The sequence below is a fragment of the Kitasatospora sp. NPDC056184 genome, from assembly GCF_042268405.1.
Lineage (GTDB): Bacteria > Actinomycetota > Actinomycetes > Streptomycetales > Streptomycetaceae > Kitasatospora.
In genome coordinates this window covers 270374-383375 of record NZ_JBHJUI010000004.1, presented here as the reverse complement: position 1 = coordinate 383375, position 113002 = coordinate 270374, and the positions used below count along the sequence as shown (strand labels likewise).

At 75.5% G+C, this 113002-nt stretch carries 104 protein-coding genes and 2 pseudogenes (2 of these 106 cut by a window edge); 53 read left to right on the top strand and 53 right to left on the bottom strand.

Annotated elements, in window-relative coordinates; all coding sequences use genetic code 11:
• The 4 genes from ACFC0B_RS11665 to ACFC0B_RS11650 all read left to right on the top strand — a co-directional run.
• A protein-coding gene (locus tag ACFC0B_RS11665; RefSeq protein WP_376084983.1) for a hypothetical protein crosses the window boundary here: on the top strand, window positions 1-1013 show its 3' portion. The gene continues 325 nt to the left of window position 1, outside the view; the window shows 1013 of its 1338 coding nt (coding positions 326-1338); its start codon lies off the left edge, out of view; the stop codon is at window positions 1011-1013.
• A 189-nt stretch (window positions 1014-1202) separates the two neighbouring features.
• Window positions 1203-2111, top strand: a complete 909-nt coding sequence (locus ACFC0B_RS11660) for a S41 family peptidase (RefSeq protein WP_376084981.1) — start codon at window positions 1203-1205, stop codon at window positions 2109-2111.
• A 340-nt stretch (window positions 2112-2451) separates the two neighbouring features.
• Window positions 2452-3555, top strand: a complete 1104-nt coding sequence (locus ACFC0B_RS11655; RefSeq protein WP_376085112.1) for a serine hydrolase domain-containing protein — start codon at window positions 2452-2454, stop codon at window positions 3553-3555.
• An 84-nt stretch (window positions 3556-3639) separates the two neighbouring features.
• Window positions 3640-4809: a serine hydrolase domain-containing protein gene (locus ACFC0B_RS11650; RefSeq protein ID WP_376084979.1), complete on the top strand. Its 1170-nt coding sequence runs from the start codon at window positions 3640-3642 to the stop codon at window positions 4807-4809.
• 168 nt (window positions 4810-4977) lie between these two features.
• On the opposite strand, the gene ACFC0B_RS11645 is transcribed toward ACFC0B_RS11650, so the two are convergent.
• On the bottom strand, window positions 4978-5631 hold the full coding sequence (locus ACFC0B_RS11645) for a hypothetical protein (RefSeq protein WP_376084978.1): 654 nt from the start codon (window positions 5629-5631) through the stop codon (window positions 4978-4980).
• A 509-nt stretch (window positions 5632-6140) separates the two neighbouring features.
• Here ACFC0B_RS11645 and ACFC0B_RS11640 point away from each other — a divergent pair.
• The gene (locus ACFC0B_RS11640) at window positions 6141-7274 is read left to right on the top strand and encodes a hypothetical protein (RefSeq protein ID WP_376084977.1); all 1134 of its coding nucleotides are present in this window, start codon (window positions 6141-6143) and stop codon (window positions 7272-7274) included.
• A gap of 337 nt (window positions 7275-7611) precedes the next feature.
• Here ACFC0B_RS11640 and ACFC0B_RS11635 read toward each other — a convergent pair whose 3' ends face one another.
• Window positions 7612-7953, bottom strand: a complete 342-nt coding sequence (locus ACFC0B_RS11635; RefSeq protein ID WP_376084975.1) for a cyclic-phosphate processing receiver domain-containing protein — start codon at window positions 7951-7953, stop codon at window positions 7612-7614.
• A 186-nt stretch (window positions 7954-8139) separates the two neighbouring features.
• On the opposite strand from ACFC0B_RS11635, the gene ACFC0B_RS11630 reads away from it, so the two are divergent.
• Window positions 8140-9423 carry a VanZ family protein gene (locus ACFC0B_RS11630; protein ID WP_376084973.1) on the top strand — a complete coding sequence of 428 codons (1284 nt, stop codon included), beginning with the start codon at window positions 8140-8142 and terminating at the stop codon, window positions 9421-9423.
• A 632-nt stretch (window positions 9424-10055) separates the two neighbouring features.
• Window positions 10056-10796, top strand: a complete 741-nt coding sequence (locus ACFC0B_RS11625; RefSeq protein WP_376084971.1) for a hypothetical protein — start codon at window positions 10056-10058, stop codon at window positions 10794-10796.
• Between the two features lie 278 nt (window positions 10797-11074).
• Here the strand turns inward: ACFC0B_RS11625 and ACFC0B_RS11620 are convergent, their stop codons facing one another.
• Both ACFC0B_RS11620 and ACFC0B_RS11615 read right to left on the bottom strand, forming a co-directional pair.
• Complete coding sequence (locus ACFC0B_RS11620) at window positions 11075-11557, bottom strand: hypothetical protein (RefSeq protein WP_376084969.1); 483 nt, start codon at window positions 11555-11557, stop codon at window positions 11075-11077.
• A 553-nt stretch (window positions 11558-12110) separates the two neighbouring features.
• Entirely contained in the window at window positions 12111-12275 is a 165-nt protein-coding gene (locus ACFC0B_RS11615; protein ID WP_376084967.1) for a hypothetical protein, read from the bottom strand.
• A 158-nt stretch (window positions 12276-12433) separates the two neighbouring features.
• Between ACFC0B_RS11615 and ACFC0B_RS11610 the strand changes: the two are divergent.
• A pseudogene (locus tag ACFC0B_RS11610) lies at window positions 12434-12832 on the top strand (CTP synthase); the annotation flags it as partial.
• 79 nt (window positions 12833-12911) lie between these two features.
• On the opposite strand, the gene ACFC0B_RS11605 reads toward ACFC0B_RS11610, so the two are convergent.
• The gene (locus tag ACFC0B_RS11605) at window positions 12912-13775 is read right to left on the bottom strand and encodes a helix-turn-helix domain-containing protein (protein ID WP_376084966.1); all 864 of its coding nucleotides are present in this window, start codon (window positions 13773-13775) and stop codon (window positions 12912-12914) included.
• 388 nt (window positions 13776-14163) lie between these two features.
• Between ACFC0B_RS11605 and ACFC0B_RS11600 the strand changes: the two genes are divergently transcribed.
• Entirely contained in the window at window positions 14164-14370 is a 207-nt protein-coding gene (locus ACFC0B_RS11600; RefSeq protein ID WP_376084964.1) for a hypothetical protein, read from the top strand.
• Window positions 14371-14592: 222 nt separating this feature from the next.
• Here the strand turns inward: ACFC0B_RS11600 and ACFC0B_RS11595 are convergent, their stop codons facing one another.
• The 9 genes from ACFC0B_RS11595 to ACFC0B_RS11555 form a co-directional block, all read right to left on the bottom strand.
• The gene (locus tag ACFC0B_RS11595) at window positions 14593-15309 is read right to left on the bottom strand and encodes a polysaccharide deacetylase family protein (RefSeq protein WP_376084962.1); all 717 of its coding nucleotides are present in this window, start codon (window positions 15307-15309) and stop codon (window positions 14593-14595) included.
• Complete coding sequence (locus ACFC0B_RS11590) at window positions 15306-16103, bottom strand: SDR family NAD(P)-dependent oxidoreductase (RefSeq protein WP_376084960.1); 798 nt, start codon at window positions 16101-16103, stop codon at window positions 15306-15308. Before ACFC0B_RS11590 ends, ACFC0B_RS11595 begins: the two co-directional genes overlap by 4 nt.
• Entirely contained in the window at window positions 16100-17068 is a 969-nt protein-coding gene (locus ACFC0B_RS11585; RefSeq protein ID WP_376084959.1) for a DMT family transporter, read from the bottom strand. Before ACFC0B_RS11585 ends, ACFC0B_RS11590 begins: the two co-directional genes overlap by 4 nt.
• Window positions 17069-17154: 86 nt before the next feature.
• Entirely contained in the window at window positions 17155-17532 is a 378-nt protein-coding gene (locus tag ACFC0B_RS11580) for a hypothetical protein (RefSeq protein WP_376084957.1), read from the bottom strand.
• 199 nt (window positions 17533-17731) lie between these two features.
• The gene (locus ACFC0B_RS11575; RefSeq protein ID WP_376084956.1) at window positions 17732-19444 is read right to left on the bottom strand and encodes a condensation domain-containing protein; all 1713 of its coding nucleotides are present in this window, start codon (window positions 19442-19444) and stop codon (window positions 17732-17734) included.
• A 118-nt stretch (window positions 19445-19562) separates the two neighbouring features.
• Entirely contained in the window at window positions 19563-20327 is a 765-nt protein-coding gene (locus tag ACFC0B_RS11570; protein ID WP_376084954.1) for a 4'-phosphopantetheinyl transferase family protein, read from the bottom strand.
• Window positions 20324-21136 (bottom strand): hypothetical protein, encoded by an 813-nt coding sequence (locus tag ACFC0B_RS11565; protein WP_376084953.1) that lies wholly within the window; start codon window positions 21134-21136, stop codon window positions 20324-20326. The genes ACFC0B_RS11570 and ACFC0B_RS11565 overlap by 4 nt, the downstream gene beginning before the upstream one ends.
• A gap of 3 nt (window positions 21137-21139) precedes the next feature.
• Window positions 21140-21430, bottom strand: coding sequence for an acyl carrier protein (locus ACFC0B_RS11560; protein ID WP_376084952.1), 291 nt, complete (start codon window positions 21428-21430; stop codon window positions 21140-21142).
• An 85-nt stretch (window positions 21431-21515) separates the two neighbouring features.
• Complete coding sequence (locus tag ACFC0B_RS11555) at window positions 21516-22448, bottom strand: 3-oxoacyl-[acyl-carrier-protein] synthase III C-terminal domain-containing protein (RefSeq protein WP_376084950.1); 933 nt, start codon at window positions 22446-22448, stop codon at window positions 21516-21518.
• A 147-nt stretch (window positions 22449-22595) separates the two neighbouring features.
• Between ACFC0B_RS11555 and ACFC0B_RS11550 the strand changes: the two genes are divergently transcribed.
• From ACFC0B_RS11550 to ACFC0B_RS11530, 5 genes are all read left to right on the top strand, one after another.
• The gene (locus ACFC0B_RS11550; protein ID WP_376084949.1) at window positions 22596-22895 is read left to right on the top strand and encodes a hypothetical protein; all 300 of its coding nucleotides are present in this window, start codon (window positions 22596-22598) and stop codon (window positions 22893-22895) included.
• Window positions 22892-24103 carry a glycosyltransferase gene (locus tag ACFC0B_RS11545; protein WP_376084947.1) on the top strand — a complete coding sequence of 404 codons (1212 nt, stop codon included), beginning with the start codon at window positions 22892-22894 and terminating at the stop codon, window positions 24101-24103. Before ACFC0B_RS11550 ends, ACFC0B_RS11545 begins: the two co-directional genes overlap by 4 nt.
• A gap of 175 nt (window positions 24104-24278) precedes the next feature.
• Window positions 24279-25184, top strand: a complete 906-nt coding sequence (locus ACFC0B_RS11540) for an ATP-binding cassette domain-containing protein (protein ID WP_376084945.1) — start codon at window positions 24279-24281, stop codon at window positions 25182-25184.
• A 30-nt stretch (window positions 25185-25214) separates the two neighbouring features.
• Entirely contained in the window at window positions 25215-25979 is a 765-nt protein-coding gene (locus ACFC0B_RS11535) for an ABC transporter permease (protein ID WP_376084943.1), read from the top strand.
• 231 nt (window positions 25980-26210) lie between these two features.
• Window positions 26211-26702 carry a hypothetical protein gene (locus ACFC0B_RS11530; RefSeq protein WP_376084942.1) on the top strand — a complete coding sequence of 164 codons (492 nt, stop codon included), beginning with the start codon at window positions 26211-26213 and terminating at the stop codon, window positions 26700-26702.
• 88 nt (window positions 26703-26790) lie between these two features.
• On the opposite strand, the gene ACFC0B_RS11525 is transcribed toward ACFC0B_RS11530, so the two are convergent.
• Genes ACFC0B_RS11525 through ACFC0B_RS11510 form a run of 4 tightly spaced genes read right to left on the bottom strand, consistent with a single transcriptional unit; the run spans window position 26791 to window position 31041 of the window.
• Window positions 26791-28152 carry a PLP-dependent aminotransferase family protein gene (locus ACFC0B_RS11525; protein ID WP_376084940.1) on the bottom strand — a complete coding sequence of 454 codons (1362 nt, stop codon included), beginning with the start codon at window positions 28150-28152 and terminating at the stop codon, window positions 26791-26793.
• The gene (locus ACFC0B_RS11520) at window positions 28149-29090 is read right to left on the bottom strand and encodes an alpha/beta hydrolase (RefSeq protein ID WP_376084938.1); all 942 of its coding nucleotides are present in this window, start codon (window positions 29088-29090) and stop codon (window positions 28149-28151) included. The genes ACFC0B_RS11525 and ACFC0B_RS11520 overlap by 4 nt, the downstream gene beginning before the upstream one ends.
• Window positions 29091-29116: 26 nt before the next feature.
• Window positions 29117-29890: a methyltransferase domain-containing protein gene (locus ACFC0B_RS11515; protein WP_376084936.1), complete on the bottom strand. Its 774-nt coding sequence runs from the start codon at window positions 29888-29890 to the stop codon at window positions 29117-29119.
• A gap of 59 nt (window positions 29891-29949) precedes the next feature.
• The gene (locus tag ACFC0B_RS11510) at window positions 29950-31041 is read right to left on the bottom strand and encodes an alpha-hydroxy acid oxidase (RefSeq protein ID WP_376084934.1); all 1092 of its coding nucleotides are present in this window, start codon (window positions 31039-31041) and stop codon (window positions 29950-29952) included.
• 194 nt (window positions 31042-31235) lie between these two features.
• Here ACFC0B_RS11510 and ACFC0B_RS11505 point away from each other — a divergent pair, with 194 nt between their 5' ends.
• From ACFC0B_RS11505 to ACFC0B_RS11455, 11 genes are all read left to right on the top strand, one after another.
• Window positions 31236-32666 carry a class I adenylate-forming enzyme family protein gene (locus ACFC0B_RS11505; RefSeq protein ID WP_376084932.1) on the top strand — a complete coding sequence of 477 codons (1431 nt, stop codon included), beginning with the start codon at window positions 31236-31238 and terminating at the stop codon, window positions 32664-32666.
• A gap of 227 nt (window positions 32667-32893) precedes the next feature.
• Complete coding sequence (locus tag ACFC0B_RS11500) at window positions 32894-33175, top strand: phosphopantetheine-binding protein (protein WP_376084930.1); 282 nt, start codon at window positions 32894-32896, stop codon at window positions 33173-33175.
• Window positions 33172-33471 carry an acyl carrier protein gene (locus tag ACFC0B_RS11495; RefSeq protein WP_376084928.1) on the top strand — a complete coding sequence of 100 codons (300 nt, stop codon included), beginning with the start codon at window positions 33172-33174 and terminating at the stop codon, window positions 33469-33471. The genes ACFC0B_RS11500 and ACFC0B_RS11495 overlap by 4 nt, the downstream gene beginning before the upstream one ends.
• On the top strand, window positions 33468-34589 hold the full coding sequence (locus tag ACFC0B_RS11490) for a beta-ketoacyl synthase N-terminal-like domain-containing protein (protein ID WP_376084926.1): 1122 nt from the start codon (window positions 33468-33470) through the stop codon (window positions 34587-34589). The genes ACFC0B_RS11495 and ACFC0B_RS11490 overlap by 4 nt, the downstream gene beginning before the upstream one ends.
• Complete coding sequence (locus tag ACFC0B_RS11485) at window positions 34586-35152, top strand: hypothetical protein (RefSeq protein WP_376084924.1); 567 nt, start codon at window positions 34586-34588, stop codon at window positions 35150-35152. Before ACFC0B_RS11490 ends, ACFC0B_RS11485 begins: the two co-directional genes overlap by 4 nt.
• Before the next feature lie 141 nt (window positions 35153-35293).
• Window positions 35294-36919, top strand: a complete 1626-nt coding sequence (locus ACFC0B_RS11480; RefSeq protein WP_376084922.1) for a class I adenylate-forming enzyme family protein — start codon at window positions 35294-35296, stop codon at window positions 36917-36919.
• A complete protein-coding gene (locus ACFC0B_RS11475) occupies window positions 36916-38178 on the top strand; it encodes a beta-ketoacyl-[acyl-carrier-protein] synthase family protein (protein WP_376084920.1) in 1263 nt (420 codons plus the stop codon). Before ACFC0B_RS11480 ends, ACFC0B_RS11475 begins: the two co-directional genes overlap by 4 nt.
• A gap of 73 nt (window positions 38179-38251) precedes the next feature.
• Window positions 38252-39268, top strand: coding sequence for a 4-hydroxyphenylpyruvate dioxygenase (gene hppD, locus ACFC0B_RS11470; RefSeq protein ID WP_376084918.1), 1017 nt, complete (start codon window positions 38252-38254; stop codon window positions 39266-39268).
• A gap of 56 nt (window positions 39269-39324) precedes the next feature.
• The gene (locus ACFC0B_RS11465; RefSeq protein WP_376084916.1) at window positions 39325-40248 is read left to right on the top strand and encodes a phytanoyl-CoA dioxygenase family protein; all 924 of its coding nucleotides are present in this window, start codon (window positions 39325-39327) and stop codon (window positions 40246-40248) included.
• The gene (locus ACFC0B_RS11460) at window positions 40245-41255 is read left to right on the top strand and encodes a thiamine pyrophosphate-dependent dehydrogenase E1 component subunit alpha (RefSeq protein WP_376084914.1); all 1011 of its coding nucleotides are present in this window, start codon (window positions 40245-40247) and stop codon (window positions 41253-41255) included. Before ACFC0B_RS11465 ends, ACFC0B_RS11460 begins: the two co-directional genes overlap by 4 nt.
• Window positions 41252-42211, top strand: a complete 960-nt coding sequence (locus ACFC0B_RS11455; protein WP_376084912.1) for an alpha-ketoacid dehydrogenase subunit beta — start codon at window positions 41252-41254, stop codon at window positions 42209-42211. Before ACFC0B_RS11460 ends, ACFC0B_RS11455 begins: the two co-directional genes overlap by 4 nt.
• A gap of 66 nt (window positions 42212-42277) precedes the next feature.
• Here the strand turns inward: ACFC0B_RS11455 and ACFC0B_RS11450 are convergent, their stop codons facing one another.
• Entirely contained in the window at window positions 42278-43627 is a 1350-nt protein-coding gene (locus ACFC0B_RS11450) for an acyltransferase (protein ID WP_376084910.1), read from the bottom strand.
• Between the two features lie 190 nt (window positions 43628-43817).
• Here ACFC0B_RS11450 and ACFC0B_RS11445 point away from each other — a divergent pair, with 190 nt between their 5' ends.
• The 4 genes from ACFC0B_RS11445 (at window position 43818) to ACFC0B_RS11430 (ending at window position 48409) form a co-directional block, all read left to right on the top strand.
• A complete protein-coding gene (locus ACFC0B_RS11445) occupies window positions 43818-46235 on the top strand; it encodes an FHA domain-containing protein (RefSeq protein WP_376084908.1) in 2418 nt (805 codons plus the stop codon).
• Window positions 46236-46314: 79 nt separating this feature from the next.
• Entirely contained in the window at window positions 46315-46869 is a 555-nt protein-coding gene (locus tag ACFC0B_RS11440; RefSeq protein WP_376084906.1) for a hypothetical protein, read from the top strand.
• Window positions 46870-46958: 89 nt separating this feature from the next.
• A complete protein-coding gene (locus ACFC0B_RS11435) occupies window positions 46959-48035 on the top strand; it encodes a serine/threonine-protein kinase (protein ID WP_376085110.1) in 1077 nt (358 codons plus the stop codon).
• A complete protein-coding gene (locus ACFC0B_RS11430) occupies window positions 48032-48409 on the top strand; it encodes a DUF1304 domain-containing protein (RefSeq protein ID WP_376084904.1) in 378 nt (125 codons plus the stop codon). Before ACFC0B_RS11435 ends, ACFC0B_RS11430 begins: the two co-directional genes overlap by 4 nt.
• Window positions 48410-48418: 9 nt before the next feature.
• Here ACFC0B_RS11430 and ACFC0B_RS11425 read toward each other — a convergent pair whose 3' ends face one another.
• Window positions 48419-49249 (bottom strand): hypothetical protein, encoded by an 831-nt coding sequence (locus tag ACFC0B_RS11425; RefSeq protein ID WP_376084902.1) that lies wholly within the window; start codon window positions 49247-49249, stop codon window positions 48419-48421.
• A 12-nt stretch (window positions 49250-49261) separates the two neighbouring features.
• Window positions 49262-49597 carry a hypothetical protein gene (locus tag ACFC0B_RS11420; RefSeq protein WP_376084900.1) on the bottom strand — a complete coding sequence of 112 codons (336 nt, stop codon included), beginning with the start codon at window positions 49595-49597 and terminating at the stop codon, window positions 49262-49264.
• 35 nt (window positions 49598-49632) lie between these two features.
• Between ACFC0B_RS11420 and ACFC0B_RS11415 the strand changes: the two genes are divergently transcribed.
• Window positions 49633-53094, top strand: a complete 3462-nt coding sequence (locus ACFC0B_RS11415) for a CHAT domain-containing protein (RefSeq protein WP_376084898.1) — start codon at window positions 49633-49635, stop codon at window positions 53092-53094.
• Between the two features lie 19 nt (window positions 53095-53113).
• Here the strand turns inward: ACFC0B_RS11415 and ACFC0B_RS11410 are convergent, their stop codons facing one another.
• A complete protein-coding gene (locus ACFC0B_RS11410) occupies window positions 53114-54478 on the bottom strand; it encodes a streptophobe family protein (protein ID WP_376084896.1) in 1365 nt (454 codons plus the stop codon).
• A 513-nt stretch (window positions 54479-54991) separates the two neighbouring features.
• Here ACFC0B_RS11410 and ACFC0B_RS11405 point away from each other — a divergent pair.
• Both ACFC0B_RS11405 and ACFC0B_RS11400 read left to right on the top strand, forming a co-directional pair.
• The gene (locus ACFC0B_RS11405) at window positions 54992-56275 is read left to right on the top strand and encodes a DUF6777 domain-containing protein (RefSeq protein ID WP_376084894.1); all 1284 of its coding nucleotides are present in this window, start codon (window positions 54992-54994) and stop codon (window positions 56273-56275) included.
• A gap of 25 nt (window positions 56276-56300) precedes the next feature.
• Window positions 56301-56801, top strand: a complete 501-nt coding sequence (locus tag ACFC0B_RS11400) for a hypothetical protein (RefSeq protein ID WP_376084892.1) — start codon at window positions 56301-56303, stop codon at window positions 56799-56801.
• A 61-nt stretch (window positions 56802-56862) separates the two neighbouring features.
• On the opposite strand, the gene ACFC0B_RS11395 is transcribed toward ACFC0B_RS11400, so the two are convergent.
• Entirely contained in the window at window positions 56863-57306 is a 444-nt protein-coding gene (locus ACFC0B_RS11395) for a winged helix-turn-helix transcriptional regulator (RefSeq protein ID WP_376084890.1), read from the bottom strand.
• Between the two features lie 170 nt (window positions 57307-57476).
• Between ACFC0B_RS11395 and ACFC0B_RS11390 the strand changes: the two genes are divergently transcribed.
• Window positions 57477-58763, top strand: coding sequence for an MFS transporter (locus ACFC0B_RS11390; protein ID WP_376084888.1), 1287 nt, complete (start codon window positions 57477-57479; stop codon window positions 58761-58763).
• On the opposite strand, the gene ACFC0B_RS11385 is transcribed toward ACFC0B_RS11390, so the two are convergent.
• From ACFC0B_RS11385 to ACFC0B_RS11370, 4 genes are all read right to left on the bottom strand, one after another.
• Window positions 58753-59730, bottom strand: a complete 978-nt coding sequence (locus ACFC0B_RS11385; protein WP_376084886.1) for an endonuclease/exonuclease/phosphatase family protein — start codon at window positions 59728-59730, stop codon at window positions 58753-58755. The genes ACFC0B_RS11390 and ACFC0B_RS11385 overlap by 11 nt on opposite strands.
• A 192-nt stretch (window positions 59731-59922) precedes the next feature.
• Entirely contained in the window at window positions 59923-60399 is a 477-nt protein-coding gene (locus ACFC0B_RS11380; RefSeq protein WP_376084884.1) for a ricin-type beta-trefoil lectin domain protein, read from the bottom strand.
• Window positions 60400-60555: 156 nt separating this feature from the next.
• Complete coding sequence (locus tag ACFC0B_RS11375; protein WP_376084882.1) at window positions 60556-62133, bottom strand: LCP family protein; 1578 nt, start codon at window positions 62131-62133, stop codon at window positions 60556-60558.
• The gene (locus ACFC0B_RS11370) at window positions 62126-62830 is read right to left on the bottom strand and encodes a DUF6542 domain-containing protein (protein WP_376084880.1); all 705 of its coding nucleotides are present in this window, start codon (window positions 62828-62830) and stop codon (window positions 62126-62128) included. Before ACFC0B_RS11370 ends, ACFC0B_RS11375 begins: the two co-directional genes overlap by 8 nt.
• 176 nt (window positions 62831-63006) lie before the next feature.
• On the opposite strand from ACFC0B_RS11370, the gene ACFC0B_RS11365 reads away from it, so the two are divergent.
• The gene (locus tag ACFC0B_RS11365; RefSeq protein WP_376084878.1) at window positions 63007-63201 is read left to right on the top strand and encodes an antitoxin; all 195 of its coding nucleotides are present in this window, start codon (window positions 63007-63009) and stop codon (window positions 63199-63201) included.
• Window positions 63202-63247: 46 nt separating this feature from the next.
• On the opposite strand, the gene galE is transcribed toward ACFC0B_RS11365, so the two are convergent.
• The 4 genes from galE to ACFC0B_RS11345 form a co-directional block, all read right to left on the bottom strand.
• Window positions 63248-64267: a UDP-glucose 4-epimerase GalE gene (gene galE, locus ACFC0B_RS11360; protein WP_376084876.1), complete on the bottom strand. Its 1020-nt coding sequence runs from the start codon at window positions 64265-64267 to the stop codon at window positions 63248-63250.
• 147 nt (window positions 64268-64414) lie between these two features.
• Window positions 64415-64660 (bottom strand): hypothetical protein, encoded by a 246-nt coding sequence (locus ACFC0B_RS11355; protein ID WP_376084874.1) that lies wholly within the window; start codon window positions 64658-64660, stop codon window positions 64415-64417.
• Between the two features lie 890 nt (window positions 64661-65550).
• Window positions 65551-66018 carry a hypothetical protein gene (locus ACFC0B_RS11350; RefSeq protein ID WP_376084872.1) on the bottom strand — a complete coding sequence of 156 codons (468 nt, stop codon included), beginning with the start codon at window positions 66016-66018 and terminating at the stop codon, window positions 65551-65553.
• Between the two features lie 105 nt (window positions 66019-66123).
• On the bottom strand, window positions 66124-66903 hold the full coding sequence (locus ACFC0B_RS11345; RefSeq protein WP_376084870.1) for a sigma 54 modulation/S30EA ribosomal C-terminal domain-containing protein: 780 nt from the start codon (window positions 66901-66903) through the stop codon (window positions 66124-66126).
• 449 nt (window positions 66904-67352) lie between these two features.
• Here ACFC0B_RS11345 and ACFC0B_RS11340 point away from each other — a divergent pair, with 449 nt between their 5' ends.
• The gene (locus ACFC0B_RS11340) at window positions 67353-70490 is read left to right on the top strand and encodes a cytochrome P450 (protein ID WP_376084868.1); all 3138 of its coding nucleotides are present in this window, start codon (window positions 67353-67355) and stop codon (window positions 70488-70490) included.
• A 79-nt stretch (window positions 70491-70569) separates the two neighbouring features.
• Here ACFC0B_RS11340 and ACFC0B_RS11335 read toward each other — a convergent pair whose 3' ends face one another.
• The 5 genes from ACFC0B_RS11335 to ACFC0B_RS11315 all read right to left on the bottom strand — a co-directional run bounded on the left by ACFC0B_RS11335 (window position 70570) and on the right by ACFC0B_RS11315 (window position 76970).
• A complete protein-coding gene (locus ACFC0B_RS11335; RefSeq protein WP_376084866.1) occupies window positions 70570-70731 on the bottom strand; it encodes a DUF6126 family protein in 162 nt (53 codons plus the stop codon).
• A gap of 30 nt (window positions 70732-70761) precedes the next feature.
• Window positions 70762-71118, bottom strand: a complete 357-nt coding sequence (locus ACFC0B_RS11330) for an ArsR/SmtB family transcription factor (RefSeq protein WP_376084864.1) — start codon at window positions 71116-71118, stop codon at window positions 70762-70764.
• Between the two features lie 244 nt (window positions 71119-71362).
• A complete protein-coding gene (locus tag ACFC0B_RS11325) occupies window positions 71363-71824 on the bottom strand; it encodes a hypothetical protein (protein ID WP_376084862.1) in 462 nt (153 codons plus the stop codon).
• A 188-nt stretch (window positions 71825-72012) separates the two neighbouring features.
• Window positions 72013-72840, bottom strand: a complete 828-nt coding sequence (locus ACFC0B_RS11320) for a nucleotidyltransferase domain-containing protein (RefSeq protein ID WP_376084860.1) — start codon at window positions 72838-72840, stop codon at window positions 72013-72015.
• Window positions 72841-72995: 155 nt separating this feature from the next.
• Entirely contained in the window at window positions 72996-76970 is a 3975-nt protein-coding gene (locus ACFC0B_RS11315; protein WP_376084858.1) for an ATP-binding protein, read from the bottom strand.
• Window positions 76971-77149: 179 nt separating this feature from the next.
• Here ACFC0B_RS11315 and ACFC0B_RS11310 point away from each other — a divergent pair, with 179 nt between their 5' ends.
• The gene (locus ACFC0B_RS11310; protein WP_376084856.1) at window positions 77150-77527 is read left to right on the top strand and encodes a nuclear transport factor 2 family protein; all 378 of its coding nucleotides are present in this window, start codon (window positions 77150-77152) and stop codon (window positions 77525-77527) included.
• Window positions 77528-77572: 45 nt separating this feature from the next.
• Here ACFC0B_RS11310 and ACFC0B_RS11305 read toward each other — a convergent pair whose 3' ends face one another.
• The 3 genes from ACFC0B_RS11305 to ACFC0B_RS11295 all read right to left on the bottom strand — a co-directional run bounded on the left by ACFC0B_RS11305 (window position 77573) and on the right by ACFC0B_RS11295 (window position 80867).
• Entirely contained in the window at window positions 77573-77761 is a 189-nt protein-coding gene (locus tag ACFC0B_RS11305; RefSeq protein ID WP_376084854.1) for a hypothetical protein, read from the bottom strand.
• Window positions 77762-77875: 114 nt separating this feature from the next.
• Window positions 77876-78895 (bottom strand): glycoside hydrolase family 3 N-terminal domain-containing protein, encoded by a 1020-nt coding sequence (locus tag ACFC0B_RS11300; RefSeq protein WP_376084852.1) that lies wholly within the window; start codon window positions 78893-78895, stop codon window positions 77876-77878.
• 388 nt (window positions 78896-79283) lie between these two features.
• Window positions 79284-80867, bottom strand: a complete 1584-nt coding sequence (locus tag ACFC0B_RS11295) for a PLP-dependent aminotransferase family protein (protein ID WP_376084850.1) — start codon at window positions 80865-80867, stop codon at window positions 79284-79286.
• A 28-nt stretch (window positions 80868-80895) separates the two neighbouring features.
• Between ACFC0B_RS11295 and ACFC0B_RS11290 the strand changes: the two genes are divergently transcribed.
• Entirely contained in the window at window positions 80896-81759 is an 864-nt protein-coding gene (locus ACFC0B_RS11290; RefSeq protein ID WP_376084848.1) for a methyltransferase domain-containing protein, read from the top strand.
• A gap of 28 nt (window positions 81760-81787) precedes the next feature.
• Here ACFC0B_RS11290 and ACFC0B_RS11285 read toward each other — a convergent pair whose 3' ends face one another.
• Complete coding sequence (locus ACFC0B_RS11285) at window positions 81788-82294, bottom strand: MarR family winged helix-turn-helix transcriptional regulator (RefSeq protein WP_376084847.1); 507 nt, start codon at window positions 82292-82294, stop codon at window positions 81788-81790.
• A 99-nt stretch (window positions 82295-82393) separates the two neighbouring features.
• Here ACFC0B_RS11285 and ACFC0B_RS11280 point away from each other — a divergent pair, with 99 nt between their 5' ends.
• Window positions 82394-83329, top strand: a complete 936-nt coding sequence (locus ACFC0B_RS11280; protein WP_376084845.1) for an EamA family transporter — start codon at window positions 82394-82396, stop codon at window positions 83327-83329.
• A gap of 54 nt (window positions 83330-83383) precedes the next feature.
• On the top strand, window positions 83384-84022 hold the full coding sequence (locus ACFC0B_RS11275; RefSeq protein WP_376084843.1) for an NAD(P)-dependent oxidoreductase: 639 nt from the start codon (window positions 83384-83386) through the stop codon (window positions 84020-84022).
• A gap of 555 nt (window positions 84023-84577) precedes the next feature.
• Here ACFC0B_RS11275 and ACFC0B_RS11270 read toward each other — a convergent pair.
• On the bottom strand, window positions 84578-84841 hold the full coding sequence (locus ACFC0B_RS11270; RefSeq protein ID WP_376084841.1) for a hypothetical protein: 264 nt from the start codon (window positions 84839-84841) through the stop codon (window positions 84578-84580).
• Between ACFC0B_RS11270 and ACFC0B_RS11265 the strand changes: the two are divergent.
• Window positions 84780-85436 (top strand): annotated as a pseudogene (locus ACFC0B_RS11265) (alpha/beta hydrolase); the annotation flags it as partial. The gene ACFC0B_RS11270 and the pseudogene ACFC0B_RS11265 overlap by 62 nt on opposite strands.
• 267 nt (window positions 85437-85703) lie before the next feature.
• On the opposite strand, the gene ACFC0B_RS11260 reads toward ACFC0B_RS11265, so the two are convergent.
• The 3 genes from ACFC0B_RS11260 to ACFC0B_RS11250 all read right to left on the bottom strand — a co-directional run bounded on the left by ACFC0B_RS11260 (window position 85704) and on the right by ACFC0B_RS11250 (window position 88438).
• Window positions 85704-86069 carry a hypothetical protein gene (locus ACFC0B_RS11260; protein WP_376084840.1) on the bottom strand — a complete coding sequence of 122 codons (366 nt, stop codon included), beginning with the start codon at window positions 86067-86069 and terminating at the stop codon, window positions 85704-85706.
• 165 nt (window positions 86070-86234) lie between these two features.
• On the bottom strand, window positions 86235-87137 hold the full coding sequence (locus ACFC0B_RS11255) for a neutral zinc metallopeptidase (protein WP_376084838.1): 903 nt from the start codon (window positions 87135-87137) through the stop codon (window positions 86235-86237).
• Between the two features lie 434 nt (window positions 87138-87571).
• Window positions 87572-88438, bottom strand: coding sequence for a helix-turn-helix transcriptional regulator (locus tag ACFC0B_RS11250; protein WP_376085109.1), 867 nt, complete (start codon window positions 88436-88438; stop codon window positions 87572-87574).
• Window positions 88439-88624: 186 nt separating this feature from the next.
• Between ACFC0B_RS11250 and ACFC0B_RS11245 the strand changes: the two genes are divergently transcribed.
• Complete coding sequence (locus tag ACFC0B_RS11245; RefSeq protein ID WP_376084837.1) at window positions 88625-89512, top strand: NAD-dependent epimerase/dehydratase family protein; 888 nt, start codon at window positions 88625-88627, stop codon at window positions 89510-89512.
• A gap of 100 nt (window positions 89513-89612) precedes the next feature.
• On the opposite strand, the gene ACFC0B_RS11240 is transcribed toward ACFC0B_RS11245, so the two are convergent.
• From ACFC0B_RS11240 to ACFC0B_RS11230, 3 genes are all read right to left on the bottom strand, one after another.
• Window positions 89613-90626, bottom strand: coding sequence for a metallophosphoesterase family protein (locus tag ACFC0B_RS11240; protein ID WP_376084835.1), 1014 nt, complete (start codon window positions 90624-90626; stop codon window positions 89613-89615).
• A 201-nt stretch (window positions 90627-90827) separates the two neighbouring features.
• Entirely contained in the window at window positions 90828-92939 is a 2112-nt protein-coding gene (fusA, locus tag ACFC0B_RS11235) for an elongation factor G (RefSeq protein ID WP_376084833.1), read from the bottom strand.
• 420 nt (window positions 92940-93359) lie between these two features.
• Window positions 93360-94283, bottom strand: a complete 924-nt coding sequence (locus tag ACFC0B_RS11230) for a DMT family transporter (protein ID WP_376084831.1) — start codon at window positions 94281-94283, stop codon at window positions 93360-93362.
• Between the two features lie 47 nt (window positions 94284-94330).
• Here ACFC0B_RS11230 and ACFC0B_RS11225 point away from each other — a divergent pair, with 47 nt between their 5' ends.
• Together ACFC0B_RS11225 and ACFC0B_RS11220 are read left to right on the top strand one after the other, a co-directional pair.
• Entirely contained in the window at window positions 94331-94891 is a 561-nt protein-coding gene (locus tag ACFC0B_RS11225; RefSeq protein ID WP_376084829.1) for a MarR family winged helix-turn-helix transcriptional regulator, read from the top strand.
• Between the two features lie 32 nt (window positions 94892-94923).
• A complete protein-coding gene (locus ACFC0B_RS11220; RefSeq protein ID WP_376084827.1) occupies window positions 94924-95643 on the top strand; it encodes an AAA family ATPase in 720 nt (239 codons plus the stop codon).
• Here the strand turns inward: ACFC0B_RS11220 and ACFC0B_RS11215 are convergent.
• Window positions 95628-95921, bottom strand: a complete 294-nt coding sequence (locus ACFC0B_RS11215; protein ID WP_376084825.1) for a hypothetical protein — start codon at window positions 95919-95921, stop codon at window positions 95628-95630. The genes ACFC0B_RS11220 and ACFC0B_RS11215 overlap by 16 nt on opposite strands.
• Before the next feature lie 355 nt (window positions 95922-96276).
• On the opposite strand from ACFC0B_RS11215, the gene ACFC0B_RS11210 reads away from it, so the two are divergent.
• Entirely contained in the window at window positions 96277-100203 is a 3927-nt protein-coding gene (locus tag ACFC0B_RS11210) for a phosphodiester glycosidase family protein (RefSeq protein WP_376084823.1), read from the top strand.
• 87 nt (window positions 100204-100290) lie between these two features.
• Here ACFC0B_RS11210 and merB read toward each other — a convergent pair whose 3' ends face one another.
• Together merB and ACFC0B_RS11200 are read right to left on the bottom strand one after the other, a co-directional pair.
• Window positions 100291-100950, bottom strand: a complete 660-nt coding sequence (gene merB / locus ACFC0B_RS11205; protein WP_376084821.1) for an organomercurial lyase — start codon at window positions 100948-100950, stop codon at window positions 100291-100293.
• Between the two features lie 4 nt (window positions 100951-100954).
• The gene (locus ACFC0B_RS11200) at window positions 100955-101356 is read right to left on the bottom strand and encodes a winged helix-turn-helix transcriptional regulator (RefSeq protein ID WP_376084820.1); all 402 of its coding nucleotides are present in this window, start codon (window positions 101354-101356) and stop codon (window positions 100955-100957) included.
• A 140-nt stretch (window positions 101357-101496) separates the two neighbouring features.
• On the opposite strand from ACFC0B_RS11200, the gene ACFC0B_RS11195 reads away from it, so the two are divergent.
• Together ACFC0B_RS11195 and ACFC0B_RS11190 are read left to right on the top strand one after the other, a co-directional pair.
• Window positions 101497-102435 (top strand): NADP-dependent oxidoreductase, encoded by a 939-nt coding sequence (locus ACFC0B_RS11195; protein ID WP_376084818.1) that lies wholly within the window; start codon window positions 101497-101499, stop codon window positions 102433-102435.
• 81 nt (window positions 102436-102516) lie between these two features.
• Complete coding sequence (locus ACFC0B_RS11190; protein WP_376084816.1) at window positions 102517-103221, top strand: ribonuclease H; 705 nt, start codon at window positions 102517-102519, stop codon at window positions 103219-103221.
• Window positions 103222-103234: 13 nt separating this feature from the next.
• On the opposite strand, the gene ACFC0B_RS11185 is transcribed toward ACFC0B_RS11190, so the two are convergent.
• Together ACFC0B_RS11185 and ACFC0B_RS11180 are read right to left on the bottom strand one after the other, a co-directional pair.
• The gene (locus ACFC0B_RS11185; RefSeq protein ID WP_376084814.1) at window positions 103235-103501 is read right to left on the bottom strand and encodes a hypothetical protein; all 267 of its coding nucleotides are present in this window, start codon (window positions 103499-103501) and stop codon (window positions 103235-103237) included.
• 66 nt (window positions 103502-103567) lie between these two features.
• Window positions 103568-103951, bottom strand: coding sequence for a hypothetical protein (locus tag ACFC0B_RS11180; RefSeq protein ID WP_376084812.1), 384 nt, complete (start codon window positions 103949-103951; stop codon window positions 103568-103570).
• A gap of 445 nt (window positions 103952-104396) precedes the next feature.
• Here ACFC0B_RS11180 and ACFC0B_RS11175 point away from each other — a divergent pair, with 445 nt between their 5' ends.
• From ACFC0B_RS11175 to ACFC0B_RS11145, 7 genes are all read left to right on the top strand, one after another.
• Complete coding sequence (locus ACFC0B_RS11175) at window positions 104397-105092, top strand: hypothetical protein (protein ID WP_376084810.1); 696 nt, start codon at window positions 104397-104399, stop codon at window positions 105090-105092.
• 166 nt (window positions 105093-105258) lie between these two features.
• On the top strand, window positions 105259-106929 hold the full coding sequence (locus ACFC0B_RS11170; protein WP_376084809.1) for a PQQ-binding-like beta-propeller repeat protein: 1671 nt from the start codon (window positions 105259-105261) through the stop codon (window positions 106927-106929).
• A 274-nt stretch (window positions 106930-107203) separates the two neighbouring features.
• Window positions 107204-107362 (top strand): pyrroloquinoline quinone precursor peptide PqqA, encoded by a 159-nt coding sequence (pqqA, locus tag ACFC0B_RS11165; protein ID WP_376084808.1) that lies wholly within the window; start codon window positions 107204-107206, stop codon window positions 107360-107362.
• On the top strand, window positions 107359-108120 hold the full coding sequence (gene pqqC, locus ACFC0B_RS11160; RefSeq protein ID WP_376084806.1) for a pyrroloquinoline-quinone synthase PqqC: 762 nt from the start codon (window positions 107359-107361) through the stop codon (window positions 108118-108120). The genes pqqA and pqqC overlap by 4 nt, the downstream gene beginning before the upstream one ends.
• Window positions 108117-109574, top strand: a complete 1458-nt coding sequence (pqqE, locus tag ACFC0B_RS11155) for a pyrroloquinoline quinone biosynthesis protein PqqE (RefSeq protein ID WP_376084804.1) — start codon at window positions 108117-108119, stop codon at window positions 109572-109574. Before pqqC ends, pqqE begins: the two co-directional genes overlap by 4 nt.
• 10 nt (window positions 109575-109584) lie before the next feature.
• On the top strand, window positions 109585-110505 hold the full coding sequence (pqqB, locus tag ACFC0B_RS11150; RefSeq protein WP_376085107.1) for a pyrroloquinoline quinone biosynthesis protein PqqB: 921 nt from the start codon (window positions 109585-109587) through the stop codon (window positions 110503-110505).
• Between the two features lie 287 nt (window positions 110506-110792).
• Window positions 110793-112343, top strand: coding sequence for a lytic transglycosylase domain-containing protein (locus tag ACFC0B_RS11145; RefSeq protein ID WP_376084802.1), 1551 nt, complete (start codon window positions 110793-110795; stop codon window positions 112341-112343).
• An 84-nt stretch (window positions 112344-112427) separates the two neighbouring features.
• Here ACFC0B_RS11145 and ACFC0B_RS11140 read toward each other — a convergent pair whose 3' ends face one another.
• Window positions 112428-113002 carry the 3' portion of a DUF5954 family protein gene (locus ACFC0B_RS11140; protein ID WP_376084800.1) on the bottom strand. Its footprint extends 484 nt past the window's final position, so 575 of the gene's 1059 nt are visible here — the last part of the coding sequence; its start codon lies off the right edge, out of view — the gene reads right to left on this strand; its stop codon occupies window positions 112428-112430.

The following is a 113002-nucleotide window of genomic DNA, read 5'->3' as shown; positions in this document are numbered from 1 at the left end:
GCGCCAAGTCCCTGGCCGCGGTGGTCCAGGAGCGCCTGGGCCGGCCTCAGCTGATCCTGCTCACCAACGACGAGTACGGGAGCTGGCTCAGGGGCACCGAGTGGCCGGAGGACACGCACCAGGCCCGCGACGCGGCCATGGCCGTGGGCATGCTCAAGGAACTCAAGGAGGCCGGACTGGCCGCCCGCGTCGGCCGGGCCGTCGAACTGATCGGGACCGGCCGGGGCACCGAGGTCTACAAGGCCGAGGCCGCACGGGCCGACCGCGAGTACGCGGCCCGCCCCAAGGCGAAGGAGGAGGCCGCCGGCTCCACCTCCGGTGGCCCGGGGACTCTGCTCGCCATCGCCGCGGCGCTGGTCCTCGCCGCCGCCGGCGCCGCCTTCCTGGTGCGCCGCCGCCGCTCGCCCCGGCACACCGCCTTCACCTTCCCCGACGCCGTCTTCGCCGCCGATCAGGCCGCCGACGAGGCCGGGCTGCGCCGGCAGGCCACCACCGAGGTGCTCGCCCTCGGCAAGGCCGTGGACGGCGCCGACCCGGTCGCCACCCCCGGCCTGGGCCGCGCCCTGGACGCCTACGACGCGGCCGGCCGGGTCCTGGACGCCGCCCGCGGCATCCCCGACCTGGCGGGCGTGCTCGCCCTGGCCGCCGAAGGGCGCTCCGCGCTCGCCGCCGAACCGCGGCTCCCGCTGTGCTTCTTCGACCCCCGGCACGGCGCCGCCGCCCGCCGCACCACCTGGCGCCCGCTCGGCCGCCGGGAACGCGTAGACGTCGCCGTCTGCGAGGACTGCGCCCGGGCCCTGCACGCCCGCCGCGCACCCCAGGTGCTCGCCGTCCGCGACCAGGGGCGCACCGTCCCCTACTTCGAGGTACCCGCCGACCGCAGCCTCTGGGCCGCCACCGGCTACGGCTCGCTGCTCTCCGGCCCCGACGACACCCTCGCCGCCCGGGTCGGCACCGGCGAGTTCAGCCGCGCCCGGCAGGAGTCCGAGGACCGCGGTGCGACCGAGGAGTGAGCGCGCACTCCCTCGGACGGAGCGCCGGTTCCCCGACGGAACCGGCGCTCCACCGTTCGACCGGCCGTCCGGGCGGGCCTGTTGCGCCCGTCGCTGATCCGCTGGACGTCCTCGTCCGTTTGTCGGCTCACCTGATCAAGCGTTGAGCACGTTTGACGCTTTGACAGGCCACTGGTCTACTGCCTCTCCATGTCCTCCACCACATCGCCCGCGTTGGACGCCGTCACCGTCGTCGAGTCGACCGCCGACCTGGTCGGCGAGAACTACGTCTTCCCCGAGGCCGCCCGGGAACTGGCGGCCCTGCTGCGGCGCCGCAGTGCCGAGGGGGCCTACCCGGCCGAGTCCGCCCAGGAGTTGGCCGAGGCGGTCACCGCGGACCTGCGGTCCGTCAACGGCGATCTGCACCTCGCCCTGAAGTACCACGCCGTGCCGGTGCCGCCGGAACAAGGCGCGGCGGTACTCGCCACGATGCGGAGGGACTTCGACGCCTCCCTGGGCGGTGTTCCGCGCATGGAGCTCCTCGACGGCGGGGTCGCGGTCCTGGAGATCGCACCCAAGATGTTCCCGCTGGACTGGGCGGCGCAGCCGCTGGCCGCGGCGCTCTCACTGGTGGCACCCGCCCGCGCCCTCGTCCTGGACCTTCGCCGCAACACCGGTGGCGACCCGGACACGGTCGCCTTCGTCTGCGGCTACCTGCTCGACGGCCGCACACACCTCAACACCCTGCTCTCGCGGCAGGGAGAGGTGGCCGAGCAGTCCTGGACACCCCCGTTCGTACCGGGTGCCCGCTTCGGCGGCAGCAAGCCGCTGTACGTGCTGACGAGCGGAAACACCTTCTCCGCAGCCGAGGAGCTCGCCTACGACCTGCAGCAGCTCGGGCGCGCCGAGATCGTCGGGGAGGCCACCCGGGGCGGCGCGCACCCGCGCGAGGGCTGGACGGTGCACCCGCACCTGGAGCTCAGCGTGCCCGTCGCCCGCGCGGTCAACCCGGTCTCGGGCACCAACTGGGAGGGCACCGGCGTCCGGCCCGATGTGCCCTGCGACGCCGAGGCCGCGCTCGACCGCGCACTGACCCTGGCCCTGGCGCGTCCGGCCTAGAGCTTCCTCCTTGACGCGGCCGGCCCCTGGGCCCCGCGCGGGCCCCGTAGCCGACCGCCCGCACGCCGGGCGCGGAGACGGCGGGCGGCACCTCTCGGGGCGGGCAGCCGGGGGTGCCCCGACGGACGGCACCGGGACCACGGTCCCGTGCTCGGACCCGACCCGGAGCACGTTCCCGGGCGCGGTTCGTCCTCTGCGCGGACGGATTGACGGTCCATCGGATGATCCTCTTGTAGGGCGCCGAGAAGAGCTCCGGCGCCCTACCCAGAGGGGCTTTCCCGTGAACGAGCACGCACCGCAGCACCACCTTCCGAACCGCCTCCGCGGCGGCCGGCGCGGGGTGGCGGCGGCCGTGACCGCGGTGGCCGCCGCCGTGGCGGCCGGCGTCCTGGCACCGGCACCGGCCTCCGCCGGCCCGCGGCCGGACGCCGTGCAGCAGCGCCTCGACGCGCTGGTCAAGGAGGACGGGGTGCCCGCCGCCCTCGCCACCGTCAAGGGCCGCGACGGCCGCGCCCGCACCTACACGGCCGGCGTCGGCAACGCGACCACCAAGGCCAGGGTGCCGGTGGACGGACAGGTGCGGATCGGCAGCAACACCAAGGCGTTCACCGCCGTCGTGGTCCTGCAACTGGTCGCCGAGGGCAAGGCCGGCCTGGACACGAGCGTGGACACCTACCTGCCCGGCCTGGTGCGCGGCGAGGGCATCGACGGCCGGAACATCACGGTCCGCCAACTGCTCCAGCACACCAGCGGCCTGCCCGAGTACGTGGACCGCGAGGGCGTGCTCAGCACCCCCAAGCGCTACTACGAGCCGCGCGAACTCCTCGACGCCGCGCTGGCCCAGAAGGCCCACTTCGCGCCCGGCGCCCAGTGGGAGTACAACAACACCAACTACCTGCTGGCGGGCCTGATCATCCAGAAGGTCACCGGACGCCCGCTCGGCGAGGAGATCACCAAGCGCGTCGTCGACCGGATCGGCCTGCGCCACACGTACTTCCCCGCCCCCGGGGACATGACGATCCACGAGGCCCACCCCAAGGGCTACCAGCGCGCCTCGGACGGGTCGCTGCGCGACTACACGGAGCTGGACCCGTCCTGGGGCTGGGCGGCCGGCGCGGCCGTCTCGACCAACACGGACGTCACCCGGTTCTACGGTGCGCTGCTCGACGGCCGCCTGCTGCCCGCGGCCCAGCTCGCCCAGATGCGCACCACCGTCCCCGCCGAGGCGATCGGCCCCGGAGCCCGCTACGGACTCGGCCTGGTGAGCCGCCCGCTCTCCTGCGGCGGCGTCGCCTGGGGACACGGCGGGACGATCCCGGGTTACGAAACCGCGGGCGGCACCACCGAGGACGGCCGGGCCGTGAACGTCACCGTGACCACGATCCCGGACGGCGACACCGCGAAGCGCGTGGAGCAGGCGGTGGACGAGGCGCTCTGCCGCTGATCCCCGGGCACCGGCCACCCGGCCACCCGGCCACCCGGCCACAGCCTCACCCCTCCCCCTTCGCTTCCCAGCAGTGGAGTCCCGATGAACGAACACGCCCCGCAGCGCAGGGCGCACCGCATCCGCCTCGTGCGGCACGCCACGACGGCCGCGGCCACCGCCGGCCTCGCCCTGACCGCCTTCCTCCCGTCCCCGCCCCCAGCCTCCGCCGCACCGCGCCCGGACGCCGTGCAGCAGCGCCTCGACGCGCTGGTCGAGGAGGACCGGATGCCCGCCGCCCTCGCCACCGTCAAGGGCCGCGACGGCCGCAGCCGTACCTACACCGCCGGTGTCGGCGACCTGGCCACCGGGGCCCGGGTCCCGGTCGACGGGCAGATCCGGGCCGGCAGCAACACCAAGGCCTTCGTCGCCGTCGTCGTCCTGCAACTGGTCGCCGAGGGCAGGATCGGCCTGGACACGGCCGTCGACACCTACCTGCCGGGCCTCCTGCGCGGCGACGGCTTCGACGGCCGGCACATCACGGTCCGCCAGCTGCTCCAGCACACCAGCGGCCTGCCCGACTACATGGACGCCCCCGCGCTGGCCGACTTCACCACCATCCAGTACCGCTACTTCGAGCCGCGCGAACTCCTCGACGGGGCACTGGCCCAGAAGGCGCGGTTCCCCGCCGGGACCGGCTGGGAGTACAGCAACACCAACTACCTGGTGGCCGGCCTGCTGATCCAGAAGGTCACCGGCCGCCCCTTCGGCGAGGAGGTCACCAAGCGGGTCATCGACCGGATCGGCCTGCGCCACACCTACGTCCCGGCCACCGGGGACACCGCCGTCCACGAGCCCCACCCGCACGGCTACCTGCGCACCGCCCCGGACGCGCCGCTGGTCGACTACACCGCGATGGACGCCTCGATGGCCTGGGCCGCGGGGGCGGTCGTGTCCACCAACACCGACCTCAACACCTTCTACGGCGCGCTCCTGGCGGGCCGCCTGCTGCCGGCCGCCCAGCTCGCCCAGATGCGCACCACCGTCCCGGCCGAACTCCTGGGCCCCGGGGTCCGCTACGGCCTGGGGATCCAGAGCAGGCCGCTGACCTGCGGCGGCCTCGTCTGGGGCCACGGCGGCACCTCCCCGGGCTACCGGACCCGGGGCGGCGTCACGGAGGACGGCCGTGCCGTGAACATCACCGTCACCACCATCCCGGACGCGCCCACCGGCAAGCGCCTGACCGACGCGGTCGACACGGCCCTCTGCCGCTGACCCCGCCGGGCCGGCCGGACCGGCTCCGGACCGGCTCCGAGGAGAGGAGTACCGCCCGGTCTGCCACGATGGGCGGTGCTCCTCGGTACCTCACCAGGTCCCGAAGGTCCTCCCCACAGCCGCGGGGGTGGGCCGCGGGGGCGGCCGAAGCCGGACGCCGAACAACCCCTACGACGAGCGGCGTTCGAGCCAGTCCGGAAAGATCAGCGCCGTGCTCGCCGCCGCGGCCAGCCAGCCCGGCACGGTGAGGCCCAGGGTGAGGGCGAACGACCACTGCTGCTCCAGCAGGATGCAGGCACCCATGAAGACGAAGAAGGTGACCCAGCCACCGTTCAAGGCGATCGACGTCGGTACGCTCAGAGGCTGCTCGATCAGCCGCTGGACGAGCAGGGCGGACCCGAAGCCGACCAGCAGCGACAGGGCGAGGGCCGTCAGCAGGGGCGGGCTCAGGGTCCGGGCGCGGTGCCCGTGGTACGAGATCTCCGCCACCCGGCCCCGCCAGACCCTCAGCTCCACCTCGCTCCCCACCCCCGCGTCCTTGTAGAACGCCTCGCCGACCTCGTGCTCGCGCGTCGGCGCGCCCTCCCGGGACACGGTCAGCTCGTAGTGGCGTTCGTCCTCGCTGTACCGGACCCTCCGGGCCTCGACCCTGCCCGTCCCGCCCCGCACGCAGTCCTCGCGAGGAGTCGGCGCCGCCGTACCGCAGACCGGGGCGGTGCGGTAGGCGCCCAAGTCGTCGTACACGGCGAAGAACCACCGGAAGCCGACGGCCACGGCCGCCAGGCCCGCCGCGACCAGCAGGCCGAGAGCCAGCCCGCGCACGACCGGGCGGGGCGGCCGCCCCGGTTTGTCGGACGGCTGCTGCGCGCTCCCGGACTTCGCACCCCTGCGCCGGATGTCCACCGCACCCCACCCCTGTCGGTCCCCTCCCCCGGGCACCTCTCGATGCCGCGCGCCGATCGTCCCAGAGCACGACCGGCGGGGGCAGCGGGCCGGCGCCGTTGTGACGCAGCTGTCGAACACAGCAGCCCCACCGCCCCGGAGCGCCCCGCGGGCACCTGGAGGCGACGGGCAGGGGCGGGTCCGCACGGGCGGAGCAACCCGCGCCGCTATCGAGTGCGAGGAAGCCGGGAATGGGGCCCGGACCGGATCAACCCCGTTGGTCCTCTACGAAGCCGGCCGGTACGTGAGTCCGATCCGTCAACGGCGCGCGGTCCGAGCAGAGGAGGCAGCCGCGGTGATCGGCGTACGCACGCTGGGACGCACTGGGGGTGTGTCATGATGCGCCGTGGTCAAACGGCCGCCTCCAGCAACGCCACGGAAGGGCCGCTGTGACCTCAGAAGTGCTCGGGGTGATCCTCACTGCGGCGATCGTCGTGATCACCGTCGCGATCAGCCTCGCCGCCAACCGGACCCGGCGCTGGATCGAGACGGAGTTCGACCCGACCGCGTACGGGATGCCTCCGCGCGCCGCGCTGATACCGGACCGGGCCGGGCCGCCCCCGGCCGGCTCTCGCCTGCGGGAGACGCAGGCGGTCGCCGACGCCGCGTGGAAGGACGACTGGAGGCCGGCGGCCGGGTACGTCGCGGCAGCCGGGCAGGATTGGGAGGAACGCTGGTCGCGCGTGGAACAGCTGACCGCGATCGCTCTCACGGACGACGCCTGGCTGCGGAAGTGGCGAACGGCCGAGCCCGGTTGCTGCGACGCGGCCGTGGTCGAGGCCGATCTCATGGTGCAACGCGCCTGGCGGGTCCGCGGCAGCGGCACCGCCCGCAAGGTGCCCAGGGCAGCCATGGCCAGCTTCCGCGCCCAGCTTCCCCCGGCGATCGAGGCAGCCCGCCGGGCAGCCGTGCTCGACCCCGCGGACCCGAACCCCTGGATCGTCATGATCACCGCTGCGCGCGGCGCGGGGTACCGGCGCGCGCGGTTCCGCAAGCTCTGGGCCGAACTGACCGCCCGGGCACCGCACCACTACGACGCGCACTGGCAGGCCCTCCAGTACTGGTGCGCCAAATGGCACGGCTCCGACCGCGCGATGATGCGCTTCGCCCGCCGCGCGGTGCGCAACGCGCCCACCGGCAGCCCACTGGCGGGCCTGATCCTGCAAGCGCTGTACGAGCGGGGCAAGGCCAACCCCGTGGAGGAACCGTTCAGGGCCCTGCTCGAACGCCGACGGCTGAAGACCGCCACGGACGCACTCGCGCTGATTCCCGAGCACGACCCGCACCTCCCGCCGCTGCGGCACCTGCTGGCCCACCACCTGGTCCGGGCGAGGATGTGGAAGGCGGCGCTCGAACAGTTCCGGCTGCTCGGCCCGTGGTGCGGCGCCGCACCCTGGACCGACCGCGCCGACCCGGCGACGGCGTTCCACGCCGCCCGGGGGCTCGCGGCGGCCAGGTCCAAGCTCAACACGGGCCCGGGTCTCCAGGGCGGGGTGAGCAAGCAGCAGGTCATGATCCGGTGACGTGCCGCCCCCGAAGGCGGCCGCGTTGCACCGCGGACCGAACTCTCCTCGCACCGCCGGACCACACCTGGTGTCACCGCTACAGAAGCTGAGCCGGGCCTGGACTCTTGACGGCACTCGTCAGGGCGTCGTCCGGCGCACAGGGGTTGGACAGTCGTGGAACTCACAGGACGTCGAGAATTGCCATGACGCGGATCACGGCACTCGGTTCAAGCCCGTGACCAGCTGGTCAGGCCGGTTTCCGTGGCACGTGCCGCTGGTCAGCGGAGCAGCGAGGATCGCGTCCGGTGACGGCAGCACGTCCGCGGATCCGCCTGAGGGTTGCTCCTCAGACGGATCACTGGGCGGCTGCCCGCCGGACACGGTAGTTCCAGCGGGCGAGTGACCTGACGACGGTTTCGGCACCGATGGGGTTGGCGCTGTGGACGAAGACCGCCCCGATCCGAAAGGGCTGTCCGTTGAAGGCGGCCTCTTCCATGAGGGTCACCACCGGCATGATGGTGTCGTCGCCGCCGAGATCGTGGTCGAGCCACAGCTCGTCAATGAAGCTGCTGCGGTGCTCTTCCAGAAGCCGGACACCTTCGCGGCTGGTGCGGGCAATCCGCGTGGCCCGGGGCAGGGCGCGGAGGTCGTCTATGCCGAGGACGACGGACGGCGGCGGGGCGGGTACTTCCTTCACGGGGTCATTGTCACCGCGGGCGGGCGGGATGACCATTGGGTATCGGGGCTTCGTCCCACGCACGGGGCTGCCTGATCGCGATCCGTGGGCCGACGGGTCCCGCTGTAACGCGGAGACCCCTCCCCGTCATCCTGATCCGCTTTGGGCCCCTCCGCAGCCACTGCCCGACCGCATCCCGGAAGACCGATGATCGACGCGATTTTCTCCTCAACTCCGGCTCTCCTCCCCGTCTTCGCCGTGCTCGGCCTGGTCCTCGGAACCGTGGCTCTATGGCAAGCCCGGCCCCGGCAGTGGCCGGCGGCCGCCACGGTGCTCTGGGGGCTGTCGCTGGCGGGAGAGGTCGCGGCGACGCTGACGCCGACCGTCACCGGGTCGTCCGGGAAGCCGACGTGTTCGATCGGCAGCGGGGTGTGGGAGACGGCCACCACGCTGCAGGGGCTGATGAACATCGCCCTGTACGTGCCGCTCGCCCTTTTCGCCACACTGGTCCTGCGTCGACCACTGACCGTCCTCGCGGCGTGCGTGGTGCTATCCGCCGTGACCGAGGTCTGCCAGACCCTGCTGGGAACCGGCCGCTCCTGCGACGCCGCGGATCTCGTCGACAACGCATTCGGCGCGCTCGTCGGCACGGTTGTCGCGGTCGTCTGGCTGTGGCTCCGCCGCCACAAGCCGCTGATCGGACGTCGGGACGGCCTCCACGGCCTCGCCGCAGCCGGCACCGGCCTTGCAGCCGTCACGGCCGTCATCTGGCTGTACGTACCGCTCCATCACGATGCGGCGGGCTTCAACGCGCACTCCGCGGCCGACGAGACCGAGATACCCCAGCACATCGCCGCCCAGCTCTTCGGCCCCGGCACCCTGCTGCAGACCACCCGCCTGACCACCATCCCCGAGCGGCCCACCGAGCCGATCCTCGACGCCACCACCGACCGCGGCGAGTTCCGGATCGAGTGGCCCACCGGACGCCTTCTCAACAGCGCCTCGGCCGACGGCCGGATCGACCCGGGGCCGCTCACCCGGGACCAGGTCCGCAAGCTCGGCACCGACTTCGCGGCGACCTGGTTCTCCGACCTCACACGGGCCGTGACTCCGACCCTGACCTCCACCGACCCGGCGGGTGGCGCCTACATGCTCACCTACCGCCGGTACAACGCCGACAACGTCCTGATGCCCATGCGCCTGGACATCACCGTCTCCACCTCCGGCCGGGTCATGACGTCGTCCGCCAGCTGGGACGCCGACCCCCAGCTGCCGAAGCCCACCGTCACCGCCGACACGGCCAAGCAGCGGGCCGTCGCCGCCGTACCGGGATCCCGCGCGGACACCACCTTCCTCCTGGCGAAGCAGATCGACGGACAGTGGCGGCCCTGCTGGGTGGTCAACCTCATCAAGCCCGGCGAGACTCAGAGCTCCGGCACGGTCGAGTTCATCGACGCCGTCACGGGGCGGTCCGTGGCACACCAGGGGTGAGCGCGCCGCTCGTCACGCCCAGCTCGACCACCGCCGGCTGATGCGCCACGGCCGTCGCACCCTCGACCGCTCACGCGACAACCCCGGTGGCCGGCAACCGCTTTCACGACACCGCGGTGGTCGCGCCGGCTCGCGGCGGACGGCCCGGCCTTCGACACCTGCGGCACCCGGTACGAGAGGAAGATCCACCGCCCGCGCACGGCCGGTCGCCAGGCGTACCGGTCGACGGATCGGTGCCCGGGCACCCTGGCGAACTGGCGTGCGGAGCCGGGCCGAAGTCCGGTACCGTGCACGAAGGAGTGCCGGGAAGCCTGGTCGGCGAACAAGGGACAGTTGTGTCCGCGGGCCGGTCCGGGGGTGGTGTGCGTGGCGCTCGACACGAGGTCCGACGGCGCACCGCCGGCCGAGCCGCGGCTGCGGATCCGCCGCCCTTTACGTCGGCCCCGGCCCCCTCGGGCTCCACACACCGCTCACTGGGCTTCAGCGAACTGCGGACAGACTCCGAGACCTGCGACACCGTCCGGCGTTCCGGCCACCCGGTGCCGTCCGACCCCGGAAGGGGCGGGGCGGCACGCCCCGGCGACGGCAACCCGGGAGTTCCGGCCGCGCACCGGACCGGGGGGAGAACCGTCATGACCCACCGTCCCTCACCATGGACCCGCACCGGCGGCGCAATGCTCGCCGCGGCGGCACTCGTCCCGGCAGCGGCCGCCTGGTACGTGTTCGCCGTCATCCTGCCGGACGACGCCGAGCGGTACCGCTCGTACACGGCCGCCGTGGCCTGCCCGGCCGGAAGCCCGGGAACGGCGCACGAGGAGTGCGTGCGCACCGTGCCGTTCACCGTCGCCGGCACGGTCGTCCGGCACGCGGGCAAGAGCTCCGAGTTCCGGGCGACACTGGACGGCGCGCCACTGTGGAACGGCACGGTGCCGTTCGGCGACGCCGGGCCGCTGCTGGACGATCTGAAGCCCGGCGACCAGGTCGACGGCACGGTGTGGCGCGGCCAGGTGATGCGCCTGGAGCGGGCCGGCGTCGCGCAGGCCTCCGCCGACGAACCCCGCGACGAGGCGCAGTTCACCGCCGGGGTCGGCACCTTCGCCGCACTGCTGGCGGTCCTCACCGCCGTCCTGGGCGCGCTGCGGTTCACCGGCCGCCCCGGCACCACCACCGCCGCCCTCGTCCGGCAGCTCTTCCTCTGGACGCTGCTCGCCTGCGGCGTGCCCGCGGTGCTCGCGTTCTGGGCCGACCTGCCCTGGTGGACGGTACCGGCCGCCGCCGTCCCGACGGCACTGCTCGCGGCGGAGGCGGTGCGGCGCCGGCACCGGAACACGGACGGCGTCCCGGGGTTCGGGGCCGGCCGACTGCCGGCGTGACTCCCCGGCCCGGCGCCCGGGGCCGCCGGGGCATTCGGGACAGGAGGACGTCATGACGCTCGCCACCGAGCCGCACGCGTCGATCCCGGGGTGGACGTCGAGAGGTCCCGGAAGGTGCCGGTGAACGGCAGCGGTGCCGGCGAGGGCCTCGTGGCGGCTCCTTTCCGGGTGCGCGGCGCCGGGGCACCCGCCCCGACGCCGCACCCTGATCCGACAGGATCCACAGGACGCGGCCCGGGCGCCGGCGCCCCTCGGGGAGCCGGCGCCCGAGGTCGGCGTCAGTAGATGAGGATGTCCCAGTGGCTGCCCTCGTTGCAGTACAGGTTGCCCGAGGCGGCCTTCCACTGCGGGTAGCCGTCGCCCCGGTAGCCGATGTAGGTGAAGCTGTTCTGGATGTAGCCGTCGATGCAGGAACTGCGGGAGATGTCGACCTTGTAGCCGTTGTAGTGGCTGTAGGTACCGGAGGCGTGGCCCACCTCGGTCCCGCCCGTGATGTTGATGGCACAGCCGCTGGCGCGCTTGAGGGTGATGATCGCGCTCACCGTGCCCGAGTTGATCTGCTCGAACGAGGTGCAGGTGGAGTTGGACCTGGTGGTGCAGCCCCCACTGGAGCTCCACGTGATGCCGGCCTGGCTGAACTGACCGGCGGCCGCCGACTGCGACAGCTTGGTGCCGCTGGCGCCCGCCGTGGGCGCCGAGACGGCGAGGCCGGCCACGGCCAGGGCGACGACGGTGGCTGCGGTGCGTGGCTTCATCTGCATCTCCCGGTGGGAATGGTGTGCCTCCGACTCGACCCCCGCCCCTGCCGCACCTCGACGGAAGGGCGGGAAGTCCGGCGCCGGGCCTGCGGAACCGGCCCGGGCGAAGGGGTCGTACGCGGTGCTGTGAAGCGGCAGTGCTCCGGCGCGAGGGCCGACCGATCCGTCGGACGCCACCGCCCGCGGTTCCCGGGGAACGAGGGACGGGCGCCGAGCGCCGACGTCGCACCAGGATGGCCCACCGCTGTCTATGCGAGTAGACCCGCGTCCGTGAATTTCGTGTGACGGGCGGCGGGCCACAGGGCCGCCCCGGCAAAGCAGCCCGGAGACCGGTGTCGAGGCACCTCGATGTCCCTGGTTTGCACGACGGCTCTGGGAGCCGGGACCCGGAAGCCGTTACGGTAGTCCTGTCTGCACGTACGTTGGCCGCCGGCCAAGATACGGGCGACGGAAGAAGAGGGGCCGTCCGGATGGTTGCGAGCCACGACGGACGACCCCGACACCGCAGGACAGCGGCCCGGTGGCAGCCGGGCCGTTCTGCTGTACGGGTCAAGGGCTAGAAGACACCCAGCGCCCGCAACAGCTCGGTGACGAGCACCGCCGTCTCCAGGAACAGCATGGTGACGGCGATCCTCCTGTCCAAACGGCGCTCCGCCTTCGTCGGTCCGGGGTCGGCCGGCTGCTCGACGGCTTCCGGGCCTCCCGTGTCCTCTGTCGGCATTGCGCCCTCCTCCTTCTCGACGGTTGGCCGCCGGGTCGACGGCCCGTGGGTCGCCCGAGAGGAGCAGTGCTCGCGGAAAGCTTACGACCTGTCAGCCGCCCCTGGCCGGTGCGCAGATGCGGATGCGGACGCCGATCTAGGCCGAACGGTGGGGGCAAATACCCCGAAACGGCCGAACCTTCGCCACCGGGTGTGGCGCCTCACCGCTCGACAAGGGCCTCAACGCCACCGGCCTCGACACCCTGCTCAAGGCCCGCGGCCCGCGCGTCACGATGCAGAAGCTCGACCTGCACCTCAGCACCATGGGCCCCGTTCCAGCACTGTGAGGCCCTCGTCACCGACGACGGCGCCGAGACCGACCTCGACATCGGCCACTACGAGCGGTTCCTGGACACCAACCTGCACGGCTCGGCGAACGTCACCACCGGCCAGGTGCACCCGACCGTCATCGCCGAGGAGCGCCAGGCGAGTACCCGGGCGACACCGTTCAGGCCGTCCCGCACGTCACCAACGAGATCAAGTCCCGGATCCGCCGGATGGCGACCGAGGACGTCGACGAGCGCGAAGAGGCGGCGACGCCGCCCGTGGGTGGTAGAGGTGCGATCTGACGCACCTGTGGTCGGAGGAGGGACAGTCTCAAGCCCCGTACTCCCAAACCCGGACGCCCTTCGACCTCCACGGCTCCGGTGCCTCCTCCGCGTCGGCGAGCCTCTGGACCCAGGCGAGTTGACTGTCGAAGTACTGCCAGTACGGAGTGCCGTCGCCGTCGCCCTTGTCGAAGGTCATGATCGGCCCGTCGGTGCCTCTCTTTCCATGGCCGTACAGCATGACTCGGATGCTGCCGTCACACCGTTCCATTGCGAACGAGCACGGGAAGTCGTACAGGTAGATCCGCAGGTCACCGCCCTCGCGCGCGGCCGCCTGCGACAGCGGCCGCAGCACCTCCCGCTCGTACCGCGCCGGGTCCTCCATCGCGGCTTCGGCCGGCTCCAGGCGGTACCGGTCGCGCCGGCTGCCGCAGTGCGGGTCCATGATGAAGATCCGGACCGGCACTTCGAGCGACTTCGCGGTGATGAGGGGAAGTATCTCGTCGCTGCCGTAGAAGTTGCGCGTGAGCCCGAACATCGTGATGTGCTCGCGTGCTTTGCGGATGCGGGTGATGAGGTCGGACTTCGACTCGATGTTGGTGAGCGGGAAGAGGTCGCTCAACCCGGCCTGTTCCAGGTGTCCCAGCATGGCCCCACTGTAGTCACGACCGTAACCGAGCCGGTCCGGCCGGGTGCCGTACACGCGGCACAGGTAGTCGATGCGCTCGTCGGACGGACGCCGCTTCCCGTGCTCCCACCGGCACAACTCGGCGTCCGCGATGCCCGGACCGCGTAGACCATCCGCCTCGTAGGCGAGGTCGAGCCGGGTCGACAACTCGCCGCGGCTCCAGCCACGCGCCCATCGGTGGGCCTCCAGCGGGTGCACTCCGGGCAACTCCGTGATGATGCGCACGGCGGTCTCGTACGGGGTGAGGCCGTCCCGGATGGCGCGGAGGCGGATGGCACGCGCGTCCCGGTCGGCTTGGCGGCGGGACGCCCTGTCAGGACGGGGAGTTGACGTCGTCACAGCTCCATATTGGCGTATGTCGCCATTGGCTTTGGCGTACTTGCGCATACTGCGAGAGCCCGTATCGCCCGATGCTGGAGGCATGCCCGGCTCAGCCGCCGCCTCCCCGCGGGTCACCTACGACCAGTTGCACGGCACCACGTGCATCGTCCGCGGCGAACCCGGCGACCTCATACCGGCCGGGCACGCGTACACCCCGAACAGGGCGGGTCGGATCGACCACGGCTGGGCCGTACGTCGGCATCCGGCCTGCCACCGTCCCCAAGGAGGCACAATGACCACGACCACCCCACCCACCGAGCCTGCCGACCCGACCGAGACCGGCGGCTACTGCCTGGCCTGCGGCCACTACGGCCTCGGCGTCTACGCCGGGATGCGAACCGCCATCACCGACTGGATCACCAGCCACAGGGGCTGCACCTCGCCGGCGACCGCTGAGCCGGTGGCAGCAGAGCGCGGCCCGGACACCGTGCTGGAGTGACCCCCGACCGCGACCCGGCCCGCGCCGTTGCGGCCGTCGCCGTGCGATCGCCGCCGTAGTGGTGTGCAGCCTGCTGCTGACGGCCCAGCGCTGATCCCGCCCGGAAGCGGGAGGGACTCCGACCGGTCCGGGCCGACCGCCGTCCGACGATCGGCCCGGGACTGCTCATGTCGCCGGCACGACCCGGTCCCCCGCCGGCGGACCCCCGATCAGCCCCCTTCGTCAGGACGGGATTCCGTGGTCGCGGAGGGGGCCGAGGGTGAGGCCGTGGGCGCGGCAGTGGGCGGCCAGCAGGGGGAGGGCGGCGAGGGTGGCGTGCCAGGAGTGGGGGGTCGAGGTGCAGTCGGAGTCGTGGAGGAGGAGGGTGGCGCCGCCGGTGAGGGTGGGGCGGGCGGTGGCGTAGACGGAGGGACCGGTCGCGCCGGGTTCCCAGTCGCGGCCCCAGCTCGTCCACAGGACGGGACGCAGGCCGAGGTGGTGGGCGGCCAGGGCGAGGCCGGTGGTGAGGACGCCGTACGGGGGGCGGTACCAGAGCGGGCGGGTGCCGGTGAGGGCGGTGACGGCTTCGGTGGTGCGGCGGAGTTCGCGCAGGTCGCGGGTGGGGGCCGGGAGGTACTGGGGGCGGTGGTGCCAGCCATGGACGGCGACCTCGTGGCCGCGGGCGACCAGGTCGCGGCCGAGGTCGGGGGCGCGTTCGAGCATGGAGCCGAGCAGGAAGAAGGTGGCGTGGACGCCGAGGGCGTCGAGGGCGTCGAGGATCGGCGGGGTGCCGTGCGGGTCGGGGCCGTCGTCGAAGGTGAGGGCGACGTGGCCCGGGTCGCCGTGGCCGGCGGTGCGGCGGGCGAGGTGGCGGCGGACGGGCGGCAGGCGGACGGCGGCCGGCGCGAGGTGGAGCAGTTCCACGGCGGCGGCGGTGCCGAGGAGTGCGCCGACCCTCACCCGAAGCGGGACGCCATCCGCCGGAACAGGCCGGGGGCGGCGCCGTGCAGGCGGGCCGGGTAGTCCAGCCAGTGCGGGACGAAGATCCGGTCGCGGCCGGTGGTGAGCGCGTCGTGGACGACGGCGGCCACCTCGGCGGCGGGGACGGGGCGGGGGCGTTCGCGCTGGTAGCCGGTGCCGCGGGTGGCGAAGAACGGGGTCTCGACGGCGCCCGGCAGGATCAGCCGGACGCCGACGCCGGTGCCGCGCAGCTCGTACCAGAGGCTCTCGGCGAACATCGTCAGTCCGGCCTTGGTCGCCGCGTAGGCGGCCTCGTCGCGGACGCCGACCTGGCCGGCCATCGAGCCGAGCAGGACGATCCGGCCCCGGTGGCGCTCCAGCATGCCGGGCAGGAGCAGGCGGGTGAGCCGCAGCGGGGCGGCGAGGTTGACCTCCAGCATCCGGTCCAGGGTGTCGCCGGGGGTCCGGACGAAGGGGCCGCGCCAGCCGAGGCCGGCGCTGGCGATCAGCGCGTCCACCCGGCCGGCCGCGGTGAGGGCGGCTTCGGCGAGGCGCTGGGCGCCGTCGGGCTTGGCGAGGTCGGCGGGCAGCGGTCGGCCGCCGGTGCGGGCGGCGACCGCGTCCAGCCTGGCCTGGTCGGTGCCGGAGAGCAGCAGCCGCCAGCCGGCGGCGGCGAGCCGGTCGGCGGTGGCCGCGCCGATGCCGGACGAGGCGCCGGTCACCAGCGCGACGGGCGGGTCCTCGGCGGAGCGCCGCCGGGCCCCGCGGGAGGGCGGATGGTCGTCCGTGGTCATGGCACCTGCCGCTCTGTGCGCGCCTCGCCGTCCGATTTGTCCGGCATGTCACCTTCGCACGGCGGAGCCGTTCGAGCGAGCGGGGTGGGGCCGGACCGGGGCGGCGGACGGTCCGCTGCGACGCCGGGCGGCGGGCCCAGCTCGGGCTCCACCTCGCCGAAGCGGGAGAGCACGAAGGTACCGCCGACCGCCACCGCGAAGCCGGCCAGGGCGCACCAGGCGTAACCGGGGCGGGCCGCGTCGCCGAGGACGACCACCCCGACCAGCGCCGGGCCGAAGGTCTCCGAGACGGTGCCGGCGGCGGTCGCGGCCGTCACGGTGCCGCGTTGCAGGGCGAGGGCGTAGGCGAGGTATCCGCCGAGGCCGCCGAGGGCCAGCCCGTACGCGGCCGGATCGGTGAACACGTCGGCCGGGCCGGAGAAGTCGAAGACCCGGACGGCGAGGCTGGTGACGCCGAAGCCGACGCCCGCCAGCAGGCCGAGGCCGACGGCCGCCGCGGTGCCGTTGCGGCGGGCGAGCAGCAGGGTGAGCAGCAGCATCAGGACGGTCGTGGCCAGCAGCGCCCAGTGGAACGAAGGCGGCGCGCGGTCCCGGCCCGCCTCGCCGGAGCCGAGCGCCAGCAGGGTGAGCCCGACCACCACGGCGGCGATGCCGAGCAGGTCGGCGCGGTGCAGTCGGGCGCCCAGCAGGCGGGCGGCGGCGAGCGCGGTGACGGCGAGGCTGGCGTTGGTGACGGCCTGGACCAGGAAGAGGGGCAGGGTGCGCAGGGCGACGATGCTCAGTGCGAAGCCGGCGATGTCCAGGCCGGTGCCGAGCAGGAACCGCCAGGAGCGGAGCAGCGCCGCCAGCAGGCCGACCCGCACCCGGTCGGCGCGCGGGGCCTCGCGCGCGCCGCCCGCCTGGAACACCGAACCGAAGCCGAAGCAGACGGTGGCGACCAGGGCGGTGGTGAGTCCGAGCAGCATGGCCCTCCCGGCGTCGGGGGCGCCCCCGGGGGCCGGGGGTCACTCCCAGTGTCGGCCGGGCGCGACCGTACCGCAGCGGGGCGGTGTCAGCGTGCGGGCGGGGGGCCGGCGACGGCGGCGAAGACGCCGTTGGCCACGGGGAGCGCGATCATCAGCGCGACCGCGGCGCTCATGTCCTCCCCCGGCTCGCCCGGTAGCCACAGGGTGGCGACCGCCATGGCGGCGACGACCAGCACGACGAGCACCGCCAGGCCGGCCTGCACCCCGCGGCGGCGGTTCGGCGGACCCTTGCGGAAGTAGTCGGCGGCGACTCCACTGGCGCCGAGGGCACAGGCCCCCCAGGGGATGTCCCGGACCCATTCGTCCCCCAGCACCAGCCACATCGCCAGGGCGAGAAGACCGAAGAGCGCCACCGTGGCCAGCTCGGCCACGATGGTCGCCTTCACGATGCCCCGGACGTGCATGGTCCGCCCCCCTCTGGATGTCCCTTCGGGGAGGCTACCCCGGACACCGGCCCGGTTCGATCCCCGGGTCGGCCCGTCCCCCTCCGGCTCTCCCCCGCCGACGGCAAGCATATCGTTGGGGCGCGAACGGACGCGAGACCCCGGCCGACCGACCGCGTGCCGGTCGGTCGGCGCGCCGGTCGGCCGGCGGGGCGGTCGGTCAGCGGGGCGGTCGGTCCGCGCGGCCGGAGCCCTGGGCGAGAACGGGAAGGGCGGACGGGGCGCCGACCGGGCCGAGGTGGAGGGTGTAGTGGTGCGGGGCCATCGCGGTCTCGCGGTCGGGGAGGGCGGCGATCACCGCGCGGTGGACGGCGGCCGGGGTGAGGGCCGGGTCGTCGGTGGCGAGGCGGGCGGCGAGGCCGTCCTCGGTGCGGGTGAGGTCGACGGCCGTGGCGGCGGGGCCGAGGGCTTCGGAGAGCAGGCCGCGGACGGCGTCGAGGTCGATCCAGTCGGCGCCGACGCGGTGCCAGTCGCCCGTCCGGGTGGCGGGGCGCAGGCCGCTGAGGGCGGCCAGTTCGGCGAGCGGCAGGGGCCGGTCGGCGGCGGCCGCGAGGACGGCGGGCACGGCGCGGGCGAAGCGCTCGGTGTCGGCCCGGTCCAGCACCTGGGGGCAGGCGAGCAGGGCGAACTCCAGGGTGCCGGTGGTCCGCAGGAGGTTGAGCATGAGCCGGACCGGCATCGGCTGGTCGGGCAGCCACTGCAGTTCGGGGTCGGCGACGGGCCCGGGGCGGGCCTCGGACATCGCCTCGGGGATGGCGAGGCTGAGGTCGTTGACGACGACCTGGCGGGCGAAGCGGGCGCCGCGCCGCTCGGCGACGTCCTCCAGAAGCCGCCAGACCTTGTCGGCGTTGAGGGTGCTGTGCCAGTAGCCGGTGAAGGAGGCGGACTTGGCCCGGCCGATGAGTTCGTCGAGGTCGCCGGCCTCGGTGTCGAGGGCGATCAGCGCGTCCTGGGCGAGGGTGCCGATGTGGTCGGCGAGGGCGGCGCGCTGACGGTTGGCGGACAGCGCGGAGAGCACCAGGTCGGTGCGGTCGGCGCGGTGGGCGGTGAGCGCGGCGAAGACGGCGAACAGGACGACCGACGGGCTGGCGGCGGTACGGCGGCAGACCGCTTCGAGGTCGGCGGCGCCGGTGCGGGAGCGCAGCAGCACGGCGGCGAGTCCGTCCGGCGGACCGGTGATGCCGTCGGTGGCGAAGACGGTCGACGGGCCGGTGGTGAGGATCGTCTCCCAGTGCTTGAGCGCGGCCGCGGTCTTGCGCCGGCCCTGTGTGCTCTGCTCCTGGGCGGCCACCTGGAGCGGGGTGCGGGAGGCGGCGGGCGGCAGTTCCGCACCGGCGGCGAGGGCGAGCCAGTCCTGGATGAGCAGGGTCACGGCGGCGCCGTCGACGCCCGCGTGGCAGGCCGTCACGACCAGCCGGCGCACCAGCTCCCCGTCGGCGAGGAGGGTGAAGCGCAGTCGCGGGGCGGCGTCCAGATCGACCGGCCGGGTGGCGTCGGCGCGTCCGGTCTCCTCGGCCAGTACGTCGAGTTCGGCGTCCGTCCGTCCGCCGGCGGGGACGGTGGCGACGGTGAACTCGCCCTCGGAGCGCACCTCCTGGCGTTCGGGGAAGGCGTCGGCGGTGGGGCCGGGCGGGAAGGCGGTGCGCAGCGACTCGTGGCGCTCGACCAGGGCGCGCAGCGCGTCGAGGGCGGCGCTCACGGTGGTGCCGTCGGGGACCGGCCAGGCGCCCGTCTGGTTCATCTGCTCGGGCCGGTCGCGCCGGATGCAGCGGATCATGTTGTCCTGGCCGAGGGTGAGCGGGCCGGAGCCGCTGCTCGCGCCGCCGTACCGGACGGAGATCCGCCCGGTCTGCTCTGCCACGTCGTACGTCACGTCGTCCGTGCCCTTCGGCTCGACTGGTCCCGGCGGGGTGCGATCGGGACGCTATCAGTGCGGAGATCGACTGGTACAGACCAGAATCCTGGGATGCAGAAAGAGATTTGACGGTTCGTCAGCTACTTGACGAGGTCGCGGCAACGGGCATGGCCCAGGTGCGGACACGGGCCCGGAACGGGCGGTCGCCGACGGCCGCGAGGGCGGCGCGGAACGGACCGGGGGCGGGCAGGTCGTCGACCCGGCACGGGCCCGGTCCGAGCGCGCCGGGGTCGGCGAGCAGCACCGGGGCCGGTCCGGCCAGCGGCAGGCCGAAGCCCTGGACGAGCCGCCCGCCGTACGCCTTGACGCAGGCCTCGCGGCGGCACCACAGCTCGGTGAAGCGCTCGGCGGGCGCCGGGTCGGCCGCGACCAGCGCCGCCTCGGCCGCGGGGAAGTAGCGCCGGGCCAGGCGCAGGGCGCCGCGGTCGTCGCGGACCTCCTCCACGTCGACCCCGACGGCGCGCCCCTCGGCGAGGGCGACGGCCGCGAGGGCGCCGGAGGCGGACTGGTTGACGGCGAGCCCGTCGATCCAGGGTTTGCCGTGCGGACCCCGGTGCCAGACGAGCCGCGCGGGGTCACGGCCGAGCCGGGCGCCGGCGAGCAGGCGGACGGCGCCGTGGGCGACGGTGAACCGCCGGCCGAAGCGCGGGTCCGGCCCGTCGGCGCGGGCGCGCTCGGCCGGGTCGAGCAGCTCGCGCAGGGCGCGGACCACCGGCTCGGGCTGGTCGGTGGGGATCAGCCAGACGTCGATGCGGTCGGCGCCCCCGCCGGTCCCTCCCCCGCCGGCTCCGACCTCGCCGGTCCCGTCCCCGCCCGTCCCCGCCCCGGGGCCGGCGGTCACGGCTGCGGACCGGAGCGCAGGGTCAGGGTGGAGAGCACGCCGAGCCGCGGGTCGAGGTCGGCGAGCAGCACGGGGCGCCGTTCGGCCCGCCAGGCCGGCAGCCGCTCGGCGAGCGCGGACCAGAGCCCGGTGAACGGCTGGCCCGCGGGGGTGCGGACGGCGTCCAGGCCGGGCACCTCCAGCGCGGCGGAGAGCAGCACGGCGGCCCCCTCCCCCAGTTCCTTCGCCCGGCGGCGCACCTCCTCGGCGGCGGATCCGGCGTCGGCCCCGCCGTCCTGGCCGACGTCCAGCTCCTCACCGGGCGCCGTCTCGCAGACCAGGACGACCGCGCAGTGCCGTTCGGGCAGGCTCACCGGCGCGGCCGGTTCGTAGTGCAGGGCGGTCTGCTCGGCGAGGACGACCACCGCGCGGTCGGCGACGCCGGTCCGCTGGTAGGCGGTGGCGGCGCGCAGCGCGCCGAACGCCCCGGCGGTGCCCTGGTCGCAGAGCGCGAGCCCGAGGGGCGTGCCCGCGCAGGAGCGGCTGAGCGCGAGCGAGGTGGGCGCACCGGGCCGGATGTCGGGCGAGTCGAAGGCCTGGACGAGCACGTCCGCCGGTTCGTTCGGGCCGAGCGCCTCGGCGAGCAGGCCGGCGGCCAGTTCCTCGTAGGCGTGCCCGACGCCCTCGGCCAGCAGGTCTTCGCGCAGCGGCAGGCCGTAGGGGCGGACCAGGTCGGAGACGAAGACCCGCAGGTCGGGGTCGAGGGAGAGTGCGGAGCGGCCTTCGGCGTACCGCGTCAGCACCCGGGTGAGGCCCGGTGCGGCGGGCACCGGTCAGTCCTCGGCGATGAGGTGCGAGGCGATGTAGTCGGCCAGGCTGGTGACCGAGCGCAGGTCGTCCTCGGTGATCTGCTCGACGTCGACCTGGAGGTCGAGTGCCTCCTCGGTCTCCAGGATCAGCTCGATGGTGCCGGCCGAGGTGAGGCCGAGGTCGTCGAACAGGCAGGCGTTCTCGGGGATCTCGGGCAGCTCGCGCTTGAGGACGCGCGGCAGCAGTTCGCCGAGGCTGTGCAGGATCCGGTCGCGCAGCTCGGTGTCGATGGTCTGGACCACTTGGTCGGACATGGGTGGGACCGTCCCGTCGTACGTGGTGGAGTGGGGGCCGGGACGCCGGGGAACCGGAGCCCGGGGAGGAGCGGCTGACGGAACGTCAGTGCTCGACAACCATGGCGGAGAAGGTCGCTCCGATGCCTGCGGCGGCGACGAGGTAGCGATCGCCGCGGCCGAGCAGCCCCCGCGTGGTGGCGGTGTGCAGGTTGATGAGGCCGTCCGCAGCGAAACTGTGCCCCACCGCGGGCACGTTGTCCAGCACCACCTTCCCGATCGGGAAGCCGATCCGGCGCGCGATCATCCGCCAGGAGGCCTGGTTGACGTTGTGCGGGAGCACCAGCGCGAGGTCGGAGAGGTCCAGACCGGCCTGGTCGAGGGCGGCCTCGATCGCCTCGACCATCACCGCCGGGTACTCGCGCTGGTAGCGGGCGAGCAGCTCCGGGTCCTCGGCCAGCCGGCCGTCGAACTCGGGGCGCTGGCGCACCGCGTAGGACAGCACGCGGTCCCGTTCGCCGTCGGCGCTGACCAGGCAGGCGGCCGCGCCCTCGGCGAAGATGCCGGTCTCGGGCACCACCTGGGCGTCCTTGGTGAAGGTCTTCTCCCCGGTGAGCACCAGGGCCAGCGCCTCCCGGTCGGGTTCTCCGGCCAGCAGGCGGCCCGCCAGGTCGACGGCCAACAGGCCGACGGCGCAGGCGTGGTGGGTGACGGTGAAGGCCTGGGCGTGGCCGAGGCCGTAGCGGTGGAGCAGGTCGTGCAGCGGGTTGAGCGGGTAGGGCACCGCCACCGGCATGCTGCGCGCGTGGATCACGAAACGGACGTTCCGTTCGCGTCCGCGCAGCTCCGGAAGGGCGTCGACGGCGGCGCCGAGCAGGTCGGGCAGCTTCCCGTCCGGGTCCAGTCGCAGCTGGTCCAGGCCGTGGAAGCGGCGGAAGAGTCGAAGTTGACGTGGGGTCAGGCCGATGCGCTCGCCCACTGCCTCGATGGGCACGATGTGGTGGGGGAGGTGAACGGCCACTGCCTCCAGTGCGGTCACGCGGGCTAGTATTCCCACGCCCGGCGGGTCCGCACAAGTGATCTCGGGCTGTTGCGGCCCACAGCCCGCACACCTCACCCGGGGAGCGCGCGCCCTTCGCGCCCGCCGTTCCCCCGCCCCCGCTTCGTCGAGCCGGTGGAGTCCCAGATGACCGATCGTGAACCTCCTGTCGCCGTACCGCCGGTCCGTCCGGCGCTGGTGTCCCTGCTGGCCGACGTCGCGCAGGCGCCGCCCGGCTGGGCCGCGCGGGTGACCCCGCAGGCCCGGCTGGACGGGGACCTGCTGCTCGACGAGACCGAGCTCGCGGCGCTGCACGAGGGCCTGCGCCGGGGCTTCGGTCCCTCCGTGGACCTCGCCGCGCTGCGGGCCGGACTCGACCTGGCCGGGCTGGAGGCGCTGACCGTGGCCGACGTCGAGCGGCTGCTGCCCGCGGAGGACGCCCGATGAGCCGCTTCCTGCTGGTGGTCCCGCCGCTGACCGGGCACGTCAACCCGACCGTGGGCCTGGCCCGGGAGCTGGTCGCGCGCGGCCACGAGGTGGCCTGGACGGGCACCGAGTCGGCGCTGCGGCCGCTGCTGGGGCCCGGCGCGACGGTGTTCGGCACCGGCACCCGGGCGTTCCGGGCGCAGGGCGGGCACGGGCTGGCCGCCGTCCGCTCGCTGTGGGAGGGCTTCATCGTCCCGTACGCGCGGTTCACCGCGAAGGCGCTGGACGCGGCGGTGCGCGAGTACCGGCCGGACGCGCTGTTGGTGGACCAGCACACGCCGGCCGGGGCGCTGGTGGCGCACCGGCACCGGCTGCCCTGGGGCACCCTGGCGCCGGGCGCGATGGAGCTGGGGCGGCCGTTCCGGGCGCTGCCGCTGGTCGAGCGGTGGACGGACGAGCTGCTCCGGGGCCTGTGGCGGCGGGCCGGGCTGCCCGAGGAGGAGTACACCGACCCGCGGTTCTCCCCCGCCCTGGTGCTCGCCTTCACCGGTCCGGCGCTCACCGGTCCCGGGCTGACCGGGGCGGAGCCGACCGGCGCCGAGGCGCTGCCCGCCCAGTACGCCCTGGTGGGGCCGGTGCTGGCGGATCGGCCCGCCGATCCGGACTTCCCCTGGGAGCGGCTGCTGCCGGACCGCCGGCGGGTGCTGGTCACCATGGGCACCCTCTCCGGCGAGCTGGGCGCGGACTTCCTGGCCCGCGCGGCGCGCGCGGTCGAGCTGGCCGGGCCGGGCGTTCAGGCCGTGTTCGCGGCGCCCGGCGGGCTGCTGCCCGAACTGCCCGCCGGCGCGGTGGCGGTCGACCGGGCTCCGGTGCTGGAGCTGATGCGGCGCGGGGCGCTGGACGCGGTGCTGTGCCACGGCGGGATGAACACCGTCGGCGAGGCGCTGGCGCACGGGCTGCCGCTGGTGGCCGCGCCGATCCGGCACGACCAGCCGTTCGTGGCGGCGCAGGTGGCGGCCGCCGGGGCCGGAGTGCGGGTGCCCTTCGCCCGGGTGACGCCGGATCGCCTCGGCGCGGCGCTGCGGAGCGTGCTGGAGGAGCCCGGGTACCGGGCGGCGGCGGCCCGGGTGGGCGCCGAACTGCTCGCCGGCGGCGGGGCCGTGACGGCCGCCGACCGGGTGGAGGCACTGGTCGCGGCCGGTCCCCCTCGGGCCAATCCATTGGTCTAGGCCATTGTTTCCGAGGCGTCGCAGACTCTAGGGTGGCCCGCAGCACCGCTTCCCTGGTGCCCCGCGCGCCGCCTTCCCGGCGCCCCGGCAACCCATCCCCGCACGGGAGTTCTGGTTGATCGAGACCAAGGGGCTGAGAAAGTCCTACCCTTCAAAGAAACGCGGCCAGCCCCCCGTGGACGCCGTCCGAGGCATCGACCTGGACGTCGAGCCAGGTGAGATCTTCGGCTTCCTCGGCCCCAACGGCGCCGGGAAGACGACCACCCTGCGGATGCTCGCCACGCTGATCCGCCCGGACGGCGGCGAGGCCCGGATCGCCGGCGCCGACCTGTTCGCCGACCCCGCCGAGGTGCGCCGGCGCATCGGCTACGTCGCCCAGGGCGGCGGCACCACCGACGCCGTCACCGCCCGCGAGGAACTCGTGATGCAGTCGCGGATGCACGGCAAGGGCAAGGCCGAGGCGCTGAGCCGCGCCGAGGCCGCGCTCAAGGCCTTCGAGCTCACCGAGTTCGGCGACCGGCCGTGCCGCACCTACTCCGGCGGCCAGCGCCGCCGGCTCGACATCGCGCTCGGCGTCATCCACGCGCCGAAGGTGCTGTTCCTCGACGAGCCCACGGTCGGCCTCGACCCGGCCAGCCGCGGCCACGTCTGGACCGAGATCCGGCGGCTGCGCGACGAGGGCATGACCGTCGTCGTCACCACCCACTACCTCGACGAGGCCGACGCGCTCTGCGACCGCGTCGCCATCGTCGACCACGGCGGCATCGTCGCCGAGGGCACGCCCGAGACGCTCAAGCGCGAGATATCCGGCGACGTCGTGCTCATCGGCCTCGGCACCGGCGAGGCCGAGCGGGCCGCCAAGGCGCTGCGCGAGCAGCCCGACCTGCCGGACCTCCACCGCCTGGAGCTGAGCGGCGAGGACGGCGTGCGGCTCTACCTGGACGACGGCGCCGCCGCCGTCCCGCGCCTGCTGCGCGCCCTCGACGGGGCCGGCGTCGTCACCGGCACCGTGCAGCTGCAACGGCCGAGCCTGGACGACGTGTTCCTGGCCCGCACCGGCCGCTCCATCGAGCAGTCCTGACCGCACCTCCGGATCCCCTGGGAGGGGCCCATGAAGCTCGCCCGTGACACCTGGCTGGTCTTCCAGCGCCAGTTGCTGCTGATGTGGCGAACCCCGGTCTGGATCGCCGTCGGGGTGATCCAGCCGGTCTTCTACCTGCTGCTCTTCGCGCCGCTGCTCAAGAAGGTGCTGGAGCCGATGGGCGCGCACAGCTACGCCGAGGCCTACCAGATCTACGTGCCCGGCCTGTTGGCCGTGCTCTGCATCTTCGGCGGCCTGTACACCGGCTTCAGCCTGCTCGGCGAGCTGCGGGCCGGGATCATCGAGCGGGCCCGGGTCACCCCGGTCAGCCGGCTCGCCCTGCTGCTCGGCCGGGCCCTGCGCGAGACGGTGGCGCTGCTCGTCCAGGCGGTGATCATCACCATCATCGCGCTGCCGTTCGGCCTTCGGGTCGGTCCGCTGGACCTGGTGCTGGCCTTCCTGCTGATGGGCCTGCTCGCGCTGATGACCTCCGCGATCTCCTACGGGATCGCGCTGGTGCTGCCGGCGGACGAGGCGATGGCGCCGGTGGTGAACACCGTCGCCCAGCCGATCGCGCTGCTGTCGGGCACGCTGCTGCCGCTGGCGCTGGCGCCGATGTGGCTGCAGACGATGGCCAAGTGGAACCCCTTCTACTGGGCCGTGGAGGGCATGCGCGCGCTGTTCTCGGGCGACGTCGGGGACAGTGTGGTCTGGCAGGGCCTGCTGGTGGTCGCGCTGATGACGGTGGCGGCGGTGTTCTGGTCGGCGCGGCTGTTCTCGACCCGGGTGCGCTGACCCGGGCGCGGTGGCGCGTTCGCGCGGCGGTGGCGATCGGGCGCTCGGGCTGTCGGGCGGTCGGGCGGTCGGCTCACGGGAACCGGAGTCGGGCGGCCGACCGTCATGGCGGTTGAGGCGCGGGCCGGTTGGTTGTCCCGGTGGCACCGGCGGGCCTATCGTCCAATCAGTCGATCGCCAGTTCACCACCTCGTCAGTTCGCCATGTCGTCAGCTCGTCGAGAGGAACCGCATGAGCCCCCGGTCCGAGAACACCCCGGCCGCCGACCGCGCCGGCCTGCCCGCGCTGCGCCGCGGCACCCGACTGGCCATCGTGGGCGGGGCGATCGCCGCACTGCCCGTCGCGGGCCTGCTCGCGGCCACCCCGGCCGCCGCCAAGCCGCCGGTCAAGGCCGCCGAGGCCCGGCCGGCGGCCGCCGTCGCCGCCAAACCGCCCGTCAAGGCCATCGCGGCCAAGCCCCCGGCCAAGGCGGTGACCGCGAAGCCCCCCGCCAAGGTGGTGGCCGCCAAGCCGCCCGCCAAGGTCGTCGCCGCCAAGCCTCCGGCCAAGGCGGTCGCGTCCAAGCCGGTGGCGAAGGCGGTCCCCGCCAAGCCCCCGGCCAAGGCCGTCGCCGCGAAGCCCCCCGTCAAGGCGGTCGCGGCCAAGCCCCCTGTCAAGGCCGTCGCGGCCAAGCCCCCCGTCAAGGCCGTCGAGGCCGCCCCGGGGGCCGCCGGCACCCGCTGACCGGACGACGACGGCGGCGCCCCCCGTTCCCGGGAGGCGCCGCCGTCGTGCGGTGCGTCGTGCGGCGCGGAGGCCACGGAGGCCGGAGTCAGTCCGCCCGGGCCGTCTCGGCGCGTACGAAGTCCGCCAGCCGGGCGACGCCGGCCGCGATCCGCTCGGGCGTCAGGGAGCTGATGGAGAGCCGCAACCGGTGCTCCCCGCCGCCCGCCGGATAGAACGGCGCCATCGGCGTCCAGAGCACGCCGAACTCGCGGGCGCAGCGCTCCATCGCCGCGTCGTCGGCCGCGAAGGCCACCGTGACCACCGCGAAGAAGCCGCCCTCCGGCACGTTCCAGGACAGGCCCAGACGGGCCCGCTCGGCGGCCGGGAAGCACCGCTCCAGCTCGGCCAGCAGCACGGCCATGCCGGCCGCGTAGTGGGCCGTGGCGGGGGCGTTGGCGGCCCGCAGCCGGCAGTCGTGGGTGAGCAGCATGCCGCCGATCACCGCCTGGCTGAGGGCCGGGGTGTTGACCGTCGTCATGCTCTTCAGCTTGGCCAGCTCGTCGGCCAGCAGGGTGCGCCGCCCGCCGGGGCCGGCCACCTCCTGGTCGGCGACCACGTAGCCGAGCCGGGCGCCGGGGAAGCAGGTCTTGGCGAACGAGCCCAGATAGACGACCCGGCGGTGGCGGTCCAGCGCCTTGAGGGTGGGCCGCTCCCCCGCGTCCCGGGCGAAGAAGCCGTACGGGTTGTCCTCGATGACCAGCAGGTCCTCCTCGGCGGCCGTCGCCAGCAACCGGGTGCGGGCCGGGACGGGCATCGAGGTGCCGGAGGGGTTGGCGAAGTCCGGCACCACGTACAGGGCGCGCGGGCGCCGGCCGGCGGCGCGGACCTCGCGGGCGGCGGCGCGCACGGCCGCCGGGTCGGGACCGCCGTCCGGGCCCTCGGGGACGGGCACGGTGGTCAGGTCGAGCAGCCGGGCCGCGCCGGTGACGCCGACGTAGCAGGGCGAGCTGACCAGCAGCACGTCGTCGGGGCCGGCGCAGAGCGCGCGCAGCACCAGCAGCATGCCCTCCTGGGCACCGACCGTCAGGACCAGTGCCTCGGGGGCCACGGCGAGGTTCTCGTCGTGGGCCAGGGTGCGGGCGACCAGGTCGTTGATGACGCCCTTGGTCGGCCCGTACTGGAACAGGGTGGTGCGGATCGCGTCGCGGTCCAGGCCGGTGGCGGCCAGGTGGTCGAGGTAGGCGTCCAGGTAGGCGGGGACGTCCTCGGGTTCGAAGAACCCTTCGTAGGGGCGGCCGGGGGCGAAGGAGACCGCCTGCGGGTAGCGGGTGGTGACCTCGTTGAGGAAGGTCATCGCGTCCAGCAGCGGGTCCGCGAGGGAGCCGTGCAGCTCTCCGAGCGGGAGCGTGACGGGCTCGGCGGCCCCGGCCGGGTCCGCGAGCGGCAGGGAGGCCGCGGGGGCGCTCACGCGAGGGCCTCGCGCAGCCGCGCGGCCGCGTACGCCTGGGCCTCGGCGGCGCCGTCCAGGGTGCCGGTCATCGCGAAGAACCCGTGCGGCATGCCCGCCCAGCGCCGCAGCTCGACGGGGACGCCCGCGGCGCGCAGCGCCTCCGCGTACTGCTCGCCCTCGTCGCGCAGCGGGTCGTACTCGGCGGTGACGACGGTGGCGGGCGGCAGCCCGGCCAGGCTCGGGGCGCGCAGCGGGGAGGCGTGCGGGTGGGCGCCGTCGGCCGGGTCGGCCAGGTAGTGGCCCCAGTACCAGGCGACCGAGCGGCGGTTGAACAGCGCCGGGTCGTCGTGCTCGCGCAGCGAGTCGGTGTCGGCGTGCGCGTCGGTGTTGGGGTAGACGAGCAGCTGGTGGCGGAGCGCCGGGCCGCCCTCGTCGCGGGCGAGCAGGGCGAGCACGGCGGCGAGGTTGCCGCCCGCGCTGTCGCCGGCGACGGCGAGGCGCCCGACGTCCAGGCCGAGGCCGTCCGCGTGCGCGGCGAGCCAGCGGGCGGCGGCGGCGCAGTCCTGGACGGCGGCCGGGAACGGGTGCTCGGGGGCGAGGCGGTAGCCGACGGAGGCGGTGGCGCAGCCGACGGCGTTGGTCAGCGCACGGCAGATCGCGTCGCTGGTGTCGGGCGAGCCGAGGGTCCAGCCGCCCCCGAACAGGTAGAGCAGGACGGGCAGCGGGCGGCCGTCGGCGGGCGGCTCGGGCCGGTAGAGGCGCAGCGCGAGCTCGCCGCCGGGGCCGGGGAGGCGGTGCTCCTCGACGGCGGCGACCGGCTCGGGGGTGCCCGCGGCGGCGCGGATGTCGGCGAGGTCGGCGGCGCGGGCCTCGGCCACGGTGAGGCTGTAGAGCGGGGCCGTGCCGGCGCTCGCGCGGCGGTCGCGCAGCGCCTGGGCCTGGGGGTGCAGGGGCATCGGGGTGTCCTCGGAACGGGGCCGGGTCAGCGGTCGGCCTCGACGTAGATGGTCTCGTCGGTGCGGAAGGCGGTGTCCAGGTCGGCGACGTCGGCGCGGGCGCCTTCGCGGTAGGCGCAGTGCCGGATCCGGCCGTCCTCGAAGCCGGCCCGGGTCAGGACGTGCCGCAGCTCGTCCAGGTCGTAGATCCACTGGTGACCGTAGTAGCGGAAGATCTGGTTGACCAGGAAGGCGGGGCGCTGCGGCATCGGCGGGCCGAAGCCCAGGGTGGTCAGGCGCCGGCGGTGCTTGGTGAGGAAGCCGTCGCCGGTGGCGTAGCCGGTCAGGTAGCGGGCCAGGTCCGGGGTGGTGATCCGCAGCACGCCGCCGGGGCGCAGCACCCGCCGGGCCTCGCGCAGCCAGCCGATCGCGACCGGCATGGTGACGTGCTCGATGAGGTGCTCGGCGTAGACCCAGTCGACGCTGGCGTCGGCGAAGGGCAGCGGCTCGGAGATGTCGAGCTGGGTGAACCAGCGGTCGCCGTCGACCCGGTAGAGGGTGCCGGGCTCGGTGGTGGCGTCGGGGCCGCGCAGGGCGGTGAGGTCGGTTCCGAGGCCGGCCGGGTGGTCGGTGCGGAAGGCGGCGAACTCCAGGCCGGTGATGCCGAGCGCGGTGAAGTCCCCGTGGTCGTGGGGCAGCCCGCCGTCGGCGGGTTCCAGCTTCCGGCAGGTGGCGACGTCGGCGCTGAACCGGTCGAGCTGCTCGGCGAGGCCGTCGGGGTCGTCCCAGTCCCAGCCGGGGAAGGCGTCCTGTCTGTTCATGGTGTCGTCTTTCGGTCGTTCCGTCGGGTGTTGCTCCGCGCGCGAAGGGCGGAGCGGGCTCACAGGGGCCAGGGCGCGAGGGCGGTGCGGTCCAGGTGGGCGGCGGTGGGGCGGCCCAACAGGGCCATAGTGTGCTCCAGTTCGTCGCGCAGCAGGTCGAGGACGCGGGACACGCCCGCCTCGCCGCCGGTGGCCAGGCCCCAGAACGCCGGGCGGCCGACCAGGACGGCGCGGGCGCCGAGGGCGAGGGCGAGGGCGATGTCGGCGCCGCCGCGCACGCCGCCGTCGAGCAGCGCCGGCAGGTGCGGCGGCAGGGCGTCGACGACCTCGGGGAGGGCGGCCAGGGCGGGCAGCGCGCCGTCGAGTTGGCGGCCGCCGTGGTTGGAGACGACGACCGCGTCGACGCCGTGCTCGGCGGCGAGCCGGGCGTCCTCGGCGGTCAGCACGCCCTTGAGGACGATCGGCAGCCGGGTGCGTTCGCGCAGCCAGCCGAGGTCGGCCCAGGTCAGGGTGGGGTCGAACTGCTCGCGGGCGTGCTCGGCGATGCCTGAACTTCCCCGGCCGGCGCGGTGGCTGGCGGCCATCAGGTCGGGGTCGAGGTTGACCGCGCGGATCTCCGGGGGGACGGCGAAGCCGTTGCGCAGGTCGCGCAGCCGCCGGCCGATCCGGGGGGCGTCGACGGTGAGCAGCAGGGCGGCGAACCCGGCCGCCTCGGCACGCTCCACCAGGGCGGCGAGGACGTCGCGGCGGCGCAGCCAGTAGAGCTGGAGCCAGAGCGGTCCGGTCGCCGCGGCGGCGATCTCCTCCAGGGTGCGGCTGGCGAAGATGCCGGCGACCAGCAGGGCGCCTGCCTTTCCGGCCGCCCGGGCGGTCGCCGTCTCGCCGTCCGGATGGACCAGTCGGTGGTAGGCCATCGGGGCAATTCCGACCGGCAGTTGCAGGGTGGTGCCGAGCAGGTCGACGGCGGGCGTGCAGACGGAGACGTCGACGAGCGTGCGCGGGCGGAACGCATGGCGTCCGAACATTTCCCGGTTGGCCGCCGCGGTGCGTTCCGTGCCACTGCCGCCTTCGATGAAATCCCAGATTTCCGGGGGGAGTTGCTCGCGCGCGGCGCGTTCGATCCCGGCCAGTGTGAGTGGTGCCACGGGCATCCTCGTTCCCGGACCGGCCGCGCTCGGACCGGTCCACGGATCGGCAGCGTAGGAGGTCTACACCGCATTGGTATAGACCTTGATTTGACCAATCGTCTGTGCGAAGGTCTGGCAACGGAATTGGACGTATTGCTTGTGATGGCATGTGAACATCATCGTCCAAGTGTCCATGACAAATCTCCTCACTGTGTGGAGTGGCGTTGACCGGCTTTTCCCCTTCTTCTCCGCCGCCCGCCTCACCCCCGCACGCCGACGCTCCCGCCGACTGGGTCGACCGGGTGCTGCTGGCCGGCCCCGGGGGTGAGGAGTGCCTCCGCTTCGGCACGCCCGTCGACCGCGACGCCCTGCGCGCGCTGGTCGCCGAGCAGGCCGAGCGGCTGGCCGCGGCCGGCCTCGGCCCGGGCGGCACCGCCGCCCTGCGGCTGCCGCCCTCGCTGGGCTTCGTCGCCGTACTCCTGGCGGCCTGGCAACTGCGGGCGCAGGTGGCCCTGTTGGACCACCGGCTGACCGACCACGAGGTCGAGCTGGCGGTCGACCGGCTGGCCCCGCAGGTGCTGGTCGGCTCGGCCTCGCGGCCGGCCGCCGCGGCACTGCGCGGCTACTCGCTGGTCGACCCGGTCGCCGTCCGGCTGCCCGCCGGCCGGCCCGCCGGGACCGGCCACGCGCTGGTGCAGCTCAGCTCGGGCTCGACCGGCCCGGCCAAGGTGATCGCGCGCACCGCGGGCGACCTGATCCGCGAACTCGACTGCTACCGCGGACTGGCCGCGTTCCCCGGCGAGGGCGAGCGGGTGGTCCTGCTCTCCTCGGTGGTGCACGTGCTCGGCCTGGTCGGCGGGCTGCTCAACAGCCTGCACGCGCGCGCCCCGCTCACCGTCCCGGACCGGATGACGGCGGCGGGCATCCTCGGCGCGGTCGCCGCCGACGGCCGCCCGACCACCGTGATCGGGGTGCCGTTCCACGCCGAGCTGCTGGCCGGCGCGACCGACCCGCCCGAACTGCCGCAGCTGCGGCGGATGGTGGTGGCCGGCGAACTCGTCCGCCCGGGCCTGCCCGCCGCGTTCACCGCGCGGTACGGCGTGCCGCTCGGCACCATGTACGGGATGACCGAGACCGGGGTGATCGCCACCGACCTGGACGGCACCCTGTCCCCGGCCAAGCGGCCCGTGCACGGCATGGAGCTGCGGCTCGTCGGCGGCGAGCTCCAGTTGGGCACACCCGCCTCGCCCTACCCCGGACTCGACGACCCGACCCGCTGGGCGGACGGCTGGCTGCACACCCGTGACGCCGCCGTGCTCGACCCGGACACCGGCCTGGTCACCGTGCTGGGCCGACGGGACTCGCAGGTCTCGATCGGCGGACTCAAGGTCGACCTCACCGAGGTCGAGCAGACCCTCGCCGCGCTCCCGCAGGTCCGGGAGGCCGTGGTGGTCTTCGACGACGGCGCCATCGAGGCCTACCTCTCGGCCGAGGACGGCGCCGACCGGACCCTCGTCCAGGACGGCCTCGCCCAGCAGCTCGCCGCCTACAAGCGGCCGCGCCGGCTGGCCTTCCTGCCGCAGCTCCCCCGCACCGCCACCGGCAAGCTGCTGCGCGACCCGGCCGCCCTGCGCGCCGCCGCCGGCTGACCCGGGCGCGCCGCGACCCGGCGCGCCCGGCCGCGCACCACCCGCCTCCGGCGCCCTCGGCCACCCTCGGCCCGAGGACCGCCGGCCCGTCCCGACCGGGACTTCGGAGCCTTCCCCGACGGGCAGGTTCGGCCTGCCCGTCGGGACCACCACCGGCCCCCGGTGGACCGCGTTCCCACCCCGACGACCCCGGGCGCCCGCGCGCACCCGGACACAAGGAGCCCACCATGCAGGACCGCATCCGCGCGTTCGTCCTCGCCGCACTGGCCGAGATGCAGTACGACGTCTCCGAGGTCACCGGCGACACCGACCTCGGTCCGGCCGGCCTGGACCTGGAGTCGCTCGCGCTCGCCGAACTCTCGGTCCAGGTCGAGGACGAGTACGGGGTCAAGTTCGACCTCGACGAGATGGAGACCACCGCGCTGATGACGCTCGACCAGTTCACCGCCGACGTCGCCGCGCGGATCGCCGCCGGCACCGCCACCGCCGCCTCGGGCAGCCCGGCGTGACCGACCTCGCCCGCCCCGACCGGGCCGAGGTGCTGACCATGCTCGCGGCGTTCGGGCAGCGCGCCGCGGAGGACGTCCCCGAGGAACTCGGCTCGCTCGAACTCACTTGGCTGATCGCCGAGTTCGAGCAGCGCTACGGCATCGAGCCGGACCTCGACGACGACGCCTTCGAGGCCGTCCGGACGGTCGACGACGCCGTCGCCGTGTTCCGGGCGGCCGTGCTCGCGGCCGGCGGCCCCGCCGCGACCGGAGCCGGAGCCGTCACCGACGCCGGTGCGGGGGCCGCGCGGCCATGACCCGCCACGCCCCGCCCGCCGTCCGGCCCGTGGTGACCGGCGTCGGCGTGCTCAGCGCGGCCGGCGACGGGCCCGCGGCGCTCACCGAGGCCGTCGTCCACGGCAAGGCCGCGTTCGCCGCGGTCACCCGGTTCGACGTCTCGGCGCGCCGCACCGTGCGCGCCGCGCTGCTGCCCGAGCCGCGCCCGCTCGCCGACGCCGTGGTCGCCGCCGTCGGCCAGGCCTGCCGCCGGGCCGGCCTGGCGCCGGGCGCGCCCGGCGCCGGGCCGCCCGTGCTGCTCGCGCTGCACAGCGACCTGCGCACCCGGGAGACCGTCGCCGCGGTCGCCGCCGCAACCGCGGCCGCCTGGGGCACCCCCGGGGTCACCCGCGCCTACACCGGCGCCTGCGTCGCGGCGGCGAGCGCCGTCGCCGACGCCGCCGCGCTGGTCGCCGCCGGCCGCCACCCCCGGGTGCTGGTCGCCGCCGGACACCTGGTCGAGCCGGGCGTCTTCGCCGCCTTCGACGCCGGGCGGGCGCTGGCCCGCGACGGCGAGCTGCGCCCGTTCAGCGCCGGCCGCAGCGGCACCCTGCTCGGCGACGCGGCCGCCGCCGTCCTGGTGGAGGCCGAGCCGGAGGCCGAGCGGCGCGGCGCGCCCGTGCTGGCCCGGCTGGCCGGCTGGGGCCGGGCCGGCGACGCGCACCACGTCTGCCGCCCCGAACCCGAGGGCGACGGCGTGGCACGCGCCGTCGGGGCCGCGCTGGAGCGGGCCGGGATCGCCCCGGACGAGGTCGGCTACGTCAACGCCAACGGCACCGGCTCGACGCTGTCGGACCACGCCGAGGCCAAGGCGCTGCACCGGGTCTTCGGCGCGCACACCGCGCGGCTGCCCGTCAGCTCCAGCAAGGCCGTGCACGGCCACGCCCTGGAGGCCTCGGCACTGCTCGAACTCGTCGTCACCATCGGGGCGTTGACCGAAGGCCTGCTGCCGGTCAACGCCGGCTGGCTGGGCCCGGACCCGGAGATCGGCCTGGACCTCGTGCTCGACGGCCCGCGCGCCGCCCGGCCGCGCTACGCGCTCACCCTCAACTCCGCCTTCGGCGGCGCCAACACCGCACTCCTGGTGGCCGCCCGATGACCGCGCTGCGCATCCTCGCCGAGGCCGCCTGGCCCGACCCCGACGCCCGCGAGCCCGAGCCGCTCCCCCCGCTGCCCGGCTTCGCCGCCTCCTCCTTCAACCCCCTGGTGGCCGAGACCGCCGAACGCTGCCTGCGCGCCCGCCACGGCGCGGCCCCGGCCCCCGGCCGGACCGCGCTGCTGCTGGCCAGCGCCGGCGGCGACCGCGCCACCGCCCGCGCCATCGACGAGGCCGCCGCCGACACCGCCCGGCGGATGCCCCCGCTGCTGTTCTTCCAGTCCAACCCGAACGCCGTCCTCGGCCACATCGCCGCCCGCTGGGGCCTGACCGGCCCGGTGGTGGCGATCACTCCCGCCCAGCCCCCGCCACCCGGACGGGTCCCGCAGGACGCGCTCGACCTGGCGGAACTGCTCCTCGCCGACGGCGACGCCGACCAGGTCCTCGTCATCGCCGCCGAACAGGCCGACAAGGCCGACCGCCCGGACGACGCCGACAGCACCGCCGACGCCGACCGCCCGGACGGCACCGACCGGGCCGTCGCCCTGCTGGTCGCCCCCGCCTGACCCCCCGCCCACCCGACCGACCCCGAACCCGCCGAACGCCCGCCCCACACCCCCTGCGCACCACCGGCGCGAGCGGTCCCCCACCCGCCGCGTCCCGCCGCAGCACGCCCGCACGCCCGCACCCCGGGAGGGATCCACCCCGTGAGCATCCGCAGTATCCGCACCCAGCTGGCGGACGACCCGGCCGTCGGCGCCGGAAACGTCCTCACCAGCCGCCTCGCGCTCGGCCTCGGCCTCGACGAGCCGCTGCTGACCTTCGACACCCCGGTGGACGACCACGCCGCCTGGCAGCCCTTCACCCTCGCCGAGCTGGACCGCGCGGTCCGCGCCCGGGCCGCCGCCCTGCACGCCCTGGGCATCGGCCGCCGCGACCCGGTGGTGGTGTACGCGAGCGACGCCGCGGACCACGTGCTCGCCTTCCTCGCGCTGGCCCGGCTCGGGGCCGTCCCCGCGCTGCTCAACCCCCACCTGGACGGCGAGCGGGCCGCCCGCTACATCGCCAAGCTCGGCCCGGTCGGCATCCTCGCCGACCCGCCGCACCTGGCCGCGCTGGCCGGCCACGAGCCCGGTGCCCCCGCGCTGCCGGAGATCGCCACCCTCGGCTCCGGCGACCCCGAGGCCGCCCCCGAGCCCTACCGGCACTGGGCTGGCGACCCGGTCGCGATCACCCACTCCTCCGGCACCACGGGCATGCCCAAGGCCGTGGTGCACTCGCACGCGAGCCTGTACGCGGCGATCCGCCACCGCGCCCGGCTGCCCCGCCCGCAGGGCCAGGACCGGATGCTCAGCGCCCTGCCCGCCCCGCACGCCGCCACCCTGATCGCGGTCAACCTCGCCCTCGCCTCGCACACCCAACTCGCCCTGCTCTCCAGCCAGTCCGGCGCCGGCGTGCTGGACGCGATCGAGCAGTGGCGCCCCAGCGGCGTGGTCGGCTTCGCCGCCACCTGGGCCGATCTCGCCCACCACGACCTGGCCGCACGGAAGTTGGACTCGGTCGCGCTCTGGTGGAACACCGGCGACTGCGCCCACGAGGTGCACATCCGCCGCCTGGTCGCCGCCGGCAGCCGCGAGTCGGTGACCCGCGAGGGCCGGGTCCGGGTGCCCGGCTCGCTGTTCGTGGACGGCCTCGGCTCCACCGAGATGGGCCACTCGCACTTCTTCATCACCCACGGCCCCGACACCGAGCGCTACGGCCGCTGCGTCGGGCGCCCGCACGCCTTCGTCGACTGCGAACTCGTCGGCCCCGACGGCGAGCCGCTCGGCCCGGGCGAGGTCGGCGAACTCGCCACCGCCTCCCCGACCCTGGCCCTCGGCTACTGGAACGACTCCGCCACCACCTACCGCACCCGGCTGCGCGGGCGCTTCCTCACCGGCGACCTGATGTACCGGGACGAGGAGGGCTACTACTACCACGTCGACCGGGCCGTCGACTCGGTCGAACTCGGCGACGGCAAGCGGCTGTTCACCGCGATGTCGGAGGAGCGGGTGCTGGCCGCCTGCCCCGACGCGCTGGACTGCACGGTGGTCGCGGTGCGCGACGGCGAGCGGGTCGTCACCGATGTGCTGCTGATCCTGTCCGCCGGGGCCGACCCGGCCGCCGACCGCACCAAGGCCGTCACCGCCGCCCTGGACGAGGCCGCCGCGGCCACCGTCCGCCAGGTCGTCGTGGTGGCCGGGGACGACATCCCGCTCGGCCCCACCGGCAAGGTGCGCAAGGTCCTGCTGCGCCAGCGCTACCTGGACTCGGTCTCCGGGGCGGGCGCATGAGCGCCGCCCGCCGCCCGGGCGCCGTGGTCACCGGCATCGGCCTGGTGACCCCGCTCGGCCGCAAGCCCGCCGAGGTCTTCGACGCGCTCGCCGCCGGCCGCTCCGGCATCCGCGCCCTGCCCGAGGGCCATGCCGCCCACGGCTGGCTGACCGCGGCCGGCCTCGCCCCGGCGGTGGACGGCCGCGAGGTGCTGCCGCCCACCGAGACCCGCTGCGTGGACCGCTTCGTGCTGCTCGCCCTGGCCGCCGCCGACGACGCGCTCGCCGACGCCGGCCTGGTGGTCGGCGAGGACGCCGACCCGCACCGCACCGCCGTGGTGCTGGCCACCGGCGGCGGCGGCCTGGAGACCTTCGAGCAGCAGTCCCACCGGCGTCTCGAACGCGGCCGCCCCGGCGTCAGCCCCTACCTGCTGCCCGGCATGCTCTCCAACATGGCCACCGCCCGGATCGCCATCAAGCACGGCATCCGCGGCTTCAGCACGGCCATCGTGACGGCCTGCGCGGCCGGCGCCCAGGCCGTCGCCGAAGGGCTGCGGCTGATCCGCTCCGGCGACGCGGACGTGGTGGTGTGCGGCGGCACCGAGTCCTCGCTGCACCCGACGATCGCCGCCGCGTTCACCAACGCCCGCGCGCTGTCCTCCGGTTGGGACGAACCGGCGCAGGCCAGCCGGCCCTTCGACAGCCGGCGCAACGGCTTCGTGCTGGGCGAGGGCAGCGCCGTCCTGGTGCTGGAGAGCCCCGAGCACGCCGCCGCCCGCGGCGCCGCCGGGTACGCCGACCTCACCGGCTGGGGCGCCTCGACCGACGCCCACCACCCGACCATGCCGCGGCCCGACGGCGCGGGCGCCGCCGACGCGATGCGCGCCGCGCTCGCCAGCGCGGGCCTCGCCCCCGCCGACATCGGCTACGTCAACGCCCACGGCACCGGCACCAAGCTCGGCGACGTCGCCGAGACCGCCGCGCTGACCGCCGTCTTCGGCGAGCACCGCCCGGCGGTCAGCTCCACCAAGGGCGCCACCGGCCATCTGCTGGGCGCGGCCGGCGCGTTGGAGGCCGCGGTCACCGCACTCGCGGTCGCCCGGGGGACGCTGCCGCCGACCGTCAACCTCGACGAGCCGGACCCGGCCTGCGACCTGGACCACGTCCGGGGCGCGGCCCGCGCCGTCCCGCTCACCGCCGCCCTGAGCAACGCCTTCGCCTTCGGCGGGCACAACCTCAGCCTGGTATTCGAGCCCGCCTCCACCCCGTCCGTCCGCTGACGCCGCCCGGCGCCACAGCCCGGACACCCGTGCCAGGCCACTCGTCAACTCGCGATCCCCCGGGGAGATCCCGTTGTCCATCCAGTCCATAGCCCACGTCGAGTACCACTGCGCCGACGCCGACGCCGCCGCGGCCGGGCTCTGCGCCGACTACGGCTTCACCGCCGTGCCCCCCGAGCCGGAACAGCTCGCCGCGGCCGAGTCCGCGAACGCGCGCACCCTCCTGGTGCAGCAGGGCAGCATCCGGTTCCTGCTGCGCTCGGCCGCCGACCCGGCGCACCCGGTGGCCCGCTACGCCGACCGGCACGGCGAGGGCGTCGCGGCCCTCGCCCTCTCCTGCCCCGACCCGCAGGCCGCCCTGGACCGCGCCGAGCGGCACGGCGCCCGGGTGCTCGACCGGGCCGGCGGGCTGGTCGCCGGCTTCGGCGACACCGCCCTGCGGTTCGTCCCGGAGGCGCCGACCGCGCCCGGGTCCGCCGACGGCGGCGCGCCGCGGCTGCTGGACGCCCTCGACCACGCCGCGATCTGCCTGCCGGCCGGCGAGCTGGCGGACGCGGTGAAGTTCTGCGAGGCCGCGCTCGGCATGCACCGCATCTTCGGCGAGTACATCGAGGTCGGCGAGCAGGCGATGGACTCCAGCGTGGTGCAGAGCGCCTCCGGCGAGGTCACCTTCACCCTCATCGAGCCCGACACCACCCGCCGCCCCGGCCAGATCGACACCTTCCTCGCCGACCACGACGGCGCCGGCGTCCAGCACCTGGCCTTCCGCACCGGCGACATCGCCACCGCCGTGCGCACCGTCCGCGACCGCGGCGTGGCGTTCCTGACCACGCCCAGCACCTACTACGACGCGCTCACCGAGCGGCTCGGCGGCACCGCCATCCCGGTCGGGACGCTGCGCGAGCTGGACGTGCTGGTCGACCAGGACCACGGCGGCCAGCTGTTCCAGATCTTCGCCCGCTCCACCCACCCCCGGCGGACGTACTTCGTGGAGCTGATCGAGCGCCAGGGCGCCGGCACCTTCGGCACCGCCAACATCAAGGCGCTCTACGAGGCCGTCGAGCGCCAGCGCGCCGCCGCCTCGGTCTGAGCCGCCGCCCTCCGACGTCCGCCCGAGCCCTCACCACCACAGGAGGCCCGTCCCCCATGACCACCGCACCCGCCGCACCCGCGTTCCACCTCACCGAGGCCGAACGCGCCCTGCTGCCCACCCCCGAGGAGGTGGCCGGCTACCTGGAGCACGGCTGGTACCTGTCCCGCAAGCTGTTCAGCGACGAGGAGCTGGACACCCTGCAGGCCGCCACCGAGCGCTACTACGCGGGCCACCGCGACCGCACCCTGCCGGTCCGCCCGCCGCGGCTGGCCTCCTGGGAACCCGCGCACGGACCGGTCCAGCGGCACAACGACTACGTGCACTACGAGAGCGACGCGATCGCCGCGATCCTGCGCAAGCCGCTGCTGGGCGCCGTCGCCGCGCTGCTCGCCGAGGCCGAGGAGGTCCGGGTCTTCCAGGCCACCCTCATCTACAAGCCCCCGGTGCCGGGCGAGCCCAGCAACCAGGTGCCGTGGCACTTCGACAAGCACTACTGGCAGACCTCGACCTCGGAGCGGATGCTCACCGCCTTCCTGCCGTTCCACGACTGCGGCGAGGAGAACGGCACCATCACCATGGTGGACGGCAGCCACCGCTGGAAGGAGCTGCCCTCCGGGGAGGACTCCACCCGGCACTTCGCCGACCGCGACAACTCCGAGCTGGACGCGATCCTGGACGCCAACGCGGCGTACAACGGGACCGAGGTCCGCAAGGTCCCGATGATCATCCCGCGCGGCCACGTCAGCTTCCACCACTGCCGCACCTACCACGGCAGCGGCCCCAACCTGGCCTCCCACCCGCGCCGGGCGGTCTCGCTGCACCTCCAGGACGGCGCCAACGCCTACCGGCGCGCCACCCGCCCGGACGGCGACACCGTCGTGTACAACCACGACGTGCTGGTGCGCCGCACCGCCGACGGCCGCCCCGACTACGCCGACCCGGACTTCTGCCCGCCGGTGTGGCAGGGCGCGCTGTGACCCCTGGCGCTCCCGCCGCCGCACCCGCCGTCGCCGCCCTCGACACGCCCGAGCGGCGGTACCGGATGCTGCGGCTGATCCGCTCCTTCGAGGAGCGGGCGCTCGACCTGGTGAAGTCCGGGGTGATCATCGGCGGCATCCACCCGTACATCGGGCAGGAGGCCGTCGCGGTCGGCGTCTGCGCCGCGCTGGGAGCGGGCGACCGGCTCGCCTCCACCCACCGCGGGCACGGCCACGTGCTGGCCCGCGGCCTGGAGCCGGCCCGGATGCTGGCCGAGCTGGCCGGGCGGATCGGCGGGTCCAACCGCGGCCGGGGCGGCTCGATGCACGCCGCCGACCTGCGCCTCGGCATCCTCGGCGCCAACGGCATCGTCGGCGCCGGCGCGCCCATCGCGGTCGGTGCCGCCTGGGCCGACCGGCAGGCCGGCTCGGACGCCGTCGCGGTCGCCTTCTTCGGCGACGGCGCGCTCAACCAGGGCGTGCTCCTGGAGTCGCTCAACCTGGCCGCGATGTGGCGGCTGCCGGTGCTCTTCGTCTGCGAGAACAACGGCTACGCCACCACCCTGCCGGCCGACACGGCGGTCGCGGGCAGCGCGACCGGCCGGGCGGCCGCCTTCGGCATCCCGGCCGAGGAGGTCGACGGCATGGACACCGAGGCGGTCCGGGCCGCCGCCGAGCGGGCCGTCGCCCGGGCGAGGTCCGGGGGCGGCCCCGGCTTCCTGGAGTGCCGCACCTACCGGTTCGAGGGCCACCACACCATGGAACGGCGGATGAAGCTGCACTACCGCACCCCCGAGGAGGTGGCCGCCTGGCGCGAGCGCGACCCGCTCCACCGGGCCGCCGCCGCGATCGGCGCCGACCGCGCCGCCGCCCTGGACGCCGAGGTGGCCGCCGAACTCGCGGCCGCCGAGGAGTTCGCGCTCGCCTCGCCGCACCCGGACCCGGCCGGCGCCGCCGACCACCTGTACGCCTCCGGACTGCGGCCCCGGGCGGGGGCGGTGGCATGAGGCTCTCCTACACCAAGGCGCTCAACCGGGCGCTGGCCGACGAGCTGGCCGGCGACCCCGCCGTCTGCGTCTTCGGCGAGGACATCGGTGCCGGGATGGCCGGGCCCACCCTCGGGCTGCTGGACCGGTTCGGGCCGGAGCGGATCGTCGACACCCCGCTCTCCGAGCAGGCGTTCACCGCGATGGCGCTCGGCGCGGCACTGGCCGGGCGACGACCGGTGCTGGAGTTCCAGATCCCCTCGCTGCTGTTCCTGGTCTTCGAGCAACTCGTCAACCAGGCGCACAAGTTCTCGCTGATGACCGGCGGCCAGGCGGGCGTCCCGCTCACCTGCCTGGTCCCCGGCTCGGGCTCCCGGGACGGCTGGGCGGGCCAGCACTCCGACCACCCGTACAGCCTGTTCGCGCACGCCGGGATGAAGACCGTCGTGCCGGCCACGCCGACCGACGCCTACGGGCTGCTCCGCTCGGCGATCCAGGACCCGGACCCGGTGGTGGTCTTCGCCCCGGCCGCCGCGCTGCCGGTCCGTGAGACCGTCACCTGGGACCTGGCCCCGATCCCGCTCGGCAGCGCCCGGGTGCACCGCACCGGCACGGACGTCACCCTGGTCGCCGTCGGGCACCTGGTGCACGACGCGCTGGCGGTGGCCGAGGAGCTCGCCGGGGAGATCTCGGTCGAGGTGCTCGACCCGCGCACGCTGTACCCGTTCGACTGGGCCGCGCTCGGCGCCTCGCTGGAGCGCACCGGCCGGCTGGTGGTGATCGACGACTCCAACCGCAGCTGCGGGATCGGCGCGGAGGTGCTGGCCACCGCCGCCGAGGAGTTCCGGCTCACCGCCCCGCCGCGCCGGGTCACCCGGCCGGACGGCACGGTGCTGCCGTTCGCCCCCGCGCTCGACCGGGCCCTGCAGCCGGACCGGGAGCAGCTGCGGCACGCGCTGCGCGCCGTCATGAAGTGACGACTCGTCACCACCCGAACCGGGGGCGGCCCTTGAGGCCTCCCCCGGTTTCGCGTGGAGACGCCGTCAGAGCACCTTGGACACGGCCGCGAGCAGCTCCGGCAGCTCGTCCGACGGGTCCCGGTAGCGGTGCAGCGCGGCCCGCCCCTCCGTCCCGCGCAGCCGCGCGGCCAGCCGGGCCGGGACCACCGCCGTGGTGAGCAGCCCGGTGCCGCCGAAGCCCTCGACGGCCCAGCACACCCACGGCAGCGGGTAGTTGCCCGTCGGGCTGAAGAACACCGGCCGCTGCCCCTGGAAGGTCGCGTCGTAGAGACCGAAGCGGCTCCAGTTGGAGAAGCTGATCCGGCGGTGCTGCGGGTCGAAGCCGATCGGTACGCAGGAACCCAGCCCGGGGCGGCCGAGCTCGGCCAGGAAGCGCAGGTTGGCGCGCAGGTTGAGGTGGTCCTCGGTGTACCCCTGCACGGCGGTGCGCAGCGCCCCGGCGAGGGCGGCCGGGCCGTCCTCGGGCGCGTACGGCAGGTGGATGTCGCCGAGCAGGTTGCCGACCAGGGCGTCCGGCAGGCCGAGCGGGCGGCGGGCGTTGACCGGGACGGTGAGCCAGCGGGTCTCCCGGTCGCCGTCCAACTCCCGGAGGGTGTGGGTGATATGGGCGCAGACCGCGTCGCCGGAGGAGACCCAGCGGCCGGCCGCCGCGGCGAACTCCTCGCGCATCCGGGCCATCTCGGCGTCGCCGAAGTACAGCTGGACGGTCCGGTTGGCGCGCGGTCCGGCCGCCACCTCGCGGTCCAGCAGGGCGCGCTCGCCCGGTGCGGGCACCCGGAAGCCGGGCCGGCCGCAGTCCTCGGCGGGCAGCACCCGGTCGAGCAGCGCGTCCTGGTCCTCGACGAGCTCGGCCTCCGGGAGCTCCTCGCCCTCGACCGCGGCCGACCAGGCGCGCAGCAGCAGCGCGAAGCTGTGCAGGTCGCCGATCGCGTGGTGCCAGGAGCAGCCGAGCACGGTGCCGCCGTCGCCGGTGCGGGTCACCCGGACGGCGAGCAGCGGTCCGCCGCCGGTGCGGGCGGCCGGGGCGTCCAGCGGGTCGGCGTGCAGGGCGCCGGGCGCGGTGACCCGCCCCATGGACTCGGCGAGCGTGCCGTCGACGCGGTAACTCACCATCGGGACGCCGGAGTCGTCGCAGACCGCCTCCAACACGCCGTCCACGGTGCGCAGTCGGCCGGCGAAGACCGGGACCCGCTCCAGCGCCCGGGCCAGGCCGGCGGCGAGGCGGTCCTCGTCCAGCGCGCGCTCGAAGAAGAGCACGACCGAGACGGCGAGGTCGGCGAGCATGGTGTCGGCCAGGCCGCAGCGGACCACCGTTCCGGGAGCGGTGCCCGCTCTGACCGTGCGGGTGTCGCGCAACTGCGGCCAGACGCTCATCGATTCGCCCCCGGGGCTCGTGTGAGTCGTGCGGAGGGCCCCGGACGACCGTGCAGATCTCCCCGAACGATAGGGCAGCCTCCCGGCAGCGATCCAGTGGTCCAGTCCAATTTCGTGGTATCGGACCGGACGGACGGTACGGAACGGCGTCCGGACGCCCCCGGACCGCCGCCGGACTAGAATCCGAACCATGGGAGAGCGCCCGGGCGCGCCCGCCGCGCCGCCCCTGGTCCTCGTCACCGACACGGATTCGCAGCTGATCGACCCGCGCCGGGCGTACCACGTCGGCCGCGACCCGACCAGCGAGATCGTCCTCGACGACCCCCGGGTCTCCTGGCACCACGCCGTGCTGCGCACCACCGCCGGCCACTGGCACCTGGACGACGTCGGCAGCACCAACGGCACCTTCGCCGACGGCCGCCGGATCCGCTCCGAGGACGTCGGCCCCGGCACCCGGCTGCGGTTCGGCAACGCCGCCGACGGCCCGGCGGCCACCCTCACCGGGCTGCCCGGCGGACCGCCCGAGGGACCGCCGGACGGATCGCCCGACCCCGCGCCGGCCTCGGCGCCCGTCGAGCGCCCCTCGCTGGTCGCCCCGCGTGTCTCCGGCACCTTCCGCCGGCCCAGCAACATCCTCCGGCTGCCCGGCCGCACGGTGCTGATCGGCCGCGCCCCCGACAACGACCTCGTGCTCGACGACCTCGTGGTCTCCCGCCACCACGCCGAACTGCGCATCCTGCCCGACGGCGGCCACGAGATCGCCGACCTCGGCAGCCACAACGGCACCTACCTCAACGGCGTCCCTGTCGAACGAGCGCCGGTCGGCCCGGCCGACATCGTGGGCATCGGCCACTCCGCGCTCTGCCTCGCCGGGGACGAACTCGTCGAGTACACCGACACCGGCGAGATCTCGCTCAACGTGCAGGGCCTGGTGGTACGGGTCGGCGCCGACCGGCGGGTGCTGCTCGACGACGTCTCCTTCCCGCTCGCCGAGAAGGCCCTGCTCGCCGTCGCCGGCCCCAGCGGCGCCGGCAAGTCCACCCTGCTCAACGCGCTCACCGGACTGCGCCCCGCCGACGAGGGCACCGTGCTCTACGACGGGCGCGACCTCTACCGCGACTACGCCGAGCTGCGCCGCCGGATCGGCCTCGTCCCGCAGGACGACATCCTGCACACCCAGCTGACCGTCCGCCGCGCCCTGTCGTACGCCGCCGAATTACGCTTCCCCGGCGACACCGCCGCGCCCGAGCGCGAGGCCCGGGTCACCGAGGTGATCCGCGAACTGGGCCTGGACAGCCGGGCCGACCTGGTCATCTCCAGCCTCTCCGGCGGCCAGCGCAAGCGCGTCAGCGTCGCCCTCGAACTGCTCACCAAGCCCTCGCTGCTCTTCCTCGACGAGCCCACCTCGGGCCTCGACCCGGGCATGGAGCGCTCGGTGATGCAGATGCTGCGGAGCCTGGCCGACGACGGGCGCACCGTCGTCGTGGTCACCCACAGCGTGCTCAGCCTGGACGTCTGCGACCGGCTGCTGGTGCTCGCCCCCGGCGGCCGCACCGCCTACTACGGGCCGCCCGGCGAGGCGCTGCCGTTCTTCGGCTTCACCGAATGGCCGCAGGCCTTCGAGGCCTTCGAGAACGAGGACCACCAGGCCTGGCAGCGCCGGTTCCGGGAGTCCCCGCAGTACGAGCGGTACGTCGCCGCCGGGGCGCTGCCGCCCGCCCGGCCCGTCCCGGCGGCCGGGCCCGGGGCGGCGGACCCGATCGGCCCCGAGCAGCCGCAGGGCTGGTTCTCCCAGCTCGGCACGCTGATCCGCCGCTACACGGCGGTGCTCGCCGCCGACCGGCTGTTCCTGACCGTGATGATCGCCCTGCCGTTCCTGATCGGCGTGATGTGCCGGGCGATGGCGGGCAGCCGGCTCTCCTCGGAGAACGCGCTCAACATCCTGCTCACGCTCTGCATCGGCGGCCTGCTCACCGGCTCCGCCAACGCGGTGCGCGAGATCGTCAAGGAGCGGCCGATCTACCAGCGGGAACGCGTGGTCGGACTGTCCCGCTCGGCCTATCTGGTCTCCAAGGTGGTGGTGCTCGGCACCATCACCGTCGCCCAGGCCGCCGTGCTCACCCTGGTCGGGCTGGCCGGCGTCGACCTCGACCCCACCCTGCCGGGCGGCGTCACGGTGCACAGCGGGGTGCTGATGCCACCGCTGGCCGAGCTGATCCTCGCGGTCGCGCTGCTCTCCTTCTCCGCCATGATGCTCGGCCTGCTGGTCTCCGCGCTGGTCCGCAAGGAGGAGGCCACCATGCCGCTGCTGGTGCTGCTCTCCGTGGTGCAGATCGTGTTCAGCGGCGCCATGCTGAAGCTGCACGGGGTCCCCGGTCTGGAGCAGTTCGCCTGGCTGGTGCCCTCGCGCTGGGGCCTGTCCGCGATGGCCCGCACCGTCGACCTGCACACCGTGCTGCCGAACGACATCACCGACGACCCGCTGTTCCAGCAGGAGCGGGCCGGGTGGCTGCTCGCGCTGGCCGTGCTGGTCGGGCTGTCGGTGGCGCTGGCCGTCCTCGTGCTGGCCCTGCTGCGCCGGCAGGAGCCGGCGATCATGCGGAAGTGACTGCCGAAGTGAGTGCCGAGGTGAGTGCCGAGGTGAGTGCCGACGTGTTTGCGGACGTCTCCGGGGAAGTGGTGCCGACGTGACCGGGCCGATGGACGGGTCGGCGTTCAGCCCCACGCACGTCGCGCCGCCGGACGGCCTGCCCAGCTGGGCCGCCCCGGACCCGGAACAGCCCGCCGCCACGCTGGACGCGCTGCTGCCGCTCCAGCTGATCGGCCGGACCGGCGACTGGGCCCAGGTGCTCTGCTCCAACGGGTGGACCACCTGGGTCGACGGCCGGCTGCTGATCTCCCTGCCCGGCGTGCCGCCCTCGGCGACCGGCCCGCCGGCCCGCACCGCCGACCCGCGCCCCGCGCTGGCCGAGGCGGAGGGCGCGCTGGCCCGCTACCGCTCGCTGCTGGAGGACCTCGCCGCGGGCGGCGCCGACCTGGAGACCTTCCGGGACCGGGCGCACGGTCTGCGGATCGGTCTGGTGGTCGACGGCGAGCGGCTCTGGGTGTTCGACCAGGTGCACGACCGCTGGTGCTACTGCGACGGCCTGCAACTGCACACCTACGCCGCCGGTGGGCGCCCGAGCCCGCCGGCCGGCCGGGTGCCGGGCGCCGACGCGCCGACCCGCCTGGCGGAGCCGTGATCCCGCCCCCCGACGCCTCCGGCGACCCGCACCCGCCCACCGAAGCCGCGGCCGTCGAGCCCGCCGGCGTCGTGCGACCCGACGACGCCGTGCAGCCCGCCGCCGTTGAGCCCGACGACGCCGTGGAACCGCCCAACCTGCCCGCCGGCCTGGTCGGGCGCCGGGTCGCCGGCTACCGCCTGGAGGAGGAGATCGGCCGCGGCGGCATGGCCGTCGTCTACCGCGCCAAGGACCTCCGGCTCGGCCGCACCGTCGCCGTCAAGCTGCTCGCCCCCGAGCTGTCCCGCAACGAGGTCTTCCGCCAGCGCTTCATCCACGAGTCGCAGGTCGCCGCCGCGATCGACCACCCGCACATCATCCCGGTCTTCGAGGCCGGCGAGGCCGACGGCATTCTGTTCATCGCGATGCGCTACGTCGAGGGCGGCGACCTGCGCTCGCTGATCACCCGCAGCGGCGCCCTCCCGCTCGGCCGGACCGCCGGGCTCGCCCTGCAGATCGCCTCCGCCCTGGACGCCGCGCACGACCACGACCTGGTCCACCGGGACGTCAAACCCGGCAATGTGCTGGTCGCCGCCGGCACCGACAGCGAGCACCCCGAACACCTCTACCTCGCCGACTTCGGGCTCACCAAGAAATCCCTGTCGCTCAGCGGACTGACCGGGGTCGGCCAGATCGTCGGCACCCTCGACTACGCGGCGCCCGAGCAGATCTCCGGGCGCCCGCTCGACGGCCGCTGCGACCAGTACGGCCTCGGGTGCGTGGTCTTCGAGATGCTCGCCGGCGCGCCCCCGTTCCGCCGCGAGAGCGACCTCGCCCTGCTCTGGGCCCACCTCAACGAGCCCCCGCCCACCCTGCGCGAGCACCGGCCCGACCTGTCGCCCGCCGTCGACGCGGTGGTCGCCCGCGCGCTCGCCAAGGCACCCGGCGAACGCTACGAGAGCTGCCTCCGCTTCGTCGCCGACCTGCGCGCCGCCGCCACCGCCCCGCCCGCCACCGCCCCGCCCGGCGCCGCTCCCCCCGAGGGCGGCCCGTGGACCTCCGCCGGCCCGCCCACCGAGGTGGTCCCCGTGCCCGGTGGCCCGCCGCCCGGCGGCCCCGGTGTCCCCGAGCCGCCCGACTGGGCCCTCCCCGCCGTCCGTCCACCCGCGCGGAGGAGTTCCAGATGAACGCCGTCAGCCAGGTCTTCGCGCTGATCGCCGCCGCGGTCCACCTCATGGTGTGGCCGCTGGAGAGCTTCCTCTACGGCCACCCCCGGGTCCGCCGCCTGCTCACCGCCTCCACCGCCGACGCCCCGCAGGTGCGCCTGTGGCGGGTCAACGCCGGCTTCTACAACCTCTTCCTCGCCCTCGGCCTGGTGGCCGGCCTGGTCGCCCTGCACACCGGCGAGCCCGTCGTCGGCCGCACCCTGATCATCTACCTCAGCGCCTTCATGATCGCCGCCGGCGCCACCCTCGCCACCTCCGCCCCCCGCCTCTGGCGCGGCGCCCTCGCCCAGGCCCTCCCCCCGGCCGTCGTCCTCCTGGCCCACGCCGCGAGCTGACCGCCGCCGTCAGGAACCGGCCCCCGGCGGCGGCACCGCCTGCCGCACCGGACGCCGCAGTCCGCCCCGGCGGGCCAGGTGGTCGCTGACCTGTGCGCCGATCAGGTCGGTCAGCCGGCCGTCCGGACAAGGGAACCCGAGCCCCGCCGCGAGCGCCGCCCCGTGCACGTCGACGACGGCCTCGACGAGGACGGCGAACTCCGCGGCCGCGGCGCGTCCTCGCGCCCAACCGACAGCGATCAACACCACGGCCGGAACCACCGCCGGCCACCACCAGCACGCGACCGGCAGACAGGCCAACCCCCACACCTGGATCTCGGCGGACTGCCGGAACGCCGCCGAGGCCGCGGTCAGCTCCGTCCGCGCAGCGTCAGGCAGCACCAGCCAGAGCCGCGGCCAGGCCACGGCCAGGTCCAGCTGGTAGTAGGACCCGATCCCGGCGTGCAGCCGACTGAACCGCGCACCGATCCCGGACGTCGGGGCGTAGGCCCCGGTCGCCGGGTCCCGGCGGGCGCGGCCGAGCCCCCAGCGCCCCTCTCCCAGCCACACCTTCTGCACCAGAGGCCCCGCCTCCCGCACGGTCAGCGCCACCACCGTCGACACCAACGCCACGAACGCCACCACGGCCGCCAGCAGCACGGCGACCCGCACATTCGACGCGGTGGCCGGAGCCGCCGCGTCGGCCGAGGCCGTCACCAGCCGGCGGGCGTCCAGGGCGTCCCCGTGCCCGAGCACCCGGGCCGTCCAGCACAGGGCGACGAACAGGACACCAGGCAGGCCGAGTTGGACGGCCCAGCGCTCAGCGGCCTTGCCGAGGAACCCCTTCAGCAACGAGGTCATCGCCGCCGCCCGTCAGGCGCGCCGCAGCGGCGTCGCCCCGACCTCGCAGTGCGGCACCGACTGGCCGACGAAGCGCCTCCGCCAGCTCCGGTCGCAGCGTCCCGCAGGGCAGACCCACTCCGCGTCCGGCTCGCCGACCCGTCCGCCCGGGAGCGACGGTACCGAACGCAGGCCGCCGGGATCGATGACGAAGCCCGCCCGCTCCAGCGCCTCCGTCAGCTCCCCGACGGTCGCCTCGCCACTGCCGATGCGCGCCACCAGATCACCCGCCTCTCCGGGCCGGAGCTCCTCCCGAAGATCCTTCAGGTACTCGCAGACGTAGCCGACGACCGCTTCCTTCGAAAGCACTGACAACCTCCCCCGGTGTCCACCACCATGGCGTCATGTCTACCGCAGACACCTTCCCGCCGGACGGCACCGAACCGGAACTTGTTGCAGCACTAAGACACTTGACCGCGTATGCGGCAACCGGCGAGCACGGACGGCTGTGCACCGAGGAGGCGGCGCGCGACCGCGCCGCGCTGCTGAAGCGGGCCGGAGGAACGCCGTATTGCGAGCCCCGCAAGGCGCAGGCGCTCGGGCTCTGGGCCTGGGCCGACCTGCTCGCGGACCCGGCGGAGACGGCCGACGCCGTGAACGCGGGCACCGCCCGCTTCGCGGCCGACTGGCTCGCCATGACCGGCCGGACCTCCCTTGAGCTGCTGCCATCGCCTCTACGCGCCCCCGCGCCGGGAGACCGGGGCACCGACTGGCCCGCGGACGCCGCCCTGGCCGGCTGCGAGTCCGCCGCCACCGACCTGCGCGCATTCCTGCTCTCCGGCCTCGGCTGGGGGCGCACCCCCAGCGTGACGGCGGCCGTCGGCCGGTGGGACCAGGCCGTCCGGTTGCTGCAGGAGCGGCGCACCGCAGAGGCCGCGGGCATCCTGGACGAGGTACTCGAACGGCTGCCCGCCGGCCACTGGCTCCGCCCGACGACAACAGCCCTGGTCGGTGCGTTGCTCCTCGGCGAGTCGGTCGGGCACGGCCGGTCAGAGCCACTGCGCAGGCGCGCGCTCGCGGCGGCCCGGCAGGCGTGTGCCGAGGCACCGCCGGAGCACCCGCGCCGGGCCTGGTTCCTCAGCCTGCTGGAGCTGACCTCGGCCCCCGACGACCGGACAGCGCCAGGCTACTCCGCCGAGCTGGACAGGGCCGTCGACATCGGTCGCCAGGTCGTCGCCGCCGCTGAACCGGCCGACCCGGACCGGGTGGGGTACTTCACCGCACACCTCCCGATCCTCGCGATGCGCCTCACCACCGGGCCGGACGACGACGGAAGGCTCGGCGCCGAGTTGGAAGAGCTGTCCCTGCGGATCGTCGACGACGGGGCTGCCGACGCACCCTCCGTCGTCCAGGCCTTCAGCACCCTCGCCGCCTACCTGACCAGGCGGTACCAGGCCACCGGCGACACTCCGGTCCTCGTGCGGGCCCGGCGGTGCGTCGCGCGGTGGGCCGAACGGACGGCCGAGGACCCCGACCGCCTCGGCGAGGCGCGGATCGCCGAGGCCGAGCTCGATCAGGTCGAGTTCCGGTTCACCGGGGCCGTGGAACGGCTGGACGCGGGCATTGCCCACTGCCGGGCCGTGCTTGAGAGCCGCACCGGCGGGCTGGCCCGCGCGGACGCCCGCACCCTGCTGGGACGGCTGCGCGACGAGCGCCGCCGGGCCGTGGGCTCCTCGGACGGACTCGACGGGCCTACCGAGCCCCTCGACCTGCCGACCGTCGACCGGATCGCCGGAGATCCGGCGCTCGCCGCGATCGTCGCCCGGCAGATCGCACTCCGCGAGTCCGAGTCCCGCAGCAGCGCGTTCTTCCGGGCCGCCGAACGGGCCGTGGAGGCAGCCGCCGAGGGCGCCCCTCACGACCCCTCGGAGGTCGTGGCGGCTGCTGCGGCGCTCCTGGCCGTCATCGATCGCGACGCGAACGCGACCCTTGTCACCGTTGTGGAGCGGTACCGCGACGTGGTGACGAAACCCGGCGGGCTGGACCTCGACGCGCTCGCCGCGCTCGGCAGGCTGATGTCCACCAGCCCGGAGGTACCACCCGACAGCCCGGCCGGCCGGATCATCGGGCAGATCGCCGACGCGGTGACGGCCGGCAATCCCTGGGCCCCCGGCACGGCCGATCTCCTGCGGGTGCAGCTTGCCAACGCCCTGCCGGACACCGTCCGCGAGGCCGAGATCCTCTCCGCACTCATCGCTTCCGGAACGAGCCGCTACCAGGAAGTCCCTGACCCGGGGCTCCTCACCGAGCTCGTCTCCTACGCCGACCGTCTGGTCGCCCACCCCGCGGTTCTGCCCTCACACCTTGTGATGTACGCCCGCGACGCCGCCTCGATCGCCGCCCAGGCCGGGGATTGGACCGCCGCCGCCCGACTTCTCGGCGCTGCCGCGGACAGCGTCCCGCTGCTCGCCTCGCCCCGCCTCGGCCGCGACGACCTCGAACGCGTTCTCGGACGCCACGCCATGGTGCTCGGCGCCGACGCCTGCGCCGCAGCACTCACCGCGGGCGCGCCACCGCTGCGGGCGGTGCAGCACCTGGAAGCCGCCCGCGGCGTTCTGCTCGCCGGCGGTCTCGCCGCCCGCACCGGCCTCGGCGACCTCCACCGCGTCCACCCCGAGCACGCCGCCGAACTCGAGGCCCTGCTCACCGCCGACCACGGGGACGACCACGACCGGCGCCAGGCGGACGCCGGAAGCCGCGAACGCCTCCTGCGTCGCATCCGCCGGCTGCCGGGGTTCGAACGCCTGCTCCTGCCGCCCGGCGAGCAGGAACTGCTGGACCTCGGCGCGGCCGGCCCGGTCGTCGTCCTCACCACCAGTCACCTGCGCGGCACCGACGCCCTCGTGATCGCCGACGGGCGGTGCACCGTCGTCCCGTTGCCCGACGCTCCGACCGAGCGGGTCTACGAGCAGGCGGTACGCCTGGACGAACTCACCCGGCGGCGCGAGCAGGACGAGCGCGCGCAGGCGCTGTACCGGTCCAAACCGATCGCCGACCTGCTCACCTGGCTCTGGGAGACCGTCGTCGAACCGGTCGCCGAGACCCTCGGCCTGGCCCACCGGCCCGGTCACGCCCCGTCACGTCTCTGGTGGGTGCCCACCGGACCGTTCGCCCTGCTCCCCCTGCACGCCGCCGGTGTCACCGACATGCGCGGCCAGGACCCGACGCGCACCATGCTCGACCGGGCGGTCAGCTCGTACACCCCTACACTGCGAGCCCTGCACCACACCCGCGGCCGCTCCGCACCGGGCGCCGAACGTCCGATGCTCACGGTCGAGGGACCCGGTCTCCAACTGGCCGACGCGGAGACGGGCCACGTCCGCCGCCTCGTTCCCGGCACCGACCACCTCGACGCGACCACCACGGCCGACCAAGTGGCTTCCCGCCTGCACGCCTACTCCGCCGTGCACTTCTCCTGCCACGGCTACCGCGAGGACGGCCTCTCGCTAGCCTCCGGCACCCGGCTGACCCCGCGCCGGGTGGACGCGCTACGACTGGACGGGGCCCAGCTCGCCTATCTCTCGGCCTGCTCCACCGGGATCGACTCGGGCCGGCTGCTCGACGAGCCCCTCCACCCCGCGGCCGCCTTCCAGCTCGCCGGGTACCGGCACGTCGTCGGCACCCTGTGGCCGGTGAGCGAGGTCAGCGCCGTCGATGTCGCCGCGGCCTTCTACAGCGAGGTCCGCCTTCCCGGCGCGACCGACGGACGCATCGCCCGGGGCCTTGCCGGGGCGGCGCGACGGCAGCGCGCCCAGCGTCCGAACGACCCGCTGGCATGGGCGGGCTATCAGCACATCGGGCCCTGACCGGCCGGCCCCCACGAAGTCAGCGGGTCTCGCCGCGGCGGGGCAGGCGGGCCGCGGCGAGGGCGCCGAGCAGGCCGGCCAGCAGGCCCCAGGCGGCGGCGAGGGGGACCAGGGTCCACAGCCGCGGGTCGAGGGTGAGGGTGCCTCCGGCCAGGACGGCGGCGGGGCCGACCGGGCCGGCGGCCGGGCCGAGGACGGAGCTCAGCAGGTCGCCCAGGCCGCCCTCCCCGAGGCCGACGCCGAGCACGGAGAGGCCGTAGTCGGCGGAGACCCTCGTCCAGACGCCGACCAGGAGGACCGTGACGGCGGCTGCCGCCGCGAGCCGGACGGCGTGCTGCCAGGGGCGGACCCCGCGCGGCGAGCGGTGGGCGGCCAGCACCCCGGCCGCGAGCATCAGGACGGCGGCCAGCGGGAGCAGCCACCAGGCCCGGGCGTCCTGCTCGGCGAGCGTGCCGAGGCTCACCGTGCCGCCCTCCTGGCCCGGGCCGGTGCGCAGCACGGCGGCCAGCGGCTTGGGCACCGGCAGTCCGACCGCCCCGACCAGGTGGCCGTGCCACTGGCCGCCGAGGCCGACGCCGAAGGCGAGCCAGACCAGGTTGGGCAGCGCGAGCAGGGTGACGGCGGCGACCTGCCGGGCCCCGCCGTGGGCGGCGGCGGTGCCGATCGCGGCCGCCACCCCCAGCACGACGTAGCCGAGCAGCACCAGCAGCATCGCGAACGCGGCCGGGCGGACCGCCTGTTGGAAGGGCACCAGGGAGCGCGGCAGCGGTGCCCGGCGGGAGACCGCGAAGGTCGCGGCCAGCACGACCAGCAGCCAGAGCAGCCCGAGTCCGAGGGTGGTGGCGGGGTCCGCGCGGAACCCCACCTCGGGGTGGAGTCCCAGGGCGCCGCCGAGCTCTTCGGCCAGGCCCTCGCCGAGCGTCACCGTGAAGGTGTGCCGGGCGGCGGCGCAGAGCAGGGCGAGCGCGGCCAGCCAGACCACCGCCGTCCGGGTGGCGCGGCCGAGCAGTTCGCGGCCGCCGGCCACCGCGCGGTACCGCAGTTGGCGCAGGAACACCTCGGCCACGGTCAGCGCGCCGACCAGGCCGACGGAGAGCGGCATCGCGGTGATCCCGGCGTCGACCGAGCCGAAGAAGCCCGCGCCGCCGTCGAGTTCGACCGATCCGCCGACGGCCAGCGCGAGCGTGGCGGCGAGCACGGACGGGAAGCCGCCGTCGGGCAGTTCGTCGGTGCCGGCCGCCCACAGGCCGAGCGCGGCCACGACCGCCATCGCGACGAGGCCGGCCAGGACCACCGCCACCGCGTCCAGCCAGCCGCGCAGGGCGCCGGGCGGTCCGGCCGCCGGCGTGCCGGGCGGCCGGCTCGGACGGGCCTGCTGCTGCATGCGGGCCTCCTGTCGGGGTCGGTGTCCCCCGCGCGTCCGGTTCCGGCCCCCGCCCCGCGCCTGCCACCAGAGTGGCCCAGGACGGGTCGGCCCGCCCGGGCTGGGACGGCCGGGCCGGGGCGGGCGGCCGGCTCGGGCGGGCGCGGGCGCTGCTGTTGCGGCGGGCCGGGACCGGGGGCAGAAATGGATGCCAGTGGCAGGAGTCTCCTGCGCCGGCCGGGTGGACCTGGACCGGCCGTCTGCGAATCGGAGCCCCCGATGAGTTCCCAACCGCCTTCCTCCGGGTCGCCGCTCGGCCCGCCCTCCGGGCCGCCGTCCGGGCCGCTCTCGGGTCCGCCGTCGGGCCCGGGCCACCCCGGGCCGCCCGGGCCGCCGTTCGGCCCGCCCTCGGGCGGTGGCGGCGGGCGATCCGGTCCCGGCGGGCCGCCGGGTGCGGGCGGGCCCTCCGGGGAGCCGCCGAAGCCCTGGTGGCGCGACCGCCGGAAGGCCGCGCTGCTGGCTCTCCTGGCCCTGATGGCGGCGGGGGCGACGGTGCTGATCGTCAACACCGCCGGCGGCGGAGGAGGACACGAGGAGACCGTGCCCACCGCCAACGAGGTCGCGCTGCAGAGTCCGCAGGACCCGGGCCCGGCGCCGTTCACCCAGACGGTGGAGACCCAGGCGATGCAGGCCACGGTCACCACCCCGGCCCCGACGACGGCCCCGGCCACCGCCCACACGCCGGCCCACACCGGGCCCGCCGCCACCCCGACGGGCGGTGCCGCGGCCACCGCGCCCGCCACCGCCGCCCTGCACGCCGTCGAGGGGACGTCGGCGGGCGTGTACGGGGGCACCATGAGCCAGCCGAGCTGCGACGTGGAGCGGCTGGTCTCGATGACCTCGACCGGTGACACCGGCCGGGCCTGGGCGTCGGCGGAGGGCATCGAGCAGTCCGCCCTCCCGGGCTACCTGCGCTCGTTGACCTCGGCGTACCTGCGGGTGGACACCCGGGTCACCAGCCACGGCTACAAGGGCGGCGCGGCCGTCGGGTACCAGGCCGTGCTGGCGGCCGGCACCGCGGTGATGGTGGACACGCAGGGCGTGCCGCGGGTGCGGTGCAGCTGCGGCAACCCGCTGAAGCCGCCGACGCTGGTCTCCGAGGCCAAGTACACCGGCAAGGCCTGGACGGGCTTCCAGCCGAGCACGCTGGTCGTCCTGACCCCCGCGCCGCAGCCGGTGACCGCGATCGTGCTGGTGAACGTCACCACCGGCGGCTGGTTCACCCGGGCGACGGGGAAGGCCGAGATCGTCGACCGTCCGGCCCCGGCGCCGACCGGCCCGCTGGCGCCCGGCGTCCCGCCCCCCTCGATCTGGAAGCCGGCCCCGAAGGGGGCCTCGGTGTCGGCCTCCGCCTCGCCCTCGGCCTCGGGCAGCACCTCGACCTCGTGGTCGCCGACCGGCCCGACCACCACGTCGACGAGTCCGTACAGCGAATCGGCGACGGCCTCCACCCCGGGCACGACGTCGCCGGGCCCGAGCACACCTGGGCAGACCACACCGGGCCAGACCACGCCGGGCGCCACGACGAGCACCCCCAGCGGGCCGACCACCCCCGCCCCGACCACCCCCGTTCCGACGACCCCCGCCGAAACCACCGCGGTGACGCCGACGGTGACCGCGACGAGCACCCCGGCCGTCACCACGACGACCGCCGAGTCGGCCCCCGGCACGACCACCGCGGCGGGTACGGCCACCGCCACCCCCGCGACCACCACCTCCGTCGAAACACCCGCGACGGCCCCCGGAACCCCCGGCTGAGCCGATCCGAACAGTGGGAGGACCCATGCTCCGCTCTCGCCCCAAGCGCTCGGCCCTCGGCCTGGCCGGCGCCCTCACCGCCGCGCTGACGGCGTTCGCCGGCGCCCACCCGGCCGAGGCCGCGGCCGCCGCCCAGGCCGCACCGGTCCTGGTCGCGCCACCCGCACCGCCGTCCTCGCCCCAGGGTCCGCCCGCCGCGCCCGCCGCCGTCTCGCCGACCGTCTCGCCGTCGGCCCCCTTCGGACACGTCCCGGCCGACAGCGACTACCAGTGCGCCCCCGGCAACCTCTGCGCCCTGGTCTGGGACCCGACGGCCGGCGACTACAAGATCTTCTACCTCCGCTCCTGCGCCCGGTACAGCCTCGGCGGCTGGTACGGCCAGGGGTTCTACGCCGACAACCAGACCAGCGGCACGAGGTCGTACTTCTACGACGCGAACGGCGGCGTGCTGAAGTCCTTCACGTCCGACGGCGGCGCCAACCACACCCAGGACTGGACGCCCGTCTGGTCCATCCGGAACTGCTGACGCCCCGCCTCCCCCGACACGCCCCGTGCACCGCCCCGGTGCACGGGGCGCCGTCGCGCCGTCAGGGCAGCAGCACCTCGGTGTCGTCCGGCCCCAGCACCCGGCCGTCGGCGGCCCGGACCTCCACCCGGGCGACCGGCGCACCGCCGGCGCGGTCCACCAGCCGGGCCCGCGGCTCGTCGTCCGCGAAGAAGTACCGCTCGCCCCACTGGCGCAGCGCGGTGACGACGGGGAAGAGCGCCCGCCCCTTCTCGGTGAGCACGTACTCCTGGTAGGGGCTGCCGTCGGCGGCCGGGGCCAGTTCGAAGACGCCGTTGGCGACCAGGGTGGCGAGCCGGGCGGAGAGGATGTTCTTCGCCAGGCCGAGGTTCTTCTGGAACTGCCCGAAGCGGCGCAGCCCGTCGAAGGCGTCACGGACGATCAGCAGCGTCCATCCGTCGCCGAGGACGTCCAGCGGCCGGGCGACCGGGCAGGCCGACTCCTCGTGCGAGGTGCGTTTCGGCACGCGCCCCTCTCCTCTCACCTGCGGTTCCGCGCTCCGACGGGAGCGGGTTTCACCTTGCAACCCTAGCGCGCCGGGTTCGGGACGCCTTGCGGTTGCTTAATGAAACCCCGCCGTGCGAGGGTAGCGCGGTAGCACTTTGCAACCACGATGCCCCGAAGGAGCCCTCCGCCGTGCCCTCCCCCGTGGTCCCGTCCGATCCGGTCGACGCCGCAGCCACCACGACCGCAGCCGCCACGACCGCGGCCCCCGCCGTCACCGCCACCGTCACCGGCCGCCGGCTCTCCCCCGCCGTCGCCTGGCTGTTCTCCGTCGCGAGCGGTCTGGCCGTCGCCAACGTCTACTACGCCCAGCCCCTGCTCGACCTCATCGCCGACGACCTCGGCATCGGCCGCGCCACGGTCGGCCTGGTCGGCACCCTCACCCAGGTCGGGTACGCCGTCGGCCTGGTGCTGCTGGTCCCGCTCGGCGACCACCTCGACCGCCGGGTGCTGATCACCGCCCAGCTCGGCCTCTCCGTCGCGGCGCTCGCCGCCGTGGCCGTCGCCCCCTCGGCGCCGCTGATGCTGCTCGCCATGGCGGCGGTCGGGGTGCTCGCCGTGGTCGCCCAGGTGATGGTCGCCCACGCGGCCTCGCTCGCCGGGCCCGCCGACCGGGGCCGCGTCGTCGGCACCGTCACCAGCGGCATCGTGATCGGCATCCTGCTCGCCCGCACCGTCGCCGGCACCATCGGCGACCTCGCCGGCTGGCGCGCCGTCTACGTCGTCTCCGCCGTCGCCACCGGCGCCATGGCCGTCGTCCTCGCCGTCGCCGTCCCGGCCGAGACGCGCCGCCGACCGGAACGCCTCCGCTACCCGCGACTCGTCGGCTCGGTGTTCACCCTCTTCGCCGAGGAGCCCGTGCTCCGGGTCCGCGCCGGACTCGCGCTGCTCGTCTTCACCGCCATCACCGTGCTGCTCACGCCGATGGTGCTGCCGCTCGCCGCTCCGCCGTTCGACCTCAGCCACACCGAGATCGGGCTCTTCGGCCTGGCCGGCGCCGCCGGCGCGCTCGGGGCCGGGTACGCCGGCCGGCAGGCCGACCGGGGACGGGCCCGGCGCACCCTGGCGGTCGGGCTGACCGCCATGCTCGTCTCCTGGCCGCTCGCCGCGCTGCTGCCGCACTCGGTGTGGTGGCTGGTGCTCGCGATGGTGGTGGTCGACTACGGCCTGCAGTCCGTGCACGTGGTCAACCAGCACCTGCTGTACCTGGTCCGGCCCGAGGCGCGGAGCCGGCTGACCGCCGGGTACATGCTCTTCTACTCGATCGGCAGCGCGCTCGGCGCGATCCTCTCCACCGTGGTGTACGAGCTGGGCGGCTGGACGGCGGTCTGCCTGCTGGGCGGCGGCGTCAGCCTGCTCACGCTCGCCTTCTGGTGGGCCACCGATCGCGGCGCCACCGCGCGCGCCGTCAGCCGGTGACCGCCAACTCGGCCACCACCGCGCGGTGGTCGGTGCCGCGCACGGCGTGCTCCGCCACCGACACCGCGCGCAGCGCCTCCCCGTGCAGCACGTGGTCGATCTGGATCACCGGCCACAGGCCCGGGACGGAGGTGCTGGACTGCGGCCAGGTCGGCGCGACCCCGCGCCCCAGCTCGGCGTGGCTGTCCGTGAGACCGGTGTCGAGCAGCGCGCGCATCGGCGCGTGATCGAGGGTCGCGTTGAAGTCCCCCAGCAGGACGGCGTTGCGGCCGGCGCCGGCCACCGCCGCCCGCAGCCCGTCGAAGTCCTCCGCCCAGCGGCCGGCGTCGCCCAGCGGGTAGTAGGTGTGCACGGCCGTCAGCCGGACGGTGCGTCCGCCGACCACGACCTCCGCCGCCACCTCGTCCCGGGCCGCCTGCGAGGCCGCACCGTCCAGCGGGGCCAGCGGCAGCCGGGAGAAGAGCACGGTGTCCCGGCCCGGCCGCAGCTCCCGGTAGGGCAGCACCTCGGCGATCCCCGCCCGGTCCAGCCTTTCGGCCGCGCCCGGACCGAACTCCTCCATCGCCAGCACGTCGACCCGCTGCTCGCGCACCAGCCGGACGAGCTCGGCCGCGTCGGCCCGGCCCTTGAAGGCGTTGCTCGTCGCGACCCGCAGCCGCGGCGCGTCGGCCGCCGGAGCGCCCTCGCCGTCCGGCACCAATCTCGGTACCAGCCAGAGGAGTTGCACCGCCACCAGGACACCGGCCAGCGCCGCGGGCCACCACGAGCGCAGCGCCAGCAGCACACCGAGCGCGACCACGCCGGCCACCGCCGCGTACGGCAGCCCCACCACGGCGAGGGCCAGCCACGTCCCGTCGTCCCACCCGCCCAGGCGGACGGCCACCAGCGCCGCCGACCCGGCCAGCACCGCCCCGCACACCCCCAGCAGCACCCGCCGCCCCCACACCCGCCAGCCCGCGCGGCCCACCCGCTCCCCCGTCCGTCACTCCGGTCCCCCGTCTCCCGGGCCAAGACGCCGGAACCCTGACGGTGGTTCCGCGCCCGGGCCGGACCGGGGGCCGCGCGGCGGGACAGGGCGCGGCGGGACAGGGCAGGGCAGGACAGGGCAGGGCGCCGGGCCCGGGGCGGCTTCCGCCCACCCGGGCCCGGCGCCGGATCGTCAGACGAGCGCCAGGCTGATCTGGTCGTTGAAGACCACCCAGTGCTGACCGGGGTCACTGGCGTCGCACGGCTTGGTGGAGATGTTCGGGGTGCCCCAGGCGTTGGCGAGGCAGTAGGCCGGGGCGAAGGTGAGGCTGATCGTCTGGCCGGACACGGTCCAGTACTGGCCCCGGTCGGTGGTGTCGCACGGCTTGGTCGAGACGTCCGGGGTCCCCCAGGCGTTGGCGAAACAGTACGCCCGCGCGTTGCTGAGGGAGATCTGCTCGCCCGAGAGGGTCCAGTGCTGGCCGTTGTCGTTGGTGTCGCACGCCTTGGTCGAGACGTTCGGCGTCCCCCAGGCGTTGGCGAGACAGTAGAGGCCGGGGGTGCGCTGGGCCGCGTGTGCGGAGGCCATGCCCACCTCGGCGGCGGGGAGGAAGGAGGCCGTCAGCGCGAGCGTGGCAACGGCGAGCGTCTTGCGGAGGGCGAGTGCCATGGAGCGGATTCCGTTCTCAGTGCGGGGCCGTGCGCATCCGCACACGGCCATGAGGGGCTTCGTCCGCCCGGGCCCGAGCGCAAGGACATTGGTAGCACCGATCGTTCTCGAACCGAAGGAACGGTGCCCCGCATTCATCCGTACGGCAACGCCCGGTCAGTCCACACAGGGGATGCCGCCGGCCTTGACCGCCGGGCCCTGCATCGGGAGGTCGGGCGTCGGCTCGTCGGCGGGCGTCCCCGTGGCGGCCGTGGCGGCCGTGGCCGACGGGACGGGTGTCCGGGTGGCGGCGAGGGTGACGACGACGTGGCCGGCCGGGGCCGCGGCGGAGCCGGTGGCGGCGGTGGCCGTGACGCCGTAGCGGGCCGCGAGCTGCTCCGCGTCGGCCTTCGCGCCGGCGCCGTAGACGACCGTCGCCGCCTTGGCCCGCCCGGCGGTCGCCGACTCGGTCACCCTGCCCGTCGGGAAGCCGAGTTCGGCGAGCGCCTTCGACTCCGCGGCCGCGGCCTCCGCGCTCGCGCCGCGGACGTCCACGACGGAGCGCGCCTTGGCCGGGGTGGCGGCGGGCGCGGCGGAGGGGGTCCCGGTCGGCGCGGATCCGGTCGGCGCGGGCGCGTCGGGCGCGGCCGGCGGCGGGGGCTCGTGCCCGAACAGCTGCTTGACGATGCGCTTGATCTGGTCCGGGTCGACCGTGTTGACCTCCTGGCCGCCGATCGTCTTGAACCCGGTGATCGGCAGCGTGTTGAACTCGACGTTGCCGCCGGTCAGGTTGGGCGCCTGCTGGGCGAAGTCCAGCACGTTCCAGCGGTCGTCGATGACCACGTCCTTCTTCACCACGTCGAACAGCCGCTGGAGCCGGCCCAGGTCGCCGACCACGCCCTCCTGCTTGAGCTTGTACACGACCGAGGAGATGAAGGCCTGCTGCCGGTGGGTCCGGTCCAGGTCGCCGTTCTTCAGGTGGTGGCGCTGGCGGACGAACGACAGCGCCTGCCGGGCGTCGAGCGAGCTGACGCCCGCCGGGAGCTTGAGCCCGGTGCCGCCGCCCTCGTGGGTCGCCGTCCGGGCCACGATCGGGTCGTCGACCGGGTTGTTGAGGCAGACCTGGATCGGCTCGACGGCCTTGGCGATGTCGTAGAAGCCGATCAGGTTCACCTCCGCGAAGTGGTCGATGGGGATGTCGAGGAAGGCCTGCACGGTCTGGAGCGTCGCGGCCCGCCCGGCCTCGCGGCTCTGGCGCTCCAGCTCGGCCGTGGACAGCCCCTTGCCGCCCAGCTTCGCCTCGGCGGCCTCCTTGGCGATCCCGTACGCCTCTTTGATCTTGTGCATCTTCCCGTCCGCACCGACGGTCTGCACGTAGTCGTCGCGCGGGACGGACAGCGCCGTCACCCTGCCGCCGTTGGCCGGTATGTGCAGGACGATCAGCGCGTTGGTGTTGTAGCCGCCGATCTCGCTGGAGCCGGCGTGCAGCTCCTCCTCGACGAACTCCTTGGGGAGGTCGTTGCCGTCCATGTCCTTGCGGCTGTCGAGGCCGATGAGCAGCAGGTTGACGGACTTGTCGAGGTGCGGCGGCGCGTTCTTCCGGGCCTCTGTGAGGGCGGCCGACTTGACCATGCCGCTGTCGAGCTGCCGGTACTCGTACCAGGTGAAGCCGCTGGCGCCGAGGACGGCCACCGAGACGGTGCCGGCGAGGGCGCGGCCGGCGACGGTCAGCGGCCTGGTACGGGGCTCAGCCACGGTGGCTCCTCCGGTCGGGGGTCGGGGCGGCGGGCGGCGGGATGGCGGGCGTCGGGGTCGCGCCGGTCGGCGAGGCCGGCGTCGGGGCCGGGGCCTTCGTCTCACGGGTCGCGGTGCGAGCGGTGCGGACGGTGCGAGCGGTCCGAGCGGTCCGAGCGGTCCGGCGCCGGTCGGCCGCGGGCCGGTCCGGGCGGGCGCGCCGGTCGAGGAGCACCCGCCCGAGGACGACCAGCAGCGCGACCGCCACCGCCGCCGCCATCACCGGGAAGGCGCCGACCACCCAGCGCACCGCCGCCGAGGCGAGCGCCTTGCCCCGGAGGTCGTCGCGGTCGGCGCGGTAGGCGGCGCCGGCCCGGGCGGCCAGCACGACGGGCGGCGCGGCGATGACGACCCACCAGCGCCCGGCGCGTCCGCAGAGCGCCGCGGCGGTGCCGGTGCCGAGGACGGCGCCGGCCGCGAACAGCGGTCCGCCGCCGGGCCCGGCCAGTTCGCCGGCCACCGCTCCGGCCGACGGCAGTCCCACCGCGGCCAGCAGCACCGGCAGCGAGCCGCCGCGCCGCCGGGCCCCGGCGCGACGGTCGGCCGTGCGGCGGTCGGCGGCCCGGCCGTCGGCGGCGCGGCGCGGGGGCGGCACGGTCGCCGCGCCGGGACGCGGTGCCGCCTCCCGGTCCGAGGTTCTCGCTCGTCGCCCGGCCATGCCCCACACCCCTTCCGGGTACCCGCCAGCTAACTTCTACAATGCTGTAGAACAAGCCAGGAGCATACAAACCCGCCCCCGCAAAGTCATCCCGGCGAGCCCCCGCTCCCGGAAACCGCCAGGTCAGCGGCGGCTAGGATGGCCACGAACCGCGCCGGACGAACAGAAGGACCATCATGTTCGAGAACCTCAAGAACCTCGCCGACAAGGCCACCGACCTCGCCCGCGAGCACGGCGGCGCCATCACCCAGGGCCTGGACAAGGTCGCCGACGTCATCGACGACAAGACGGACGGCAAGTACAGCGGCCAGATCGACACCGCCGCCGACAAGGCCAAGGACTTCATCAACGGCCTCGACGAGTCCAAGTAGCGCCCGCGCGGCGGTGCCCCGGGACGCCCCGGGGCACCGGGGGCGATCAGGCGGTGGCGGCCGGCCGGGCCGCCCAGCACGACCGCCAGGCGAGCGCGTCCGCGACCCCCTCGGCGATGGTCCGGCGCGGCGTCCAGCCGAGCAGCTCGCGCGCGGCCGTCACGTCGCTGTAGCAGCCGAGGACGTCGCCGGGCCGGGGCTCGGCCTCCCGGACGTCCAGCGTCGCGCCGACCACCCGCTCGAAGGCGGTGACCAGCTCGCGGACGGTGGTGCCGTCACCCGTCCCGATGTTGACGACGCGGTAGCGCTCCGCGGCCCCGGGCCCGACCACCTCGTCGAACCGGACCAGCGCGGCGACATGGGCCTCGGCCACGTCCTGGACGTGGATGTAGTCGCGGATGCCCGAGCCGTCCCGGGTCTCCCACCCGACCCCGGTGATGGTGAACGGCTCGCCGTTGGTGTGCGCCTCGATCAACTTACCCAGCGCGTGGGTCGGTTGGAGGTCCTGCAGCCCGGTGCGCAGCTGCGGGTCGGCGCCGATCGGATTGAAGTACCGCAGCGTGATGACCCGCGTCCGGTCGGCTCCGTCGCCGTGCGTCCAGTCCTGGAGCACCTGCTCCATCATCTGCTTGGTGCGCGCGTACGGGCTGTTCGCCTCGACCGGGCAGGACTCGTCGACGCGGCCGGTCGGGGTGGGCCGGTAGATCGAGGCGGAGCTGCTGAAGACCACCCGGGTACAGCCGTTGCGCTGGAGCGACTCCAGCAGCTCCACGGTCTTGCCGACGTTCTCGCGGTAGTAGAACAGCGGTCGGGAGACCGACTCGGGGACGACGATCCGGGCGGCGCAGTGCACGGTCGCGTCGATGTCGGGATGCTCAGCGAAGATCCGGTCGACCAGCTCCGGGTCCGCGATGTCCCCCCGGTAGAACACCCGGCCCTCGACGAACTCGGGCCGGCCCTTGGAGAGGTCGTCGAGGACGACCGGAGTGATGCCCGCGTCCAGCAGGGCCGACGCCACGGTGCTTCCGATGTAGCCCGCTCCGCCGGTGATCAGTACCTTCCGCATGATCGGACGCTCCTTTCCCTCGGGCGGGCGCCCGGTGGCGCCCGTCGGGGTGGGGGACGGTCGGTTCGCACCCGGCGGTTCCCCGGCGGGCCGGCCCGCCGCAGCGCCGGGGGCGGATCGGGTGCAGGTCAGGTGCGGCGCGACCGTTCAGGAACGGCGGGCGCGGCGGCGCAGCCGGAGGCCGACGGCGACCAGGGCGACGGCCACGGCGGCCGTACCGACGGCGGCCCAGGCGGCGGCGTCGAAAGCGTCGGAGGCCTCCGTCGCCGCCTCGGCCTTCGGGGTCGCGGCCGCCGCGGTGGGGGCGGTCTCGTGCCGGGCGGCCGACTCCAGCACCGCACCGAGGCCCAGGGCGCCCGCGAGCAGTCCGGCCGCGATCGCGACCGCGACCACGGCCAGCGCCCTTCTCCCGCCCGCGCACCGACGCCCTCCGCGCGGTCGGCGGCGGAGCTCCGCACTCCGGTGGCCCATCGGACGTCCCCTTCTCCTCGTAGGGCGGTCGGGACGCCGCCCGGGGCGGTGTCCTGACCTTCCGGCATCCCGGAGACCGGAGCGGACGGAGGGGATAACAGAAACCCCTTGCGACCTTCGCGCAGCGGCTCGGCCGCGGATCGGCGGCGCACAGCGGGCGCGCAGCGGGCGCGCAGGCCTCGGCGGGGGCGCGCGTTCACGGCGGCGGGGGCGCGCACCGGGTGATGCAGCTACCGAGCGCGGGGCGGACGAACCGCGGCAGCGCCGGGAACGGGCGCGGGAAGGCGGGCAGCGGGCACACAGCGGCGCCGGGGAGCGTACTCGGGGGGTGTACGCTCCCCGGCAGGGGGTGGTGGCGGCCACCGCATCGGTCGTCCGGGGGGCCGGACACCGATTGCCGTGACCGGAATGCTAGACCTGCGCGCAGGTCGTGACCAGAGCTCTGACCAGCTAAATTCCCGTCCAGGACATGCCACTTGACCCCCAGGAACCGCTCCGGCCCCGCCCGGCCCGACGGTCCGTCGACCACCGGGCGGGTGTCCGTCCGGCCCGCACCGGACCGCGGACCGACGAAGCGTCACGGGCGCCCGACCACCCTCGGCACGCCTCCCCGTGCGCCCTCGCGCGCCCAGCCGCCTCCCGACCCCGGCGCACGCCGAGCGGCCGGATCCGGACGGTCGGGGGAAGCGCCAGCCGCCACGCCCGGCCCGCCCCACGCACCCCGTGCGCCTCGTGCGCCCCGCGCGTCCGGGGTTCCACCGTTCGCCGTGCCACCGTTCGGGGCGCGCTCCGGGGTGCGCCCCGAGGTGCGTTCAGGCCGCGACGTCGAGCCGCTGGACGGCGAGGCGGGGGGCGCCGTGCCGGTGCAGGCCGGCGAGGCCCGTGGCGAGCCGCTGCGGGTCCCCGGTCAGCCAGAACCGCAAGGCGGCGGCCAGGGCCGCGCTCGCCGGGCCGATCCGCAGCCCGCTGACGGCGGCGATCCGCTCGCCGACCAGCGGCAGCAGGTCGGCGACCGGCGCGGGCAGCCAGAGGGTCACCGCGCACGGGGCGGGCCGGGCCAGCACCCGCAGCAGCCGCGCCGTCCCCGGATCCCCCGGCACGGCGGGCACCGCGGGCACGGCGGGCACGGCGGACAGGACCGGTCGCACGGGCAGGACGTGCAGGCCCGGGATGACGTCCAGGAGACCGTCCACGACCACGTCCGACACGTCGGTGCCGTGGCCGCGCGCGAGTTCGCGCAGCAGGGCCCGCTCGGCAGCCGTGATTCTGACGGTCAGCATGACTTCTTCGCAGTCCATGGTCCCAGTTCCCGTCCAGAGCGTGAGGGTGCGCTCGTCCGTTGTCGGTCGTGTACCGGTCAGCCCGTGCCGATCATTACCTGCCCGTCAGTGGGCCCCCGCTATCGGCGTGATCAAGCCATAGTGGCCGTCGTAGCGGCGGTAGAGCACCCGGCCGCGCCCGTCACCGGGATCGGTGTGGAAGACGAACGGCCAGCACGTGAGCCAGAGTTGGCGGGCGGCCTCGGCCGGCTCCAGCCGGGGCGCCGGGTGCGGGCTCTCGGTGAGCGGCAGCCCCGCCCCGCCGAGCCGGACCGCGGAGTGCGCCCGGACCAGTCGGAAACCGCCGTTGCCCGGCCTGCGGTGGACCAGGCTGTCCTGGCCGGTCAGCGCGTCCGAGAAGAAGTGGAACCGGTAGTCCAGCGCCAGCATCTCGCGGACCGCCTGCTCGGGCGTGCGGTGGGCCGGCCGAACGGACTTGCGGCGGACGATCCGCCGTTCGGCGAGCGGACGTGCCGCGTACTGCGGCCGGTAGGAACTCTCGAACGCCGAGGCGAGCCCTATGTCGCCCAGCTCGCGCAACCGGGCGGCGCGCCCGGCGAGCGTGCCGAGCGCCAGGTCGACCGCCTCGCGCACCGACACCGTGGCCAGTTCCACCCGCACCCGGCCGGCGCCCTCCAGGTCCACCGAGGCCTGGGCGACGGCGGGCCTGGCGACCGACCGGTCGCGCGGCCGGGTGAGCCGCAGCCGGGCGGCATGGGCGTCCGGCCCGAGGTCCGTGATCAGCGCCAGCGACCGGGTCCGGGCGTACTCGGCGTCCTCCCGGGGCAGTTCGCCCCGGATCTCCACGCGAACGTCGAGGGCGGGCCGGTGCCGCAGACTGGTCATCAGAGGGTCCTCCTTGGTTCTGCACCATGCTGGACCCGTGCACACCGTTCCGCCGAGGGCCGAAAGGCCCTGCCGGCCAGGCAGGACGGCCCCGACGGGAATCCGCGCCGGCACTCCCGCGGGGAGGCGCGACCGGCTCCGCGGACCGCGTCCGCCGGAGCGCCCTCATCGGGACACGCCGGGCAGACCTTGAGGACACTCCACCGATGGAGTGATCCATCCGGGTACGGCGCAACGCTCGCGGGACCGGCGCGTTTCCCATGGCGTGCGCCCTCTGTCCGTGGCGCGCGCGGGGGCCTGCGTCGACAGACCTCCGGATCCCGGCTGTCGCGGCGGCGGCTCCGGTGGTACCGCAGCGCCGGGCCGGTCGACCGGTCCGACACCCGGCCGGTCACCCCGGACCGTCCCACCGGTCCGTCCCCCCGGTCCATCTGGTGAGAGGTGATGTCATGATCCTGACGAACGAGACCCGCAGACCGTCCGCGCCGCCCAGAACCCCCTTGGCGGAGCGCCGCCCGGCCGTCCCCCCGCTCGCCCCCGGCGCCGTCCCCGGCCTCGGCCACGCCCCCGCCCTGCTGCGCGACCCGCTCGGCTTCCTCGGCTCGCTCGCCCAGCACGGCGCGGTGGTCCGGATCCGGCTCGGACCGCGCACGGTCTGCGTGGTCACCGACGCCGGACTGGTCCACACCCTGCTGGTCGCACTCGCCCACGACTGCCCGCGGGGCGCCGTCCAGGACACCCTCAAGACCGCCTTCGGCGACGGCCTGCTGATGTCCGAGGGCCGCGCCCACCGCGACCGCCGCCGGACCATCCAGCCCGCCTTCGGCGCGGACCGGATGGCCGAGTACGTCGCCGTCATGCACCGGGTCACCGAGGAGCGGACCCGGCGCTGGCGCCCGGGCCAGGTCCTCGACGTGGCCAAGGAGATGAACCACCTCGCCCTGGAGATCGTCACCCGCGCGCTGTTCGACGCCCGGCTGAGCGAGGACGCCACCCTCGCCTTCCACCGGGCCCTGCCCGACATGGTGAAGGGCCAGATCGTCCAGTCGCTCTACCCGCACCGGGCCTTCGCCCGGCTGCCGCTGCCGGTCAACCGCCGCTTCGACGCGGCGGTCCGGGTGCTCAACCAGGTCGTCGACCAGGCGGTCAACGGCACCGCGCCCGGCAGCGCGTTCGACGACCCGTTCGGCGGCGCCTTCGGCGGCGCGTTCGAGGGAGCGTTCGGCGGCGCCTTCGAGGGCCCGGCCGATACCGGCCCGGGCGGCGGATGCCCGGTGACCGGCACCGGCCGGCGCGGCACCACCCTGCCCGCGCTGCTGCGCGGCGCCGTGGACCCCGCCACCGGACGGCCGCTCACCGAGGCGGACGTCCGGTCCGAGGCGATCACCATGTTCGGCGCCGGCACCGAGACCGTCTCCACCACGCTCACCTGGCTGATCGACGAACTGGTCCGGCACCCCGGGATCGAGGCGCGCGTCCTGGCCGAACTGGACGAGCACCTCCCGGCGGGCACCGTGCCCACCCCGGAGGCCCTCGCCCGTCTCGGCTACACCCGCGCGGTCACCCAGGAGGTCGTCCGCCTGCACGCGCCGAACGCCTTCCTGATGCGCACCGCGCAGGTCCCGGTCGAGCTGGGCCCGTACCGCATCCCGGCCGGTACCGAGCTGCTCTACAGCCTCACCGCGATCCACCGCGACCCGGTGCTGTACCCCGAGCCGCTCCGCTTCCTCCCCGGCCGCTGGCACGGCGCCGACCGGGCACGGGGCCCGGCGGGCGGGGGCGCCGCCCGGCAGGCGTTCCTGCCGTTCGGCGCGGGCAAGCACAAGTGCATCGGCGAGGCCTTCGCCTGGGCCGAGCTGACCGTGGCGGCCGCCGCCATCCTGCGCCGCTGGCGCCCGACAGCCGTCCCCGGCTCCCGCGCCCGCGAGGTGGTGTGGACGACGGTCCAGGCACAGGGCCTGCGCGTGCGGCTCACACCGCGCGGCGGCCGCGCCCCGCACGCCGCCGGTCCGCGCCGCACGCCGTCGGCGGGGCACGACGACGCACCTGCCCAGTGCGTTCCGATCATCGGCCCGCGGCAGTCCGATTCCGATCCGCGGGATCCACGCGATCCGCACGGTCCGCGCGGCTCACGAGGCGCGCAGCCGGGCGAGGTGTGTCCGGCGGGTGCCGCCGGACACCCGGGTCCCGCAGCATCCACGGGGCCCACGGGTTCCGGTGGTCCTTCGGGTTCCTCAGGTCCCACTGGTCCCACCGGTCCCGCCGCAGCGGCCGCCCCGGTCGGCCCGGCGGGGCCGCGCCGGTCGGCCGTGCTTCCCGCCCAGGCCTCCCTCACCAACCGGCGGTCCACCGCCACCGAACACCCGCACACGACCGCGCCGCGGACCGCCGCCCGTACGGCCGGCCGCACCGCCTCAACCACCGGCGTGCCCCGGACCGGCACCGGCACCAGCACCAGCCGGAGCATCACCGTCGACGCGGACCGCGCCGTACGCCCGGCCACCTATCTGGGGCCGCTCACCACGGTCGTGCCGGTCACCACCCTCGAACCGCTCACCACCGTCCGGCCGATCACGGCCCTCCCCCGGCCCGCGTCGCCGGTCCACCCCGAAGCCCTGCCCTCCGCGGCCGCTCCCCCCGCCCCCCGGCGCGCGCCCGGCGTCCTGCGCCCGCAGGACGAACCGCGCGCTCCCAGCGAGTTGCTCACCGCGGCGGCCCGGCACGGCGACTGGGCCCTCGCCCACGGTCTGCTCGCCCCGGAGGACCTCGCCCGCTACCACACGTACGCGCTGCCCGAGCTGATCGGCCACTCGTACCCGCGCGCCCGCGGCACCGAACTGGACCTGCTGATCGACATCCTCGGCTGGTTCACCATCCTCGACGACCGCTTCGACGGCCCGCCCGGCCGCGACCCCGCCGAGGCCCGCGCCATCGTCGGACCGCTGCTCGCCGTCCTGGCCGGCCGGCCCGTTCCCCCGGGCACGCCCCAACCCCACCTGCTGGACGCCTGGCGGGAGCTGTGGCAGCGCCAGACGGCCCCCATGCCGCCGGGCTGGCGGCGGCGCGCCGCCGCCGAGTGGCACTCCTGTCTGGAGACCTTCCTCGCGGAGACCGCCCACCGGGCCGCCCGCACGCAGCCCGACCTCGCCGAGACCGTGCGGCTGCGGCGCCACGCCAGCTGCCTCTACCCGTTCATGGACATACTGGAGCACGTCCACGGCGGCGAGGCACCGGCCGGTCTGCACGCCGACCCGGCCCTGCACCGCCTGCGCGCGAACACCGCCGACGCGGCGACACTGATCAACGACCTCTACTCGGCGGACCGCGAGGAACGCCAGAACGTCGCGGCGTTCAACACCGTCCTCACCCTGCAGCGGATCCGCGGCTGCACCCGCAGCCGGGCCGCCCGGGCGGTCGGCGCCAGGATCGCCCGGCTGACGGCGGAGAGCGAGACCCTGCGCCACAGCCTGCTGCTCCGGCACCCGGCGGGCCGCTGGTACCTCGACGGCACCCGGGAACTGGTGGAGGGCGTCGAGGCCTGGACCAGCACCAGCCGGCGCTACACCGCGGAGGACGCCCCGCGCTGATCCCGGACTGCGGCCGCGGCCCCCGCGCCGCGGCGAACCGGTCCCGGCCGCTCCCCGGCCGGGACCGCCGGTGAGGAGGTCACTTGCGGTCGCCGATGGCGAACAGCAGCAGTACGAACCCCGCGAACAGGTGCGTGGCGAAGATGTAGATGCCCGCCCGGATCAGCATGGCCTTGCGCCGCGTCTTCTCCTCCCGCGTGGCCTCGGCCTCCTGCGGGCGCTTGCCGGTGTTCTCACCCATGGCCGGGCGCTCCTTCGGTCGACGGGCCGGTCATCGGTTGCCCGTGGGCGTGGCACCGGCCCCCGGTGCCCGCAGCTCGGTCAGCAGCGCGCCCTGGTCGGCGATCAGCTCGGTCAGGATCCGCCGCGCGGCCCGCAGCAACTCGGCGACGTCCGGCGTGCTCAGCGCGTAGACGACGGTGTTGCCCTCGCGGGTCGCCGTGACCAGCTGGGTGCGGCGCAGCACCGCGAGCTGCTGGGAGAGGTTCGAGGGTTCGATCTCGATCGCGGCGAGCAGCTCGCGCACCGGTCGCGGCCCGTCCTGGAGCAGTTCCAGCACGCGGATGCGCACCGGGTGCCCGAGCGTGCGGAAGAACTCCGCCTTCGCCTGGTACAGCGGGACCGGCATCGTCCGTCTCTCCCCGTACGTCGCTGGATGGCTCTGGATGACCCTGGATGGGTCTGGATGGCTCTGGATGGCTCTGGGTCGACCTGTTCGGCGGGAAGCATCATCCTTGCAGATGAAGATTTCTTCAAGTCGTCACGGTCGGAGCGGCCCGCACGGGGCTCCGCCCCACACGGGAGAACGGGACGGGCCCGGGGCGACTCGCACCCCGGGCCCGCCGCCCCGTCGGACTACCGGGACCGCGTCATCAACAGGGCACCACGACGTCGACGGTCACCGGAACCGGGCCCCACGGGAAGGTCGCGACGCTGAAGCTGCCGTGCACGGTGGAGCCGCACGGCACGGTCCCGCCGACCCCGGGCACCTGCACGGTGCTGGCGGTGAACAGGGTCCGGCCGCTGACCGAGCCGAGCGACGAGCCGCCGACCACGTTGCCGGAGAGGCCGGTGAGCAGTTCGACGGTCTGCGGCCACGGGGTGCCCGGGCTCGGCGGACCGGCCAGGCTGATCTGGCCGTACAGCTGGACGCTGTCGCCGGTCACCTCGGCGCACACCCGGGTGGACAGGCCCGCCTGCAGGCCGGAGGCGCCGCAGGTCACGGTGGTGCCGGTGGTCGTGGTCTGCGCCGCGTTCGCCTGGGCCGGCACGGCCAGCAGAGCCGCCGCTCCGGCGATCCCGGCCGCGGTCAGGGCGAGTCGGTTCATCCGCATGGTCCCACTCCTTCTCTGTCGTCTCTTCGTTCCCATGGACATCACCAGTGCCACATGTGACATGTCACATGTGGCATGACGAAACTCTGGCAGCTGAATCGAATGCCGAGAAGGACGAATATTCGAACAGTTGATGATCGGACTGGAAACTTGCCTTGGATGGCGCGATCGCGGCCCGCCGGCCTCGGCTATTCCCCGAGCGACAACCGCTCCGCCCCCAGCAGCCGCCCGCTCTCGATCGCCATGTCCATGAACGCGAGCGCGTCCGCCCGCCGGACGAACGGGTTCGGGTAGAGGGAGCGCCGCCGCCCGCCGTCACGGATCCGCAGGCACTCGTCCACGATCCGGTGCCACCGCTCGTCGAACACCGCCCGGGCGTACTCGCCGGCCCCACGCTTGGAGGCGATCCGCCCGGTGGCCAGCGTGTAGTGCAGCCGGCTCACCCCGAGCACTCCCCAGGCCGGCCCCGCACCGTTCAGACAGGCCAGCCCCGGCCGCGACGCCAACCGCGACGAGCGCCGCCACCACGGGCGCCAGTACGACTCCAGATTGCCGACCGTCCAGCCGGCCAGCTCCGCCGGATCCGTGTCGATCATCAGCTCCTGGGCCCGCGGCCCGCAGAGCGTGACGCCGTGCCGCGCCAGCGTGTGCCAGAGCACCGGCGTGCGGTCGGCCCTCACCCGGGGCCGGACCGTCCCGCCGAACACCTGCGGCCCCGGCGGCGCCTGGGCCGGCGAGCCCGCCAGCTCGTGCCAGGTGAGGTAGGGGCCGTCGAACGCGGGGCGCGGATAGCGGACCGCGAGCCGGGCGTGCACGCGGTCCAGCCCCACGAGTTGCTCCGCCGTCACCGGGTCCGCGGTCACGGCCACGAAGTCGATGTCGCTCCGTGCCGGGTGGAAGTCGTCCAGGGCCGTCGAACCGACCACGTACAGGCCCTCGACCAGCCCGGGCGCGGCGGCGTCGACCAGGGCCAGGTAGGCGTCGGCGATCTCGTGTACGAGAGGGTGCACAGTCACGGCGGAAAGCCTGCCACCCGGATGACCCTCCGTGTCCGCTCGTTTCCGCTAAGGATCGGCGCGTGTTGGCGCCCCGTGCACCCTCTTCGCGCCACCCTCACCCCTTGTGCGCCACCCCCGCGCCACCCTCGCCGTCCTCCTCCACCCCACCCGTGTCATCCGTCCCTCGGTACCCGCGCCAGCGCGGCCCTGATCGCGGTGGCCGGATCGGGCACCTTGGCACCCATCGCGCGGAGCCAGTCGGCGACCTGCGCGAGCGGGAAGCCGGTGCGGCGGGCGATGCGGATGAGCTGGTAGAGGCCCGTCCCTTCGTCCGGCGCGGCCGGCAGGTCCTCCTTGAGGCCGTCCGCCACCAGCAGACGCACCGCGTCCGGGAAGCCAAGCCCTTCGGGCAGATCAGGCGCGCTCAACCGGACGCCGTACGAGGCCAGCCGCTCCGCGACCTCCTTCGGCTCGTGTCCCAGGTCCCGCGCCACCAGCACGACCACGGCGAAGGGCACCGTCTCGTCCACGGCCCGGCCCCGCCACCAGCTCGTCGCCGATCCGCCCTCCGGACGACCCGACGGGAGCAGTACCTGGTCCAACGCGTCGAAGCGCCGCGGGATCTGCAGGCCGATCGGGAGCCCCAGGTCCTCCAGCCGCTCCACGAGGACCGAAAGGGAGCCGTCCTCCGCGAACTCCCGGTCGAGGATCAGGTCGTAGCTCGGAGGCGTTCCCGCGGTGAGCGCATCGGCAGCAGGCTCCCCCGCCAGGATGGACAGTTCCCCCAGTGTCATCCGGGAAGGGATCGGTGCCACGGTGAAACCCAGGCCGCCGTACCAGGCGGCGGCCTGCCCGTAGGTCCAGCCGTATTCCTCACACACCGCAACAAGGTGGAGGAAGGGGACCGGAGTCTGACTGCTGAGCCAGCCCTCGAGCACCGTGCTCCGGTCGAGGAGAAGATCGCTGCTCCCGACTTCAACGAAGGCGGGCACCTCCCGGCTCTCCACCGTCAGCCCCCAGGACTCCAGGCGATCCCGCACCTCCGCCGGCGGCAATCCCGAGGCCTCCGCCGCCGCGAGCAGATGACCGAGCCGGACGGCCTCCGTGGCATCGAGGTAGTCGCCGTCGAACGTCCGTAGCAGTGCGAGGTCACCCGGGGTGGGGAAACCCGGCGGCAGTTCGGGGACCGCGACCTCCAGGCCCAGGCCCCGGAGACTGTCCACAGCTTGCCGGGGATCTATACCTGTCCGGTCATGCAGGACCAACAGGTCGTCGAGCCGGACGACGGGATCATGCCGCCGCCACACGGGTCGATCCGTCAGCAGGGCCCTGATGACCCCGGAGCCGTGGTCGGACTCCACGAACCCCTGGGGATCCATCGAGACACACCCCAGCCGCACCGCCCGGTCTGCGATCTCACGAGGCGACCGGCCGGTCAGATCGGCCACCTCGATGAGGAAGGACGGCCACTCGCGGGGGCTACGCCAGAAGTAGTTGTCCCGGTGCCTGCGGGACAGCAGGAGGTAGTCCGTGGGCAAAGCCGCCACCCCCGGGGCAGCGACGGCCAGCTCCGGCACCAGGGCTGCCAACTGGGTCTTGAGCTGACTCGGGCCGAGCGCCAGGACACGCCAGATCAGGATGTGGTCAGGGACGTCACTCGGCTCACCGAAGCGGCGGTCCCACCAATCCCGGTACTCTCCGGGAAAAATCCGCATGCCGAAGTGACGGCCCACCACGTAGTCGTCCGCAGGGAAGAATCCGGTCCGCGCCACGTCATACGGGAAGCCCAGGATCTCGAAGGACCAGCCGAGAGCGGCGGCCTGCGCCACAACGACGTCCGCCACACAAGGGGCGTCCTCGGCCACGTTTCGCACCCAGTCCCAGCCGTCTGGTCCCTCGTGAATCCATGCCAGTTCCCCGCGGTCCCATCCGAGGCTCGCCACCGCCGCCGTCAGGAGTCGCTCCACGTCCGCGGATGCGTCGCTGAGGATCTCCGACCGGTCGATGGAGAGCTGCGCCGGCGCGTACGATCCGCTGAGGTTCACCACCGCGCCGCACAGACCGCTGCCCTCACTGCTCAGCACACCGCGCCGAACACCCGGTCGCACGACGAGGCCGTCCACCAAGAGGGCGCCACCGGTCTGGCACCAGATCACCCTGGTGCCCTCCGGAGCATCCGACCAGTCCCGGAGCCACCCCCCGGCGTGAAGGCCCGCGCGCCCTCCGTCTGCCTGCACCCTCGCCCGCAGCACCCCGGGCTCCCACACCACGCTCCGCTCCCCGTGCACGGCCGTCGTCCCGAACTCCGCGATGCCGAGCAGGCGTTGCAGCACGTCGACGCTCGACCAGACGCGGCCGTCGCCCAGGCCCTCCCGCAGGTACAGCCGGACGGTCGTGCCCGGCGCCGTCCCCCGCTTCGCCGTCTCCACGATCCGGAAGAGGTGGCCGGGGCCGCAGATCGCCGCCTCGACGACGGGGCCGGGCAGGCCGCCGCGGTCCATCCGGCAGCTGGTGACGCGGATCTCGTCGGCCAGCATGAAGTAGCTGAACACACCGATCCCGAAACGGCTGTTGGGGTACAGCCTCACCGGCGGGTCGAGCTGCTCCCACGCGGTGCGCTCCAGCAGGAACTCGGGCTGTTCGGCGAAGCGCTCCCCGGCGTGCGAGAAGACGCCCGCCAGTTCGGCCTCGCCCATGCCGATGCCGTTGTCGCGGCACTCCAGGTAGGCGCGGCCGTCCTCGTCGACGCCCTGGTCGAGGACGATCACGCCCTCGAAGGGGTGCACGGGGACGCCCGTCCGCTCCAGGTACTCGGTGCGGGCGCGGCGGTAGCGGCAGGCGTCGAGGGCGTTCTGGTACAGCTCTCGGACCGCCAGGTCGCGGTCCTTGTACAGCTGGTCGCCCATCAGCAGCTCGCGCACCCGGCGCTCCCCCAGCCGGAAGCGGGCGGAGCCGACCACGGCCGAGTCGGCCAGCCGCAGGTCGTCGGCGGAGAGCCGTTCGGGCAGGGCGGGCATCGGGACGGTGATGCTGCGGGCGATGGTGCGGCGGACGGCGTGCAGGAGGTCGTCCACCCGGTCCGTGTACTCGCGCAGGGCCTCGACCACCGCCTCGTGCCGGCATTCGGCGCGCAGGACGGGCAGGTGGCGCAGGTCGCCCCAGACCGCCCCGGCGACGGTGGCGCGCAGCTCGGCGGGGTCGACCGGATCCGGGATGCCGACGTGGTCGACGATGATGTCGGGCAGGCCGGTGGGGTCGATCGCCAGCCCGTGGGCGAGGGCGAGCAGCAGGGCCAGCCGCTGTTCCCGGACGCGTTGGCGGCCGGGGCCGCGCAGCGCGTCGTCGACGGCCAGGGTGTCGAGGTACTCGCGGTTGCAGACGCCGGGGCCGCGCCGCAGGCCGTGCACCAGCCGGGCGACCCGCTCGTGGCGCAACGCGTCGGCGAGTCCCTCGCCGCTCTCGGCGAGGTGCGTGACCAGGGCGGGCTCGACGAGTTCGCCGCGGCCGGTGGTCCAGCGGTGGAACAGCCACCATCCGATGGGGCGTTCGGCCTCGGGGCGGCGGCGGGCCCGGCCGGCCAGCAGGTCCTGCTCGGCCAGGTGCCGCTCGTAGTCGGCGCGTTCGGGGTCGTCCTCGCCGCGCCCGTCCTCGCCGTGCCGGGGCGCGAGGCGGTCGGGGCCGACGGCGGCCAGCCGGGCCGACAGCCGCAGGCGGTGGACCTGGTCGATCAACGGCAGGAGGAGGAAGAGGCCCGCCTCCGCCGGGTGGAGGTCCAGCGGCTCGTCGCCGAGGAGCCACTCGACGCGCTCCAGGAAGCGCTCCGCGAATCCCGGGTCGTACCAGGGGTCGTCGGCCAGGGCCGCCGCCGCCTCGTCCCGCAGGGCCGCCAGCCGCCGCGCGGCCTCGGCGACCTCGGGCCTGTTCCGGTGCGGGGCGCGGTCGTCGGGGACGTGGTCCCACACCCTCGACGCCAGGACCGCCCGCACCCAGGGGTCGGCGGGCCGGGTGGGGGCGGTGCCGGAGTCCCTTCGGTCTCCGTAGCTGTGGACGGTGACGTGGCCTCCCTGGACCAGCAGGCCGACCCGCGCGTCCCCGGCGACGCTGTTCCAGGTGCTGCCGGCCGCGTCCGCGCCGGTGTCCGTCCCCATGCCCCACCCTGATCCTCGCCGTCACCAAGGGCGCCAGCCTACTGACCCGGCCCCGCCCGCGACCTGGGCCCGGTGCGCCGCCCCTGACGTGGGGCCAGTGCTGTGACCGGGACGGTCCACCGTGATCGGAATGCGGCTCGCGGGACGAGTGCGCGCGCAACGGCTGGTATGACTGGAGCATGCAGGAAGAGACGGCAAGCTCCGCGATCGACACGTTCATCTCCGCGTTCAACGCCTCGGACGACAGCTATGTGACGGCCCTGCTCGCCCAGGCCCTGACCTCGGACGTGGTCTTCTGGGGGCCGTTGGGCCGCAGCGAAGGAATCGCGGCGGTCGAGCGGTTCGTGCTGGACATCCGGCGCCACCCGGCGGGGACCGGCACGATGGCGCGCTGCTCGGAGGTCGACATGCCTGACGAGTGGGCCCGGTACCGGTGGGTGTTCACCACGCCGGACGGAGGCCCCCGCCTGGCGGGAACGGACGTCGTCCATCTGCGGCGGAACCTCATCGACCAGGTCATCGTCTTCGCGGGGGAGATCGAGCCGTCCGCCTCCTGAGTCGCTCGGCCACCGCACCTCCAGCGGTCGGTTCGACAACGGACCCTAGCGGTGGGCGGTCAGGGTGCGCGGGACGCCGGCCCGGCGGAGGTGGGCCAGGAGGGCGGCGGAGCGGCGGTCCCGGCCGAGGCGGGCAGGGCGGCCCAGGCGCCAGGTGCGCGAGGTCCGGCGGGTGGCGGGCGGGTTGCTGCGCCGGGTGCTGGGAAGGGTGGCGGGAAGGGTGGTGGACGGCACGGCGGTCGCTCCTCGACTCGCTGGTTCTGCGGGGTCGAGAACGATGATCGTCCTCGCAGGGCCGGCGCGCGCTGGGGGCCGCACCCCGGTCGGGCGGGGGTTATCCGGAGATCGTCAGGGCGCCGGCAGGGAGCTGCGGAGGGCATCGACGCGGTGGACGGCCTCGGTGAACCCGGCGGTGTCGAGTCGGCCGCTGTCGAGGGCGGTCGCGAGGGCCGCGACGGCGGCGTCACCCTGGCCGACGTCGCGGGCGGAGCAGAGCACGAGGTCCATGCCGGCCTCGGCGGCGGCCACGGCCCGGTCGCCGGCCTCGCCGAACGCGGCCAGGGCGGTGGCTTCGAGGGCGTCGGTGACGGTGACGCCGCGGAAGCCGAGGCGCTCGCGCAGCTCGCCGTGGACGATGGCGCGGGAGAGGCCGGCCGGGTGGTAGGCGTCCAGGGCCGGGTAGACCGCCCAGGAGGCCATCACCAGCCGGACCCCGGCGGCGATGGCCGCGCGGTACGGCTCCTCGCCGCGGGCCCGGAGTTCGGCGAGCGGGACGGGGAGGACGACGGCGCCCTCGTCGGTGTTCTGCCCGCGGGGCGCGGCACCGAGACCGGGGAAGTGCTTGGCCGTCGCGGCCACGCCGAGCTTCTGCTGGGCGACGAGGAAGGCGGAGCCCAACTCGGCCACCACCTCCGGCTTCGAACTGAACGAGCGCTCGAAGTGGTCGATGAAGTTGTCGGGCGTGTCGAAGACGTCGAGCACGGGTGCGAGGTTGAGGTTCAGACCCGCCCCGCTCAGGGTGCCGGCCGCTCCCGCGCCGGAGCGGGCGGCCTCGCCGGCCGGGTCGGGGGCCAGGCCGATCTGCTTGGCGGAGAGCTCCGGGGCGCCGGGCAGCCGACGGATCCTGCCGCCCTCCTGGTCGGTCATCAGCAGGAGCGGCGCACCGGACGGGGCCTCGGCGGCGGCCTGCTGCAGCTGGGCCACCGCCGCCCGGAGCTGGGGAACCGAGGGGGCGTTCTCCTTGAAGAAGATGACGCCGGCGGCGCGGCCCGCGCGGATGGTGGCGAGCAGGTCGGGCGGCGGGGTGGGCCCGGAGTAGGAGTAGACGACCCGGCGGCCGGCGAGCTGGAGCGAATCGGTGACGGGCACGGGGGGCGTCCTCTCCGTGGGAGTGGGGGGTGTCGGGGCCGTCGCCGCGGGTCCGGTGGGCCGCTCGGCGAGGTGCGGCGGCGAGGCGGCGCCGCCGGGGCCGCCGGGAAGCCCGAGCGGGGCGGACGGGGCCAGGGCGGACAGCAGCAGGGCGAGGAGTGCGACACGGATCGTTCGGCGGGGCATCGGCATCCGGTCTCCCTGGGTCGGTCGGGTCCGGGCGGTCCCGGGAGCGGCCCGAGGAACGGCCCGCGCCCTGGTTCGCCCGGGTCCGCCCCGGGTGTTCCCGGTGCCGCCGGGCCGGGACGACGGGGCGGGCGCGGTGGAGTCGACGGGCGTGGTGAGGTCGACGGGCGCCCCGCGCGGTCGCGGGGCGACACCAGCAGCCTCACCCCGGGAGCGGCCCTCCCGCCTCCCGGAGCAGCCGTCCGAGGACGGCGACGCCCTCCTCGATCTCGCCGGGCGCGCCGGCCGCGTAGCCGAGGACCAGCCCGGGCGGGTGCGGCAGCCGGGCGTGCCAGGACAGCGGCTGCACCTTGACGCCGTGCGCGAGCGCCGCCGCGGCGATTTCGGTGTCCGTGCAGGTCAGGCCGCCGGGGAAGGTGACCATGAGGTGCAGTCCGGCCGCCGCGCCGTGCACGACGGCGCCGGGCAGGTGGGTGCCGACGGCGGCGGTCATCGCGTCGCGGCGGCGCCGGTGGCGCGGGCGCAGGAGCCGCAGGTGGCGTTCCAGCGCGCCGGAGTCCATCAGCCGGGCGAGGACGAGTTGCGGCAGCACGGCGTTGCCGAGGTCGTTGAGCCGTTTGGCGTCGACCAGGAGGTCCCGGTAGCGGGCGGGGGCGAGCATCCAGCCGGTGCGCAGGGCCGGGGCGAGGAGCTTGGAGACGCTGCCGAGGTAGAGCACCTGCTCGGGCAGGACACCGCGCAGCGCGGGCACTGGCGGGCGGTCGTAGCGGTGCTCGGCGTCGTAGTCGTCCTCGATGACGAGCCCGCCGTCGGCCGCCCACTGGAGCAGTTCGCGGCGCCGGGCGCCGCCGAGCACCACGCCGGTGGGGAACTGGTGGGCGGGGGTGAGCAGGACGGCGCGGGCGCCGGTGGCGCGCAGCGCGTCGACCCGGATGCCCTCGGCGTCGACCGGGACGGGCGGGGTGGCGGTGATCCGGTGGCCGAGGTGCTGGCGGGTGCCGAGCGAGCCGGGGTCCTCGACGGCGACCACGTCGAGGCCTGCGGCGCGGAGCACCTCGCCGGCCAGGGCGAGTGCCTGGGCGGCCCCGGCCACGACGAGCACGTCCTCGGGGTCGGCGCGGATGCCCCGGTTGCGGCCGAGCCAGTCCGCGACGGCGCGGCGCAGCGCGGGGGTGCCGCGCGGGTCGCCGTAGCCGAAGTCGTGGGCGGCGAGGCCGTGGAGGACGGCGCGTTCGGCGCGCAGCCAGGCGGTGCGGGGGAAGGCGGCGAGGTCGGGGACGCCGGGCGACAGGTCGATCCGGGCGGGGGCGGTGCGCAGGGCGTCGAAGCTGGCCGGGACGGGTGCCTCGCCGAACGGTGAGGCGGGCGGTCCCGGCGGGGCCGGGTCGGGCGCGGGCCGGGCTGTCCGCGGCCGGGCGGGTACGGGGGGCCGGGCGTAGGACGGCGCCGGGGACGGGGCCGCCGGGGGCAGGACCGCCGGGGGCTGGGCGAACGGGTCGACCACGACGGTGCCGCCCCTGCCCCGGCCCGCGATGCGGCCCTCCTCGGCGAGCCGGGAGTAGGCGTCGGTGACCACGCCGCGGGAGACCCGAAGGTCGGCGGCGAGCAGCCGGGTGGCAGGCAGGCGGCTGCCGACCGGCAGCCGGCCGTCGGCGATGGCCTGCCGGAGCCGCCGGGCCAGCCAGTGCGCGAGTCCGCCGGCCGGCGCCTCGCGGGGATCGAGCTGGAGGAAGTCGGCGCCGGCAGTTGTGGACCTGTCACCCTGCCGCTCATTGGACCTGTGCACCGGTCCATTGTGCCGAGAGGGTGAGGGCATGACCACGAGCACCCCGCAGCCCGCCGCCCACCGTTCCGTGCCCGTCTCCGGCACCGACCCCGGGTACGTCCACGGCTACTCCGCCACCGAGGCCCGCCGTCTCGGCGACCAGGCCGACACCCTGGCCGACCTCCTCCACTCCGGCACCGCCTACCCGCCGGGCAGCCGGGTCCTGGAGGCCGGGTGCGGCGTCGGCGCACAGACGGTGCACCTGCTGGCCGGCAGCCCCGGTGTGCTGCTGACCGCCGCCGACATCTCGGCGGACTCGATCGCCCAGGCCCGGGCCCGGGTCGCGCGGCAGGTGCCCGACGCCCGGGTCCGCTGGCACCACGGCGACCTGCACCGGCTGCCCTTCCCCGACGACTCCTTCGACCACCTCTTCGTCTGCTTCGTCCTGGAGCACCTCGCCGACCCGGCGGCGGCGCTGGCCGCGCTGCGCCGGGTGCTGCGCCCCGGCGGCACCATCACCGTGATCGAGGGCGACCACGGCTCGGTACGCTTCCACCCGCACGGCGACGCCGCCCAGCGGGTCGTCGACCACCTGGTCCGGCTCCAGGCGGACCGCGGCGGGGACGCCCTGATCGGGCCGCGGCTGCACCCGCTGCTCACCGGGGCCGGTTTCCGGGATGTCGCGGTGGACCTGCGCACGATGTCCGCCGACGGTGCCCGGCCCGCGCTGGCCGAGGCGTTCACCCGGCGCACCTTCGTCGCGATGGTCGAGGCGGTGCGGGCCGAGGCGGTCGCCGCCGGCCTCGCCACGGCCGAGGCGTTCGACCGGGGCATCGCCGAGCTGCGGCGCGCGGCGGAGCCGGGCGGGACGTTCCGCTACACCTTCTCCAAGGCGGTCGCGGTCAAGCCCTGACGGGTCGGCGGCGAGGCGTGACGTATGGTCACTCGGGGTTGTCGCCGAGGGTGGTGAGCACGACGCGCAGGGCGTCGATGAAGGCGGCGGTCTGCGTCTCGTCCAGCCCGGCCAGGATGCGGCGCTCGGTGGCGAGGTGGTCGGGCAGGGCGCGGTCCATCAGGGCGTACCCCTCGTCGGTGAGCGCGACGTCGCGGCTGCGGCCGTCGGCGCCGCTCGGGGTGCGGGTGACCAGGCCGCGGGCCTCCAGCCGGTCGAGGCGCTGGCTGATCGCCCCGGAGGTGACCATCGCGGACCGCATCAGGCCGGTCGGGGTGAGCCGGTACGGCGGGCCGCTGCGCCGCAGGGTGGCGAGCACGTCGAAGGAGGCGAAGTCGAGGTCGTGCCGGGCGAAGGTCTCCTTCAGCTCGGCGTCGACCAAGCGGCTCAGCCGCTTGAGGCGGCCGAGCACCTCCATCGGGGAGACATCGAGGTCGGGTCGCTCCGCGCCCCACTGCCGCACCACCCGGTCCACATGATCCGTCTGCTCTGCCATGCCCTCCACCCTAAACGATGCCTTAGCGGTGAGATACCTCACAGCGGACCACCCCTCACCCCCTGTCCAGATCCCTTAGCGCTGAGATACATTGGCTTAGTGCTAAGGAATCGACTCGCCATCGTGCTGCTCACCGCCCTCGCCCCCGCCATCTGGGGCTCCACCTACCTCGTCACCACCGAGCTGCTGCCGCCCGGGCGCCCGCTGCTCGCCGGGGTGCTCCGCGCCCTGCCCGCCGGGCTGTTGCTCGTCGCCCTCACCCGCCGCCTGCCGAAGGGCAGTTGGTGGTGGCGCTCACTCGTCCTCGGCGCCCTGAACATCGGCGCCTTCTTCGCCCTCCTCTTCGTCGCCGCCTACCGCCTGCCCGGCGGGGTCGCCGCCACCGTCGGCGCCGTCCAGCCGCTGATCGCCGCCGGCCTCTCGGCCGTGCTCCTCGGCGACCGCCTCTCCCTGCGCACCCTCCTCTCCGGCATCGCCGGCGTGGCCGGCGTCAGCCTGCTCGTCCTGCGCGCCAACGCCCAGTTGGACGCCCTCGGCATCCTGGCCGCGCTCGGCGGCGCCGTGGTGATGGCCACCGGCGTCGTCCTCTCCAAGCGCTGGACCTCTCCGGCCCCGCTGCTCGCCACCACCGGCTGGCAGCTCACCGCGGGCGGGCTGCTCCTCCTCCCGGTCGCCCTGCTGGTCGAGGGACCGCCGCCGTCCCACCTCACCGGCGCCAACCTGCTCGGCTACGGCTATCTGAGCCTGATCGGCGCGGCCGTCGCCTACGCGCTCTGGTTCCGCGGCATCCGCGCCCTGCCGCCCACCTCGGTCACCTTCCTCGGCCTGCTCAGCCCCGTGGTCGCCACCGCCCTCGGCTGGCTCGTCCTCGGCCAGGACCTCGCGCCCGTCCAGGCGCTCGGAGCGCTGATCGTGCTCGGCTCGCTCGTCGCCGCGCAGATCCAGCGCCCGCACACCCCGTCGAAGGTCGTCGCCGGCTCACCCACCGCCGCCCCCTCCGAGCGCGTCGACACCCGATCCCGCCAGTCCGCCTGACCGTCCGGCCCCGGACACCTCCTCTCTTCCCGATCCGATCCCAGGAGAACTCCCATGCGCATCACCGTGTTCGGCGCGAGCGGCAACGTCGGCAGCCGGGTCGTCGCCGAGGCCACCGCCCGCGGCCACCGGGTCACCGCCGTCCTGCGCGACCCCTCCCGCCCGCACCGGCTCCCGCCGACGGTCGGAATCGCCACCGGTGACGCCCGCGACCCCGCCGACGTCCGCCGCCTCGCCGACAGGCAGGACCTGCTGGTCACGGCCACCCGCCCGGCCCCCGGCCACGAGGACGAACTGGCCACCGCGACCAAGGGCCTGCTGGCCGGCCTGGCCGGAACCGGCGTGCGGCTGCTGGTCGTCGGCGGCGCCGGCAGCCTCGCCCTGCCCGGCGGGAACGGCCTCACCCTCGTGGACGCCCCGGACTTCCCCGCCGCCCTGCGCCCGATCGCCGACGCCTGCGGCGAGCAGCTCGACCTCTGCCGCGCGGACGCCGAGGTCGACTGGACCTACCTCAGCCCGGCCGCCCTGCTCGAACCGGGCGAGCGGACCGGCCGCTACCGGCTGGGCCTCGACGAACTCGTCGTCGACCCGGACGGTGCCTCGGCCATCTCCATGGAGGACTTCGCCGTCGCCCTCCTCGACGAGGCCGAGCGCCCCGCCCACCGCCGCGCCCGCTTCACCGTCGGCTACTGACCCCCCTCCCCGGCCGACCCGGCACCCGCCGCCTCCGGCCGTCCGACGCCCAGGGCACCCTCACCGCCCCGGGCGTCCCCGGCGTCCGGCAGCCGACCCCGGCCCTCCACCCGCCGCCCGCTCCCGTCCTGGCCCTCGCCCGCTCCGCCGTCCAGCTCCCCGTCCGGTTCCCCGTCCCCGTCCTGTTGTTCCGCATCTCTTGCTCCCTTCTCCCGGTCCTTCAGGCCCGCTCGGCCGCTCACCCCCATCGACGGACCCCACCCGGAAAAAGGTGGAGTCACCGTCAACCTCCCTTTCCCGATCCCACCCCGGCGGGTGAACACCTCCAGCTGGCACCCGGTCAGAGGTGGCTCAGGCACCAGGGCAAAGACGGAAGCCTGCTGGATCGACCACGATCGGTCCACCGGCCAGGATCGACGCCATGACCACACGGACCATCCCACGGGCCACCCCACGGACCACCCGCCCCACCGGGGGGCGTTCCCGGATGCCGGCCTTCCGCCGGCACACCGCGGCCGCGCCCGTCGGACCGGCCGCCCCCGCCGTGCCCGCCCGCTACGCGCCGCAGCAGTTCGACCGGCGGCCCTGCCCGGAGGAGGCCGCGCTGGAGTACGCCACCATCTTCTTCGGACCGTCCTGCGCCACCAGGGTCGGCGCCTCCTGCGCGGCGCTCTTCCCCCAGCGGGTCGAGCGGATGGTGCTGGACGGCGTCACCGGGGTCGACGGCGCCTGGGAGCGGTTCCCGCAGCGGCTGCCGATGAGCTTCCAGCGCCGCTTCGAGGGGGACTTCCTGCCCTGGCCGGCCGCCCGGGACGCCACCTACCACCACGGCACGACCGCCGCCGGGGCGAAGGCCCGCTGGGAGGCGCGCCGGGCGGTCCTGCGCGAGCACCCGGTGGTCGACGGCCCGCTCACCGTCGGGCCCGACCAGTTCGACAACGGCGCGATCCAGGCCGTCCACCGCGCGAACGACTTCCCCGGTCCGGCCACCGCGCTGACCGCCCTCGACGACTGGCCGAACGCCGGGCCGGCCGCCCGTACCGCCGCCCGGTGGATCTTCGGCCAGTACCTCGACCCGGAGTTCCTCGCCGCGTACTTCGCGGTCACCTGCACCGACACCCCGTGGACCCGCGACCTGTCCGCCTCGGCGGACCGGAGCGCCGAGAACACCGCACGCCGGCCACTGGTCGGGGCCCGTACGCTCGCCTTCTCCGCGGTCTGCGCCACCTGGCCGGCGCCGACGGCGCCCCCGGTGCGGATCACCGGTGCGGCCCTGCCGCCCACGCTGATGCTCAACTCGGTGCACGACCCCGCGACGCCCTTCGAGGCCGCGCTCTCCGTGCACCGGGCGCTGCGCGGCTCGCGCCTGGTGACGGTCCCCGGGAACGGCGACCACGGCCAGTACCCCGGGCCGAACCCGTGCGTGCGCTCCACCGTGGAGTCCTACCTGCTCGCCGGGACGGTCCCGCCCGGCGGCCACCTGCCCCTCCCCGGAGGCCGCGTGATCCGTACACCGGGGCCCGGAACGGCCCCCCTCCCCCGCCCTCGGCCGGTCCGACCGGGTCGCGCCGACGCCGCCGGCCGCGCTCCGGTCCCGGACACGGCCGTCCGCGGCGGGGTCCTCCCCCCGGAGGACCCGCCGCGGACGGCCCCGGCCGAGGGCCGACCGGCCCTCGGCCGCTCAGGGGCGGTCGAGCGTGATGGAGTTGATCGGCGTCAGGTCGGCGTAGACGCCCGTCTCGGCGGGGATGTCCTCGCCGCAGCCGGTGCCGTTGGAGCCGGTGCACAGGTGGGCGTGCGCGCCGCCGGACTGGTTGTTGAGCACCCAGTGCCGGCCGACCTGGTTGCGGAGGTTGTGGGCGCCGTAGCTCCAGAAGATGTCGGTCGGCGGCCTGCTGGTGTCGGAGTCCTGGGGGTAGATGCAGACCGCCCCGTACGGGCAGCCGTCCCAGGGTCCGTCGGCGGCCTGGGCGCCGGTGGTCCCCATCGTGGTGGCGGCGGCGGCCGCGAGGGCGAGCGCGGCGGCGGTGTGCAGGATCTTGCGCATGGTGGTTCTCCCTCGGATGCTGGTCCGGTCCGTGTCGGGCCGGTGCTCAGCAGCGTAGGAAGCCGCCGCCCCCGGCGGTCCCTGACGGATGACAGGGTGCCGGGGGCCGTGGCGCCGGGAGCGCGGCGCCGGGTGCCGCAGGTCCGGGCGGGGCCCGGCCGCGGGTCAGCGCTGCGCGGCGAAGGTGTCGCAGCGGGCCGGGTCGCCGCTGCGGTAGCCGGTGGTGAACCACGCCTTGCGCTGGTCGGAGGAGCCGTGGGTCCAGGTGTCGGGGTCGATCCGGCCGGTGGCCTGCTTCTGGATCCGGTCGTCGCCGACGGCCGCCGCGGCGTCCAGCCCCTGGGCGATGTCCTGGTCGGTGAGGGTGCTGATCAGCGGCCGCCCGGTGGACGCCTGCGGGGTGGTGGTGGCGTGGTGGGCCCAGACGCCGGCGTAGCAGTCGGCCTGGAGCTCCAGCTTGACCGAGGCGCTGTTCTGGCCCTGCCGGTCCCGCCCGACCTTCTGCATCGTGCCGGTCAGGTTCTGGATGTGGTGGCCGTACTCGTGGGCGACGACGTAGGCCTCGGCGAACGGGCCGCCGCGCGCGCCGAAGCGGGTGGACAGCTCGTCGAAGAACCCGAGGTCGAAGTAGGCGCGCCGGTCGCCGGAGCAGTAGAACGGGCCCACGGCGGAGCTCGCCGCGCCGCAGGCGGTGTCGACCCGGCCGCTGAACAGGACCGTCTCGGCGGGCCGGTAGGCGACGCCGGACCGGGGCAGTTGGCCGCCCCAGAACTCCTGCAGGCTGTTGGTGACGGCGACGATCCGGCAGTCCTGGCGGCGGTTGGCGTCGGCACCGGTCTTGCAGACCTGCTGGACCTCCCCCGCCGTCGTGCCCCGGCCGGAGCCGCTGCTCGACCCGCCCCCACCGTCGGAGAGCCCGAGGATGCTCGGGTCGACCCCGAAGAGCACCGCGATCAGAACGGCGATCAGACCGGCCGCGCCACCCCCGATGGCGACCTTCCCGCCGGGGATGCCGCGCCGGTCGTCCACCTGCGAGGTGTCGAGGTCGCCCTGGTCGTCGAACTGCATGCCGGTCCGTCCCTTGTGGTGCTGGCGGCGCCCGCGGCGCCGGGCGGCCGGACACGGCCGCCCGGACACGGTAGCCGCTCCGCGCGCCGCTTCCGAAGCAGGACGCGCAGGTCAGAGGCGGTTCGCCGGGGTCGCGGCGGGGTCCGTGACGTGCCGCGACCGGCTCGTCACCGCGTGCCGGGAGCCGGGGCCTGGGCGGCCGCGTACCCGGTCGCCGGGAAGGCCCCGACCCGGCGCCGCACCTCCTCCGGGACACCCTGCCCGGAGCCGGCCGCCCTCGGCCGGAGGGCGGCGGCGAGCCGGGCGGCGAGGTCGGGTCGGGCGGCGAGGTCGGGCCGGGCGGCGGCGAGGTCGGGCCCGGACGCCTTCGAGCGCCTCCGGCGAGCCCGGCACGACCGCGCTCGCGCGCCCGGCCCCGGAGCGGCGGTTGCGGCTCACCGGGCCGCCGCGTCCTCGGCCGGCCCGGCGTCGAGCCGCTGCCGCCCGACCACCCGGAGCAGCTCCAGGCGTTCGGCGCTCACGGTGCCGGGCGGAGCGGTGTGGACGAGCAGCAACTGGTCCTGGCCCGCGGCGGCCAGCACCTCGCAGTCCAGGTCGAGCCGGCCGACCACCGGGTGCAGCACCGTCTTGCGACCGCTTCGCCGCACGGCGACGTCGTGCCGCGCCCAGTGGGCGGCGAACTCCTCACCGGTGGCGAGCAGGCGCGTCACCAGCCGGCCGAGGTGCGCGTCCCCGGGACGGGCCGCGTGGGCGGCGCGCAGGTGGGCGACGTGCGCGCGGGCCAGCTCCTCGTGCTGTTCGGCGGGGAACCGGGCGCGGACGGCGGGCTCGGCGAACCAGCGCAGGACCACGTTGTACTGCTCCGACCGGCTCCGGGTGACATCGCCGAACAGAGCGGCGGCCATCGGGTTCTGGGCCAGGACGTCCCCCACGTCCGAGACCACCTGGGCCGGTATGTCGTGCAGCCGGTCCAGGATCAGCAGCAGGCCGGGCCGGACGTGGGTGAGCGGGGTGTGGCGGAGCGGCGGCCGGTGGCCGGCGAGGTGGAACAGGTGGTCCCGCTCGTCCTCGGTCAGCCGCAGGGCCCGGGCGAGGGCCGCGACCAGCTGCGGCGAGGGCTGCGGGCCCCGGCGCTGCTCCAGGCGCGCGTAGTAGTCCACCGAGAGCCCGGCGAGCTGCGCCACCTCCTCCCGGCGCAGGCCGGGTGTGCGGCGGCGGGCGCCGGGCGGCAGGCCGACGTCCGCGGGGGTGAGCCCTGCGCGGCGGCGGGTCAGGAAGTCGGCGAGGGCCGGTCGGTCGATCACCCTCCCATCCTCCGCCCCGCGCGGGCCGCCCAACCAGGGATCACCGGTCCCTGGTTGAGGAGGTCTCTGCCACCGCCGACGGTGCGCCGCCATCGTGGTGGCCGGGAGGGCGGCGCCGGACACGCCGGCGAACGGTCGCCGCCCCCGTCGATGAGCGACCACCTTTCCGGGAGTGAGGCAGTGATGACGACGTTTCTGGTGACGGGTTCCACCGGGCAGGTCGGCCGCCGGTTCGTACCGCGGCTGGCGCAGTGGGCCGGCCCGGGCGCGGTCCGGGTACTGGTGCGACGGACGGCACAGGCGGAGACGGCCACCGCCCTCGGTCTCCGGGCGGTCGTCGGCGACCTGCGGGAGCCGGCCGACCGGGCGCGGGCGCTGGAGGGCGTGGACGTGGTGGTGCACGTGGCCGCCGCGCTGCGCGGGGTGTCGGACGAGGAGGCCTTCGCGGTGAACCGGGACGCGGCCGTCGCCCTCGGGCGGGACGCCGTCGAGGCCGGGGTCCGGCGGTTCGTGCACACCAGCACCAATCTGGTCTACGGACGCGGGTCGGCCCGGCCCGCCGTGGAGGACGACCCGCTGGCCCCGGATCCGGCCTGGGGTGCCTACGCCGCTTCCAAGGCCGCGGCCGAGGAGGGGCTGCGCGCGCTCGGCGACCGGCTGCCGCTGGTCGTGGTCCGGCCCGCCTTCGTGTACGGCGAGGGCGACCCGCACCTCGCGGACGTGCTGGGCTGGGCCGGCCGCTGGCCCTCGCACCAGCGCCTGCCCGTGGTGCACCACGCCGACGTGGCGCGGGCGCTGTGGAGCGCGGCGGTGACCCCGGGGGTGGAGGGTCGCAGCTACAACGTGGCGGACGACGCACCGGTGACCGCCTGGGACCTGCACGGCATCAACGGCGCGCCCCACCCGGCGTCCTGGACCGACCCGGAGGCCCGCCGGACCGAGCCGTCCGGGCCCGCCGGGCCCGCCGACCCCTGGGAGGGCCAGGTCTCGACGACCGCGATCCGCCGCGAGCTGAACTGGCGCCCGCTGTACCCGTCGGTGTGGACGGCCCGCGACGCGGGCGCCCTGTAGACCGGCACCCGCGGAGCCCGGCCGCCGCGATCGCCGGGACGGGTGCCCCGCACCGGTCGGCGCTCGGTGCGGGGCACCCGTCCGTCAACCGCTCCCGGGATCAGCTCCGCGTGGACAGCGGCACCGTCATCTGCTTCATCCAGGTGCCGGTGGCGAAGTCGCGCGCCTTGATGACGACCCGGTCGCGGTACACGTCCACCTGGAGACCCTGGTTGAAGTGTCCGGGAACGGTGGCCTCGCCGCCCTGCCCGTTGTCGGCGAAACCCGTCTGCACGGCGCCGGTGTTGATCACCGAGAAGCCGTCGAGGTTGGCGGTGCCCGGCACGACGCGGCGGACGTACCAGTCGGAGAGGGTCAGGTCCCAGTGGGTGTGGCCACTGAAGAGGAACACGTCGCGGTGGCGCCCGAGGATGCCGAGGAGGCGGTCGGGCTGGAGGTAGTCGCTCAGGTAGATCTTGCTCCGGGTCCCGGAGACGGTGTTGGGCAGCGGGTGGTGGGTGACCACCATGACCGGCTTCCGGCGCCTTCCCCAGTACTGCAGACGGTCCTCCATCCACTGGAACTGCGCCTCACTGATCCACACCTCGTCCCACAGGGAGTTGTCGTGGTACTTCATGTAGCGCTCGGTGCCGAGGGTCAGGACCGGGATGCCGCCGAACGTCGTCTCCGCGTAGACCGCGGACCGCTTGGCGAACCGGTAGAAGCTGCGGAAGAGGGAGTCCTCGGTGGTCCCGTTGGGCCAGGTGCTCTGGGCGAGCGTGTTCGGGTCCGACCACTTGGGGACGTAGAACTCGTGGTTGCCGATGGCCCAGGCCACCTCGCGGGGCTTCGGGCCCTGGTCCAGCACCTTCTGCACGTCGGCGTACTCGAAGTCGTAGCCGCGCGGCGTGATGTCCCCGGCGACGGCCAGGCCCGAGGAGCGGGGGTTGGTGGCCCGGATGTCCTTGAGAGCCTGGGCGAAGTCGCCGAGGTCGCCCTGGATGTCGCTGATGACGTTGAACGTGGTCACGAGCCCCTCGCCGCCGTCGGCGGGTGCTGCCTGCGCGGTCCCCTGGGCGAGACCTCCGAGCACCAACGCGCCGGCGGTCGCGCCGAGAAGGGATCTGCGTTCCATGGTCTTTCCTTTCGACTGCGCGCAGGGGACGGTGCCACCTCCGCGCTTTGGACCAGACCCGTTATCATTACGCGATGAAGTGGGCGGCCAGGTGAACGCACACTGACGGGTGGTCGAGACCATTCAGCCCGAGCCTGCGTCAGCACGGCCGGACCCGCCAGGCCGCCGGGACCACGCGAGGTGGTCCCGGCGGCCTCGGCGCTAGCGGGCGGCGGGCGGTGCCGGGGCGTACCCGGCCGGCCGGGTGGTGAACGTGCCCCGGCCCTGGGTGCGGCTGCGCAGGGCGGTCGCGTAGCCGAACAGCTCGGCGAGCGGCACGACCGCCGTCACCACCGCCGTCCCGCCGCGCGGGGCCGAGCCCTGGACGCGGCCCCGGCGGGCGGCGAGGTCACCGAGGACACCGCCCACCGCCTCCTGCGGCACGGTCACCGTCACCTCGGCGACCGGCTCCAGGAGCACCATCCGGCAGGCCCGCAGCGCCTCGCGCAGCGCCAGCCGCCCGGCGGTGCGGAAGGCGAGCTCCGAGGAGTCCTTCGGGTGGGTGGCCCCGTCGGTCAGGACGACCCGCAGGCCGGTGACCGGGTGGCCGCCCAGCGGGCCGTCGGCGAGTGCGTCCCGGCAGCCCGCCTCCACCGCCTGGACGTACTCCTTCGGCACCCGCCCGCCGGTGACGGTGGACGCGAACACGAACCCTCCGCCCTCCTCCCCGGCCGCGCCGTCCGGCGCCGCCGCATCCGGCGTCGCCACGTCCAGCGGTGCCACGTCCAGCACCACGTGGGCGAACTGGCCGGCGCCGCCGTCCTGTTTGACGTGCCGGTGGACATGGCCGGCGACCCCGCGCTCCGCGGTCTCCCGGAGGGCGACCTGCGGACGGCCGACGGCCACCTCCAGTCCCTGCCGGCGGATCTTCTCCACCGCCACCTCCAGGTGCAGTTCACCCAGCCCGGACAGCACCCGCTGTCCGGTCTCCGGGTCGGTGCGGACGACCAGCGACGGGTCCTCCTCGACCAGCCGGGCCAGCGCGAGGGCCAGCCGGTCGGTGTCGACCGTGCGCCGCGCCTCGACGGCCACCGTCACCACCGGCGTCGCGGCCACGGCGGGCTCCAGGACCACCGGCGCGCCGGGCGCGCAGAGCGTCGCGCCGGTGCGCGCGGCCTTGACGCCGACCACCGCGACGATGTCGCCGGCGACGGCCGTCTCCGCCTCGACGTGGAGGTCGGCCTGCACCCGCAGGATCCGGGCGATCCGCTCGGTGCGGCCGCTGCCGGCGTCCAGCACGGTGTCCCCCTTGCGCAGCGTGCCCGCGTACAGGCGCAGATAGGTGAGCCGGCCGGAGGCACCGACGTTCACCCTGAACACCAGCGCGGTGAGCGGCCCGTCGGGATCGGCGGCCCGCTCCACCTCCTCGGCGCTCGCCTCCCCGGCACCTGCCGCGCCGCGCACCGCCGGAACGTCCAGCGGCGAGGGCAGGTAGGCCGTGACGGCGTCCAGCAGCGGCTCGATCCCGCGGTTGCGGTAGGCCGAGCCGCACAGCACCACCACGGCCTCGCCGCTGCGGGTGAGGTCCCGCAGGGCGGCGGCCAGGGTCGCGGTGGAGAGCGCCGCGTGCTCGACGTACTCCTCCAGGGCCGCCGGGTGGAGCCCGGCCACCGCCTCGTCCAGCAGCCCGCGCCGCCGCTCGGCCTCGGCCCGGAGCCCGTCGGGCACCGGCCCTTCCCGGAAGCCGTCCCCGTCGGGGCCGTCGTCCCAGGTCAGGGCACGCAGCGTCAGCAGGTCGACCACACCGGTGAAGCCGGCCTCCCGCCCGATCGGCAGCTGGACCGCGAGCGGGGCCGGGTGCAGCCGCTCCCGGATGGAGGCGACGGCCGCGTCCAGGTCGGCCCCGGCCCGGTCCAGCTTGTTGACGAAGGCGATCCGCGGCACGCCGTGCCGGTCGGCCTGGCGCCAGACGCTCTCGCTCTGCGGCTCCACGCCCGCGACGGCGTCGAACACCGCGACCGCCCCGTCCAGCACCCGCAGCGAGCGCTCGACCTCGTCCGCGAAGTCGACGTGGCCGGGGGTGTCGATGAGGTTGATCCGGTGACCGTCCCAGACACAGCTGACCGCGGCCGCGAAGATGGTGATGCCCCGCTCGCGCTCCTGCGGATGGCAGTCGGTGACGGTGGTGCCGTCGTGGACCTCGCCGCGCTTGTGGGTCTCGCCGGTCAGGTAGAGGACCCGCTCGGTGACGGTGGTCTTGCCCGCGTCCACGTGGGCGAGGATGCCCAGGTTGCGGACGGCGGCGATGGCGGTGGTACGGACGTCGGTGCGCATGGCCCGGTGCCTTTCGGAGCTCTCGGGATGAGGGGGGCAGCGCGATCGCGGCGACGGCGGCGACCGGCGGGGGTCCGCCGGCAACGGTGTCCTCGCTCCTGTGGCGGAGGCGTCAGACGGTCGTCGCACGCACCCGGTGCCGGCCGCGCAGCGGGCACCGGAGGGACGAGGACACCAGGATCACCTCGAACCGGGACGAGGGGACGACGGCAGCGGTGCGGTGGCGCACGACCGGTCCTCCCTCGACTCGTCACGGCGCGCGCCGCCGCCGGAACCCCGGGCGGCGCGCCTCTGGGTGCCGAGTGTAGGAACCGGCCCGCCCCGGGTCATCCGGTTTTCCCCACGGCCCGTCAGCAGCGGCGGCCGGCCCCGGGGTCCGCCCGGGGCTCGGCCGCCGGGGTCGGCCGCCGGGGCGAGGGCTCACCCCCGCCGCGACGGCACCGGCCGGCCCCGTGCGGCGGGTGTCCCGGGCACCGCCGGGGCCTTCGCGCGGGCGGCGCCCCGGGCCGGGCGGCCGAGGGCGACTCCGGCCAGGACCAGGAGCAGGCCGGCGATCTGGAGCGGGCCGAGGCCCTCGCCCGCCACCGCCGTGCCGAGCAGCACGCCGGTCAAGGGGTTGAGCAGGCCCACCAGGCCGACCGTCCCGGGCGGGAGGTGGCGCAGGCCGGTGAACCAGGCCGTGAAGGCCAGCGCGGTCGCCACCACCGCGGCGTAGCCGAAGGCGAGCAGCTCCCGCCCGGCGGGCACCGCCGGCGCGCCCTCGAACGCCGCCGCCAGGGGCAGCAGGACCAGCCCGCCGGCCACCAGCTGCCAGGCGGTGGTGGCGAGCACGTCCGGGCCGTCCCGCCAGCGACCGGCGAGCACGTAGCCGAGCGAGGAGACGAGCATCGCCGCCGCCGAGGCCGCCAGGCCGGGCAGGCCGACCGGTTCGGCCCGGGTCAGCAGCATCAGCCCCACCCCGCCCAGGCCGACCAGCGCCCCGAGCAGGTGGGCCCGGGCGGGACGGGCGGCGGTCAGTGCCCAGGCGATCAGCAGCATCGCGAGCGGCGAGGCCGCCATCACCGTGGCGGCGACGCTGGTGGCCAGCGACTGCGAGGCGACGTAGAGCAGGACGAAGAACCCCGCGGTGTTGAGCAGCCCGAGCAGCGCCGAGCGCCACCACCAGGCTCCGCGCGGGCGGCGCGGGCGCAGCGCCAGCAGGAGCAGGCCGGCCGGCAGGGCCCGCAGGGCGGCGCCCCACAGCGGGCGGTCGGGCGGGAGGAACTCGCGGGTGACGTAGTAGTTGGCGCCCCAGGCCACCGGTGCGACGGCGGTCAGCAGGACCCACCGGAAACTGGCTTCCATGGAAGACAATATAACTTCCACGGAAGCCATCCGGCTAGGATGGGGGCATGGAGCGCAGCCGAGACAGCCGTGCGACGGATCCGGCCCCGGACCACGTCGCCCTCATCCAGGCCGACTGGCGCCGCGAGCGGCCCGACCTCGACGTCTCCCCGCAGGCGGTGATCGGCCGGCTGCACCGGCTGGCCGGCCGCCTGACCGAGGAGCTCTGCCTGGTCTACGGCCGCTACGGGCTGGCCGAGGGCGAGTTCGACGTACTGGCCGCGCTGCGCCGGGCGGGCGCGCCGTTCGAGCGGGCGCCCGGGGAGCTGGCCGCCCGCACCATGGTCACCACCGGCGCCATGACCAAGCGGATCGACCGGCTGGAGCGGGCGGGCCTGGTCACCCGCCGCCGCAGCGAGGCGGACGGGCGCGGCCGGGTGGTCGCGCTCACCGAGGCGGGCCGCCGGCTGATCGACGAGGCGTTCACCGCCCACATGCGCAACGAGCACCGGCTGCTGGGCCTGCTCTCCGCCGAGGAGGCCGCCGCACTGGAGGGCCTGCTGACGGCGTGGCAGCAGCGGCTCGACCACCTCGGGCCCGGCGGAGGCGAAGCAGGGAAAACCGGATGATCCCACCGGATCCCGCACGATAGCGTCGCCGGATGACGAAACGGACCTGGGACCTCGTGCTGCTCGGCGGCGCCTCCGGAGTCGGCAAGAGCCTGGCCGCCGCCCGGATCGCGGCCGCGGAGGGCGCCTTCGTCGTCGAGTTCGACGACGTGGTCGCCGCCGTCCAGGAGCTCACCACGCCCGCGCAGCATCCCGGTCTGCACCACTTCGGCGACGGCACGGCGGCGGAGGAGCTGCCGCCCGAGCGGGTGCTGGAGCTCCAGATCGCCACCGCCGAGGCCCTGCGGCCGGCCCTGCTCGGCGTGGTGCGCAACCGGCTGACCGTGCCGGTCCCCGCCGTCGTCGAGGGCGACTACCTCACCCCGGCCGCCTGCGCCCGCGCGGTCGCGCTGGGACGGGCGGCCGGGCGGGAGGTGCGGGCGGTCTTCCTGCACGAGGGCGAGGCGGACCGGATCACCGCCAACTACGCGGCCCGCGAGCCGGGGAGCGGCGTGCAGGCGGACCGCGCCGAGGTCAGTGCCCGGTACTCGCACTGGCTCGCCGCCGAGGCCCGCCGGTACGCGCTCCCCGTGGTCGACTGCCGCCCGTGGTCCACGCTCGCCGACCGCGTGGACGGCGCCCTGGTCGCGGACGGCAGCGCGAGCGGCGGCACGGACGGCGACACGGACGGCGACACGGACGGCAGCGCGAGCGGCGACACGGGCGACACCGCGAGCAGCAGCGCGAGCGGCAGCGGTCAGATCAGCGTGTAGCCGCCGCTGCGGAAGGTCGAACCGACGTTGCTGCAGTAGGCGTACGACCAGACCCCGCCCGACCGGGTGGCCCCGTAGACCACCTGGTTGTTGGCGCAGACGGCCCACGCGTAGTAGCTGCGGGTGCCGTCGCAGGCCACGCCGTAGCTGACGTAGTTGCTGTACGTCGAACAGGCCGCCACCCGGGCGGGCGCGGCCGAGGCCGGGGCGGCGGCGAGGACCGGGACGGCGAGGGCGGCGGTGGCGGCGACGGCCGCGGCCGCGGTGCGGATGCTCATGGTGTTCCCCTCCGGTGGAGCTCGTTGACGAGGACGAGGTCGTGCGGGCTCCACTGTGCGCCCCCGGCGTGCACCGGAATCCGCAGCAGGACGGGAAACCGGGATCCTCACCTTCCGTGCCCGGACGCCCTGTTGTGTCATGTTCCCGCGACGAATGGGGCTTTTGTTCGCACGGCCGAACAGACCGGTTCACCATCGCGTGGCGTGACGGTCTTTCGTGGACGATTGACTGCCGTCGGCCTGGTGATCATGCCCCCGGGCCGCGCCGCTCGCGGCGCTCCACGCCGCCGACCGCGTCCTGCGCTCGCACCGGCGGCACGCACGTCCCGTCGCAGTACGAGGAGCTGAACCACCGATGTCACCGCCCGTCACCCCCACGACGACCGCCCCCGTTCCCGCCGCCGCGCCCGCGGCCCGCCGTCTCCGCCGCCCGGCCGCGGCGCTCGCGCTCTGCGCGCTCGTCGCCGCCGGCCTGCCCGCCCTCGCCCCCGCCACGGCCTGGGCCGCGCCCGGCGGACCGGCCGCCCCCGGCGCGAACGGCACCGCCGCCGACCCGGGCCTGGTGCTCGACCGCCCCGGCGAGTCGGTCGTCACCCGGCGCGAGGTCACCCCGATCGCCCCGGGGCTGACCATGACCGCCTTCGACCGGCTCGGCAGGACCGGCTGGATCCGCGGCAAGGTCCTGGTCGCCGACCTCGCCACCGAGGGCCTGAGCGTCGACTACCTGTCCTCCGGCCAGGTGACGACCCGCCAGACCGTCACCGACATGGCCCGGGGCGCCGGCGCGGTCGCCGCCGTCAACGGCGACTACTTCGACATGAACGCCTCCGAGGCGCCGCTCGGCGTCGGCGTCTCCCGCGAGGGCGGCCTCGTCCACGCCCCGATCGAGGGCTGGAACCAGGCCGTGACCGTCGGCGCCGACGGCCTGGCCCGGATGGCCGAGGTCTTCCTGGAGGGCCGCGCCACTCTGCCCGGCGGCCGCGAGCTGACCCTCAACGGCGTCAACACCTACGGCCTGCCCGCCGACGGCGTCGGCCTGTTCACCCCCGCCTGGGGCAAGGCCTCCCGCGCCAAGGTCGCCGACGGCTCCACGGAGGTCGTCGAGGTGGAGCTGCGCGACGGCCGGGTCACCGCCGTCCGCGACCAGCTGGGCGCCGCGGTGCCCGAGGGCTCCACCGTGCTGGTCGGCCGGGAGGCCGGCGCCCGCGCGCTGCGCGAGCTCGCGCCCGGCGACCGGGTCACCACCGGCTACCGGCCGCGCGCCTCCTTCGGCGAGGTCGCGGTGGCGGTCGGCGGCTACCAGGTGCTGGTCCGCGACGGCGTCGCCGAGCGGCCCGGCGAGAACGACGGCAACGAGCTCAACGCCCGTACCGCCGTGGGCTTCTCCGCCGACAACAAGCGGATGTACCTGGTCACCGTCGACGGCCGGCAGGCCGACAGCCCCGGCATCAGCCTGCCGGACCTCGCGGTGCTGATGCGGGACATGGGCGCGCGCAACGCGCTCAACATGGACGGCGGCGGCTCGGCCGCGATGGCCGCCCGGCTGCCCGGCACCGCTCGGGCCGGCACCGTCAGCAGCCCCTCCGACAACGGCGGGGAGCGCGCCGTCGCCAACGGGCTCGGCCTGTTCTCGGCGCCGGGCTCCGGCCTGGTCAAGGGCTTCCGGGTCCGCCCGGCGGAGGCCGTGGACACCGCGACCCGGGTCTTCCCCGGCCTGCACCGCACCGTCCGCGCGCTGCCGCACGACGAGACCTTCGGCCCGGTCACCGGCAGCACCCCGCCGGTCCGCTGGTCGGTGGCCAAGGACACCAAGGACGCCAAGGACAGCAAGGACGCCAAGCCCGGCAGCGTCGAGGTGTCCGCCAAGGGCACCGAGGCCGTCGTCACCGGCCGCACCTCCGGGCCGGCCGCCGTCACCGCCGCGGCCGACGGCGCCGAGGCCGGCACCCTGCCGCTGACCGTGCTCGGCGCGCCGGTGCGGATCACCGCCGGCACCGACCCGATCGGCCTGGAGGCCGCCGGCGCCACCGCCAAGATCGCCGTGACCGGCTACGACGCCCAGGGCCACACCGCCCCGGTCGAGGCCGCCGACCTCACCGTCACCGGCGGCGCCGGCGTGGTCGAGACCTCCGCCGCCGAGGACGGCTCGATCGCCGTCAAGGCGCTCACCGACGGCACCTCCGCCACCCTCAAGCTGACCGCGGGCGGCCTGGAGACGGCCGTCGCCGTCACCGTCGGCATGACCGAGAAGCCGTTCGCCGACTTCTCCGACGCGGCCGCCTGGAAGTCCGGCAACGACCGCGCGCCCGGCGGCGGCGTCGCCCCGGCCCCGGGCCACGACGGCGGCAAGGGCCTGCGCCTGACGTACGACTTCACCCAGTCGACCGGCACCCGCGGCCAGTACGCCATCGCCCCCGAGGGCATCGTGCTGCCCGGCCAGCCGCGCGCGATCACCCTGTGGATCGAGGGCGACGGCAACGGCGCCTGGCCGCGCATCCAGTACCGGACCGCCGCCGGCGTCACCGCCAACCTGGACGCGCCGATGGTCACCTGGACCGGCTGGCGGAAGGTGGAGTTCCCGATCCCGGCCGGCGTGCAGTACCCGCTGACCTTCCAGCGGTTCCGGCTGATGGAGACCGGCGCCGCCCGCTCCTACACCGGCGCGCTCACCCTGGCCGACCTGCGGGTCGAGGTGGCGCCGGACGTCGAACTGCCGGTGCGCCCGCGGGTCACCGACCCGGTGGTGCTCACCAACGGCACCGTGGACGGCAAGCCGCTTCGGGTCGCGGTGATGTCGGACGCCCAGTTCATCGCCCGCGCCCCGGAGAGCGACATCGTGCAGGCCGCCCGCCGCACGCTGCGCGACATCGCCGCCGCCAAGCCCGACCTGCTGGTCATCGCCGGCGACCTGGTCGACGAGGCGAGCCCGGCCGACTTCGCCCTCGCCCGCAAGGTGCTGGACGAGTTCGACCAGCTCACCGGCCGCTCCGTCCCCTGGCACTACGTGCCCGGCAACCACGAGGTGATGGGCCCCGGCACCATCGACAACTTCACGGCCGCCTTCGGCGCGACCAGCGAGGTGTTCGACGTCAAGGGCACCCGGTTCATCACCCTGAACAGCGCGCTCGGCTCCTTCCGGGCGAGCGGCTTCGACCAGATCGCCAAGCTGCGCACCACCCTGGACGCGGCCGCCCAGGACCCGTCCGTCACCGGTCTGCTGCTGTTCGACCACCACCCGACCCGCGACCCGCTGCCCGACCAGGGCAGTCAGCTCGGCGACCGCAAGGAGGCCGCCCTGGTCGAGCAGTGGCTGGCCGGCTTCCGCGCGGGCGGCAAGTCCGCCGCGATGATCAGCGGCCACGTCGGCGCCTTCCACGCGAGCAGCGTCGACGGCGTCCCGTACCTGATCAACGGCAACTCGGGCAAGGGCCCGGCCGCCGAGCCGGACCGCGGCGGCTTCACCGGCTGGACGATGCTCGGCATCAACCCGGCCGCCGGCAAGGTCACCGACCCGTACGCGGTGCCGGACGACGCCTCGGCCTGGCTGCGCGCCGAGGTGCGGGCCCGCGCCGACGCGGTGCAGCTGAGCGCCCCCGCCTCGCTCGGCCTGCTGGACTCCGTGCCGGTCAGCGCGACCTTCACCCAGGACGGCGAGCGGACCGTGCCGGTCGCCTGGCCGGTCACCGCCCGGTGGGGCGGCCAGGGCGTGCACATCGGCCCGGCCGCCGAGGCCCCGCGCGGCAGCGTCGCCGCCTACGACCCGGCCGCCCGCACGCTCACCGGCCTGCGGCCGGGCAGCGCGACGCTGACCGTCACCGTCGGCGGCGTGACGGCGGAGCGCAAGCTCACCGTCGGCTCCGTCCCGGCGTGCACCACCACGCTGCGCGGCACCCAGAAGAAGCTCGCGGTCACCTCCGGCGTCACCTGCCTGGACGGCGCGACGGTCACCGGCCCGGTGCTGGTCCAGCCGGGCGCGGCGCTGGTCGCCACCGGCTCGGTCTTCAAGGGCCCGGTCTCGGCCCGCGGCGCGGCGGCCTTCGTGCTGACCGACACCCAGGTGTCCGGCCCGGTCGCGGTGAGCGGCTCCACCGGGCAGGTCGCCCTGCTCTGGTCGACCGTCGACGGCCCGGCCCACCTGGCGCTCAACACCGGCGGCACCGCCGTCGCCGGCAGCACCGTGCGCGGTCCGCTGGACTGCGCGGGCAACACCCCGGCCCCCGGCAACGGCGGCCACGGCAACACCGTGAACGGCCCGAAGGGCGGCCAGTGCGGCGCCCTGTGACGCCGCCGTCCCGTTCCTGACCCCGGCCCGTGCGGCCGCCCCCGCCTCAACGGCGGCGGCCGCACGGGCCTTCGGCGTCCCGGCGCCTCACAGCCCCCAGAACTCCCCGCTCAGCCCCACCGACCGCAGGTACCCGGAGGCCTCGGCCGGCTCGCGCCGGGTGTACGGCGAGTCGAGCCGGCCCTCGTACCAGTGCGCGGCGAGCCGCCAGAGGGTGGCCAGGTCGAGCACCGCGCCCCGCCGGTTGCCGGTGGCCGCGAGCCAGGCGTCGACGCAGCCGGTGGAGCAGAACAGCCGCTGATGGGCGCAGGTGTGGACGACGTCCTCCCACATCCGGGCGGCGGGCACCAGGAAGTGCGCCACCTGCCCGCCCTCCGGCGGGGCCTGCCGGGTGACCGTCCAGGCGTGCGGGCGGTCGCAGGCCGGACAGGTGGTGGCGACCAGCGCCGGATCGGCGCCGGGGACGAGGTGGGGCAGCGCGAAGGAGTCCCAGGCGCAGCCGCCGAACCACAGGGTGGCGCCGGCCATCACCGAGAAGCCCAGCGGCACGGCCGAGAACGGGTGGGCCATGAGGATCGTGTCGTCCGGGCCGAGCGCGAGGTGCCGGGCCTCGGCGAGCCGGCGCAGGCCCGCGCGGACCTCCGCCTCGGTGGCGCCCAGGCCGGCGGCCAGCTCGTCGTGGCCGGGGGCGCGCCCGGTGGCGGCGAAGGCGCGGTGGACCGCGAGTCTCAGCTGTTCCGCCTCCATCGCGTCAGCCCGCCCGTCCGTCGTGGGCCTCCCGGTGCGCCAGCACCTCGGGCATGTTCTCCTCGGCCCAGTCCTTGATCGCCCGCAGCAGCGGGAGCAGTCCGGCGCCGAGCGGGGTGAGCGCGTAGTCCACCCGGGCCGGCACGGCCGCGGTGACCGTCCGGGTCAGCAGGCCGTCGCGCTCCAGGCCGCGCAGGGTCTGGGTGAGCATCTTCTCGCTGACCCCGGCGAGGCGGCGGCGCAGGTCGCTGTAGCGCTGCGGGCCGTCGGCCAGGGCGTTGACGATCAGGCTGACCCACTTGTCGCCGATCCGGTCCAGCAGCTGCCGGGCGGGGCACTCGGCGAGGTAGGCGTCGTAGCCGGCCCGGGCGGCCGCGCGGCGCTGGGCGGCGGTCGTGGTCGCCATCGGCTCTCCTCCCCGTGCGGTACGCACTCCCGGGTGCGTACTTCCTTGTGGAGAGCAACTCTCCCTAGGTTGGGGACCGTTGGCAAGCCCCGCCGCTCCCAGCGGGCGGCGCTTGATCCCCTGTCGCAAAGGAGAGCGCGATGCGCGCCGTGGTCGTCCGCCGGTTCGGCGGTCCGGAGGTCCTGGAGCTGGTCGAGGTGCCCGAGCCCGAGCCCGGACCGGGCCAGCTGCGGGTGCGGGTGGCGGCGGCCGGGGTCAACCCGGTGGACGCGGTGACCCGGGCCGGGGTGCTCGCGCAGGCCGGGCTGATGGCGCCGCGGGAGACCGTCGGGATCGGCTGGGACGTCGCCGGCACGGTGGAGCGGATCGGCCCCGGGGTGAACGGGTTCGCGGTCGGGGACGCGGTGATCGGGCTGCGCGACCGGCTGGACGTCCCGCTCGGCGGCTACGCCGACGCGCTGGTGCTGGACGCCGCGGCGCTCGCCCCCGCCCCGGAGGGCGTGCCGGCCGTCGAGGCGGCGACCCTGCCGCTCAACGGGCTCACCGCCGTCCAGGCCCTGGACCTGCTGGACCTGCCGGCCGGGGCGACGCTGCTGGTCACCGGTGCGGCGGGCGCGGTCGGCGGCTTCGCCGTGCAGCTGGCGGCGCGGCGCGGGCTGCGGGTGGTCGCGCTGGCCGACCGGCGGGACGCCGCGCAGCTGCGGGCGCTGGGCGCCGAGTGGCACGTGCCGCGCGGAGCCGCCGACCCGGCCGCCGAGGTGCGCGCCCTGGTGCCCGGCGGGGTGGACGGCGCGCTGGACGCGGCGCTGCTGGGGGTGGCCGCGCTCGGCGCGGTGCGCAACCGGGGCTCCTTCGTCGCCGTGTCGGCCGGCGCGGCGCCGCTCGGGCTGCGCGGGATCCGGGTCGCCCACGTCTGGGTGGCGGCGGACGGCGCCGCGCTCGCCGGGCTCGCGGCGCTGGCCGCGCGCCGGGAACTGGCGCTCCGGGTGGCGGACACCCTGCCGCTGGAGCGGGCCGAGGAGGCGCACCGCCGGTTGGCGCGGGGCGGTCTGCGCGGGCGGCTCGTCCTGGTGCCCTGACCGCCGCCGGCCGGGCCCGGAGCCCGCCGGGCGGTCCGCCGGGCGGTCCGCCGGGCCTCCGCGGCCTGGCATGATCGCAGGATGAACGACCGAATCATCGCCGCCTGCGACGGGGCGGCCAAGGGGAACCCGGGCCCGGCCGCCTGGGCCTACGTGGTGGCCGACGGCGCGGGGGCGCCGCAGCGCTGGCAGGCCGGCCCGCTCGGGCACAGCACCAACAACGTGGGCGAGCTCACGGCCCTGGAGCAGCTGCTGGCCGCCACGGATCCCGCCGTCCCGCTGGAGGTCCGGCTGGACAGCACGTACACCCGCGACGCGGTGACGAAGTGGCTGAAGGGCTGGAAGCGCAACGGCTGGAAGACCGCCGCGGGCAAGCCGGTGGCCAACCAGGAGCTGATCCAGCGGATCGACGGGCTGCTGGAGGGGCGGGACGTGAGCTTCGTCTACGTGCCCGCGCACCAGGTGGACGGCGACCCGCTGAACGCGATCGCCGACAAGGCCGCCAGCGACGCCGCCCGCACCCAGGAGGCGGCCGGCGGGACCGCCGCCGACCTGCCCGTCCCGGATCCGGCCGCGAGCGCCCCGGCGCGGAGCCGGCGCGCCCCGGCCGCGTCCGCCGCCAAGCGCCGGACCTCCGGCGGGTCCGGCGGGTCCGGCGGAGCACCGACGCTCTCCGCCCGCTTCCCCGGGACCTGCCCGTGCTCCCGCCCGTACGCCAAGGGCGAGAGGATCACCAAGGTGGGCGGCAGCTGGGGCCACCTGGAGTGCGCGGCCGCGCACTCCTGAGCCGGCCCGCCCCTCAGGAGGCGTCCGGCCCCCGGCCCGCGCGGCGGGCCCGGAGCCAGGCGACGCCGGCCGTCAGGCCGACCGCGCCGCCGACCCCGAGCTTCACGGCTCCCTTGGCGACCAGCCAGCCGAGGCCGGGGGCCGTCCAGCCCAGCCCGTGCAGCACGGCCAGCAGCAGCGCGCCGCCGCAGAGCGCGGCCAGCACCGTGACCGCCACGGCCGCGCCGACGGGCAGTTCGCGCTCCGCCGTGACCGGATCGTTCGTCCCCCGAGTGTCCATGGCGCGAGTCTACGGCCGGCTCCCACCGGGGCGGACCCCGCCGATCGGCGGCCGCGGTCCCCGGGGTCAGCGCCGGGAGTGGTGGGTGTCGCCGCCGTGTTCGCCGGTCTCGTGGTCGGGGAAGCTGACGGCGAGGGTGACCCGGTACTCGAAGACGTCGTCGCGGTGGCCGGGGACCCGTGCCCAGGCCAGGGAGTGCACCTCCGCCTCGGGCGCCTGCCGGCACCAGGCGGCGGCCTCCTCCAGCGCGCGGGCCGCCGACCGCCCCGTGCAGACCACGGCGGTGTACGCGGCCACCGCGAGGTCACCGCCGCTCCGGCCGTCTCTGGAGGCGGACCGGACGGCGGCGGCCGCCCGGCTCAGGTCACGGGCGAGGTCGTCGACCACCCGGGGCGGCGCGGGCAGGACGACCGGGGCCTCCGCCACGGTCTCCGGCAGGTTGGTGCTCATCTCTCAGGGCCTCCGTCCCTCGGGCATCCCCTTGGTCGCGCGCCCCGCCCCGTCCCGGGATCCGCATGATCACGGGCCCAGGATGCCGGGCCGCCGTTCCTGGCATGACCACTTTCACCAGAACGTCACCCGTCCGAGGAAGACGCCCTCCCCCGCTCGACACCGGCCCCACCGCACTGGTAGTGCGGCTCCTTCGTATCCGGGCAGGTCAGCCCGGCGCGGCCCCGGCGCCGCCGGGAGCCCGACCGCACGTGCGCGTACCACCCCCGTGCCCCGGACCGCCGTCCCGGCCTCCCGGGCGCGCCCGTCCCGCGACCCGTTCCGACCCGTGACCGAGCTGTCCAACTCCCGTAGCGCAAACGGGAACTACCGCGACGCCCCGGGCCGTAGGCTCCTGCCACGTCGCCGCCCGCCGCACCGGTGGGCGCCACCGGAGGGGGTTCCCTTGGACCGCAGCTCACCGATCACGTCCGTCCGCCGGTACGGCTGGCTGCCCGCGCTGGCCCTCGCGGCCGTCGCGGTGGCCGGCTGCTCCTCCTCGGGCGGCGGCTCGACGACGGCCGCCTCCTCGCCGGCCGCCGCCCCGACCGCCACCGGTGCCCCGAGCACCCCCGCGCCGGCCGCCACCACCGCCCCCGCCGGCACCCCGCCGGCCACCACCGCCCCTGCCACCGCCACCCCGGTGCCGACCGCCACCACCGGCGGTACGCCCGCCGGCGCCGGCAAGCGGCCCGCGGACGCCTGCACCCTGCTGACCTCCCCCCAGGTGGTCGCCGCCGTCGGCACCGGCGGGCCGTTCAGGGGCACCCACCCCGACCCGAAGGACGGCAAGCCGGTCTGGGGCTGCACCTGGGGCTCCCGGGAGTCCTTCGCCCACATCCGGGAGATGGACCGCGCCCTGTTCACCTCGCTGAAGACCAACCCCGACTACACCGCCACCCCGGTCCCCGGTGCGGGCCAGGACGCCTACCTGCTGCGGCGCAAGGACGGCCGCATGCCCGAGGTGAACTTCCTCGCCTCGGACGGCCAGGCGTACTCCGTCGAGGTGGTCAAGGACCGCGGACCGGACGACGACGTCAACGCCGACGCCGAGGCGGCCGCCGCCACCGGGCTGGCGCTGCTGCTCTCCAAGTCCGTCTAGGAACCGGGGAGCCGGCGAGCGCCGCCGCCCGGCGCAGCCGGTTCCCCCCGGGGCGTGAACGGGACGGGCACGGTGGTGCCGGGCGGATGCGGGTGCGGCACGGTCGTTCGCACAATGACGCCACGGCGCCGTTCTCCGTACTCCCCCGACAGCCAAGGCGGATCGCATGAGCCGATCTCACCCACCCGCGCGCCCCACCGGACCGGCCCCGACGCCGGCCTCCCCCCGACCGCACCCGGCCGTTCCCGGCTCCGCCCGACGGGCCCGGACCCCGCGGTCCGCGGCGGCCCTGCTCTCCGGGTTCGCCCTCCTCGCCCCGGCGCTCGCCGCCGGCACGCTCGGCGGCGCGGCCCCCGCCCGGGCCGACAATCCGACCGTCTCCCTCAACGGCCTGCGCACCGCCTGGGACGCCGCCGAGCCCGGTCTCGCGCCGGCCAAGGTGTCCGCCGCCGACTTCGGCCGCCGCTGGTCGACCGCCGTGGACGGCGCGGTGTACGCCCAACCGCTGGTCGCCGGCTCGACCGTGATCGTCGCCACCGCGACCAACCACGTCTACGGCGTCAACGCGGCCGACGGCCGGATCCTGTGGCAGCGCGCGCTCGGCACCCCGGTGGCCTCCTCCTCCGCCTGCCTCTCCCCCGGCACCGGCATCGTCTCCACCCCGGTCTACGACCAGGCGACCAGGACGGTCTACCTGGTGTCCAAGGAGAGCGAGGGGGGCGCGCACTTCTCGGTGCACGCCCTGGACTCCGGCTCGGGCGCCGAGCGCAGCGGCTGGCCGGTCACCGTCCAGGGCGCGCCGGTGAACAGCCCGGGCGTGCCGTTCAACCCGGCCACCTCCGCCCAGCGGGCCGGACTGCTGCTGCTGGACGGCGCGGTCTACTTCGGGTTCGCCTCGGACTGCGGGATCGGCACGTACGTCGGCACCGTCGCGGGCGTCAACACCGGCACCCGCAAACTCACCCTCTGGTCCACCGAGTCCGGCTCCGCCTCGCAGAACGCGGGGGTCTGGATGAGCGGCGGCGGCCTGGTCTCGGACGGCTCCGGGCGGATCTTCGTGGCGACCGGGAACGGCGCCGGCGAGGGCTCCTCCCCGCTGAAGGGCCCCGGCGACCGGCCCGGCGGCCACTTCGCCGAGTCCGTCGTCCGGTTGGGCGTCGCCGCCGACGGCAGCCTCGCCCCGAAGGACTTCTTCAGCCCCACCAACAACCGGGAGATGGACCACGGCGACGTGGACCTCGGCTCCGGCGCCCCGACCGCCCTGCCGTCCGGCTTCGGGTCCGCCGCGCACCCGCACCTCATGGTGCAGGTCGGCAAGGACGGCCGGATCTTCCTGCTCGACCGCGACCGGCTGGGCGGCATGGGCCAGGGCCCGAACGGCACCGACGGCGTCGTCGGCACCACCGGCCCGTTCAAGGGGGTCTGGGGCCACCCGGGCGTCTGGGGCGGCGACGGCGGCTACGTCTACCTGGTCGAGAACTACGGCTCGCTGCGCGCCCTCAAGTACGCGGTGAACAGCGCCGGGAACCCGCAGTTGACGAGCGCCGCGACGAGCACCGAGGGCTTCGGCTACGCCTCCGGCTCCCCCGTCGTCACCTCCAACGGGACGGCGACCGGCTCGGCCCTGGTCTGGACGATCTACTCCGGCACCGGCCCGGGCGGCCAGAACGGCGAACTGCGGGTCTACGACGCGCTTCCGGTCAACGGCACGCTCAAGCTCCGGCGCAGCTTCCCGCTCGGCACGGTGACCAGGTTCTCGGTGCCCGCGACGGACGGCGGGCGGGTGTTCGTCGGTACCAAGGACGGCCATCTGCTGGCGTTCGGCCGCTCCGGCTGACCCCGCCCGGGGCTCCCCGGACACCCCGGGGCCCGCCCGACACGTCCCGGACGGGCCCGCTCGACACGGCACTGCCCGACCGGCGCACCCGACACCGGTTCTCCCGCCCGGGCCCGACCCGACCCGGCCGCGGAGCCCGTCGCGTCACCCTTTCGAGCGCGATTGTCCCGCGATCGCGCGGGTTGGACCGGCGGGCGGGCCCGGCGGCTCGTAGCGTCCTGCTCCAGGGGCCGCCAGGCCCCGAACCCCCGCTTCACCGAGGAGGGCAACTCCCATGAAGTCCACGCTCACTTCCCAGCTCCCCGCCACCACCGCCGGCGCCGCGCCGACCGCTCCGGCGGCCCCGGCCAAGCCCGTCTGGTCCGCCCCCGCGGTGGAGTGCCACCGCACCGGCGCCGAGGTCACCGCGTACGCCGCGCGGACCACTCGGTGACCCACGCCCCCACCACCGCGTCGACCCGCGAGGAGTTCGCGGCCAGGCTGTACGGCCTGCGGGGACGGTACTGGGACACCCATCCGTTCCATCTGCGCCTGCACTCCGGCGGCTGCACGCCGCCGGAGCTGCGGCGCTGGGTCGCCAACCGCTGGTACTACCAGCTGGTCCTGACCCGGAAGAACGCCGCGATCATCGCCAACTGCCCGCTGCCGGAGGTCCGCCGGGAGTGGACGCGGCGGCTCGGCCACCAGGACGGCCCGCACGAGGGCGAGGGCGGGCTGGCCGACTGGCTGGTGCTCGCCGAGGCCGTCGGCCTGGACCGGGCCGAGGTGCTGGACGAGCGGCACGTGGCGCGCGGCGTGCGCTTCGCCGTCGACGGCTACCTGCAGTTCTGCCGGACCCGGCCGTGGACCGAGGGGGTGGCCGCGGCGCTGACCGAGATGTTCTCGCCCGACCACATGGCCGAGCGGGTGATCGCCTGGCAGAAGCACTACGAGTGGATCGACCCGGCCGGCTACGCCTACTTCGAGCACCGGATCCCCGACGCCCGCCGGGACAGCGCGCAGACCCTCGACCTGGTGCTGGACCACTGCGTGACGGCCGAGCAGCAGCGGGCCGCCGTGGACGCGCTCGCCTTCAAGTGCGAGGTGCTGCGCGCGATGCTCGACGCCGTCGACTACGGGACGGAGACCGCCGCCACAGCAGGCGCCGCCGCACCGGCGGACCTCGCGGTGCCCGCCGGGACCGCCCGGTGAACGCCGCACCCGCCGCCGCGGCCCCCGGGCTGCGGCGCGGGGTGCGGCTCGTCGACGACCCGGTCCGCCGGCAGGCCGCCCTGCTCTACCCGGAGGGCGTGCTGCTGCTCAACGCGACCGCCGCCGCCGTGCTGCGGCACTGCGACGGGCGGCGCGACGCCGGCCGGATCACCGCCCGGCTCGCCGAGGAGTACGAGGGCGTGGACGCCGGCCAGGTACTGGCCCTGCTGGCCGACCTCGCCGAACGCCGGCTGCTCGCCCTCGACGGAACCGGCGCTCCGGCGGAGCCCCACCCGGCGGCCGGACTGCCCGGCGCCGCCGCCGGCCGGCGGGCACCCGCCCCGCTCGGGCTGGTCGCCGAACTCACCCACCGCTGCCCGCTGCGGTGCACCTACTGCGCGAACCCTGTCGAACTCACCCGGCAACGGGACGAGTTGGACACCGAACAGTGGCTGCGCATCCTCGACCAGGCGCGCGGCCTCGGCGTGCTGCAGGTCCACCTCACCGGTGGCGAACCGCTGCTCCGCCGCGATCTGGCCGCCATCGTCGCGCACGCCCGCGGGCTCGGCCTCTACACCAACCTGATCACCAGCGGACTGCCGCTGGACGCCGCCCGCGCCGCCGAACTCGCCGCGGCGGGCCTGGACCACGTCCAGCTCTCCGTCCAGGACGCCGATCCGCAGCGGGCCGACGCCGTCGCCGGGCTCACCCGGTCGGCCGGGCCCACCGGCCACGCCCGCAAGCTCGCCGCGGCCGCCCTGCTCACCGGCGCCGGACTGCCGCTCACCGTCAACGCGGTGCTGCACCGCGGCAACCTCGCCCGCCTCGGCGCCATCGCCGACCTCGCCGTCGAGCTGGGCGCCGACCGGGTCGAGCTCGCGCACACCCAGTTCTACGGCTGGGCCTGGGCCAACCGGGCCCACCTCGCACCCGGCGACGAGGAGGTCCGCCGGGCCGAGCGGGACGTCGCCGAGGCCCGGGCACGGCACGGCGACCGGATCGAGATCACCCACGTGGCCGCCGACCACCACGGCGGCACCGCGAAGCCGTGCATGAACGGCTGGGGCCGCGAACAGCTCGTCGTCGCACCGGACGGCGCCGTCCTGCCCTGCCTGGCCGCCGCCCAACTGCCGGGCCTGACGGTGCCGAACGCGGTGACCGACGGCCTGGCCGCGAGCTGGCACGACTCGCCCGCCTTCAACCGCTACCGCGGCACCGACTGGATGCCGGAGCCCTGCCGCAGCTGCGAGCTGCGCGAGCAGGACCACGGCGGCTGCCGCTGCCAGGCCTTCCAGTTCACCGGCGACCCGGACGTCACCGACCCCGCCTGCCGGTTCTCCCCGCACCACCACCTGGTGCGGGCGCAGACACCGGGAGCCGCACCGGAGGCCGCACCGGACCCGGTGCCGCGCCGGTTCACCGCCGCCGTGCCGCCCGTCCCCGACCCGGCCTGAGGAGCACCCGCTGAAGATCCGGATCCTCGGCACCGCCGCCGGCGGCGGCCTGCCCCAGTGGAACTGCGGCTGCGAGGGCTGCGCCACCGCCCGGCGCACCGGCGCCGTCCGCAGCCAGGACTGCCTGGCGGTCAGCGCCGACGGCTCCGCCTGGTACCTGGTCAACGCCTCCCCCGACCTGCGCTCCCAGCTGCTCGCCGCCCCCGAGCTGGCGCCCCCGCCGGGCACCCGGGCCACCCCGCTGCGCGGCGTCCTGCTCACCAGCGGCGAACTCGACCACACCCTGGGCCTGGTGACCCTGCGGGAGGCCGCCGAGCTGTCCGTGCACGCCACCGCGCCGGTCCGCACCGCGCTCCACGAGGCGTTCCCGGTCGGCCCGCTGCTGGCCCCCTACACCAAGGCGCGCTGGCACACCGTCGCCGCGGGGCAGCCGGTCGAACTGGCCGGCGGCCTGGTCGCCGAGCCGCTGGCGCTCGGCGGCAAGCGCCCCCGGTACGCCGCCGACCCGGCCGGCCTCCCGGCGGGCGACCCGGCCGCCGAGCGGGCGGACTGGGTGGTCGGCTACCGCTTCACCGAGGCGGGCGGCCGGGCCCGCGCCGTCTACGCGCCCGGCCTCGCCGCCTGGACGCCCGCCCTCGACCGGGCGGTGGCCGACGCCGACGTGGTGATCCTGGACGGCACCTTCGCCACCGACGACGAACTCGCCGAACGCACCGGCGGCGCCCGCACCTCGCGCGGCATGGGCCACCTGGCGGTCGCCGACTCGCTCCCCCACCTGGTCCGCCGGCCGGGACCGCGCTACCTCTACACCCACCTCAACAACACCAACCCGCTGGCCCACCGGGGTTCACCGGAGGCCGCCGCCCTGGCGCCGGCGCTGGCGGCGGCGGGCGCGGCCGTCGCCGAGGACGGGACGCTGCTCGACCTGTGACGCCCCTCCGGCCCCGATCGGCCGCCGAGCGACCCCGAGCGACCCCGAGCGGCCCTGATCGGCCGCCCGAGCGGGCACGGTCGACCGCCCGATCGCGCCGGGTCGAACCGCAACACCGTCCGTTCACCCGGCGGTGGCGCCCCGGATCGCCGCAGGCCACCGAGGCCCTGTCAGATCGTCGTGATACTAATCATTCCGGTAGCGAGAAACTGTCATGCACCGGCAGGCACGATGGTGACAGCCCGTCCGTTCCCCGGGGGACCGGACGGTGACGGGAGGGGCACGGCATGGTGAGCAGGAACAGCGAGGCCACGCGGGACGAGGGGAAGCCCGCCGGCGCCGACGGACCGGGGGCGGGCCGCACGGCCGGCCGGCGGCTGCGGCTCGGCAAGCGGGTGACCGGAATGCTGGCGGTGTTCACCGCACTGGCGGCCCTGACCGGTTCCCAGAACGGCCTCGGCTTCTCCCCGGTCGCCGCGGCGGGCCCGCTGGAGAACCCGTCCGGCTCGGTCGGAGTGGTCGCGGGCTCCCCGGCCGCCGGAACCAACGCCTCGCCCTTGGCCCCCACCGGCGTCCCCGGCACCGCACCGGTCGACGGCGGCGGCACCCTGCCGCTGATCCAGCCGCCGCTCGCCCCGCTCACCTCGCCCTTCGCCGACCCGCTGCGCACCGGGCCCGCCCTGCCGGAGACGGTCTTCGCCGCCTACCGCAAGGCCGAGGCGGCGCTCGCGCTGCGCTCGCCCGGCTGCCACCTGCCCTGGCAGCTGCTCGCCGCGATCGGCGAGGTCGAGTCCGGCCAGGCCGGCCGGGGCGCGGTCGACGCCGCCGGGACGACGTTCCGCCCGATCCTCGGCCCGGTGCTGAACGGCGCCGGCTTCGCGGCGATCGCCGACACCGACGGCGGCCGCTTCGACGGCGACGCGCGCTGGGACCGCGCGGTCGGGCCGATGCAGTTCATCCCCTCCACCTGGGCCTCCTGGGGCGTGGACGCCAACGGGGACGGCAAGGCCGACCCGAACAACATCTTCGACGCCGCCGAGGGCGCCGGCCGCTACCTCTGCGCGGGCGGCCGCGACCTGTCCGACCAGGCCCAGCTGGACCGGGCGGTGCTCGGCTACAACCACTCCAACGAGTACCTGCGCACCGTCCGGAACTGGATGGCCCACTTCGGCAGCGGCAGCCCGGTCACCACCCCGAACCGCCCGGGCACGCCGAGCCCGCTCGCCCCGCTGCTCCCCGTCGCGCCGCCGAGCCCGCTCGCACCGGTGACGCCGGGCCCGGTCACCACGACGCCCTCCGGGACCCCGTCCACGACGCCCGGGACGCCCACCGGCGCCCCGTCGCCGAGCGCCACGCCGCCCGGCTCGTCCTCGCCCTCGCCCTCCCCGTCGGGGAGCGCCACGCCCACGGAGCAGCCGAGCACCACCCCGCCGACGACGCCCGGCACCACGCCGTCCGGCAGCGCGAGCCCCAGCGCGACCGCCACCCCGACCGGCACGCCCAGCACGACGCCGAGCACGACGCCGACCGGCACCCCGTCCGGAACTCCGTCGACGACGCCCACCGGCACCCCGAGCGCGACGCCGACGGCGACGCCCACGGCCACGCCCACCGACTGCGCCACGCCGACGGGCACCCCCACCGGCACCCCGACGGCGGGCGCCAGTCCGTCCGCGAGCACCACCCCGTCGGCCACGCCGAGCGCGACGGCCACCCCGACCGGCCCCGGCTGCCCCACGCCGACCGCCCCGGTGACCACCCCGTCGGCGGCCCCGTCCGGCAGCGCCACCCCGAGCGCCGCGCTCTCCCCCTCGGCCGCCGCCCCCTCGGCGCACTGACCCGCGGCAGCCGGCCCGTACGACGACATCGGCCCGTCCCCCGGACATCCGGGAGGCGGGCCGACGCGCGCGGGCGACCGTCCGTCAGTCGCCCTCCGACTCCTCGTCCTCCTCGTCCTCGCCGTAGACGATCCCGGCCGCGCGGTCGCGCTGCTCCTGCACCCGCAGCGGCACATCCGGGTCCCAGTCCGAGGTCCGGGGCAGCTCGGGCCCGTCCGGCCCGAGGCGGACCACCGGTTCGACCCGGACCAGCCGGAACCGGCGCGCGGCCGCCCGCACCTCGTTGGCCCGCTCGGCGTCCAGCCGGTCGGCGGCCTCCGCGTACCGGGTCAGCTCCTCCTCGCCGATGCCCGGGTCCAGGCGGGGGGCGAACTCGCGCAGATAGGCGGCCAGGCTGTCCCGGGCGCCCTGCGGGGTCTCGCAGGCGCCGGTCATCGGCCCCCAGCGGCCGTCCCGGTACTCGGCGACGGCGCAGTGGGCCGGCAGGACCATGACATTGGGATAGAGGTGCGAGGCGAGCCGCGCCTCGGCCCGGACGTCCTCCGGGATGAACCGGCCGGACGGCACCAGCGCCATCATGTCCAGCCGCAGGATCCCGTCGACCAGGGTGACCCCGGCCGCCGGGTCGATCACGAAGCCGTCCACCCGGGAGGGCAGCC

Coding starts and splice junctions, on each gene's coding strand:
- ACFC0B_RS11660 (WP_376084981.1), top strand. CDS start 1,203: ATGTCCTCCACCACATCGCCCGCGTTGGACGCCGTCACCGTCGTCGAG.
- ACFC0B_RS11650 (WP_376084979.1), top strand. CDS start 3,640: ATGAACGAACACGCCCCGCAGCGCAGGGCGCACCGCATCCGCCTCGTG.
- ACFC0B_RS11630 (WP_376084973.1), top strand. CDS start 8,140: ATGATCGACGCGATTTTCTCCTCAACTCCGGCTCTCCTCCCCGTCTTC.
- ACFC0B_RS11625 (WP_376084971.1), top strand. CDS start 10,056: ATGACCCACCGTCCCTCACCATGGACCCGCACCGGCGGCGCAATGCTC.
- ACFC0B_RS11620 (WP_376084969.1), bottom strand. CDS start 11,557: ATGCAGATGAAGCCACGCACCGCAGCCACCGTCGTCGCCCTGGCCGTG.
- ACFC0B_RS11615 (WP_376084967.1), bottom strand. CDS start 12,275: ATGCCGACAGAGGACACGGGAGGCCCGGAAGCCGTCGAGCAGCCGGCC.
- ACFC0B_RS11600 (WP_376084964.1), top strand. CDS start 14,164: ATGACCACGACCACCCCACCCACCGAGCCTGCCGACCCGACCGAGACC.
- ACFC0B_RS11590 (WP_376084960.1), bottom strand. CDS start 16,103: ATGACCACGGACGACCATCCGCCCTCCCGCGGGGCCCGGCGGCGCTCC.
- ACFC0B_RS11585 (WP_376084959.1), bottom strand. CDS start 17,068: ATGCTGCTCGGACTCACCACCGCCCTGGTCGCCACCGTCTGCTTCGGC.
- ACFC0B_RS11580 (WP_376084957.1), bottom strand. CDS start 17,532: ATGCACGTCCGGGGCATCGTGAAGGCGACCATCGTGGCCGAGCTGGCC.
- ACFC0B_RS11560 (WP_376084952.1), bottom strand. CDS start 21,430: ATGTCCGACCAAGTGGTCCAGACCATCGACACCGAGCTGCGCGACCGG.
- ACFC0B_RS11550 (WP_376084949.1), top strand. CDS start 22,596: ATGACCGATCGTGAACCTCCTGTCGCCGTACCGCCGGTCCGTCCGGCG.
- ACFC0B_RS11545 (WP_376084947.1), top strand. CDS start 22,892: ATGAGCCGCTTCCTGCTGGTGGTCCCGCCGCTGACCGGGCACGTCAAC.
- ACFC0B_RS11535 (WP_376084943.1), top strand. CDS start 25,215: ATGAAGCTCGCCCGTGACACCTGGCTGGTCTTCCAGCGCCAGTTGCTG.
- ACFC0B_RS11530 (WP_376084942.1), top strand. CDS start 26,211: ATGAGCCCCCGGTCCGAGAACACCCCGGCCGCCGACCGCGCCGGCCTG.
- ACFC0B_RS11520 (WP_376084938.1), bottom strand. CDS start 29,090: ATGCCCCTGCACCCCCAGGCCCAGGCGCTGCGCGACCGCCGCGCGAGC.
- ACFC0B_RS11515 (WP_376084936.1), bottom strand. CDS start 29,890: ATGAACAGACAGGACGCCTTCCCCGGCTGGGACTGGGACGACCCCGAC.
- ACFC0B_RS11510 (WP_376084934.1), bottom strand. CDS start 31,041: ATGCCCGTGGCACCACTCACACTGGCCGGGATCGAACGCGCCGCGCGC.
- ACFC0B_RS11500 (WP_376084930.1), top strand. CDS start 32,894: ATGCAGGACCGCATCCGCGCGTTCGTCCTCGCCGCACTGGCCGAGATG.
- ACFC0B_RS11490 (WP_376084926.1), top strand. CDS start 33,468: ATGACCCGCCACGCCCCGCCCGCCGTCCGGCCCGTGGTGACCGGCGTC.
- ACFC0B_RS11485 (WP_376084924.1), top strand. CDS start 34,586: ATGACCGCGCTGCGCATCCTCGCCGAGGCCGCCTGGCCCGACCCCGAC.
- ACFC0B_RS11475 (WP_376084920.1), top strand. CDS start 36,916: ATGAGCGCCGCCCGCCGCCCGGGCGCCGTGGTCACCGGCATCGGCCTG.
- ACFC0B_RS11465 (WP_376084916.1), top strand. CDS start 39,325: ATGACCACCGCACCCGCCGCACCCGCGTTCCACCTCACCGAGGCCGAA.
- ACFC0B_RS11455 (WP_376084912.1), top strand. CDS start 41,252: ATGAGGCTCTCCTACACCAAGGCGCTCAACCGGGCGCTGGCCGACGAG.
- ACFC0B_RS11450 (WP_376084910.1), bottom strand. CDS start 43,627: ATGAGCGTCTGGCCGCAGTTGCGCGACACCCGCACGGTCAGAGCGGGC.
- ACFC0B_RS11445 (WP_376084908.1), top strand. CDS start 43,818: ATGGGAGAGCGCCCGGGCGCGCCCGCCGCGCCGCCCCTGGTCCTCGTC.
- ACFC0B_RS11430 (WP_376084904.1), top strand. CDS start 48,032: ATGAACGCCGTCAGCCAGGTCTTCGCGCTGATCGCCGCCGCGGTCCAC.
- ACFC0B_RS11425 (WP_376084902.1), bottom strand. CDS start 49,249: ATGACCTCGTTGCTGAAGGGGTTCCTCGGCAAGGCCGCTGAGCGCTGG.
- ACFC0B_RS11415 (WP_376084898.1), top strand. CDS start 49,633: ATGTCTACCGCAGACACCTTCCCGCCGGACGGCACCGAACCGGAACTT.
- ACFC0B_RS11410 (WP_376084896.1), bottom strand. CDS start 54,478: ATGCAGCAGCAGGCCCGTCCGAGCCGGCCGCCCGGCACGCCGGCGGCC.
- ACFC0B_RS11405 (WP_376084894.1), top strand. CDS start 54,992: ATGGCGGCGGGGGCGACGGTGCTGATCGTCAACACCGCCGGCGGCGGA.
- ACFC0B_RS11400 (WP_376084892.1), top strand. CDS start 56,301: ATGCTCCGCTCTCGCCCCAAGCGCTCGGCCCTCGGCCTGGCCGGCGCC.
- ACFC0B_RS11380 (WP_376084884.1), bottom strand. CDS start 60,399: ATGGCACTCGCCCTCCGCAAGACGCTCGCCGTTGCCACGCTCGCGCTG.
- ACFC0B_RS11370 (WP_376084880.1), bottom strand. CDS start 62,830: ATGGCCGGGCGACGAGCGAGAACCTCGGACCGGGAGGCGGCACCGCGT.
- ACFC0B_RS11365 (WP_376084878.1), top strand. CDS start 63,007: ATGTTCGAGAACCTCAAGAACCTCGCCGACAAGGCCACCGACCTCGCC.
- galE (WP_376084876.1), bottom strand. CDS start 64,267: ATGCGGAAGGTACTGATCACCGGCGGAGCGGGCTACATCGGAAGCACC.
- ACFC0B_RS11350 (WP_376084872.1), bottom strand. CDS start 66,018: ATGCTGACCGTCAGAATCACGGCTGCCGAGCGGGCCCTGCTGCGCGAA.
- ACFC0B_RS11345 (WP_376084870.1), bottom strand. CDS start 66,903: ATGACCAGTCTGCGGCACCGGCCCGCCCTCGACGTTCGCGTGGAGATC.
- ACFC0B_RS11340 (WP_376084868.1), top strand. CDS start 67,353: ATGATCCTGACGAACGAGACCCGCAGACCGTCCGCGCCGCCCAGAACC.
- ACFC0B_RS11335 (WP_376084866.1), bottom strand. CDS start 70,731: ATGGGTGAGAACACCGGCAAGCGCCCGCAGGAGGCCGAGGCCACGCGG.
- ACFC0B_RS11330 (WP_376084864.1), bottom strand. CDS start 71,118: ATGCCGGTCCCGCTGTACCAGGCGAAGGCGGAGTTCTTCCGCACGCTC.
- ACFC0B_RS11325 (WP_376084862.1), bottom strand. CDS start 71,824: ATGCGGATGAACCGACTCGCCCTGACCGCGGCCGGGATCGCCGGAGCG.
- ACFC0B_RS11315 (WP_376084858.1), bottom strand. CDS start 76,970: ATGGGGACGGACACCGGCGCGGACGCGGCCGGCAGCACCTGGAACAGC.
- ACFC0B_RS11310 (WP_376084856.1), top strand. CDS start 77,150: ATGCAGGAAGAGACGGCAAGCTCCGCGATCGACACGTTCATCTCCGCG.
- ACFC0B_RS11290 (WP_376084848.1), top strand. CDS start 80,896: ATGACCACGAGCACCCCGCAGCCCGCCGCCCACCGTTCCGTGCCCGTC.
- ACFC0B_RS11285 (WP_376084847.1), bottom strand. CDS start 82,294: ATGGCAGAGCAGACGGATCATGTGGACCGGGTGGTGCGGCAGTGGGGC.
- ACFC0B_RS11275 (WP_376084843.1), top strand. CDS start 83,384: ATGCGCATCACCGTGTTCGGCGCGAGCGGCAACGTCGGCAGCCGGGTC.
- ACFC0B_RS11260 (WP_376084840.1), bottom strand. CDS start 86,069: ATGCGCAAGATCCTGCACACCGCCGCCGCGCTCGCCCTCGCGGCCGCC.
- ACFC0B_RS11255 (WP_376084838.1), bottom strand. CDS start 87,137: ATGCAGTTCGACGACCAGGGCGACCTCGACACCTCGCAGGTGGACGAC.
- ACFC0B_RS11245 (WP_376084837.1), top strand. CDS start 88,625: ATGACGACGTTTCTGGTGACGGGTTCCACCGGGCAGGTCGGCCGCCGG.
- ACFC0B_RS11240 (WP_376084835.1), bottom strand. CDS start 90,626: ATGGAACGCAGATCCCTTCTCGGCGCGACCGCCGGCGCGTTGGTGCTC.
- fusA (WP_376084833.1), bottom strand. CDS start 92,939: ATGCGCACCGACGTCCGTACCACCGCCATCGCCGCCGTCCGCAACCTG.
- ACFC0B_RS11230 (WP_376084831.1), bottom strand. CDS start 94,283: ATGGAAGCCAGTTTCCGGTGGGTCCTGCTGACCGCCGTCGCACCGGTG.
- ACFC0B_RS11225 (WP_376084829.1), top strand. CDS start 94,331: ATGGAGCGCAGCCGAGACAGCCGTGCGACGGATCCGGCCCCGGACCAC.
- ACFC0B_RS11220 (WP_376084827.1), top strand. CDS start 94,924: ATGACGAAACGGACCTGGGACCTCGTGCTGCTCGGCGGCGCCTCCGGA.
- ACFC0B_RS11215 (WP_376084825.1), bottom strand. CDS start 95,921: ATGAGCATCCGCACCGCGGCCGCGGCCGTCGCCGCCACCGCCGCCCTC.
- ACFC0B_RS11210 (WP_376084823.1), top strand. CDS start 96,277: ATGTCACCGCCCGTCACCCCCACGACGACCGCCCCCGTTCCCGCCGCC.
- merB (WP_376084821.1), bottom strand. CDS start 100,950: ATGGAGGCGGAACAGCTGAGACTCGCGGTCCACCGCGCCTTCGCCGCC.
- ACFC0B_RS11200 (WP_376084820.1), bottom strand. CDS start 101,356: ATGGCGACCACGACCGCCGCCCAGCGCCGCGCGGCCGCCCGGGCCGGC.
- ACFC0B_RS11195 (WP_376084818.1), top strand. CDS start 101,497: ATGCGCGCCGTGGTCGTCCGCCGGTTCGGCGGTCCGGAGGTCCTGGAG.
- ACFC0B_RS11190 (WP_376084816.1), top strand. CDS start 102,517: ATGAACGACCGAATCATCGCCGCCTGCGACGGGGCGGCCAAGGGGAAC.
- ACFC0B_RS11185 (WP_376084814.1), bottom strand. CDS start 103,501: ATGGACACTCGGGGGACGAACGATCCGGTCACGGCGGAGCGCGAACTG.
- ACFC0B_RS11180 (WP_376084812.1), bottom strand. CDS start 103,951: ATGAGCACCAACCTGCCGGAGACCGTGGCGGAGGCCCCGGTCGTCCTG.
- ACFC0B_RS11170 (WP_376084809.1), top strand. CDS start 105,259: ATGAGCCGATCTCACCCACCCGCGCGCCCCACCGGACCGGCCCCGACG.
- pqqA (WP_376084808.1), top strand. CDS start 107,204: ATGAAGTCCACGCTCACTTCCCAGCTCCCCGCCACCACCGCCGGCGCC.
- ACFC0B_RS11145 (WP_376084802.1), top strand. CDS start 110,793: ATGGTGAGCAGGAACAGCGAGGCCACGCGGGACGAGGGGAAGCCCGCC.